This window comes from Veillonella sp., from assembly GCF_018364065.1.
Lineage (GTDB): Bacteria > Bacillota > Negativicutes > Veillonellales > Veillonellaceae > Veillonella_A.
Map to the genome: position 1 here is coordinate 1 of NZ_JAGZMO010000006.1, position 102,839 is coordinate 102,839.

General features: G+C 44.9%; 82 protein-coding genes, 1 tRNA gene, 2 other RNA genes and 1 pseudogene. 7 read left to right on the top strand and 79 right to left on the bottom strand.

Annotated features, from left to right (window positions below; translation table 11 throughout):
• Positions 1–592: 592 nt before the first annotated feature.
• From pepT to KHZ77_RS07270, 23 genes are all read right to left on the bottom strand, one after another.
• Positions 593–1,855 (bottom strand): peptidase T, encoded by a 1,263-nt coding sequence (gene pepT, locus KHZ77_RS07160; protein ID WP_295197274.1) that lies wholly within the window; start codon positions 1,853–1,855, stop codon positions 593–595.
• A gap of 15 nt (positions 1,856–1,870) precedes the next feature.
• Positions 1,871–3,445, bottom strand: a complete 1,575-nt coding sequence (locus tag KHZ77_RS07165; RefSeq protein ID WP_295197277.1) for an AbgT family transporter — start codon at positions 3,443–3,445, stop codon at positions 1,871–1,873.
• A gap of 676 nt (positions 3,446–4,121) precedes the next feature.
• Positions 4,122–5,330, bottom strand: coding sequence for an MFS transporter (locus tag KHZ77_RS07170; RefSeq protein ID WP_295197282.1), 1,209 nt, complete (start codon positions 5,328–5,330; stop codon positions 4,122–4,124).
• A gap of 242 nt (positions 5,331–5,572) precedes the next feature.
• Complete coding sequence (gene secF, locus KHZ77_RS07175) at positions 5,573–6,472, bottom strand: protein translocase subunit SecF (protein WP_295197285.1); 900 nt, start codon at positions 6,470–6,472, stop codon at positions 5,573–5,575.
• Entirely contained in the window at positions 6,469–7,734 is a 1,266-nt protein-coding gene (secD, locus tag KHZ77_RS07180) for a protein translocase subunit SecD (RefSeq protein ID WP_295197288.1), read from the bottom strand. The genes secF and secD overlap by 4 nt, the downstream gene beginning before the upstream one ends.
• 62 nt (positions 7,735–7,796) lie before the next feature.
• Complete coding sequence (locus tag KHZ77_RS07185) at positions 7,797–8,357, bottom strand: 5-formyltetrahydrofolate cyclo-ligase (protein ID WP_295197291.1); 561 nt, start codon at positions 8,355–8,357, stop codon at positions 7,797–7,799.
• 1 nt (position 8,358) lies between these two features.
• The gene (yajC, locus tag KHZ77_RS07190; protein ID WP_295197292.1) at positions 8,359–8,640 is read right to left on the bottom strand and encodes a preprotein translocase subunit YajC; all 282 of its coding nucleotides are present in this window, start codon (positions 8,638–8,640) and stop codon (positions 8,359–8,361) included.
• 36 nt (positions 8,641–8,676) lie between these two features.
• On the bottom strand, positions 8,677–9,789 hold the full coding sequence (tgt, locus tag KHZ77_RS07195; RefSeq protein WP_295197295.1) for a tRNA guanosine(34) transglycosylase Tgt: 1,113 nt from the start codon (positions 9,787–9,789) through the stop codon (positions 8,677–8,679).
• A 200-nt stretch (positions 9,790–9,989) separates the two neighbouring features.
• On the bottom strand, positions 9,990–11,012 hold the full coding sequence (queA, locus tag KHZ77_RS07200; protein ID WP_295197298.1) for a tRNA preQ1(34) S-adenosylmethionine ribosyltransferase-isomerase QueA: 1,023 nt from the start codon (positions 11,010–11,012) through the stop codon (positions 9,990–9,992).
• Between the two features lie 18 nt (positions 11,013–11,030).
• On the bottom strand, positions 11,031–12,632 hold the full coding sequence (locus tag KHZ77_RS07205; RefSeq protein ID WP_295197301.1) for a SpoIID/LytB domain-containing protein: 1,602 nt from the start codon (positions 12,630–12,632) through the stop codon (positions 11,031–11,033).
• A gap of 19 nt (positions 12,633–12,651) precedes the next feature.
• The gene (ruvB, locus tag KHZ77_RS07210; protein WP_295197303.1) at positions 12,652–13,656 is read right to left on the bottom strand and encodes a Holliday junction branch migration DNA helicase RuvB; all 1,005 of its coding nucleotides are present in this window, start codon (positions 13,654–13,656) and stop codon (positions 12,652–12,654) included.
• Between the two features lie 2 nt (positions 13,657–13,658).
• A complete protein-coding gene (gene ruvA, locus KHZ77_RS07215) occupies positions 13,659–14,270 on the bottom strand; it encodes a Holliday junction branch migration protein RuvA (RefSeq protein WP_295197306.1) in 612 nt (203 codons plus the stop codon).
• A 92-nt stretch (positions 14,271–14,362) separates the two neighbouring features.
• Positions 14,363–14,863 carry a crossover junction endodeoxyribonuclease RuvC gene (gene ruvC, locus KHZ77_RS07220; protein WP_295197308.1) on the bottom strand — a complete coding sequence of 167 codons (501 nt, stop codon included), beginning with the start codon at positions 14,861–14,863 and terminating at the stop codon, positions 14,363–14,365.
• A gap of 134 nt (positions 14,864–14,997) precedes the next feature.
• Positions 14,998–15,735 carry a gamma-glutamyl-gamma-aminobutyrate hydrolase family protein gene (locus KHZ77_RS07225; RefSeq protein WP_295197311.1) on the bottom strand — a complete coding sequence of 246 codons (738 nt, stop codon included), beginning with the start codon at positions 15,733–15,735 and terminating at the stop codon, positions 14,998–15,000.
• Positions 15,725–16,525, bottom strand: coding sequence for a tRNA (guanosine(37)-N1)-methyltransferase TrmD (trmD, locus tag KHZ77_RS07230; RefSeq protein ID WP_295197314.1), 801 nt, complete (start codon positions 16,523–16,525; stop codon positions 15,725–15,727). The genes KHZ77_RS07225 and trmD overlap by 11 nt, the downstream gene beginning before the upstream one ends.
• An 88-nt stretch (positions 16,526–16,613) precedes the next feature.
• Complete coding sequence (gene rimM, locus KHZ77_RS07235; RefSeq protein WP_295197317.1) at positions 16,614–17,111, bottom strand: ribosome maturation factor RimM; 498 nt, start codon at positions 17,109–17,111, stop codon at positions 16,614–16,616.
• Positions 17,112–17,124: 13 nt separating this feature from the next.
• The gene (locus KHZ77_RS07240) at positions 17,125–17,532 is read right to left on the bottom strand and encodes a YlqD family protein (RefSeq protein ID WP_295197319.1); all 408 of its coding nucleotides are present in this window, start codon (positions 17,530–17,532) and stop codon (positions 17,125–17,127) included.
• A 15-nt stretch (positions 17,533–17,547) separates the two neighbouring features.
• Complete coding sequence (locus KHZ77_RS07245; protein ID WP_295197321.1) at positions 17,548–17,775, bottom strand: KH domain-containing protein; 228 nt, start codon at positions 17,773–17,775, stop codon at positions 17,548–17,550.
• 21 nt (positions 17,776–17,796) lie between these two features.
• Entirely contained in the window at positions 17,797–18,060 is a 264-nt protein-coding gene (gene rpsP / locus KHZ77_RS07250) for a 30S ribosomal protein S16 (RefSeq protein WP_162098956.1), read from the bottom strand.
• Between the two features lie 37 nt (positions 18,061–18,097).
• Positions 18,098–19,459: a signal recognition particle protein gene (gene ffh / locus KHZ77_RS07255; protein WP_295197325.1), complete on the bottom strand. Its 1,362-nt coding sequence runs from the start codon at positions 19,457–19,459 to the stop codon at positions 18,098–18,100.
• A gap of 1 nt (position 19,460) precedes the next feature.
• Positions 19,461–19,826 (bottom strand): putative DNA-binding protein, encoded by a 366-nt coding sequence (locus tag KHZ77_RS07260; RefSeq protein ID WP_295197327.1) that lies wholly within the window; start codon positions 19,824–19,826, stop codon positions 19,461–19,463.
• 374 nt (positions 19,827–20,200) lie between these two features.
• Positions 20,201–22,369, bottom strand: coding sequence for a heavy metal translocating P-type ATPase (locus KHZ77_RS07265; RefSeq protein WP_295197330.1), 2,169 nt, complete (start codon positions 22,367–22,369; stop codon positions 20,201–20,203).
• A gap of 63 nt (positions 22,370–22,432) precedes the next feature.
• On the bottom strand, positions 22,433–22,702 hold the full coding sequence (locus KHZ77_RS07270; RefSeq protein WP_295197331.1) for a metal-sensing transcriptional repressor: 270 nt from the start codon (positions 22,700–22,702) through the stop codon (positions 22,433–22,435).
• A 362-nt stretch (positions 22,703–23,064) separates the two neighbouring features.
• Here KHZ77_RS07270 and KHZ77_RS07275 point away from each other — a divergent pair, with 362 nt between their 5' ends.
• Positions 23,065–23,724 (top strand): YigZ family protein, encoded by a 660-nt coding sequence (locus tag KHZ77_RS07275; protein ID WP_295197333.1) that lies wholly within the window; start codon positions 23,065–23,067, stop codon positions 23,722–23,724.
• Between the two features lie 148 nt (positions 23,725–23,872).
• Here the strand turns inward: KHZ77_RS07275 and KHZ77_RS07280 are convergent, their stop codons facing one another.
• Positions 23,873–25,273, bottom strand: a complete 1,401-nt coding sequence (locus KHZ77_RS07280) for an amino acid permease (protein ID WP_295197335.1) — start codon at positions 25,271–25,273, stop codon at positions 23,873–23,875.
• A 373-nt stretch (positions 25,274–25,646) separates the two neighbouring features.
• Here KHZ77_RS07280 and KHZ77_RS07285 point away from each other — a divergent pair, with 373 nt between their 5' ends.
• Positions 25,647–25,925, top strand: coding sequence for a glutaredoxin (locus KHZ77_RS07285; protein ID WP_295197338.1), 279 nt, complete (start codon positions 25,647–25,649; stop codon positions 25,923–25,925).
• Between the two features lie 144 nt (positions 25,926–26,069).
• Here KHZ77_RS07285 and KHZ77_RS07290 read toward each other — a convergent pair whose 3' ends face one another.
• The 16 genes and pseudogenes from KHZ77_RS07290 to KHZ77_RS07360 form a co-directional block, all read right to left on the bottom strand.
• Positions 26,070–26,654, bottom strand: a complete 585-nt coding sequence (locus KHZ77_RS07290; RefSeq protein ID WP_295197340.1) for a hypothetical protein — start codon at positions 26,652–26,654, stop codon at positions 26,070–26,072.
• A gap of 91 nt (positions 26,655–26,745) precedes the next feature.
• Complete coding sequence (locus KHZ77_RS07295) at positions 26,746–27,660, bottom strand: DUF362 domain-containing protein (protein WP_295197343.1); 915 nt, start codon at positions 27,658–27,660, stop codon at positions 26,746–26,748.
• Between the two features lie 48 nt (positions 27,661–27,708).
• Positions 27,709–27,774: pseudogene (locus tag KHZ77_RS09540) on the bottom strand (twin-arginine translocation signal domain-containing protein); the annotation flags it as partial.
• 279 nt (positions 27,775–28,053) lie between these two features.
• Positions 28,054–29,964, bottom strand: a complete 1,911-nt coding sequence (gene thrS / locus KHZ77_RS07300; protein ID WP_295197345.1) for a threonine--tRNA ligase — start codon at positions 29,962–29,964, stop codon at positions 28,054–28,056.
• A gap of 483 nt (positions 29,965–30,447) precedes the next feature.
• A complete protein-coding gene (locus KHZ77_RS07305; protein ID WP_295197348.1) occupies positions 30,448–30,681 on the bottom strand; it encodes a DUF4911 domain-containing protein in 234 nt (77 codons plus the stop codon).
• Between the two features lie 95 nt (positions 30,682–30,776).
• Complete coding sequence (locus KHZ77_RS07310; RefSeq protein WP_295197351.1) at positions 30,777–32,015, bottom strand: U32 family peptidase; 1,239 nt, start codon at positions 32,013–32,015, stop codon at positions 30,777–30,779.
• Between the two features lie 3 nt (positions 32,016–32,018).
• Positions 32,019–32,621, bottom strand: a complete 603-nt coding sequence (locus KHZ77_RS07315; protein ID WP_295197469.1) for an O-methyltransferase — start codon at positions 32,619–32,621, stop codon at positions 32,019–32,021.
• A 27-nt stretch (positions 32,622–32,648) separates the two neighbouring features.
• Positions 32,649–33,668, bottom strand: coding sequence for an endolytic transglycosylase MltG (gene mltG, locus KHZ77_RS07320; protein WP_295197354.1), 1,020 nt, complete (start codon positions 33,666–33,668; stop codon positions 32,649–32,651).
• 115 nt (positions 33,669–33,783) lie between these two features.
• Positions 33,784–34,077 carry a DUF1292 domain-containing protein gene (locus KHZ77_RS07325; RefSeq protein WP_295197356.1) on the bottom strand — a complete coding sequence of 98 codons (294 nt, stop codon included), beginning with the start codon at positions 34,075–34,077 and terminating at the stop codon, positions 33,784–33,786.
• Positions 34,078–34,088: 11 nt separating this feature from the next.
• Entirely contained in the window at positions 34,089–34,508 is a 420-nt protein-coding gene (gene ruvX, locus KHZ77_RS07330) for a Holliday junction resolvase RuvX (protein ID WP_295197358.1), read from the bottom strand.
• A gap of 11 nt (positions 34,509–34,519) precedes the next feature.
• A complete protein-coding gene (locus tag KHZ77_RS07335; protein WP_295197361.1) occupies positions 34,520–34,777 on the bottom strand; it encodes an IreB family regulatory phosphoprotein in 258 nt (85 codons plus the stop codon).
• Positions 34,778–34,953: 176 nt separating this feature from the next.
• The gene (alaS, locus tag KHZ77_RS07340; RefSeq protein WP_295197364.1) at positions 34,954–37,560 is read right to left on the bottom strand and encodes an alanine--tRNA ligase; all 2,607 of its coding nucleotides are present in this window, start codon (positions 37,558–37,560) and stop codon (positions 34,954–34,956) included.
• Positions 37,561–37,624: 64 nt separating this feature from the next.
• Complete coding sequence (locus KHZ77_RS07345) at positions 37,625–38,431, bottom strand: metal ABC transporter permease (RefSeq protein WP_295197367.1); 807 nt, start codon at positions 38,429–38,431, stop codon at positions 37,625–37,627.
• Between the two features lies 1 nt (position 38,432).
• Positions 38,433–39,137, bottom strand: coding sequence for a metal ABC transporter ATP-binding protein (locus KHZ77_RS07350; RefSeq protein WP_295197370.1), 705 nt, complete (start codon positions 39,135–39,137; stop codon positions 38,433–38,435).
• Positions 39,138–39,237: 100 nt separating this feature from the next.
• Positions 39,238–40,218: an NlpC/P60 family protein gene (locus KHZ77_RS07355; protein WP_295197372.1), complete on the bottom strand. Its 981-nt coding sequence runs from the start codon at positions 40,216–40,218 to the stop codon at positions 39,238–39,240.
• Positions 40,215–41,153: a glycosyltransferase family 2 protein gene (locus KHZ77_RS07360; RefSeq protein ID WP_295197375.1), complete on the bottom strand. Its 939-nt coding sequence runs from the start codon at positions 41,151–41,153 to the stop codon at positions 40,215–40,217. The genes KHZ77_RS07355 and KHZ77_RS07360 overlap by 4 nt, the downstream gene beginning before the upstream one ends.
• Positions 41,154–41,537: 384 nt before the next feature.
• On the opposite strand from KHZ77_RS07360, the gene KHZ77_RS07365 reads away from it, so the two are divergent.
• A complete protein-coding gene (locus KHZ77_RS07365; RefSeq protein ID WP_295197376.1) occupies positions 41,538–42,068 on the top strand; it encodes a hypothetical protein in 531 nt (176 codons plus the stop codon).
• A gap of 225 nt (positions 42,069–42,293) precedes the next feature.
• On the opposite strand, the gene KHZ77_RS07370 is transcribed toward KHZ77_RS07365, so the two are convergent.
• From KHZ77_RS07370 to KHZ77_RS07420, 11 genes are all read right to left on the bottom strand, one after another.
• Positions 42,294–42,671, bottom strand: a complete 378-nt coding sequence (locus KHZ77_RS07370) for a hydrogenase expression/formation C-terminal domain-containing protein (RefSeq protein WP_295197379.1) — start codon at positions 42,669–42,671, stop codon at positions 42,294–42,296.
• Entirely contained in the window at positions 42,668–43,156 is a 489-nt protein-coding gene (locus tag KHZ77_RS07375; protein WP_295197381.1) for a HyaD/HybD family hydrogenase maturation endopeptidase, read from the bottom strand. Before KHZ77_RS07375 ends, KHZ77_RS07370 begins: the two co-directional genes overlap by 4 nt.
• The gene (gene cybH / locus KHZ77_RS07380) at positions 43,140–43,853 is read right to left on the bottom strand and encodes a Ni/Fe-hydrogenase, b-type cytochrome subunit (protein WP_295197384.1); all 714 of its coding nucleotides are present in this window, start codon (positions 43,851–43,853) and stop codon (positions 43,140–43,142) included. The genes KHZ77_RS07375 and cybH overlap by 17 nt, the downstream gene beginning before the upstream one ends.
• A 14-nt stretch (positions 43,854–43,867) precedes the next feature.
• Complete coding sequence (locus KHZ77_RS07385) at positions 43,868–45,769, bottom strand: nickel-dependent hydrogenase large subunit (RefSeq protein ID WP_295197386.1); 1,902 nt, start codon at positions 45,767–45,769, stop codon at positions 43,868–43,870.
• Complete coding sequence (locus tag KHZ77_RS07390; RefSeq protein ID WP_295197389.1) at positions 45,769–46,962, bottom strand: hydrogenase small subunit; 1,194 nt, start codon at positions 46,960–46,962, stop codon at positions 45,769–45,771. The genes KHZ77_RS07385 and KHZ77_RS07390 overlap by 1 nt, the downstream gene beginning before the upstream one ends.
• A 390-nt stretch (positions 46,963–47,352) precedes the next feature.
• The gene (gene trxA / locus KHZ77_RS07395) at positions 47,353–47,679 is read right to left on the bottom strand and encodes a thioredoxin (RefSeq protein ID WP_295197392.1); all 327 of its coding nucleotides are present in this window, start codon (positions 47,677–47,679) and stop codon (positions 47,353–47,355) included.
• Between the two features lie 247 nt (positions 47,680–47,926).
• An RNA gene (rnpB, locus tag KHZ77_RS07400) (RNase P RNA component class A) lies at positions 47,927–48,276 on the bottom strand.
• A 179-nt stretch (positions 48,277–48,455) separates the two neighbouring features.
• A complete protein-coding gene (locus KHZ77_RS07405; protein ID WP_295197394.1) occupies positions 48,456–49,598 on the bottom strand; it encodes a Nif3-like dinuclear metal center hexameric protein in 1,143 nt (380 codons plus the stop codon).
• Positions 49,599–49,692: 94 nt separating this feature from the next.
• Entirely contained in the window at positions 49,693–50,439 is a 747-nt protein-coding gene (locus KHZ77_RS07410) for a class I SAM-dependent methyltransferase (protein ID WP_295197397.1), read from the bottom strand.
• A 393-nt stretch (positions 50,440–50,832) separates the two neighbouring features.
• Positions 50,833–51,900: a carboxymuconolactone decarboxylase family protein gene (locus tag KHZ77_RS07415; RefSeq protein ID WP_295197400.1), complete on the bottom strand. Its 1,068-nt coding sequence runs from the start codon at positions 51,898–51,900 to the stop codon at positions 50,833–50,835.
• Between the two features lie 33 nt (positions 51,901–51,933).
• The gene (locus KHZ77_RS07420) at positions 51,934–52,416 is read right to left on the bottom strand and encodes a flavodoxin (protein ID WP_295197402.1); all 483 of its coding nucleotides are present in this window, start codon (positions 52,414–52,416) and stop codon (positions 51,934–51,936) included.
• A gap of 209 nt (positions 52,417–52,625) precedes the next feature.
• Between KHZ77_RS07420 and KHZ77_RS07425 the strand changes: the two genes are divergently transcribed.
• Both KHZ77_RS07425 and KHZ77_RS07430 read left to right on the top strand, forming a co-directional pair.
• Positions 52,626–53,519 (top strand): LysR family transcriptional regulator, encoded by an 894-nt coding sequence (locus KHZ77_RS07425; protein ID WP_295197405.1) that lies wholly within the window; start codon positions 52,626–52,628, stop codon positions 53,517–53,519.
• A 153-nt stretch (positions 53,520–53,672) separates the two neighbouring features.
• The gene (locus KHZ77_RS07430) at positions 53,673–54,329 is read left to right on the top strand and encodes a hypothetical protein (RefSeq protein ID WP_295197408.1); all 657 of its coding nucleotides are present in this window, start codon (positions 53,673–53,675) and stop codon (positions 54,327–54,329) included.
• 185 nt (positions 54,330–54,514) lie between these two features.
• Here KHZ77_RS07430 and KHZ77_RS07435 read toward each other — a convergent pair whose 3' ends face one another.
• Positions 54,515–57,040: a YadA-like family protein gene (locus KHZ77_RS07435; protein WP_295197411.1), complete on the bottom strand. Its 2,526-nt coding sequence runs from the start codon at positions 57,038–57,040 to the stop codon at positions 54,515–54,517.
• Positions 57,041–58,021: 981 nt separating this feature from the next.
• Between KHZ77_RS07435 and KHZ77_RS07440 the strand changes: the two genes are divergently transcribed.
• Positions 58,022–58,468: a GNAT family N-acetyltransferase gene (locus tag KHZ77_RS07440; RefSeq protein ID WP_295197413.1), complete on the top strand. Its 447-nt coding sequence runs from the start codon at positions 58,022–58,024 to the stop codon at positions 58,466–58,468.
• A 145-nt stretch (positions 58,469–58,613) separates the two neighbouring features.
• Here KHZ77_RS07440 and KHZ77_RS07445 read toward each other — a convergent pair whose 3' ends face one another.
• Positions 58,614–58,823, bottom strand: coding sequence for a hypothetical protein (locus KHZ77_RS07445; RefSeq protein WP_295197416.1), 210 nt, complete (start codon positions 58,821–58,823; stop codon positions 58,614–58,616).
• Positions 58,824–58,879: 56 nt separating this feature from the next.
• Positions 58,880–59,074 carry a CPCC family cysteine-rich protein gene (locus KHZ77_RS07450; RefSeq protein WP_295197418.1) on the bottom strand — a complete coding sequence of 65 codons (195 nt, stop codon included), beginning with the start codon at positions 59,072–59,074 and terminating at the stop codon, positions 58,880–58,882.
• Positions 59,075–59,370: 296 nt separating this feature from the next.
• Between KHZ77_RS07450 and KHZ77_RS07455 the strand changes: the two genes are divergently transcribed.
• Positions 59,371–59,445: transfer RNA gene (locus KHZ77_RS07455), tRNA-Ile, on the top strand.
• A gap of 351 nt (positions 59,446–59,796) precedes the next feature.
• Here KHZ77_RS07455 and rpoD read toward each other — a convergent pair.
• From rpoD to KHZ77_RS07580, 25 genes are all read right to left on the bottom strand, one after another.
• Complete coding sequence (gene rpoD / locus KHZ77_RS07460; protein WP_295197421.1) at positions 59,797–60,963, bottom strand: RNA polymerase sigma factor RpoD; 1,167 nt, start codon at positions 60,961–60,963, stop codon at positions 59,797–59,799.
• Between the two features lie 28 nt (positions 60,964–60,991).
• Positions 60,992–62,755, bottom strand: coding sequence for a DNA primase (dnaG, locus tag KHZ77_RS07465; protein WP_295197424.1), 1,764 nt, complete (start codon positions 62,753–62,755; stop codon positions 60,992–60,994).
• Positions 62,756–63,161: 406 nt separating this feature from the next.
• A complete protein-coding gene (gene rny, locus KHZ77_RS07470) occupies positions 63,162–64,706 on the bottom strand; it encodes a ribonuclease Y (RefSeq protein ID WP_295197427.1) in 1,545 nt (514 codons plus the stop codon).
• 162 nt (positions 64,707–64,868) lie between these two features.
• Positions 64,869–65,375 carry a regulatory protein RecX gene (locus KHZ77_RS07475; protein WP_295197430.1) on the bottom strand — a complete coding sequence of 169 codons (507 nt, stop codon included), beginning with the start codon at positions 65,373–65,375 and terminating at the stop codon, positions 64,869–64,871.
• A 99-nt stretch (positions 65,376–65,474) separates the two neighbouring features.
• Positions 65,475–66,506, bottom strand: a complete 1,032-nt coding sequence (gene recA, locus KHZ77_RS07480) for a recombinase RecA (protein WP_295197433.1) — start codon at positions 66,504–66,506, stop codon at positions 65,475–65,477.
• A 33-nt stretch (positions 66,507–66,539) separates the two neighbouring features.
• Entirely contained in the window at positions 66,540–67,781 is a 1,242-nt protein-coding gene (locus tag KHZ77_RS07485; RefSeq protein ID WP_295197435.1) for a competence/damage-inducible protein A, read from the bottom strand.
• A 146-nt stretch (positions 67,782–67,927) separates the two neighbouring features.
• A complete protein-coding gene (gene rimO, locus KHZ77_RS07490) occupies positions 67,928–69,277 on the bottom strand; it encodes a 30S ribosomal protein S12 methylthiotransferase RimO (protein WP_295197436.1) in 1,350 nt (449 codons plus the stop codon).
• A gap of 2 nt (positions 69,278–69,279) precedes the next feature.
• Positions 69,280–70,317: an extracellular solute-binding protein gene (locus KHZ77_RS07495; protein WP_295197439.1), complete on the bottom strand. Its 1,038-nt coding sequence runs from the start codon at positions 70,315–70,317 to the stop codon at positions 69,280–69,282.
• 39 nt (positions 70,318–70,356) lie between these two features.
• A complete protein-coding gene (locus tag KHZ77_RS07500; protein ID WP_295197441.1) occupies positions 70,357–72,453 on the bottom strand; it encodes a YgiQ family radical SAM protein in 2,097 nt (698 codons plus the stop codon).
• Positions 72,454–72,469: 16 nt separating this feature from the next.
• Positions 72,470–72,919 (bottom strand): helix-turn-helix domain-containing protein, encoded by a 450-nt coding sequence (locus tag KHZ77_RS07505; RefSeq protein ID WP_295197444.1) that lies wholly within the window; start codon positions 72,917–72,919, stop codon positions 72,470–72,472.
• 18 nt (positions 72,920–72,937) lie between these two features.
• The gene (locus tag KHZ77_RS07510; protein ID WP_295197446.1) at positions 72,938–76,027 is read right to left on the bottom strand and encodes a DNA translocase FtsK; all 3,090 of its coding nucleotides are present in this window, start codon (positions 76,025–76,027) and stop codon (positions 72,938–72,940) included.
• Positions 76,028–76,220: 193 nt separating this feature from the next.
• Positions 76,221–77,537, bottom strand: a complete 1,317-nt coding sequence (locus KHZ77_RS07515) for a replication-associated recombination protein A (RefSeq protein WP_295197448.1) — start codon at positions 77,535–77,537, stop codon at positions 76,221–76,223.
• Positions 77,538–77,777: 240 nt separating this feature from the next.
• Positions 77,778–77,951: non-coding RNA, 6S RNA (ssrS, locus tag KHZ77_RS07520), on the bottom strand.
• Positions 77,952–78,120: 169 nt separating this feature from the next.
• On the bottom strand, positions 78,121–79,917 hold the full coding sequence (gene aspS, locus KHZ77_RS07525; RefSeq protein ID WP_295197450.1) for an aspartate--tRNA ligase: 1,797 nt from the start codon (positions 79,915–79,917) through the stop codon (positions 78,121–78,123).
• Positions 79,918–79,922: 5 nt separating this feature from the next.
• The gene (hisS, locus tag KHZ77_RS07530) at positions 79,923–81,194 is read right to left on the bottom strand and encodes a histidine--tRNA ligase (protein ID WP_295197453.1); all 1,272 of its coding nucleotides are present in this window, start codon (positions 81,192–81,194) and stop codon (positions 79,923–79,925) included.
• A gap of 2 nt (positions 81,195–81,196) precedes the next feature.
• Positions 81,197–82,633, bottom strand: coding sequence for a coproporphyrinogen dehydrogenase HemZ (hemZ, locus tag KHZ77_RS07535; RefSeq protein WP_295197454.1), 1,437 nt, complete (start codon positions 82,631–82,633; stop codon positions 81,197–81,199).
• The gene (locus KHZ77_RS07540; RefSeq protein ID WP_295197471.1) at positions 82,626–83,099 is read right to left on the bottom strand and encodes a Fur family transcriptional regulator; all 474 of its coding nucleotides are present in this window, start codon (positions 83,097–83,099) and stop codon (positions 82,626–82,628) included. The genes hemZ and KHZ77_RS07540 overlap by 8 nt, the downstream gene beginning before the upstream one ends.
• Positions 83,099–84,160: an AI-2E family transporter gene (locus KHZ77_RS07545; protein WP_295197456.1), complete on the bottom strand. Its 1,062-nt coding sequence runs from the start codon at positions 84,158–84,160 to the stop codon at positions 83,099–83,101. Before KHZ77_RS07545 ends, KHZ77_RS07540 begins: the two co-directional genes overlap by 1 nt.
• Positions 84,161–84,175: 15 nt before the next feature.
• Complete coding sequence (locus KHZ77_RS07550; RefSeq protein ID WP_295197458.1) at positions 84,176–84,796, bottom strand: MBL fold metallo-hydrolase; 621 nt, start codon at positions 84,794–84,796, stop codon at positions 84,176–84,178.
• Between the two features lie 19 nt (positions 84,797–84,815).
• Positions 84,816–85,265 carry a D-aminoacyl-tRNA deacylase gene (dtd, locus tag KHZ77_RS07555; protein ID WP_295197459.1) on the bottom strand — a complete coding sequence of 150 codons (450 nt, stop codon included), beginning with the start codon at positions 85,263–85,265 and terminating at the stop codon, positions 84,816–84,818.
• Positions 85,265–87,499, bottom strand: coding sequence for a bifunctional (p)ppGpp synthetase/guanosine-3',5'-bis(diphosphate) 3'-pyrophosphohydrolase (locus tag KHZ77_RS07560; RefSeq protein ID WP_295197461.1), 2,235 nt, complete (start codon positions 87,497–87,499; stop codon positions 85,265–85,267). Before KHZ77_RS07560 ends, dtd begins: the two co-directional genes overlap by 1 nt.
• A 13-nt stretch (positions 87,500–87,512) precedes the next feature.
• On the bottom strand, positions 87,513–89,504 hold the full coding sequence (gene recJ, locus KHZ77_RS07565; RefSeq protein WP_295197462.1) for a single-stranded-DNA-specific exonuclease RecJ: 1,992 nt from the start codon (positions 89,502–89,504) through the stop codon (positions 87,513–87,515).
• A 286-nt stretch (positions 89,505–89,790) separates the two neighbouring features.
• Positions 89,791–91,209, bottom strand: coding sequence for a [FeFe] hydrogenase H-cluster radical SAM maturase HydG (gene hydG, locus KHZ77_RS07570; protein WP_295197465.1), 1,419 nt, complete (start codon positions 91,207–91,209; stop codon positions 89,791–89,793).
• Positions 91,210–91,586: 377 nt separating this feature from the next.
• Positions 91,587–93,290: an alpha/beta hydrolase fold domain-containing protein gene (locus KHZ77_RS07575; protein WP_295197467.1), complete on the bottom strand. Its 1,704-nt coding sequence runs from the start codon at positions 93,288–93,290 to the stop codon at positions 91,587–91,589.
• Between the two features lie 446 nt (positions 93,291–93,736).
• A partial coding sequence (locus KHZ77_RS07580; protein ID WP_295197468.1) for a YadA-like family protein occupies positions 93,737–102,839 on the bottom strand: 9,103 nt, incomplete at its 5' end.

Sequence of the window (102,839 nt, forward strand, 5' to 3'; positions counted from 1 at the left end):
TGTTAAGCACGCCGCCAGCGTTCGTCCTGAGCCAGGATCAAACTCTCCAAGATATCTTGAAGCTATTTGATAGCTCATTTAATTTGTTGTCCCGGATTTTCATCCGGTAGAATTTATTTGGTTGGTTTCAACGTTGTTGAAACCCGCACTCTGGCATATGTTCATTTCGTTAAAAATGATTACCTTACATTGTTCAGTTTTCAAAGATCTGTACTTCAGTTTTACGCTTGCGCGTCTTACTGACGACTTTGTTATTATAACAAAGTGTTTTGTACTGTGTCAACTACTTTTTAAGAACTTTTGTTAAAAACTTTTTTAAGTCCTTTTTCGTTGACTCCGCATCACCGCACCTCAGTAACGGCGACTTGATTATTATATCGAAATCGTAATTTTGCGTCAACCCCTTTTTTAATTTTTTTTACTTTTTTGAAAAACAAAACAGACTGCCCCACTGAGACAGTCTGTTTACGTGCAATTTCACTCGCACAAAGCTTACCTTAATACCTTTCCTCGTATACGTCCTATAGCCCCATAAGTCTATCGTCATATGCGTCTATCCTTATATGCATCTATAGGTCATATACTATATCCCCTATACTCCTTCATATACCATGTTAATGAGTGTCATGGTCATTTCATAGGATTTCTGGAAGGATGGAACCGGCATAAATTCATATGGTGAATGGAAGTTGAGCGCACCGGTAAAATAGTTTGGTGTCAAAATGCCCTGAGTAGAAATGTAGGAGCCGTCGGTACCGCCGCGCATAGCGATAACTTTCGGTGTAATGCCCAAAGACTTCATAGCATCTTCCAAGTAGTCGATGGCTTTCTTATTATCTTCTGTAATGGCATCGGCAATGTTACCGTACGTGTCACTCATTTCATAAGTAATTTTCGCACGTGGTTCTTGTTGTTGTAACTTCTTAACATTTTCCACGATGAGCGCTTTTTTCGCTTCATACTTCGTCTTGTCATGATCGCGAATGTTTAATTCCACTACTGCATTGGATTGATTGGATTTAATCGCCTGGCACCAGATGTAACCTTCTTTGCCTTCAGTACATTCCGGCGTTTCCTGGCGATTGAACATATTTACAAAGTCTACCGCCAATAAGGTTGGATTGACCATAACGCCTTTTGCACTCATTGGATGTGCGCTCACGCCTTGAATCGTTACAAAGGCGCTGCCGGCGTTAAATGTTTCGTACACCAATTCACCTAAGGCGCAGGAGTCAATTGTATAGGCGAAGTCTACGGGGAATCTGTCGTATTCCATATTTTTAGAACCGAAGAGGCCCACTTCTTCATCCGGTACAAAGGCTACGTAAATATCCCCATGATAAATAGACGGATTGTCTGCCAAGGTTTGTAAGGCGGTCATAATATTGGCAATGGCGGATTTATTATCTGCCCCTAATACGCTGGTACCGTCAGTTACAACTAAGTCTTGACCTACGTAGTCCAGCAATTCCGGATGTTCGCTTACCTTCATTACGATAGACTGTGTTTCATTAAGTACAATGTCTTTGCCGTCGTAAGCACTTACCACTCTCGGATGAACTTGTGGCGATAAGTTAACGTCCACTGTATCCACATGCGCACAGAAACCGAGAGCCGGGATTTTCTTAGTGCTCCCTTCCGGTACACGAGCCGGTAATTTACCGGTCAATACGCAGTGGTCGCTAATATGTAAATCTACCAAGCCCAAGCCTTCACATTCTTCTTTTAAAAGGCGCGCCATATCCCACTGGCCTTCCGTACTTGGAACGGCGGTACCGCCATTGGATTTACTTTGGGACGGAATCTGGATATATCTAAAAAAACGTTCTACTAATTCTTTACTCTTATCTTGCATAATAACCTCCATCACTTAAAACATTTGACGTGGATATACGAAGTCTGCCTGGAATCCCAATGGAATATTGAACCACCAGAAGAGATACAATACGATAGTCAAAATAATCAGTAAGCCGATTGTATGTGGCAACATCAAGCTACTCAATGTACCGACACCGGTCTTTTTATAATATTTCTGACAGTAAATGATGATGAGCGGATAGAACGCGAACATTGGTGTACAAACGTTAACCGCGGAGTCACTAATACGGAACGCAGCCTGTGTAAGTTCAGGCGCAATCCCTACAGACATAAGCATTGGCACGAAAATTGGAGCCAAGATGGACCATTTTGCCGATGCGGAGGTAATGAGTAAGTTCAAAATACCTACAAACACGATAATGCCGAATACGGTAACTTGAGGTGGCAAAGCCAGGGATTTCAAGAATTCCGCACCTGCTACGGCGATTAAAGCACCAAGGTTAGACGCACCGAATGCGTACATAAACTGTGCTGCGAAGAAATAGAATACAATTAGCTGTACCAGTGTATGGGTAATTTCTTCCATGGATTTTGTAAGATCTTTTGTCGTTTTAAAATTACCGCTCAACACGCCATACACAATGCCCGGTACGGCACTGAATAAGAAGATGAGGGATACGATAGACTGCATAACCGGCGCTTTAAAGCTGGCTACGTTGCCGGCAGGATCGCGCCATAAGGAATCTTCAGGCATCAAAGTAAGCACAAGGCCCACAACCATGAGTACGAATACTAAGGATGCAATGTAGAATGCGCGATTTTCTTTACCTGTAATTTCACCCAATGTGTTTTCCGATACATCTACATCAGGATCGATTGGACAGGCGCGTTGGCACCAAGGTTCTGTAATTTTTTCAGTAATCCACCAGCACACAGCAATGACAGGGAATGTGGCTGCGAACATAAAGAAATAGTTACAAAGTACGTTTACTTCGTACGATGGATCGATTAACTGCGCCGCCATTTGCGTGAAGCCCTGGATAACAGGGTCAATGGCTGATGGCGTATAGTTTGCCGCAAAAGCACCGGCGATACCGGCGAAAGATGCTGCCACACCGGCCAACGGATGTTTACCGGATGCATAGAATAAATAGGCCGCTACAGGAATAATGATCATATATCCGCTATCCGGCGCCAGATGGCTGAGCATCCCTACAACAATAACGATTGGTGTAATTAAGAACTTAGGTGTTACCATTAACACTTTTTTAAGACCCGTAGCAATGTAGCCGGACCCCTGTGCAATCCCGATACCCAGGGTAGCTACGATTACCATGCCTACCGGTGGGAACCCGGCAAAGTTGGTAACCATTTTAGTTAACAACGTAACCAGTGATTTCCCGGACAACATATTGGTAATTTCAATTTCCTTACCTGTTGTAGGATGAATGTATCCGAAATGAATATTTGAAAAAATAGCTGACACAACGCATGTAATAACGAATGCAGCAATGAAGAGCATTGTAATATCAGGAATCTTATTCCCCATTCGCTCAATCCAGCCGAGAAAACCGCCAACCGGTTGCAGCTCGACTTGATTACCTGTACTTGGCTGTTGATTTGACATAATGTCGCCTCCCTAATACAAATTCTTTCCCCATTTGCTTTACAAAGGCCTCTTCTTGTTCTTCCGGGTCCTCTTCGCAAAACAAACTGTAACTATTACATTAAGAATCATCTGCTTTATTTTACAGCCACCTCCCTATTAACTAGGGTTATTATCGTACTTATACTTCCCTGGAGGGCACGTCCTCCTTCTACATTCGATTCCCTTTCAGTACTTTTCCCCTGTACTTTATCAACAAAGCGCAATCATTGTTTAACGTCTTTTATCAAAGTTTTCAATACTTATAGCACTTTATTGAATATATTTAGTCTAATCATAGCCTCCCTGTTGATAATTGTCAAAGCATATTATGTTTTATCATAAGAAAAAAATGTTATTACTGATAAACAAATGTTTACTTGAAAAATATATATAAAGAATACAAATAAGAGCTACCAATACAGAAAATAAGTTAAAGCCAAAAATAATCAATGCGAAATAAAGCAGTAACCTACACATACAAATGAGTGCGTCAAATAAAAAAACAGACCGCCCTAGGTTAAGGCAATCTGTTTTCACTATAATTTTATATGCTTTTATATGCTTTTATGTACTTTTATATACTTTTATGTACTTTTATATGCGTTTATATATTTTTATTGTTCTTTTATGTATTGTTATGTACTGTTATATGCTATTACGCTGCTCGTTTGTAAAAGCGTTTTACGTAAAAATGGTAAATGAGCAGTCCCATAATGGCAATGACGGTGTTCATCTGATACATAGTCTGGAAGCCTACCCAATCGATGATCAAGCTCAAGATAGCGGATCCCAAGCCTACGCCAATGTCCAAAGACAGGAAATATGTTGCATTTGCCGTACCGGCCCGTTCTGCCAGAGCGGCCTGCACGCCTAAGGTTTGAAAGGCCGGACTGATGGCCCCATAGCCCAAACCGATAATCGGAGCGGACGCAATGATCCACATAGGTGTGGTGGCAAAACTTAGGATAGCAATACCGATGCTGTATAAAATAAAGCCCGGATATATTACCGTGTTCGCCCCCAAGTGGTCAAAGGCGCGTCCAATCCACGGACGGGTCGCTACAATAATCAAGGCAAAGACAACGAAGAAAATGCTGGCCATGGAGCCCTGACCCATGCCGGTCATCATAATCGGCACAAACACCAATACGCCGGAATAGCTGAAGCTGATAAACACACCGATAATAGCCCAAGGCAATGTGGTGCGTTCAATAAAGCGGTCAAAATTCCAAGGACGTTTTTTCTCTAAGCGCGGTAAAGCCAATGAATCATCGAGACGCTTGCGGTTGGCTGTATAGAAACTTAAGAGCGCACAAAAACTGAGGAAGATAAAGTACGCATTTTTATCCCACAGGTCTAAAATCGTCAAGCCCAGGAATGGACCAATAACCATGGCCACATTTACGAATACAGAAAAGTAACCGATCCCTTCCCCTTTACGATGTTTCGGCAATACCAACACGGCTACGGCCGCTACCGCCGTCGTTCCGATAGCGAATACCATACCGTGCAATAAGCGCAGCAGGAATATGAGGTCCATGGAGCTGGTAAAGTAAAAAGCAATCATGATGAGCAGGAATATCCCCGTCGTAGAAAGCAGCACTTTCCGTTTGTCGAAACCGTCGATAATTTCACCGGCAAAAGGACGGCAAAGAATGGTGCCGATCTGGAAGTAGGTCATGGCCATACCGGCCTGGAACGCCGTGCCTCCATAGGCCGCCGTAATAATAAGTGGTAAGCCGGCAATCAGAATATATTGACTCATGTAGAACAGACAGCTGCTCAGGCCGCAGCCGAGAAACTCCGCGGACCAGATTTTATTTGAATCGCCGTTCTGTTCTGCTGTTATTGATGTATCGTTCATAATAGCGTCTCCTTTCTCTGTATATTTTATAACTCATAGACACAATCATGGCAATAGATTCTGACTTATAGATTTTCTATATCATTTATTACATATTTTCATTGAATGCCCTGCCTTCAATTTTATAGACTTATAAAAACAAAAACACAGCAGCCTCGAAAGACTACTGTGTTATGTACTGTTTTATCATATGGCGCAATCGTTCCTACAAACGACGTTAACCAATTTAAACGTTGGCCCTATTACGCTTTAACTGCATTACGCATATCTTTTTTGTTGCGGCTTTTCCAAATGGACCACAAGGATGTAGCCACGCAGATGGAAGAGTACGCACCACTTACGAAGCCGATGATCATGCAAAGAGCGAAGTTCTTTGTGGTGTCACCGCCGAAGAAGTACAGGGAGCAGCACGCAAACATTACAGTGAGCAATGTGTAGCAGCTACGGTGAATACTCTGCGCAATACTTGCATTCGCAAGGTCCGCAAATGTATCTGTACGTTTGTGCGTATGAGTGTTTTCACGAATACGGTCGAAGATAACTACCGATTCGTTCATTGAGTAACCTACTACCGTCAAAATCGCCGCCAAGAAGGAGGAGTCGATTTCCAACTGGAAGAAGGAGAATACGCCAAGTACCATGATAAGGTCATGGAAAATCGCCGCCAAGGAAGACAAGGCAACCTTGTATTCGAAGCGGTACGAAATGTACGCCGCCAAAGCGAGGAACGCTACGGCCAAGTTAATCAACGCATGTTGTGTTACTTCGGAACCGATAACGGCACCTACAGATTCCACACGTTTAACTTCGTTCGGGCCGATGTTTTTGCTTAAGCTGTCAACAATGGCCTTGCTTTCATTCGCATCCAAGTTACGAGTACGAATGATGATATCGCTTTCATTGGAAGCGGTATCCTGGTTGGATTCCTGAATAATCGCACCTTCCAAGCCGAACTGTTTCAAGTCATCACGAACTTGAGCCACTTCCACATGTTGTTGGAAGCGCACTTCGACGATGGTACCGCCTGTGAAGTCGATACCGAAGTTGAAACCTTTCACGAAGATGGACACGAGGCTGCAGATTACAAGGATGGATGAAATGGTGAACCACCAGCGATGGTGTTTAATTACATCGAATCTCATTTCTTAGCCCCTCCCTTCCGGTAAAGATCCATTGTGGCGCTCGGTGAAACATTGGCACCATACCAGAACGGATGGTTTGTAATGTTACATTCAATCAATAAGTGTAACAAGGAACGGCTCATGGTAATAGCGGTAAACATACTTACGATAACCCCTAAAGCCAAGGTAATCGCGAAGCCTTTTACCGGACCGGAACCGAGTAAAATCAAGATGATCGCCGTAATCATAACGGATGTGTTGGCGTCAAAAATAGTAGCGAACGCACGGCGGAAGCCGGATTCCATGGAAATGCGCAATGTTTTACCATCAAATACTTCTTCTTTGAAGCGTTCGAAGATAAGGATGTTCGCGTCAACCGCGACGCCCATGGACAAGATAATCCCCGCGATCCCCGGCAAGGTGAGGGTCGCGTTGAGCACCCAAGGTCCCAGTACCACCAAGAGAATCATTACGTATACTAACAAGGCCATAGTGGCCACGAAGCCGGACAGACGATACAGCACGAGCATGAAGGCAACGATCAAGCCGATACCTACCGCAAAGGCTGTAACGGATTTGTCTTTCGAGTCCTGACCTAATGTAGGACCTACTGTACGAACTTCCATAACTTTAACTTTTACAGGAAGCGCACCGGAACGAAGAAGTACGGCTAAGTTTTTAGCATCTTCCAAAGTACGGCTGCCGGTGATTACCGCTTTACCGCCTGTAATCGCCTGGTTAACTACCGGATTGGTCAACTGTTCGCCATCCAGGTAGATACCGATATGACGGCCAATGTTGGCGGCTGTCAATTTCGCAAATTTGTCGGCCCCTTCATCGGTGAATTCCAAGGCAACTTCAAACTGCTTATTCTGAGTGATTTGTTCTTTTGCGTCTTTTAAATCATTACCGGTTAAATGAACTGTGCCGGATTCGTCACGGAATTCCATAACCGCTGTTTTACCGATTGTTTTGATCGCTTCATCAGGATCTTTTACGCCCGGTAATTCGATGATAATACGTTTCTTGCCTTCACGCTGAATGAGTGGTTCGGTAAGACCCATTTCATTAATACGACGGCTCAAAATCTGAATAACGCGTTCTACCGCATCATCAGTAACTTTGTTATCGCCGCTATCTTCCGCCTCGAGTACGATGTGAGTACCACCCTGCAAGTCGAGGCCCTGTTTAATTGATTCTGCCAAAGGTCCAATAAAATAAATAAAGACACCAATGATAATGGCAATGGCAGCCAGGAACTTGGCAACTGCCTTACTGTTCAAAAGTATTCCCCCTTGTTAAACCGCAGACTGAACATTGATACAATGAAGTCTGCCCATATGGTTTAAAACGTCTTAATTCTACAATCGGTGACAAGTCCACCAAGATGTTTGTCATATGAATTCATCGGCAAGGATTCTTCACTTACCTGTATATCCCAACCCACTCCGATGCAGCGCGCCTTCGGCACATCTGCCAGGAAGCGATCATAGTAGCCGGCGCCCATACCTAAACGGCCGCACTGTTCATCAAAGGCAACGCCCGGTACGAGAATGAGATCCAACTCTGTAGGCTCAATAGTTTCGTAGCCTTCCTTCGGAATGCGGATGTTCAGCACTCCGGTGGTTACGTCATCTAAAGAGGCCAGCTTAGCCGCAATCATAGTTGTTTTGGTAGTGCAAATCGGTACGTAAACCGACTTGCCCGCCTCGATGGCGTGTTGTATGAGTGCATCTAAGTTAGCCTCTTTGGGCATCGCCAGATACGCCATAATCGTCTTCGCATTAGTATAAGCGGGCAAGCTTAATATGTTATGAGTTAACGCCTTCGCGCGACGTGTAACGTCCTCATCGCACATAGCTTGACGCCTTGCTTTGTAAGCAAGGCGCAGAGTATGTTTATCCATATTATTTGTCATTCTTGGTTACTACGGAACCTACGCTGGAACGAGCAAATTTCATTTGCACTTTTTCCGCCACTTCAAGAATTACATAATCTTCGTGTAATTCAGTGATAGTGCCGTAGATGCCGCCGATTGTAACGATCTTCTGACCACGTTTCAAATTGTTTAACAATTCGTTTCTAGCCTTTTGTTGTTTCTTTTGAGGACGGTACAAAAGGAAATAGAAAATAACGATCATGAGAAGTATCGGCCAACCTGCTTGAACTAACTGACCTAAATCTGCCATTATTCATTCACCTCCAAAAAATTTATCTTTCAGCACCTATTTACCACCGTATTGGCCCCAGAACTCATCGCGGAATGCAGGGAATCGGTCTTCTAAAATTGCTTGACGCATGCGGCGCATGAAATCCAATAAGAAATATAAGTTGTGATACGACACGAGACGGAATGCTAAAATTTCTTCCGCCTTATACAAATGACGAATGTACGCTCTTGAGTAGTTGCGGCATGCATAGCACTGGCAACCGTCTTCAATAGGGCCCCAATCGTGTGCATATGTGGCGTTTTTCAACGTTACCCGACCTGTATGGGTCATCGCCATACCGTTGCGGGCCACTCGTGTAGGGTATACACAGTCAAACATATCGACGCCGCGGGCCACACCTTCCACTAAGCAGTCCGGTGTACCTACGCCCATCAAATACCGAGCCTTGTTGGTCGGCAACAATGGAGTCGTATGTTCCAATATATCATACATAATATCATGAGGTTCACCTACTGATAAACCGCCGATACTATATCCGTCAAAATCCATGGCTACCAGTTCTTTGGCACTGCGGGTTCGTAAGTCTTTATACATACCGCCCTGTACAATACCGAACATGCCCTGTGTCTTTGACACATGTGCTTCGCGACAACGTTCAGCCCAGCGAGTTGTACGCGCTGTGGAACGGTCCGCATATGCATAATCCGCAGGATACGGAATGCATTCGTCAAAGGCCATGGCGATGTCAGCGCCTAACTGTTCCTGCACCTTCGTAGCAATTTCCGGTGACAAAAACTTCTTAGAGCCGTCAATATGAGAGCGAAATGCTACACCTTCTTCGGTGATTTTTCGCAAATCCCCTAAACTGAACACTTGGAAACCGCCGCTGTCGGTTAAGATACCACCGTCCCAATTCATAAAACGGTGTAAACCGCCCGCTTCTTCCACCAATTCCGGACCGGGACGCAAAAACAAATGATATGTATTACTCAAAATAATTTGAGCGCCCATTTCTTTCAATTCTTCCGGAGACATGGTCTTTACGGTCGCCTGAGTACCTACAGGCATAAACATGGGAGTTTTAAATGTTCCATGTGGGGTATGCAACAGCCCTGCCCGAGCACCTGTGTGAGGACACTCTTTTTCTAATTCATAGGTAATAACCAAGCATATCCTCCTATCTATATTAACCTGTCAAGTAAATATTATAACACACTTTAAATTCTCTACCTAGTTCGTACAGATAATTTATGTAAATTTTACAAATCATCTTCCTCGACGAATACACGCAGCTGTGTCTATTATGCAAAAATTACCGTCGAAACTATAAATCTTAGCGAATGAACATGGCATCGAAACAATAAGTCTTAGCGAATGAACATAGCGTCGCCGAAACTGAAGAAACGATAACGCTGTTCCACCGCTTCTTTATAGGCGGCCAGACAATGTTCGCGGCCTGCCAACGCGCTAATGAGCATCAACAAGGTGGACTGAGGCAAGTGGAAGTTCGTTACGAGTGCATCCACAATTTTGTATTGGTAGCCAGGATAGATGAAAATCTGCGTCCAGTCGTGACCGGCCTGTACTTTGCCGTCTTTCGTGGCCGATTCCAACGTGCGCACCGATGTGGTGCCTACAGCAATAATGCGCTTCCCTGCCGCTTTCGCATTGTTAATCAGATCCGCTGTTTCCTGCGTTACTACATAGTATTCGCTGTGCATTTCATGATCTTCAATGGTATCAACGGATACGGGACGGAAGGTACCAAGCCCTACATGAAGGGTTACGAAAGCCAAGGTAACGCCTTTCGCTTTCAATCGTTCCAATAATTCCGGTGTGAAGTGAAGTCCTGCAGTCGGTGCTGCGGCGGATCCTTTTTCACGAGCGTACACCGTCTGGTAACGGTCCTTATCTTCCAATTTTTCGTGAATGTAAGGAGGCAACGGCATTTCACCGATTTCTTGAATGATATCGTCGAACACGCCGTTCGCTTCGAACTGGATAATACGTCCGCCGAAGCTGGTTTTATCTACCACTTCGCCTTTTAAACGGTCATCGAACACGATGGTCTGACCGATAGGGCATTTCTTGCCCGGTTTTACCAAACATTCCCAGCGATTTTCGCCGCATGGTGAGAGCAGTAACACTTCCACCTTGCCGCCGCTGCCTTCGCGATGGCCGTACAGGCGGGCCGGTATTACCTTTGTATCGTTAAATACGAGCACATCATTGTCTGTAAACTGGTCGATGATTTCATAGAAATGAGCCACATGGCTTACTTCGCCGCTTTCTTTATCCAGTATCATGAGCCGTGAGGAATCACGCGGTTCTACCGGGTGCTGCGCAATCAGTTCTTCCGGCAATTCATAATCAAAATCTGTCACCTTCATCGGTGTAAATCTTCCTTTCTAATACATCTTTTCGATGGTAATTCCTGTGTAATAGTGATTTAAAATGGTTTTATAGTAATCAGCCTTGTTCCCGTCTTTAGCCGCCATAGCCGCCGCACCCCATTGGGAAAGGCCTAATCCGTGTCCCCAGCCGTAGCCGCGGATGTAAACTGTATCCGTTGCTTTTTTAAACGTATGATAAGCTTTCGGATTCTTGAAGCTGTCCGCCGAAGTAGGCGGTTTTGCATTTACATAAAAATCAAAGAGCGTCGACTTCAAACCGAATATTTTCATAATCGATTCGCCGCCTACGGTAATGCTTTTCTTATTGCCCACAAAGGTGGCTTCAATAACACGGCCCGATACACCGCGGTCCGCCGCTTTAATCGGACGCTTACGCAATGTGCTGAGCTTAATTTCTTTTAAAGTGCCCACATCTTTGCCGGCCGCTTTCAATTTATCTTCCATGGCTTTTCTTGTAAGCGTTACAGTCCATGCAGACGTGTCGCCATTATTGGCATAGTCTTTTACACCTTTCAAATAAGGCACTTCACTGCCCCACACGTTCACGCTGTCTTCTGTATATCCGCCGCCGTCAGCATGGAACAATGCCTGAATCGGCGAACCTTTATACATCATAACCATGCCCTTGGTCGCGTCAACAGCCTTGTTTGTGCTGTCATATTCGCCGGCCTGGCCGTTATACACCTGATTGTCTGTAGTCGGTTTCACATCGTATACTTTGCCGCTGCTCTGTTTCATCGTGTACAGAGCATAAGTTCTGGCCGCTACGGCCTGTGCCTTTAACGCTTCCTGATGCCAACTTGGCACCGCTTCCGCCGGCACTACCCCATATAAATAGGATTCCAGCGAAGTCTCGTTGATGATAAGCATGCCGCCACCGGATCCGGTCATCACCTTAATAGCGCCGCGGTACGGTTTCCCGTCCACTTTCACCGGTGTACTCGTCTTCCCTTGCCAGGATTTCAAGTAAATATCCCCGTCCACAGTCTTGCCGTTAACGGTGAGTTTCTTATTCTTCAAGCCTACTACAACAGCCTGACCGGTCGTCACCTGTGACATCGGCTTTTTATTTTCGTCATATACGCTGACCGAACCCGTGCCGGTAGCCACAAAGGAAGAGCTGCGCGTGCCGATGAGGATGCGGATCTGAGGAATCTTCGTATCCTCATTCATCATGAAGGCGGGAATCTTCCCGGATTTCACTTCGCTCGTCTTATCGGTCTGACTTTTACTCGCCTGGCTTTTGCTTGCCTCACTCTTGGCCGTCTCCGCCTTCGAAGCGGCTTCCTGTTTTGTCACAGCAGCTTTAGTGGCTGCACTCGACTTCGCCGCATCAGCCTTGGCTGTTGCATTAGCGGTTATCTTAGTGGCTGTACTATTCGCTTTAGCCGCGCCGGACGTCTTTGTCTCTTCGTCAGTAGGGATTTTATTCCCCATAATGTAGCCCGGCTGGTTTACGGTTTCGTGGCCGTCCCCTTCTTTAATAATAGGAATGGCCGCCGCATCAACGGCAACGGTCCCTGCGGACCAAACTCCCAAGCTTGTAACACCTATCATAAGTAACAGTGGCAATACAGACCACTTGTTTCGTTTCATAATAGCTCCTTTTCCCCAATTATACGTTCGGCATCGGCAATCCCAGATGCTTATAAGCCTGCGGCGTCACAATGCGCCCACGATTGGTGCGCGCCAACAACCCCAGCTGCATGAGATACGGTTCGTACACATCTTCAATAGTTTCCCGTTCTTCACTCACGGCGGCTGCAATCGTATCTACGCCCACAGGCCCCCCTTTAAATTTCTCAATAATAGCCCGCAGTACACGGCGGTCAATGCGGTCCAAACCAAGTTGGTCAATGTCGAGACGCTGCAATGCGTCATCCGCAATAGCGCGCGTAATAACGCCGTCGCCCACGACTTCCGCCACGTCGCGCACGCGCTTCAACAAGCGGTTCGCAATACGCGGGGTTCCCCGTGCACGGCGTGCAATTTCGGACGCCCCTTCTTTTTCGATCGGCATATTTAAAATTTCCGCCGAACGGGTCACGATAAATTCCAACTCTTCCTGTTTGTAATATTCCAAACGGCTGATAATGCCGAAGCGATCGCGCAAAGGACCTGCCAAAGCACCGGCCTTCGTCGTAGCCCCTACAAGGGTAAAACGCGGCAATTCATAACGCATGGAACGGGCGCTTGGACCCTTGCCGATAATAATATCGATAGCATAGTCTTCCATCGCCGTGTAGAGAACTTCTTCCACACTGCGAGACAAACGATGAATTTCGTCGATGAACAGAACATCCCCTTCGTTCAAGTTTGTCAAAAGGGCCGCCAAGTCGCCGGGGCGCTCAATGGCAGGACCGGAGGTAATGCGGAAATTAACGTCCAATTCGTTGGCGATAATACCGGCCAAGGTGGTTTTACCAAGGCCCGGAGGTCCGTATAAAAGCACATGGTCCAAAGAGTCGCCGCGCTTTTTGGCCGCCTGGATGAAAATGCTCAGATTTTCCTTCGCTTTAGACTGACCGATATATTCTTTAAAATAACGAGGCCGCAAGCTATACTGCCACGTATCTTCTTCCCGTTCATCATTACCGATAATGCGAACTTCTTCTTTCATGTCTATTTACCCTTTCCCAATTCAGACAAAACGGTACGTAATAGCTTCGATTCGTCCAATGTGCCGTCATCGTATTGTTGTAATATATCAATGAATTCAGATTCATCATATCCCAGTGAAATGAGTGCTTCCGCTACGGTACCACCCACGCCGGAACTTGTCGGTGACGCAGCAACAGCGGCGCCTTTTTTGCCGCCACCCATAACCGGTGCGAACTTGGCGATTTTATCCTTCAACTCCAGCACAAGGCGCTCTGCCGACTTCTTGCCGATGCCCGGTAACTTGGTGAGTGTATTCACTTCGCCGTTCATAATGGCTACTTTAATGCTGTCCGCCGAAAGGCCTGACAACATGCCCAGTCCCACTTTCGGACCGATGCCGGATACGGAAATGAGCAAAATAAACAAATCGTATTCTTCCTGAGAGCCGAATCCGTAAAGCTGAATCGCATCTTCACGAACACTCATATAAGTAAATAGGGTAACTTCATCTCCTTCGCGGAGCGTGTCACGTGTATTGGCGGAAATATATAAACGATATCCTACGCCGTTAACGTCGATAAAGCATGAGCCGTTAAAAATGTGGCTCACTGTTCCTCGTACATATCCAATCATCTGTATACCTCAGTCGTTTCCATATATTAAATCTGAAGTTCTATGTAACCTACAACTTCGTTTAAATCTGCCGATAAAACCGCAAGATCCTTTTAAATCTGTAACTTCCGTTTTAACGATTCGGACTGCGAGCTGTACGCCGTGCAAATGGCGATGGCCAATGCGTCCGCCGTATCGTCCGGCTTAATGCGCTGACGAATGCCCAGAAGCTGCATGGTCATGGAGATAACCTGCTCCTTCGTGGCCCGTCCATACCCCGTCACGGCCTGTTTCACCTGCAGGGGCGTATATTCATAAATGGGCAAATCTTTCTGACTGGCCGCCAATAAGATGACGCCGCGCGCCTGACCGACCGTAATGGCCGTCGTTACATTGCGGTTGAAAAATAATTGTTCCACCCCGAACTTGTCAGGCCGATATTCTTCTAAAATGTCGCTTAAGTCGTTGAACAGGATTTCGAGGCGCCGTGCATCCGTGTCGTCCGGCGTCGTCGTAATAGCCCCGTAGGCTACAGTTTTCAAACGACTGCCTTCCACATCGATAATGCCGTAGCCGCAAATTGCACTGCCCGGATCAATTCCAATTATTCTCACCAGTAAACTCCCATCTAATATAATAACCAATCATTTAATTATAACACTATCTGTGATACACCTTCAAACAAAAACGAAGCCCCTCCCATGAAGCGGCTTCGTCTCTCTCATTATATCATTCTTAGGCTCATTCGTTAACGGTAATCTTCCACTTTATCGAGGAATGCCTGGAACAATCGTTCCATTTCGTCGTATTCACGCCACATGTTTTCCGGATGCCACTGCACACCCACAATGGTGGCATCGTCATTTTCAATGCCTTCCACTACGCCGTCGGAGCTCACACCGGTTACGCGCAGGCCTTCACCCAACTCACGCACCGCCTGATGGTGGCGTGAATTAACGATAATTTGCGGACCGAACACCATATCCAGGAAACTGTTCGGTTCAAAAGATACCGTATGGGTCGGATCGCCACCGGCCGCACTTTGGGAGTGCTTAACAGACAAGTCCGCATATTGCGCCTTCAAGTCCTGGTACACCGTGCCCCCAAAAGCTACATTAATCATCTGCGCCCCTTTGCAAAGACCCAATACAGGCTTCTTTGCCTTGGCCGCTGCCAGAATTAATGTTTTTTCGAAATAGTCGCGCTTATAATTTACAAAGCCCAATTCAGGAATCGGTTCTTCCCCAAAGAGAAGCGGATCAATATCGGGACCGCCGGGAATGATGAGACCGTCGCACATATCAATCAGATCGGCGCATACATCTTCCGGTTGTTCCACATCGGGAAGAATAAACGGTACTGCATCCAAATAGTGAATCACATCCACCAAGTCGCGTGGTGCAAACGGGGCACGACGCTTGTTAATCGATTTTGAAACTTCGTCCAATGTATCCGCCGTAATGCCGATTCGTAATTTATTTGCCATAGCCGTTTCCTCCATCCTGATTTACGGGCCACAGACCCGCTTTTTTCAAAGTTTTAATGGCTTTTTCTTCTTCAGACGTCAACTCGCGCTGCAATAAGTCGGGGCGTAGTTGTTCTGTGCGCAAAAGAGCCTGTTGCAGGCGCCACTCCGCAATGTTCTTATGATGACCGCTGCGAAGTACGTCCGGCACTTCCCAACCGCGAAACACAGGCGGTTTCGTGTATTGAGGACCTTCTAAAATAGGGCGATAGAAGGAATCTTCCACCGCGCCGGCCGCCGCCCCCAGCACACCGGGAATCATTCGGGCCACCGCATCAGCTACTACCATAGCCGGCAATTCACCGCCGGTGAGTACGTAGTCGCCGATAGAGATGGTTTCATCAATAAGATGTTCCTCCACGCGATAGTCTACCCCTTCGTAGTGACCGCAAAGAAGAATGAGCTGATCGTATGTAGCCAGCTCCCGAGCCTTTTCCTGCGTGAACCTTGTCCCTGTAGGACCTAAAAAAATAACCCGTTTCCGAGGCTCTACATCACGTGTCGCTTCGGTCGATTCACCAAGTTGCAACACATGCTCCACAGCCTCAAAAATGGGCGGTGCCATCATCAGCATCCCCGCTCCGCCGCCATACGGTGTATCGTCCACCTGATTGTGCTTGTTATGGGCAAAATCGCGTGGATTCGTCACCGCCATAGAGAGTCGGTTCGCTGCAATAGCGCGTTTTATAATACTATGATCAAAAAAAGCAGCGAAAAACTCGGGGAACAAGGAAATAATGTCAATTCTCATAACTTTTATGACTCCTTTCCAACGTGCCGTCATGCGGCATCAACCGACAGCCATCGCTGCTGTACGTCAAATTTAGATGTGGTGGATATTAAATCCATTCCGGCGGATCAGCAATAATCTTGCCGCCGGGTACGTCGATGTCTAAGATTACATGGTCCAATACAGGGAGCAACAAATCAGGCTCGCCTTCTTTTTGTACCACGTACACATCATTGGCGCCGGGTTGCAATACATCAGACACAGTGCCGAGTACTTCACCCTTCGTGTCGTACACAGTGAGTCCGATAATATCGAAAATGTAATAGCGCCCTTCCGGTAATTCAACCAGTTCATCGCGGCGCACCTGAATTTCCTTGCGCCCCATAAGTTCCGCAGCATTGCGGTCAGGCACTTCTTTAAAGGTGGCTAAAATAAACTGTTTATGATAACGGGCGGAGGTAATATGGTATTTTTTACCGTCAATGTAGCAGTCCTCCATCGTCAGGAACCGATCCGGAAAATCAGTAGTAGGCATTATACGAAGATCACCCCGCACACCGTGCGGGGCAACGATAACACCTATGGTAATCAGTTCGTCCTGATTCATGGCGTCTGATTTCTTAGCTGCGGAACGCTACGATCTTACCGTCTTCGAGCAAGATTTCGCTACCCATTAACGCATCAAAGTCGTCGCCAACTTTAACAGTAACGGAACGTTCAAATGTACCCTGATTAATTTCAGAGCCCAAATCAAGCTTTTCAACTTCCTTTAATTTGGCTGCTACGTCCGCCTTAATGGATAAGCGTTGATTTTTGTTTTCTTCAATTTGCTGACGAAGTTGGATAATGCCCTGCAAATCGAGTTTAGCTTGTTCGCTTTCTAAGCGTTTAGCCTGGAACTCGAGTTGTTGCAAGTCTTGTTCCACTAAGTCGAGACGATGCTGTAAGTCAGCAGTAAGCTTCACTTTTAAGTCTTCGGTCACTTTGGACTTAATTGTCACAGGGACACGAATCGTCATTTCTTCCATTTTCTACCTCACCTTTTAGACAATCTCAACAGATATCTTCTTGTTTTCCTTGATAGCTGCCGCTTTGGCAACTGCTCGGATTGCTTTAGCAATTCTACCTTGCTTTCCAATAACCTTGCCCATGTCTTCCGGTGCAACGTGAACTTCGTAGACTTCCACATCGCCCTTTGCGGTCACGGTAACAGAAACGGCTTCAGGCTGCTTTACCAATGACTTTGCAATTAATGTAATTAATTCTTTCATCACAGTATGCCTCTCTATGAATTACTTCTTAGCGTCAGCAAATTTCTGCATAACACCGTGCTGTTTGAAAAGGGAGCGAACAGTGTCAGTTGGTTGTGCACCATTACCCAACCAAGCCAAAGCTTTTTCTTCATCAATATTGATAACAGCTGGGGACTTAGTTGCGTCGTACTGGCCGATAGTGTCTACAGGACGGCCTTCACGAGGAGCACGAGAGTCAGCTACAACGATACGATAGAAAGGAGCTTTTTTAGCACCCAAACGAGTTAAACGAATTTTCAACATTTATAACTTCACCTCCTTATAAAAGTTTCTATATAGATCAACCGCCGAAAGGTAATTTAGGCATCATTTTAGACAAAAGTCCGCCTTTCCCATGACGCATGGATCCCATTTTTTTCATCATTTTCTGAGCTTCTTCAAACTGTTTGATTAAGCGGTTAACATCCTGCACGCGTGTGCCGGAGCCCATGGCAATACGTTTGCGTCGGGAACCGTTCAACAATTTGGTGTCTGCTCGTTCCGCCATTGTCATGGATTTGATAATCGCTTCCATGCGGCGTACTTCTTTACTATCTAAATCAATATCTTTCAGTTTATCTTTTACCTGACCCATGCCCGGTAAAAGGCCGATGATATTTTGGAAATTACCTAATTTTCTAACTTGCTGCATCTGCGCCAGGAAGTCGTCCAATGTGAACTGATTCTTGCGCATCTTATCAGCCAGTGCCTTGGCTTCTTCTTCATTGATAAGGTCTTTAGCACCTTCAATCAAAGTCTCCAAGTCACCTAAGTCAAGAATACGGGAAGCCATACGATCCGGATGGAACACGGCCAAGCCGTCCATCTTTTCACTGGTACCCACAAATTTAATCGGTTTGCCTGTAACGGACTTAATCGATAAGGCCGCACCACCTTTGGCGTCACCGTCAAGCTTTGTCATAACGATGCCGTCAAGGCCAAGCTGTTCATCGAATGTCTTAGCTGTTGTTACCGCATCCTGACCGATCATGGCGTCCACAACCAGCAAGATTTCATGAGGCTTAACAGACGCTTTAATATTGACGAGCTCATTCATGAGTTCTTCGTCAATAGCCAGACGACCGGCCGTATCGATGATCACCACATCTTTTAACATGGATGTGCTGGCTGCGATTGCATTTTTAGCAATGTCTACCGGATTGGCGCCCGCAGTTTCTTCCGCATAAACAGGAATATCAATCTGCTTGCCTACAACTTGCAACTGTTTAATCGCCGCCGGACGATATACGTCGGCTGCAACCAACATTGGATGTTTCCCCTGCTTGCGCAAGTGAACAGCCAACTTGCCGGCTGTTGTCGTTTTACCGGCACCTTGCAGACCTACCAGCATAATAACTGTTGGCGGACGCGGTGAAATCATGATGCGCGCTTCCGTACCACCCAGAAGTTCAGTCAGTTCGTCTTTTACAATCTTAACAACTGTCTGAACCGGATTGAGGGAACCGAACACCTCTTCGCCCAACGCTTTCGCCTTAATGCGATTGATAAAGTCTTTTACTACCGTAAGGCTTACGTCTGCTTCCAGCAAGGCGATACGCACTTGCCGCAGGGCTTTATTTACATCCTCTTCGGTAACTTTCCCCTTACCTTTCAAGGACTTAAAGGCTTCTTGCAAACGATCTCTTAAATTATCAAAAGCCATCCTATCCCTCCATTTGGGTCACTAATTTATACAGTGAATCTTTATATTGTGCAACTTGCTCCACTCCGTTTTGACCGCCGCTTACCACGTCGTCAAACTTGGCCAGTTCTTCTTTTAAATCACTGACTAAGTGGCTGCGCTTTTCATACTGCGCCACCAGGTGCAATTTGCTTTCGTACATATCAAGTAACTGACGCGCACGGTTCATATTATCGTGCACGGCCTGACGCGACACACCGAGTGCTTCGGCGATCTCCGCCAGTGACATATCTTCTTCGTGATGCCACGACAGTGACTGACGCTGCTTGTCCGTGAGCAAAGGTCCATAGAAATCAAGCAGTAAACTAATCAGTACGCGTTCTTCCATGACTCCTTCACATCCCTTCATCCACAACGATTTCATCTCAGAACATGTCAAGCTAAAAAACTTTACACGTTATTCTAACAGAGCCCATATAAAGTGTCAAGTAAAATTCCTTAACACATGTAAAATTATTACATACACTCTGTAAAATCCGTAAACGAAAATAATTCTTGGCGTGTATACGCCGGCCTCATCGGCCTCTATTACCATTGTATAATACCTATATCTTCTTGCATATAGGCGATACGTGCTAATCCACGTACTGCAAATCTTGGTACCGCAAATCTTGAACAACAAAAAAGCCGAGGCTCATAGAGCCCCGACTTTTATAATCGCTTAAATTCGCTTATTACAATCGACTCAACGTCGCGTTTCGATTAGCTTAATTTTGCGCGTTTTAAACGTAAAGCGTTAGTTACTACTGTAACAGAACTGAATGCCATGGCAGTACCGGCAATCATTGGTGTTAATAAGCCTACAGCAGCCAGTGGAATACCAAGGCTATTGAAGATCAATGCCCAGAATAAGTTTTGACGAATGTTGGTCATTGTCTTGCGGCTTAATGTTACAGCCTGTACTAATGTATGTAAGTCGTTACGAACTAATACGATATCAGCGGATTCAACGGCGATGTCTGTACCGTTGCCGATAGCAAAACCGATATCAGCTAATGTTAAAGCAGGTGCATCATTGATGCCATCGCCGACCATGCCGACGATTTTACCCATTTTCTGAAGTTCTTCAATCTTACCGGATTTATCTTGTGGTAAAACTTCAGCCATTACATGATCAATGCCGGCTTTCTTAGCCATGTAGTTTGCCGTACGACGGTTATCACCGGTAAGCATCCACACTTCAATGCCTTGTTCATGTAAGGTTTTAATAACTTCAGGAACTTCAGGACGAAGTTCGTCTTCAACAGCCCAGAGGGATGTAACCACACCATCTACGGCTAACAAGGATACGGAAGCACCGCGTTCTTCTTCAGCAAGAACAGCCTGTTCCACTTCATCAGTTAAGTAACCTAATTCTTTCATCCAGCGGCTATGACCGATTTTTACATTCTTGCCATTAATAGTGGCTTCAAGGCCATGACCCGGAATATCTTTAAATCCATCCACTGCAGGAACAGCCTGGCCGTTTAAGTGTTCTTGACCATAAGCCACCATAGCTTTTGCAATTGGATGTGTAGTACCTTGTTCAATAGCTGTCATGATTGCCATGTTTTCAGCATCTTGACCATTAAAATGTTTTACTTCACTAACAGAAAGCACGCCTTTTGTAATAGTACCGGTTTTATCAAGCACGATTGCATTTAATTTGCCGGCACGTTCAAGGAATTCTGCACTCTTAATTAAAATACCATGTTCAGCACCAAGACCGGAACCAACCATGATAGAAGTTGGTGTTGCAAGACCTAAAGCACATGGGCAGGCGATAACTAATACAGCGGTAGCATGGATTAAGGCTACGCCCCAATCATCAACAAAACCGAAATACCAAACAAGGCCGGTAAGTACAGCCAAGCTGATAACGATAGGTACGAAGTAAGCGGCTACAACGTCAGCTACACGTTGGATGGAAGCTTTCGAAGTCTGAGCCTGTTCAACAACTTTAATAATCTGAGATAACATAGTATCGGCACCGATTTTTTCAGCCTTCATTGTGAAAACACCGGTTTCGTTAATAGTAGCACCGATTACATTGCTGCCTTCGGATTTTTCAACAGGTAAGCTTTCACCGGTAAGCATGGCTTCGTTTACAGCGGATTGACCTTCAAGAACAACGCCGTCTACCGGTACTTTTTCACCGGCACGAACTTGGATAATGTCGCCTACAACAACTTGAGTGGTAGGAATATCAATCCATTGACCGTCCCGCTGTACGTGAGCGGTGCTGGCCTGTAAGCCCATAAGTTTTTCTAACGCTTCGGATGTACGGCCTTTAGCCACTTCTTCAAGAACTTTACCAAGTAAAATGAAGGTGATTAACCAAGCTGAAGTTTCAAAGTATAATTCATGGTTACCAATCATCATATTATAAATACTGAATACATAAGCAACAGTTGTACCGAGAGCTACGAGCACGTCCATTGTTAAGGAACCGCTGCGAATTGCGCTCCATGCACCTTTGTAGAATACAAGGCCCGGACCGAACTGCGCGATAGTAGCCAATACAAATTCAATCCATGGGTTAAGCATTGGCCATCCGAACAGATGATTGCCGGTCATGCTGACCATCATTGGAATTGCCATAACTGCGGCAATAATCATACGATATAATTGAGGTTTGTAATTTACTTTTTCTAATTTTTGAGGGCCATCTTCGGCAAGGCTGGCGCCAAAGCCGATTTTAGTGATGGCAGCCACAACATCATCAGGAGTTACTTTACTGTCATCTGTATACGTAACGCTCCCTTTACGGGTTAACAAGTTAACCTTTACATCAGCAACACCATCAAGGCGGCTGACTACTTTTTCAACACGGCCTACACAAGCTGCACAGTGCATACCGGTAATATCAAATTCATTAGTGCGAGCACTCATTGTTCATTCCTTCTTTCTCAAATCTTCTATATCAACACCGGCCGGCGACGACCGGCGATAATATTATTTATGTAATGATTTATAAACGCCCATCAACTCGGTAATGGCGTCGTCTTCATTACCACTCTTAATAGCATCAACTACGCAGGAACGGGAGTGGCTTTCCAGCATCAACATCCCTACCTGATATAAGGCGGCGCGAGCGGCACCGATTTGTTGGAGCACTTCGATACAATAGCGGTGATCTTCGATCATTTTCTCAATACCTTCGATCTGACCTTTAACGCGACGAAGTCTGCGACTCAATTTTTCTACTTCTACATCATTCAACATATGATTCGCCTCCTTTACATATGTACTATTAATTCGTAAAATTATAAGAGGATTATATCGGGTATACCTATAATATAAATCAATATTACTTTATAACATCTTTTATATTACTGAGTAACATCCTTTCAGTGGGGCTCTTTTTAATACCCCCCTGGAGTATCTCTACATGTATTATGATACTCTTCTACCCCACTTACGTCAACAAGGGGGTATTAATCTATTTCTAAATTTTTCGAAATTAATTTCAAGGAAGAAAAATCACAATTAACATAGCCATAGCAGGCATTTACAGTAAACTTTAAAATTTCGCAGCGCCGTTGAGGCAATTTTTTTGATAATCTTTTTCACAGGGGGTATATAAAATGTCATCATTTATTACGGTTGGCGAGGAACATCGCATCGAATATATCATAGAAAAATCCCGTTTTATCGCCACCGCCATTCCCTGCACGACGGAAGCGGAAGCGCAGACGGCCATCGCCCGCATCAACAAAGAATTTTGGGACGCCACCCATAATTGCACGGCCTATGCCTTAGGTCCTTCTCAGGAACAGCAGCGCTCCTCCGATAATGGCGAACCCTCCGGCACAGCCGGCAAGCCTATGCTGGAAGTACTTAAGAAAACAGGTATTACCAATACGCTGATTGTGGTAACTCGCTACTTTGGCGGCATCAAACTCGGTGCCGGCGGACTCATTCGGGCCTACTCCCACAGCGCGGCGGAAGTGATCAAAACGGCGCCAAAAGTGTTGCACACATTGCGCCAAATCGTAGAAGTTACCGTCGATTACAGCCTTTACAATACCCTGGGTAGGTATCTGGAGGAACAGAACTATCAATTCAGCACGGCCTTCACAGATAAAGTAACCTTGGAAATCTATGTAGATCCTAAAGACCTGGACACCTTGCGGACCACCGTGGAAAACATGAGCAGCGGCCAGGCCGGCTGGAACGAACTGGATGAACAGATGGTGGCCATACCGCTAACCGGTGACACCGGAGACACGGAAACATTGGAATAAATAAATAAAAATCCCTGTAAGACACATATCTTACAGGGATTAATTTTTTTCGCTCTTACTTACATTTTGCTCTTATTTTATATTTTGCTTTTACTTAGATTTCACGCTTACTTAGATTCAAAAGCTCCAACAAAACCGCCAAAGCCTCTTAGCGCAATGTAGCTTCATCAGATTCCATCTCAGCTACTCCATCCGGAGCGGATTCTCCTTTAAATTGATAAATCAATAATAAGAGGATGAACCATACCGGTGTAACGAAAAGTGCCACACGGGTAGATGGATTAAACGCCAAGGTTACGATAACGAAGGCGAAGAATGCCAATACGATGTAGTTGATGTAAGGGAACAACGGCATTCTGAATTTACTTTTCGCTGCCAAGTCAGGGCGTTTTCGAATGAATTTCATGTGGCAAATCGTAATGGTTGCCCAAATATAAAGGAAACAGAATGTAGCCACACTGGTAATAATAACGAATACGCCTTCCGGCACAATGTACTGCAATGCTACAACGAGGCAGATGACCAAAGCGGATAAGAAGAGCGCATTAGCCGGTACCTGTTTGCTGGTGAGCATTTCAAGTTTGCCCGGTGCATGGTTGCGCTTCGCCAAAGAATACAGCAGGCGGCTTGTACTGAATACACCGCTGTTGCAGGCGGATGCTGCCGATGTGAGCACTACAAAGTTTACGATGGATGCGGCGCCGATAATACCTACGGCGAGGAACACGTCTACGAACGGACTGTGTTCAGGATTAATCGCATTCCATGGGAATATACTCATAATCACGCCGAGCGCACCTACGTAGAAGAGAATGATGCGCACCGGAATGCTGTTAATAGACTGAGGAATTACTTTTTCCGGATTTTCCGTTTCACCGGCTGTAAGACCTACCAGCTCAATGCCGGCAAAGGCGAATACAACCATCTGGAACGATTGAACGAATCCTGACGCACCGTGTGGGAACCAGCCGCCATGACTCCACAAGTTGGAGAATGACGCAGTACCTGCCGATGTAGTTTGCCCGGAGAAAATAAAATAAAGACCTAAACCGATTAATGCCAGAATAGCAATAACTTTTACAAACGCAAACCAAAATTCCAGTTCTCCGAAGAGTTTAACCGTCAATAAATTCATCAGTACTAAAATAGTTAGTACAATTAAACTCGGCAACCACGCATCCATCCATGGAAACCAGAATTTAACATAAATACCTACCGCCGTAATATCCGCCATGGCCACCGATATCCAGCAGAACCAATAGGTCCAGCCGGTAATAAATGCGGCTCGTTCGCCCATGTAGTCCTGTACGAATTCCACGAATGTGTGGTATTCCGTATTGGATAACAGCAGCTCACCTAAGGCGCGCATCATAAAGAAACAAACCAGGCCTGTAATAATATAGGCAAATAGGATGGCCGGGCCCGCCAGTGCCACCGAGTGGCCTGATCCCAAAAATAAGCCCGTACCGATCGCCCCACCGATTGCAATGAGTTGCACGTGGCGATTCTTCAGCCCCCGAGCGAGGGTTTTATCTCCTTGTTCTTGCATAAGCTCTCCCTCCCATTAAGGCTTCTCTTTGACGATTAATAGTCTATAGAATTAAAATAGCATGGTTTATTATATCACATTGACTATAAAACAAGTATTCCAATTGCAAATAACTATACCGTCCACATAGAGTAAATTAATATATTTTTGAAAAATACATTATAGCAGAAATGGCAAAGTCTTTGCAACAACTGAATTTCTCCATACATTCCTTGCAGTTATGGAAGTCAATAATATTTGACGCAATTTAATTTTAGTCCACACCTTTTAATTTCTACATTTATGGTATATAATATATATGTAACGTAGATAGAATATTTTCTATGTGCTTTAAATTGTTAATATAACTTTATTAAAAAAAGGATGAGATACTATGAAAGAAATTTTAGGTTTCCACTTAAACGGCTGCCCTTACTGCAAAAACGCTTTTAAAGCAATTGATGAATTAAAAGCTGAAAACCCTGCTTACAAGGACATTAAAATTGAATGGGTAGAAGATCAGGATGCTCACGAATTATTCAAAACACATCCATACGAATACTATCCAAACCTTTGGTTCGGTACTGACAAACAGTACGAAGCACAACCTGGTGAAAGCTACGATCAAACAAAAGCTTACATCAAAGCTGTGTTCGACAAAGCATTACAATAATATATCAATACGGCAATTTACATTGCCATCTATAAAGGCAACAAGAATGCTTGACAGCTTACACTGTTAAAACTTCTTCACTTCCTAAAAAGAGACCATAACCGACAAGATTACCTCCCACCGGTTATGGCCTCTTTATTTTTCTTACTTAGCAGTTTCTTTCCCGTGTTCAGCCTCACGTTTCGCTTTCTGCTGTTCGTAGTAGAGCTGCTGCACTTCTTTGAAAGTCTCCGCTTCTCCGTTTACAATGGCCTGTTTCATAAATTCCAAAGCCTCAACGGAGCGACAGTTTACCGGCATGAAGTCTTCAACGGTTTTACGCTTTACCGCTTCAATCTGCTGGTCGTAACGCTGTACTTGCTTATCGATAAGTTCACGGCGTTTTGCATGGCCCGCTTTGCGGAACAAAGCAATCATGGCCATCCAGATGGCAAACAAGCCGATAAAGCCGGGACCGCCCAATTCCATGATATAGCCCGTAACGGTATTTGGAGCCTTATCATGCCAGAGCCAAATGATGCCCCAAATGATAGCGCCCGCAATAAGATGAATAATCAGACTTTTGCCCGTATAGTACGTATGACCCAAAGTTTTCTGGCGATCTGCCAACAATTCTTCCTTCTGATCTTCAATCTGCTCCACAGTCTGATAATATGGATATAAACGGTCAAAGCCCTGCAATAATGCCTCTTTATCCGTTGGTGCCTTTGCTACTCGATTCTTCTTCATACAAAACTCCTTACTGCTTCTTACTATTAATATTCATTATTATAGCCTATGAGCCGTAAAAATTCCATATGTTCTAAAGAATCTAAAGGGGCTAATCCAAATCAATCAGCTCGTACTTATCATTGCCCATCTTCAAATCGCGCATAGCCTGCAATTGATGAAGTCCATGGCGAGATTCAATGCGTTCTACCAAATCGTGTTTTTCATTGTCCGGCTTAGCCCATACTAAATCGACGCTGGCTTGATCGATAGCTAATATATCGGTAGACGCCAAGATGCCGATATCAGAAATGGTCGGTTCAGCTGCGTACACGCCGGCACAGTCACAATCTACCGACATGCGACGCAATACATTTAAGAAGACAATATGCTTGCCAAAATGATCGACAATAGCTTTGCCTGAATCAGCCATGCGTTCCATGAAATGGTCTTGCAAAGGCATTTCACCCCAGGCTTCATTGGCCGGTGGCATAGCCCCTTCTAAATAGCCGTGAACTTGACGTTTCCCCAATTGACCGGTGGCACAACCGATGGCAATATTTTTCAAAGAACCGCCAAAACCGCCCATAGCATGCCCTTTAAAATGGGTTAATACAACCAATGAATCGTAGTTATCAAGATTCTTACCCATAGCCACTTCTTTTAAATGTTTGCCCCCGCGTACAGGATAATTAACGTAGCCGTCTTCATCCAGAATATCCACAGGACAGAAATCCCAGCCGTTTACCTTTAGCGTTTCACGATGATCTTCCGTCGTATAACGATCGCCGCCATACATGGTATTTGTTTCGACGATAACACTGTTAGGAACATGTGCCTGGAACGGCTTAATCATGGCCGGCGGCAAAATATTGGGACCATGCTTTTCACCGGTATGCAATTTCAAGGCTACCTTACCGTAAATACCTTCATTAATTCGATCATAAAGAGCAATTAAATGCTCCGCATCAATATGTTTAGTAAAATATACTTTTGCTTTAGAACCTGCATCATTTGTATTCGACATGACTGTACCTCCTATTGAATCCGCCTGGCTTAAATTTGGGATATTTGGCAGCAATAGACCACCGGCCGTTATACCGGCCAATTTCAAAAAATTTCGCCTCGACATTTTTCGCATATTCGCCTCCCCGGAGTCTCTTTGCAAAACACATTCGTTTCCTTCATATCATATTGTACTCCTTGAAGTGAACTTCAAGTCAATAAAAAAAGAACTTACTCTCCAAAACGTTAAATTTTAATAATCTCTAAAAATTATTAATCAAACAACGTTTGTTGAGTAAGCTCTTTATATATTAAGTTATATTGCTATTGCCATCACTAATGCTATTGTTCATTACTGCCTTAGGATAACAATGTCTATAGGGGCACAATTTGTATTGCTCCTTTAAGGCGAATCTTATTTGCGGTCTTTAACTTCTTCCAAGATGTTGTTAAGGAATTCTTCCCAAGGCTGTGTTCCCACTTCACCTTCGCCGCGTTTACGGATTGCAACAGTGCCGTCTTCTTCTTCCTTATCCCCTACTACGAGCATGTAAGGAACTTTTTCCATCTGTGCCTGACGAATCTTGTAGCCGATTTTTTCGTTGCGGTCATCAAGTTCTACACGGATGTAAGCGTCTTTGAAGGCCTTACGTAATTTTTCAGCGTATTCCACATGTTTTTCACTGATAGGTAAAATCTTAACCTGTACAGGAGATAACCAAGTTGGGAATGCACCGGCATAGTGTTCGATAAGGATACCGATGAAGCGTTCCAAGGAACCGAAGCAAGCGCGGTGAATCATGATTGGCTGATGTTTCTGGCCGTCTTCACCGATGTATTCCATATGGAAACGTTCAGGCAAGTTCATATCCAACTGGATAGTACCACACTGCCAAGTACGACCGATGGAGTCGCGAATATGGAAGTCAAGTTTAGGACCGTAGAAAGCGCCGTCCCCTTCGTTAATCTGGTAAGGGATGCCTTTTTCTTCGATAGCTTCGCGAAGCGCTTCAGTTGCGGATTCCCAAATTGCGTCGTCGCCCATAGCGTTGTCAGGTTTAGTACTCAATTCAACGCGGTAGGATAAGCCGAACTGGCTGTAAGTACGGTCGAACAATTCAATAACTTTGATCAATTCTTCTTTAATCTGGGATGGCAACATGAATACATGCGCATCATCTTGAGTAAAGCTGCGAACACGGAATAAACCATGTAAAGCACCGGACAATTCATGACGATGTACAAGACCTAATTCAGCCATGCGGATTGGAAGATCGCGGTAGGAATGCATTTCATTCTGGTAAACCAAGATGCTGCCAGGGCAGTTCATTGGTTTGATTGCGTAATCTTCGTCATCGATCTGAGTAGTGTACATGTTTTCACGGTAATGGAACCAGTGACCGGATTGTTCCCAAAGTTGACGGTTCAAAATGATAGGAGTACGAACTTCTTCGTAGTCGAAATCATGGTGAATTTCGCGCCAGAATTTTTCCAATTCGTTGCGAAGTGCCATACCTTTTGGAAGGAAGAATGGGAAGCCGGGACCTTGTTCTTTAATAGTGAAGATACCAAGTTCTTTACCAAGTTTACGATGGTCACGACGAGCCGCTTCTTCTAGTAAGTGTAAGTATTCATCCAATTCTTCTTTCTTTTCGAAAGCAGTGCCGTATACGCGCTGTAACATTTTGTTCTTTTCGTCACCGCGCCAGTATGCACCGGCGATGCTCTGAAGTTTGAATGCTTTGATTTTGCCGGTAGCGGATACGTGAGGGCCTGCACAGAGGTCTACGAATTCGCCTTGACGGTACAAGGAGATTTCAGCATCAGCCGGTAAATCTTCGATCAATTCCACTTTATAGTCTTCGTGTTTTTCTTTGAATAATTTCAAAGCGTCTTCACGGGATACGACTTCTTTTTGAATTGGCAAGTTTTCTTTTACAATGCGTTGCATTTCTTTTTCAATCTTAGCCAAATCTTCAGGAACCAATACATGTTCCATGTCGAGGTCATAGTAGAAGCCGTTTTCAATAGCAGGACCGATAGCCAATTTTGCTTCCGGCCATAAGCGTTTGATAGCCTGTGCCATTACATGGGATGCGCTGTGGCGCAATGCGTCTTTACCGCCCTGTTCGTTGAAAGTTAAGAAGCTTACATGGGAGCCGTCTTTCACTTCTTCACGAAGGTCAGTTAATTCGCCGTCCACATCGGCAGCCAATACTTTTTTAGCCAAGCTGTTGGAAAGCTGTTTTACTGCTTCCCCCAAAGTTGTACCTGCAGCATACACTTTTTCGCTGTTATCAGGTAGTATAATTTTTACGTCACTCATCTTAATTCCTCCTCAGAAATATGTGTCAGTTTTGCCGTTGGGAGCGGCGACGCTGCTAATATATAATGCATTTGCACAAATAAAAAAGACCTTTATCCCGTACAAGGGACGAAGGTCTCGTGGTTCCACCCTAGTTAGCTACTAATACTCGTATACTTATCTATTATGATTGCTTGATACTACAGGAAGCATGTTGCCATGCTGTACAGTAACAAGTTCATATTCTATAAGTACCTAAAGTTACTAATATCTCACTTTGTTGTCGATAACGCATACTCGCGGATGGGCTTACTAACTTCTGCCAATCGGTTTGAAGGGGGTAATATTGTATCATGTGTAAGAAGCTCACAGCCTCGGCTTCTCTCTCTGAAACACAGGGGATAGAGTATCATGTCCTTCGCATAACCTTTTTCATTTATTGTATACACTGTACACCAAAAAAGAATTGTTGTCAATACTAATTGAGTGCAATTTAATAACATTTTACACGATTGGTGAATCTGTAAACTCAACGTTTACGGGCAAACTCGCCAATACGTCACGCACGACCGGGGCCGTATCCGGCGTTGAACGAACCATGCAGAGCCCGTTCGCTCCGTCAATGGTCGTCATAACGCCCAGATATTCGTACCCTTCTAAAATGCGATTTACATAATTTGTCTGCGCCGAATCTATCTTGAAATAGACATAGGACGCTTCATAGATTGTATGTGTCATCTTACATTCTTTTTACTATAAAAATCAGGTTTTTTTAAACCGGTCAGGTTAATTTTTACTTGATTAGTAACGCAAATAAGCTTTATTTCGCTTATTTATTTCGCCTGTTTCGGTTTGCATTTACGACGCATCATGGAGTATTCTTCCAACGGTGTGTCGATGTACAAGCGAACTTTCATCTGCGCATGTGGCGCTACAGTGATGTCTTTGCCGTCTTCGTCGGTCATCTTGGTGATTACATGGTGCACCAAGCCTTTATGAGGCTGGCAGAATTCCACTTCATCTCCTACCTTGAAGTTATTGCGCTGTTCCAAATACGCGTAGCCTTCTTCCGCATTGTAACCTTCTACAAGGCCTATGAAGTCATGTGTCTGTGTATTGCTGGATTCACCGTAGTTCTGTGCCGTTTCATCCGGTTTTTCCACAGAGAAACCTTCCGTATATGGACGGTGAGAGATTTTTTCCAACTCTTCAATCCATTCCGGTTTAACTTCATAGTGTTCAGGATCCGCCAAGTATGTATCTACCGCTTCGCGATATACTTTCGTTACCGTTGCCGCGTAGTGTACGCTCTTCATGCGGCCTTCGATTTTAAGGCTGTCTACGCCCGCTTCGATAAGATCCGGAATATATTTCAACAAACAAAGGTCTTTGGAGTTGAAAATGTAAGTACCGTGTTGATCTTCTTCGATTGGATAGTATTCGCCGGGACGGTTTTCTTCCACTAAGGAATATTTCCAACGGCAGGCCTGTGTACATTGACCACGGTTTGCGTCGCGTGTTGTGAAATAGTTACTCAACAGGCAGCGGCCGGAATAGGAAATACACATTGCGCCATGAACGAAGGCTTCAATTTCAATGTTAGCCGCTTCTTTCATAGTCTTAATGTCCGCAATGCTTACTTCGCGAGCCACTACGACGCGGGTTGCGCCCTGCTCTTTCCAGAATTCTGTAGTCAAATAGTTTGTTGTGTTTGCCTGTGTACTTACATGAAGTTCCAAGCCCGGTGCAACGCGTTTTGCCAAGAGGAAAATGCCCAAGTCGGCAACGATAATCGCATCCACTCCGATGGATTCCAGGAACTTCAAATAGTCCTCAAGACCTACCAAGTCTTCGTTGTGAGGAATAATGTTGCAAGTTACATAGATTTTTTTACCATGGCTGTGAACGAATTCCACAGCTTCTTTGAGCTGTTCGTTATTGAAGTTGGAGCTGCTTGCGCGCAGACCGAAAGACTGACCTGCACAATATACTGCATCTGCACCATAACGAATAGCCATTTTTAATTTATCCATATTACCGGCTGGCGATAATACTTCGATTTGTCTGTTCATGTATTACTTATTACCTTTCCAAATACTTACGCTCATCCCGTCGCCTAACGGATAAATCGTCGTGTTGAAACGCTCTTTATCCTCTACGGTCTCCAGGTACTCTCTGAGTCGCTTTACAATGGTTTTATAACGGCGCGGCGCTTCCTTCTCGCCACGCACATATCCTCTAAATAATACATTATCGGCCAGTACAACCGCTTGCGGAGCCAACTTGGATTCAATCAATTCCAGCTGGTTTTTATATTGTCCCTTCGGCCCGTCTAAAAAGACCATGTCGTAGGGACCTTCCATCTCCGACAACAGTGTGTTTGCATCCCCTAAATGCAATGTAATTCTATCATTATACTTGGACTGTCCAATAAAATGTTTGGCCATACCATGTCGTGTTTCATCGATTTCAATGGAATCTATATGAAAATCTTCACCGCTGTGACGCGCTAAAAGCAATGTAGAGTAGCCGATGGCTGTACCCACTTCCAGGATTCGAACCGGCTTATACAGCGAAATCAGCTCTTCAAAGAGATGTACTTCAGACTCTCTCAGAATAGGCACTTTATTGAGCACCGCATAAATGCGCTGTTCATTTAATATGTCTTTAATATCCAACAATTAATACAACCACCTTTTCACGACCTAGTCGTTCCCATAAATGGAATCCACCACTTTTAAATGTTCTTCATATGTTTTAGTGAAGTGATGGTAGCCCTCTTTATCAGCTACAAAATACAAGTATTCCGTATCGCCCGCATTGAGCACCGCTTCCATGGACTTCATGCCCGGATTGGCGATCGGTCCCGGAGGCAGGCCTGTATGTAAATACGTATTATACGGACTTGGCAACTGCGTATCTTCCAGCGATAACTGAGGTTTCGGATAGCCTAAAATGTACTGAATGCTGGCGCATGACTGTAAAGGCATACCTATTTTCAGGCGTTTTAAAAATACAGCCGCAATAACAGGTCGGTCTACATCATATTTAGCTTCTTTTTCTACCAGTGATGCTAATGTAATAAACTCGAAAACGGTCAGCCCCTTGTCGGAAATCTTCTTGCGAATGTCCGGCGTAAGTTTGCTGTCCATTTCCTTCGTCATGATTTTCAATATGTCATTTGGTTTGGCATCTACAGGAATCTCATAGGTACTGGGAAATAAAAATCCCTCCGGCTTGTAATCTACAGGAGCCGGCCCATACATATATTGATAGGGTACATACGTCTTAGCTGCCTCTAAAAAGGCTTCCTTGCTACTTAAACCGTCTTTTGCCAATTCTTCAGCAATCTGATTAATTGTATATCCTTCCGGAATGGTTACGCGAATGGATTTTAACTTCCCTTGCTGCAACAGTTGGATTACCTGATGCAGGCTGGCGTTCTGCGGAATCTGATAATAGCCCTGCTGCAGTTTGTCCACGGCTCCGGTTACCCGAAGTGCCAGTCGGAATGCGGCAGGTGACTGAATTAATCCTTTTTGATAGAGCATATCGCCGATTTCGGCGCCTGTCTGATCTTTATCAACAATCAATACTACTTGCTGTGGATGTTCCATTTTACTATTGGGCATATAATAATAGGCCCACGCGCCTAAGAAACAGATAATCACCAGTCCCAGGATACCTCCCAGAACATAGGTTATCAACTTCTTGCGTTGACTCATAAGCAAAATAACTCCTTATCTAGTAACAATCTTGCCTTTTTTAGGCCTTTATAACAGGCCTGCATAAAACACACGAAAGAGGGGCGTCGCCCCTCTTCGTGTACCTTTGCAGATATTATTCTTCGTCAATACCTTCTTCATACAAGGCACTCACGGCATCAAACTCTTCGTCTGTCGGTGCTACATACACTTCTTCACCGTCTTCAACTTCAAGACGGGCAATCGTTACATGCGGCTCTTCGTGGCATTTGCAGCCCGGTTCGCATTCTTCCGGAGGAAGAGATACTAAAATCGCGAACTCTTTGTCTTCGTAGGAAATAATCATATCCTCAACGTAGAGGATCTTATTTCCTTCATCATCAACCATCTCAATCACAGGCATTTCATTTTCAAAATCTTGTTCCACCATGGTTAACCTCCTTAGGGTTTACTTTGTCGTCGATCCAAATAGCCTTGTAAAATGACGACTGCCGCCATTTTATCAATTACGTCTTTTCGTTTCTTACGACTAACATCAGCAGCAATCAAAGACCGCTCGGCCATAACCGTAGACAGTCTTTCATCCCAAAAAGTAACAGGCACAGCAATAACTTCCTGCATTTTGGCTACAAATTCTTCCGTTTTAATTGCACGGTCGCCCTTCGTGCCATTCATATTCTTTGGCAAGCCAACAACAATTTCTTCCACTTCGTACTCATTAATGAGCTCCTGAATGCGATTAAAATCGCGCTCCAGCGAAGTGCGGCGGATTGTCTCGATACCCTGTGCAGTCATGTACAGCGCATCGCTGCAAGCCACGCCGATTGTGCGGCTTCCCACATCTAAAGACATAATTCTCATAACTATGCCTCTTAGAGTCCTTTTGCTTTTACATACTCAGCTACCAACTCTTCCAAGAGTTCGTCCCGTTCTAAACGGCGAATCATGCTGCGCGCATTATTGTAACTGGTAATATAGGTAGGCTCGCCGGAGATAAGATATCCTACAATCTGTTCAATCGGATTGTATCCTTTTTCTTGCAAAGCGTGATACACCTCACGAAGAACTTCACGAGCCGAAGGCGTATCTTCAACCTTTTTAAACATCATAGTTTCATCTGATACACTCATGCTATAACCTCCTTTACATCAGTTATATTATATCATGTTTTAAATTATTCTAGCCATGATATAGTGACCATAGTTTTAAATATTTATCAATAACACATGACTTCCAAAAGATTCCGTCAACGACCGTCTCTTTTGGAAGTTCATCTGTTTCAACTCAATAAAACACCGGGTGTTAATTAAGCCATAGTTTCAATTGTTTCTTTACCGGCTTGAAGAGCGGCTGCCAATTTAGCAGCGTCTTTACCGCCGGCCTGTGCCATATCAGGACGTCCGCCGCCGTTGCCGCCCGCTGCCTGTGCAGTGGCTTTTACGATATTGCCTGCATGGTAACCGGCTTTCACTGCATCTTTTGTAGCCATACATACAAAGTTAACTTTGCCGTCATGAGCCATACCGAGCAATACAACACCGGAACCGATGCGGTCGCGAACCATATCCGCTGTTTTGCGGAGTTCGTCCATATCGGCTACATTAACTTCCGCAACGATAGCTTTACCGCCTTTAATTTCAAAGCCGTTCTGAAGCACGCTGTCCAAGCTGCCTGCCACTAATTCTTTACGAACTTCGCTGAGGCTGTGTTCCAACTGCTTCATTTCGCCCATTACATGTTCTGCACGGGTTACTACTTCTTCAGGTTTTGTTTTCAAAATAGTAGCTACGGAGCGAAGATCAGCCTGTTCTTTCTGAGCAAGCTTCAATGCCGCTTCGCCGGTAACTGCTTCAATACGGCGTACACCGGAACCGATACCGCCTTCGGAAAGAATGCGGAACTGGCCGATAACAGCCGTATTAGGTACATGAGAGCCGCCACACAATTCCACACTGAATTCAGGAACTGTTACAACGCGAACCACGTCGCCGTATTTTTCACCGAACAAGGCCATAGCGCCAAGTTTCTTTGCTTCGTCCATCGGCATTTCTTTTACGTCCAATGTAGTGGCTTTCAAGATTTCGCCGTTTACCAAGTTGGTGATTTCCTGTAATTCTTCAGCGGTTACAGGAGAGAAATGGGTGAAGTCGAAACGCAAGCGGTCAGGCATTACCAAGGAGCCGGCCTGGTTTACATGAGTACCCAAAACTTCTTTCAAGGCAGCGTGCAATAAATGCGTAGCTGTATGGTTACGCGCCATGGAGAGGCGACGTTGTGTATCTACTTCGAAGTGAACTGTGTCACCAACCTGCAAGTTCCCTTCTACGATAGTACCTACATGGTAGGTTGTGCCTTCCGGTAATTTGCGAGTGGTGTGTACTTCCATTTTGCCCATAGGGCCAACGATGAAACCGGAGTCGCCCAACTGTCCGCCACCTTCCGCATGGAACGGAGTGGTACGAACGATGAGGGTTACTTCGGTGCCGTCAGACGCAGATTCCAAGCACTCTGCACCGTGACCGAGCATAAGCACTTCAGATTCAGTAGCGCTTTCGTCGTCAGTCAATTCTTCCTTCGCAAGGAATGTAATGTCCGGTGTAGCCACTTTTGCGTCTACATCTTCACGAGCTGCACGAGCACGGGCGCGCTGTTCAGCCATGGCGGATTCGAAGCCTTCCATTTCGATGGCAAGACCTGCTTCGTGCGCGATTTCTTCGGTTAATTCCCAAGGGAATCCGTAAGTGTCATACAATTTGAACACATCAGTACCGGGTACTGTGTCGGCACCGTCCGCTTTCAAGCTGGAGATGAGGTTGCTCAACATTTCAAGACCTTGTGCCAAAGTTTGGTTGAAACGATCTTCTTCGTTCGCTACTACGCGGGTGATGAAGTCGTGTTTTTCTACAAGACCTGGTAAGCCAGGACCTAAGATGTCCACAACTACGTCCATGAGGTCAGTGAGGAAACGGCCTTCAATGCCGAGTAAACGGCCATGACGTACGGCGCGGCGCAAAATACGGCGCAATACGTAACCGCGGCCTTCGTTGGAAGGCAATACACCGTCACTGATAAGTACAGCAATAGCACGAGCGTGGTCGCCGATAACTTTCAAGGATACATCCTTGCTTGCATCGGAATGGTATACCACGTTTGCCATAGCGGCCGCTTTTTCAATGATTGGGAAAATAAGGTCAGTTTCAAAGTTGCTTTCCTTATTTTGAAGTACAGATGCAAGACGTTCAAGACCGGCACCGGTATCGATGTTCTTCTTAGCCAATGGCACATATTCGCCTTCAGCGGTACGGTTGAACTGCGTGAACACGAGGTTCCAGATTTCCAAGTAACGGTCGCAATCGCAGCCAGGTGCACAATCAGGTTCACCACAACCGCGTTCTTCGCCCAAGTCGTAGAAAATTTCGCTGTCAGGACCGCAAGGACCTTCGCCGATTTCCCAGAAGTTGTCTTCTAAACGGCTGATGTGGGAGTCATCGAGACCCACTTCTTTATGCCAGATGTCATACGCTTCATGATCATCAGGATATACAGTTACATATAAACGATTCTTATCCAGTTTAATAACTTCGGTTAAGAATTCCCAAGCCCAGTGAATGGCTTCTTTTTTGAAATAATCGCCAAAGGAGAAGTTCCCCAGCATTTCAAAGAATGTATGGTGACGCGCAGTGCGGCCTACATTTTCAATATCGCCTGTACGGATACATTTCTGACATGTAGTTACACGCGTGCGAGGTGGTACTAATTTACCTGTAAAAAACGGTTTTAATGGTGCCATACCTGCCCCGATGAGCAGTAATGACGGATCGTTATCCGGAACGAGTGAATAACTATCTAACTTTAAGTGTCCTTTACTTTCAAAAAACTGCAAGTACGCTTGACGCAGTTCATTTCCCTTCATAAGTTCAGCCTCCTAAACTAATAACTATTTTTTTATTATACTCTATATGGTATGGAATGTCATTTTATTTCTTATTTAACATAATGCTGACTGCGAAGGTAATCGCATATCCCACGATTGCCATGAGCACGATGGTACCGCCCGGCGCCAGATCGAACTGAAAGGCAATGAACAATCCCAGCAGCACACTGAGGATGGAATAGGCTTCACTAATCCACAATGTCTTAGAAAAACCCGCTTTCCACAGGTGCGCGGACGCAACCGGAATGATCATGAGGGCCCCGATGAGAAGAATCCCGACAATTGTCATCCCCATAACTACGACCAAAGCCGTAAGGATGGCAAAAATCATGTTAATCCGATTAACCGCAATGCCCGCCGTAATGGCCACCTGTTCATCAAAGGACGTGAACAACAGGCGGGAATAAATACTATAAATAACAACGCCTACGATGACCGCCGCCACCGCGATACTGATAATATCCGTATCCGTCACCGTTAAAATGCTCCCGAACAGGAAGTTCATGAGCCCCGTGCTCGGCATTTTCGTCATACTAGCAAAAATAACCGCCAAGGCCAGACCGGTGTAGAAAAATAAAGCCAAAATCATATCCGTATATTGACTGTGACGACGCCGTACAAGCTCGATGCCCACCGCCGCACCAACTGTAATGCCTGCTGCAGCCAACGGCGGATATATATTCATAAGAGCCGCCCCGGTAACGCCTGCAAAGGCGATATGCCCCAGGCCTTCACTGAGTAGCGACTGCCGCTTAATAACGATGAATGTGCCAATGAGTGGACACATAAGGGCTACGATAAATCCGGCCACGAAGGCGCGCTGCATAAATGCATAGGTAAAAATATCCATACTAGCCTCCTATATGCCAAAATAATTTGGACCCTTTATGGGTTTCCATAAAACCGTCCCCGTCGCCCTGATAGCATATATGGCGATTAATACAAACAGCCTTGTCGGCCAATTTACATCCTTCTTCAATATCATGGGTTACCATGACAATAGTCATGCCCTTATCGCAAAGTGTGCGGAGCAATTCCATAATATGACGGCTGGCCTCAAAGTCGATGCCGCTGGTCGGTTCGTCCAGCAGCAAGTACTTCGGCTTGCGTGCCAAAGCCTGTGCAATCATGACGCGCTGCTGTTGGCCGCCGCTCAACTCGCCGATACGGCGGTCTTTAAAGTCGCTCATGCCCACCTGGCTCAACGCATCAAGAGCCGCCTCATGACGTTCCTTGCGGCTCAATTTATGGGTACGCAGTCCCAATTCCACAATTTCCAAACAGGTGGCCGGAAACTGGGCGGCGTTTTTATTGTAAATTTGCGGCACCAGATGAAGAAGTCCGCTTGTTTGCGCTTCCTTCACCGTTTTACCGTCGATCAGAATGGTGCCCTCCGTAGGACTCAATAGACCGGATAAGAGTCGCAGACATGTAGTCTTACCAGCTCCATTAGGCCCTACAATAATGGTAAACTCCCCTTCCTTGATGGTGAGGGATATATTGCAGAGTATCTCATCCTGCTCATAATAAAATCGGACGTCTTTAACCTCTATCATAGGTAAACCATCCTTTCCTAAACTATACTTTTTAAACTTCAGAAAAAGAGGAGGCCGCGCCTCCTCTTTGAATACACTCTGTATAATTACACTGCCTGAATTACATAACTCGCTTAGCGCCAATGTAACGTTCGCCCCAATAGCCGCCGGCCATATCGGCAATCGCTACACCGCTGCTGGAAGTGGCACTGATAAATTTACCTTCACCAATATAAATCCCCGAATGGGATACGCCCTTCTCATAGGTTTCAAAGAACACTAAATCGCCCGGTTGCAAATTCGTCTTCGACACCGTTTTACCTACTGTATACTGCTCGTCGGCAGAGCGCGGTAAAATAATGCCCTTCTTGGCAAATACGTAATGTACGTACCCGGAGCAGTCAAAGCCCTTCGGCGTATTGCCGCCGAATACATACGGCACACCGCGATAATGTTCCGCTTCCGTAATAATATCACGTACAGACTTCGATACAGGACCGGTCTTAGTGAATACGAAATTTTCATCCAACGGATCCAATAAACTGTCGTTCTTGGACGGTTTATTGCTTTCCTTATCGGATGTTACCTTTTTATTATCGGACTTTTTATCGTTAGACTTTTTGTCATTGGACTTCTTGTCAGATTTAGTTTTCTTTTTATCCGAATCAGATGCTTTCGTCGCATCTTTCTTGGACTTCGTATTGGACGTTACCGCTTTATCGGATGTGACGCCGTCAGTCTTACTCTTCTGGCTGGCAGCCCATTCGGCGGCAATCTTGTCCTCAGACATTTTGCCTAAAGAACTGAGCTTGCTCGTGTCCATGTCCTTCCCCATCAACGCTTTATAGGTAGCACTGTCCACTACACCATTTACAGGGAGCCCCTTATCCTTCTGGAATAAGCGTACAGCCCATTTCGTATTGGCATCATACTCGCCGTTAGGTCGAGCCTGATAGCCCGCAGCAATCAGTTTTTTCTGGATGGCCGGAATCTCTCCGCCCTTCGTCCCGTACTCATAACCGGCTGCGCCTACTACTGTGTATGTCCCTACACATAGCACCATAGCCACCATGATAGAGAGCTTCTTATATTGGTATCTCATCGTGTTTCCTCATCGCAATTAATGCTTTCACGTATCCAGTATAGTGGTCGATGTTTCACTTCCTCAAACACGCGACCTACATATTCACCAATGATACCGATGCAAACGAGTTGTACGCCACCAAGGAAGAAAATGGAAACTCCCAAAGTTGCCCAGCCGCTTACGGCGCTATCTGTAAAGAAGTGAACAAACAAGATATGTAGAATCATTATAATACTTAAAATACCGGATAATAAGCCGATGTAAAATGCGGCGCGAAGCGGCACATTGGAAAAGGCCGCAATGCCGTCCAAGGCGAAGTGCAACATTTTGCGCACGCTGAACTTGGATGTGCCTGCAAATCGAGGCGGTGCCACGAAGTGAATCTCCGCCTGCTTATAACCGATATCGCCTACGATACCGCGTAGAAAACGCCCGTGCTCTCTGAACTTAAGTAAGGTGTCAAGAGCCTTGCGATTCATCAGACGGAAGTCTGATCCCCCTTCTACGATTGGTACATTGGCCATTTTATTCATTAATTTGTAATAATATTTTGAAGTGAACGCTTTCATCCAACTCGCATCTTCTGTAGAATCGCGAATGGTGCGCACCACATCATTGCCTTCTTCCCAAAGCTTTACAAGCTGTGGAATCAGTTCAGGCGGATGCTGCATATCACCGTCCATGGTGATTACGGCGTCGCCCTTTGCGTGATCAAGGCCACAGGTAAGTGCCAGTTGATGTCCGAAGTTACGGGCTAACAGCAAAACCTTTACAGCCGAATCTTCTTCCGCAATATGTCCCAGCATAATAGCGGAGTTGTCGGATGAACCATCATCCACGAAGATTATTTCCTGTTCGTAAGGCAGCGTATTAAGCACCTCTTTGACCGAACTATAAAACTTTTTTATATTAGCCTCTTCATTATAAACAGGCACAACTATTGACAATAACATACACTGCCTCCGTTAATCTATTGCGTTTTCATTTTACTATTTTTTCGTCACTTTGGCAAATCAATAGTATTATATTATATGTGATTCACTTATACTTTGCAAGGGGATGAACGGGACGAATATAGCTACCCCTTCCCCAATGTGGAAAAACCGGCTTATTTCTTTGTATAATTGACGAGTTCTGTATAACATTTTATACTAATTGTAAATGAATTATCCGCTGTAGAAGCAGTACTAATAAATTTATTTTGACAGCTGCCTATTAGGCCCTATACGAATTGTCGTTGCCATCTTATTCATGTCATATAAGAATACTCATAGGCACCTTATGAAAATAGGTACTGCAGTTTTAATAACAATCAACATCAGAAACGGAGTAATAATATGAAAAAAATATCTCGCCTAGGTTTCGCCTTTGTATTGGCCGCATCATTTGCAGCAACAACATTTACAGCACCTGTTGGTGCCGCCTCCAACGTTCCCGTTGAGGCCAAGTATACTGACACGCAATCCGGTCAAGTGTACGGCGAAAAAATGAACGACAACGATATGTCCGCTATGGGTATTTCGTTGGGAGCAAGCTTACAAAATCTTACCAATGAATTGGGCAAACCGGATGATTATAATTTGAAAGCCGGTCGTTCCGGTATTTCTGTCACATATGACGGCGTCACTTTCTTCGGCAATCCGGTAGATCGCATCGTCATTGTGGACAAAAGCCATGCTACCAATCGAGGCATCAAAGTAGGTGACAAATTGGACGCTGTGAGCGGCGCATACGGCCAGCCTGACCTTATTACCGACACGTACTGGTTCTATGGCCAGTTTAAAGCGGGCACCAATGAAAAGTACGGCATTCTCTTCTTCTACGAAGGAAATAAAGTTACACGAATCCTTATTACCAGCGGCGTTTAAAGCCCGAAAAACGGTTTATTCCGCAAATCTAATTATATAAAAGGGCTAGGACAAAACGATTTGCCCTGTAAGCAACCTAAATAAAGAAGGCTATAACAAATTGCAAGTTTAAATACTGCAGTTCGTTATAGCCTCTTTTTTTTGTAAGTATACGTGTACTACGCAGTAACCGCAGCCCCATACGTTTAAACGTATAGTTCTACTACACTGTATACGTCAGATCAATTACACATCCGCCGCATCGATCCAGGTCTGCAGTTCCTTTTCCGCTTCTATAATGTCTTCGTCAAAGGCACCACACAAGCTAGGATAGCGACCCACTTCGATGGTATATACAATCGCTTCATCGCGAGGATTGCGGAATGTACCGAGCCAGATACCGGAGAACTGTGTTTCATACCACTCTACCGGCTGATCAGTCTCTGTAAAATTAATCGTAATGGTACCACGTCCCAACGTTTCCATCACTTCCACCTGTTCCTCCATAGTGAGGCCGGTTTTTTCAATGTAAATCGTGTGAGTCTCTCCGGTTTCGCGAAGATTCTTTAACGCAGTCTGCAATTCCCATAAAATGGCCTTTATATTGCCATAATGTTCAATCATCGTTTCTGTACCTCAATTCCCCACGCTTCCAATTGTTTGATCACGCGGGCTTTCACATCCGGCAATACGGCGCGAACCGTGTCCGAAACTTCTAATCCCAGCTCCAGACTTTCCGGTTCCACACCTATGACCACCGCATCTTCCAGCGGATCTTCCTGTAATGCTCTAATTCGTAAAATATCCTGCATCCCCACTTCATGAACAGAAATGTGATCCGTAAAATAGGACTCCATTTCCTCATGAGGGAATTCGTAGACAGTGCCCGGTGCATCGCCGCCGTTGATGGCGTCAACCAATAACAGCTTTGTCATGCCGCGCATGTATGTGAGCAGCTCCATACCCATGGTGCCGCCGTCAATGATATTTACAGGCGGTGTAAACTCGTACTCCGCGTCCAACTCATTGACCACATGAACGCCCAGCCCTTCATCGGTGAGCAGAATATTTCCCACACCCAACACGGTGATATTACTTTCGTTTACCATACAAATCCTCAATATCTTCAGGATCATGAGGATAGAACTCCATGCCTGAAACCATGCTGGACACTTCGCCGGACTCTTCCATAACATCTTCGCGGAATGCAAGGTAAACGTGCATAACCGTGAACAGCAGGAAGCACCAGGCAATATAATGATGAATAATATGCGTATCGTATTCGCTAAACAGTAAATTAATCGGGTTGAAAATCTTCGCCACGAAGCTGTCCGGTCTAATCTGTGAGAACATGGCCAAACCGGTGCAGATTTCCAAGAACATCAAGATGTACACGATTAAATAACTTGTGCGAGCCAAGGAGTTTCGCAATACACGATGCTCTTCCTGACGAGGAAGCATCAGATAATGCAGGAACGTCTGTTTAATCCCCACCCAGTAAAGGCGGCTTCTAAACTTAGGCAACAAGCGATCTCCGCGATAGCGGATAGCGCCATAAATACGGAATACGAACGCGAAAATAAGCACGAATGCAAAGGTAAAATGAACACGGCGAATTGTTTCCATGGAAAACCAGCTGGTAATCGCTTCCGCCGGCTCACGACCTACAAACATACTGAATCCGGGATCTCCGATGTAGAGGCCGGTCCAGAATAAAAATGTAACACAAAGCACCATGGTCCAGTGAAATATGCGGAGCCACAGGCTGAACACGCGATACGGTTTCTTATCCGGCTGTTGCAGCATATAAATCCCCCCTATTATTTACACATAGCATCGGTATTAACAGAGACGATTTTTTCGCCTTTTTTGTTATATAAGTGTGTTGCACAGGCCAGACAAGGGTCGAAGGAATGGATGCCTTTCAAGATTTCAAGTGGTTTATCAGGAATCTTTACTCGTGTATCCATCATGTTGGATTCGTACGCACCATGTTCGTTGGCCACAGTTTTCGGACACGCATTCCAAGTTGTCGGAACGATACACTGATAGTTGTCGATTTTGCCGTCTTTGATTACGCACCAGTGACCAAGACCGCCGCGAGGCGCATCCAATAAGCCAACACCTTTCGCTTCTTTTGGCCAAGTGTTAGGATCAAAGTTTGTCATATTGGCAACGCTGGTGTCGCCGCCTTTAATGTTGGCAATCAATTTGTTGTAGAAGTATTGGCTCAAGTTAACGGCAATCTGCGCATCCAATGCACGACAAGCCGTACGGCCTACGGTACTGCACATCCAAACATGAGCAGGTACGCCCAATACGGAGGATACAGTGTCAATCTGTTTAACCATCATCTGTTCCGCCCAGGTTGGGTTGGAAATGATGCCCTGTTTTACCTTCGTATACACTACGATATACTTGGCCAAAGGACCAACTTCGCAAGCGCCGCCCTTGTATGTAGGCGATTTAATCCAGGAATATTTCTTGGTTTCATCAAGGAATTCCCAATGTTCTTTAGTCCCTGTTTTAGGGCCTGTATAGTTAGGTTCAGTAACACCTTCACTTGGATGAAGTGTCTTTTTACCGCTAGGATAGTTGAACCAGGAGTGTTCTACTTCTTCAGACAAGAAGTCAGGGTTCATAAGGTCTTCCCCTTCCAGTGGAAGGAATTTTGCCTTATCTACGCCGAGAGCGAAGTCTTCAACAACGCCGTTGGCACGAACCATGGATTTCTTGAAATAGTCGCCGTCCTTAACGCCGGTGTATGGTTCATCAGGATAACCGCCGTAAGCGAGTACGCGTTTCTTGGATAAACCGCCGCCGTCAACCATGCCGGCTTTTACGTAAATCTGACCTACCGCCAATACGTCAGGCAGGTAGAAGTAGTTTACCAAGTCTTTTGCAAGTGCAAGAGATTCATCAACCACAGCCAAACGAGCCGCATTGACAGGGGCGTTCATGTCGTCCATGGAAATGGCGCATGGCATGCCGCCTACGATGTAGTGTGGATGCGGGTTCTTACCGCCGAACACAACATGAGGTGTAACCATGTCACGTTGTTTGTCCAAAATGTTAAGGTAATGTGCTACGGCCATCAAATGTACTTCAGGAGGAAGTAACTGATAGTCCGGATGATCCCACCATTGAGCGGCGAAAATACCTAACTGGCCGCTATCAACGATTTTCTTAACTTTCGCCTGGATTGCCGCATAGTATGTAGCATTTCCTTTAGGGAATTCTTTTGGATAAGCGGACAAGGTGGACTCGGTTTCAGCCGGTTGCAATCCACTAATGTTATATGTCTTTAAAATTGTTTCCTGAATGGCCGCTGTTTTAGCAGGGTCCGCTTTCAAAGCTTCTACCGGACTTACCCAGTCGAGGGCATGTAAATGATAGAAGTGAACAATATGGTCATGTGCATCTAAGCAGCTGTGCATAATGTTACGGATATAGTTGGCATTCTTAGGAATCTGGATGCCCAATGCGTCTTCTACGCAACGCAAGGAAGCCAACGCATGAGTGGATGTACAAACACCGCAAATACGCTGTACGAAGGCCCATACATCGCGAGGGTCGCGATTCTTCGCAACCAATTCAATGCCGCGCCACGCTGTCCCGCTGGACAGGGCGTCTTCAACTTTTCCCGTTGCTTCATCAACATTTACTTCTACACGTAAATGTCCTTCAATACGGGTAACGGGATCTACTACCACACGCTTCATTAATGGTTACCTCCTTCGTTCTTAGACGAATCCGTTGCAGCTCCGTCAGCGGCTTTTGCCTGAGCAGCCTGTGTCTGCGCCGCTTTCTTAGCTTCTTCTTCAGCTTTTAATTTCTTTTCCAGCTGAATCGTATCATATTTATGTTTTGCCAATGTAACACCGCCATGAGCAACAACGGCACCGAAGGCTGTTAAGCCTGCAATAGTACCTACTGTATCGGCGTCAGTAATCGTATTGGCCACATGTACCTGAGGCAGACGTTGATAGAAGTGGTCGTTGTCCCAGAACCCTTTTTCACTACAGCCGATACAACCGTGACCGGACTGAATTGGATAGGACAAACCGTTCCACCAGCGCAAATTACCGCAGGAGTTATACGTAACCGGACCGCGGCAACCTACTTTGTATAAGCACCAGCCGGCTTTAGAACCTGCATCATCAAATTTTTCTACAAATAGGCCGGAGTCAAAGAATGGACGACGATAGCATGTGTCGTGAATTCGATTACCGTAGAACTGTTTTGGACGGCCTTCAACATCGAGAGGAGGAATTTCACCGAATAAAGCATAATGCATAATAACACCGGTCATGACTTCCGGAATTGGAGGACAGCCGGGAACCTTAATAATTTTCTTGCCGGAAACGACGGACGATACGGATACCGTATTTGTCGGATTCGGTTTAGCGGCCTGTACACCGCCCCAAGCGGCACAGGAACCGTATTCAATAATAAATGCGGCGCCTTCTGCACATTCTTTAAGCACGTCTACGAACGGACGGCCTCCGACCATACAGAAAGTACCATTGTCGTTTAATGGTACGCCACCTTCTACGGCCAACACGTATTGACCCTTTTTGTCCTGCATGATCTTGTGAAGATGCGCTTCAAAAGGAGCCCCTGCGGCAGCTGAGAGTGTGTCATCATATTCAAGGGAAATCATATTGAGCACAACGTCCGAGGCAAATGGTGATGTGGAGCGGATAAACGACTCATCACAGCCTGTACATTCATGCCCATGAAGCCAAATTACAGTTGGTAATTCTTTTGTGTCAGCGGCCTTGACTACTTTGTTTAAAAACGTTGGAGGCATGCCTAATACGGCAGTTAATGCCACACAAGTTTTCACAAAAGTACGGCGGCTTAGTTTGCGGTCTTGGAATAGTTTCCATAGACTATTTGTCGTCTCTTTCACAGGTAGACCCCTTTCATAAGCAATAACTTTACTCTTCCTCATACTCTACATTTGTATTCTCATGTTCTACATTGTATTGATTATATTATAACAGATATTGCTTGATTTGTTCTATAGAATTTAGGTATACATTCCATAGTTTTTGACTAAAAGTTCACTATGACAGTTATATTTTATTGTAAGCCAAGTCCACTTGCGCAGACTTGGCTTACCTGTTACAACATATTCAATTATGACTTACTACTTATGTATTGTACTCATATGCTGTACTTGTATGTGTACTTATACTTGCATATTTGCTTGCACGTATAATCTGTAATTATACGTTGTACTTATATCGTACTTATTTTTTAATTGTGTTTTTTACTTATGTTTTTAAAGTATGCGTTCTTACTTAATGATGGATTTAATGAGACCTTCCACCACGGCAGCCGGTTTATAACCTGCAATACGGTCTTTTTCTTTACCGCTCTTGAAGCAGATCAACGTAGGAATACCTTGAATGTTATACTTCAATGCAATGTCCTTTGCCGCATCAACGTCAATAGTCACAACGGAAATATCATCTTTCATATCTTCCGCCAACTTTTCGATTTCCGGATTCATCAATGCACATGGTTTGCACCATTCCGCCCAAAAATCCGCTACTACTACTCCTTGATTCTCTTTCAAGTACCCTTCAAACGCTGTTAAATTATCAATCTTGGTTACAGCCATACAAAAAACCTCCTTATAACCTGTTTATATACCATTACGTAGAGTGTACCCTTTCATTTAGTATAGCAAAATCAAACTTCTTCTTCTATCATTATTTTGACTTAAACGGAAAAATTTTACTCTTTTTACAGGAATAAGATATGTTCTTGAGAATATATCCTATTACGGTATAAAACGGCCTATTTAAACATTAAAAAGTGCTGAATTTTTTCATTCATAAAAGCAAAAAACCGCTCACGAGGAGCGGTTATGCAAGCAATCAATAAGCCGAGTTCTGTTCTGCTATGCAGTGGTGATTATCTTTCTAGGCCTATAGTTACCTATAGGCTCAAGCGGCACAACCCGAAAGGTAGGCGGGCCACCTTTATCCCTTTCCTATTCGGCCTTGCTCCGGATGGGGTTTACCGAGCCAATACATTACTGCATTGCTGGTGCGCTCTTACCGACACCGTTCCACCCTTACCACATTGCTGTGGCGGTTTACTTTTCTGTGGCACTGTTCCCTATGGTCACCCACGCCGGACGTTATCCGGCATCCTGCCCTTTGGAGCTCGGACTTTCCTCGAGTTTACACTCGCAATCACCTTTCATACTTGCTAATTAGAGTCTAACAGATTAGTAATACATCGGTCAATTATTATTTTATCAATACTTATATGAGCTCTATTAATTTTACTTATTTTTGAATTCTATGAGATGTAAAAGAAACATACTCGTCATTTAAGAGAATCCCCCACTATTTTAAAGGCCTGTTCTCTTTAATCTAAACAAATAACTTATTCGTTATAAAAGAAGAAATCTTCTTGAGTTTCACCCACTAAAACAGGCACCGTCTGATCCGCATCAACTTTGCTATCATTTACCATATCTGATAAACCTTCTTTTACCATATCCGCCAATAACTTGGCCGCTCCGATTTCTGTTCCAAAATGGCCCACATCAGCCACCACGATGCCCAGCTCTTTGGCCAATTGCATGTCGTGATATTTTACATCCCCTGTTACATACGCATCGGCACCGTTCTTGGCGGCTGCTTTAATAAATTCAGCGCCGCTGCCTGTGCAAAGGGCGATTTTCTTAATCTTCTCTACACGAGCTCCGCCGTAACGCACATGGCCGCGCGGGAATGCGCCTTCAACTAATTCCATAAAGCCTTTCAAATTCACCGGTTGCTCCAACACGCCTTGACGACCGATCGTGTTGACAATGGCCGGTTCTTTCAAAGAATACACATCGTATGCCACTTCTTCGTACGGATGCGCTTCCTTCATGGCACGGAGCACAGAACTCAACAATGCTTCCGGCACAATCGTTTCCACCCGATGCTCCTTCACCTGCTCAATCTGACCCACTTCTCCGATAAACGGATGGGCTCCGTCCAACGGTAAAAAGGTTCCGGTACCTTCACTGTAAAATCCGCAATGGCTGTAGTTGCCAATATGGCCGGCACCCGCATCACCCATGGCTTTCAGCACAGCCTCCGTGTGCGTGTCCGGTACAAAGCAGGCAATCTTGCAGAGGCCTTCACTGCTCACCATTTCAAGGCCGGTCACCTGTGTAAGCCCCAACTGTGAGGCGGCCAGATCGTTGAGACCGCCCGTCGCCACATCAAGATTGGTATGCGCGCTGTATACGGCAATGTCGTGCTTTATTAGTTTTTCCACCATGCGTCCTAGCGCTGAATCGCTTGTCACCTGTTTGAGACCTTTAAAAATCAGCGGATGATGACTGATGATGAGATTGCACTTTTTCTCAATCGCTTCATCAATGGCCGCATCCGTTACATCAAGGACTGTTAAAATGCCGGTTACGTCCATATTGCGGCGCCCCACCATAAGCCCCACATTATCCCAAGACTCCGCCAAATGGCGAGGCACGCGTTTTTCTAAACTATTTAAAATTGCTTGAACCTTCATCATACAAACCTCCTTGATGCATCTTATTTAACTTATTCTTAACATGATGTGTCACACCCGCTACATCTTATGCATCGTATCTATACATAGTAAATAGCTACACAATCTTGCGAAGTTCTTCCAATTCAGCCACCAGCTGCTTATATTTCTCCGTATCCGCCAAGGCTTCGGTCATACCTTCCAGCGCCGCTTCACGGCCATGCATAATAAACTTCATATGTTCATCCCAGAGAGGCGGTTTTTCCTGAGCCAGCAAAGCCCCTACCGTCCACAGCATAGATTCCTTCGGCAACCCCTCATATGCATCCTTGGCGTCAACACGCGCTTGTGTAATCGGCCCCTCTTCGGACATGTAGTCAGCCTCTTTCCCCTTCTTCACCGCTAAAAAAGCCTGGTACATCTTGCCCATGTCGGTCATGATGCACTCCTTAACAATCCGATATCCGCGCTCCGTTATATACTGACGAAGTTCCGCTTGCCCGTTTTGCGGTTGCAGCACATAGAAATCTAGCAGCTCCGGACCTTCTTCGATAATGTCGCGCATTAAAAATCCGCCCATACCGCAAATGACGGCGCCCTGTAATTCACCGGGCTTTACGATCTGCAAGCCGTTGCCGAGGCGGCATTCCACCAAGCCGGCCATACCGGTTTCACGCACATGGCGCTCCGCCGAAGCCAAGGGCCCTTTATTTACATCGCCGGCGATGGCCTTCTCCGCCTTGCCGCGGCTTACCAGCTCCACCGCCAAATAGCCGTGATCCGTGCCGATGTCCGCTATAGTCTTTGCCTTTGGAATTAAAGTAAAAACAGCCTCCAGACGGTCTGTCATCGTTCGCTTTATCATCTTTTGCATTATTATTAAATTATCCTCTCCATAAAATCTTAATATATGCTTATCTTATATTACTTATAATCTCACGAGCCTCTTAGCTTCCAGCTCATGTTCGCAGTATGGTCTTTAATATTACCTTTAATATTGCCTTTAGTATTACCTACCTCATATTGTAACACAAAAGCCCCTTTCCATGATGGCCTTTCGGATAATGCAAACGTTTCCGTCCGCTCTCCGTGGCCCTCATGCGAAAGAGGCTTATTTAATACTATTACGTTTTAAACTGCTTCACTCTACATCTTACTCAACGTGTGCAGACTAATTAGACTGCTTTTACACTTAAATTGCTTTTACATCCTGATTGTTTTCTTTTTACAACCCAATCAAAGTGCTTTGTTTTATATCTTATTTATGTTCCCAATGAAGTTGTTTATATTCTGTGTCGCTTACAGGTTCCATCCAAGTTACGGACACGCCTTCTTTTTTCACAGTCATAGCCAAATGGGAGAAATAGCTGTCAGCAGCAGCGCCATGCCAGTGTTTAATTTCAGGGGCAATGTACACTACATCGCCGGCTGCCAATGCTTGCGCAGGTTTGCCTGCTTCCTGATACCAGCCTTTACCGCCTACAACTACGAGAATCTGACCCGCACCATGATGTACGTGCCAATCGTTGCGGCTGCCAGGTTCAAAGGTTACATTGTGAATGCCCACTTCTTCGTCATTCAATGGAGCCAACCAGCTTTTACCGCTGAAGTATTGTGCATAGTCTTTATTGAAAACGCCGGCAGGGAATGGAGATACGCTATTTTCATCGTGAACGGCATTGGAAATTTCTTTAAGCTGCGCATCGGTCACGCCATTATGTTTGGCAATGCCGCGATGTGCATTTAATTGGGAATCTACATCAGTAAGTGCTTCTAAAACGGCTACTGTTACGATTTCACGTTCACGCCAGTTCAACACATCGGAGGCAAAAATGTCGCCGAATAAATGGCTCTTTAAATATTGATCGGATGCAGGCGCAAAGTCAAAGAGCGCGCCTTTCACTTCACCGCCCACTAATTCAGTCTGTGTCTTTGTGCCTTCCGCCATAGCATCAGCGCCTAACACTATCTTCGATGCAGCTTTACCTTCTTCAGTAGCAATACCGTTGTCATTGCGTTCATTAACTGTATTCATCAATACGTTCAACGCATTCAAGCTTCTTGGGAAGCCGGTGTATGCGTACAATTGCACCATAGCGTCTTTTACCTCATTTACAGTTACACCTTGATTCAATGCTTCATTAACAGCATCTTTCAATTTTGCCTGATCACCGGTTGCCGTATATTTACTGATACTTACTAATTGAAGTTCTTTGTTTGTTAATTCTTGTGCATTATTTGCCATTACGTTCATTTCTCCTAATTGTAAAGTCATACAAATGAGGCCTAAGCCCAATAGTTTGCTGATTCGTCTTACTCGTCTCATATGTTTTTCCTTTAACTCACTATAACTTTGACCTTAATTCCCCACGTTATACGATTGGGACCATTGCTTCAATTCATCTTTCGATGCATGTACAGAAAAACGTCGTCCTTCTTTGAGCACCGCACCTACACAGGATGGCCATAAGGCTTCATTCGTTTTACCCATGGCACTGCCGCCGGATGTGGCGAATGGAATCACCACTACATCGGTCAAATCAAAGCTTTCTAGAAATGTATTAATAATTGATGGTGCCCGATACCACCAGATTGGGAACCCTACATACAAAACATTATATTTCATATCCGGTAGAGGCCCCTGAATGGCCGGGCGAGATGACATATCGTCCATTTCCACCGAAGAACGACTCTGTTTGTTCGTCCAATTCAAATCGGCCGACGTATAAGGCGTTTCCGGTTTAATTTCATATAAATCCGCATCAATTGCTTGTGCCAAGTTCTGTGCCACCTGCTTGGTTGTGCCGGTTACACTGAAATAAGCAACTAACGATTTACTCATCTAACCCCTCTCCTTCTCAATGTAATATGTTTTATTTTTTAATTCGAAAATGCTCTCTTCTTGAGCTGTTTACATTGTAACCTCATTTCCTTTTTATGACTAACAGTTATTAGTTCTTATTTACCATCGTTTTTAGGAATGGTAAAATAAAAGCAAATACATTACATTCTTTTTAAAACATACGAGAAACTCTGTGAAAGGAGCATCTTATGATAGAAACTCGTTTATTGTTATATTTCTTAACCATCGCTCAGGAAGAAACTATCAGCAAAGCGGCGGAAACATTGCACATCACACAATCCACCTTATCAAAGCAGATGAAGGATTTAGAAGACCAATTAGGAAAAGTGCTTTTTATTCGGGGCAAACGTAAAATAGCCCTCACCGAAGAAGGTCGTTACCTGCAACAGCGGGGCCGTGAAATTCTAGACTTACTCAGCGCTACGGAAGGGGCGCTAAAAGAAGAAACAGAATTACTGAATGGCAATATTTACTTCGGCTGCGGTGAAACCCAGCACATGGAAGCGGTCAGCCAGTGTTTCAAAGATTTACAGCAACTGTATCCGCAAATTCATCTCCATCTTTATACCGGCGATCATACGGTGGTCATGGATCGTATGGACAAAGGCCTCATCGATATAGGCCTCGTTGTGGAACCTACATTTCGCGAAGGCTACGACTACTTTTACATTGGACGTACCGATTTAAGCGTACTCCTTATGCGCAAGGACGACCCGTTGGCTACCAAACCTCACCTTTACAAGGACGATTTAAAAGACTTGCCTTTAATTTTATCCCGCCAAGGCTTCGTAAACCCGGCGGACTATGAACTCTTCGGTACAAGCCGTTCCAACTTAAACATCGTGGCCACCTATAACTTAATCAACAATATGATGTTTCTGGTGGACCAGGGCCTAGGCTATGGCGTTACACTGAGCGGACTACTGCCGCCGCACCATCCCACCCTCACATCGCGCCCCATCGAACCGCCTTTGGAAAACAAGTGGTATTTAGTGACCCATTCACACCGACTCTTCTCCCCTACAGTGACGCGCTTCTTAGATGAACTAAAAAAATACTTTGCCGCTGAAAAACAGGCGTAATCATCATGACCGGCTAATATATGTAATCCGGAATACTCTTTATAGATAAAGGAGTTAAGCCTCTCGCTGTCGAAAGGTATATAAGAGTACATAATAGTATTATCCGGTAAAAAACGTACAATCTATACATTACATCTTACAAGGAGGTTCTCTATGTGGAAGAAATTATTACTCACAACGGGCCTGTTGACCTGTGTAACATGCCCGGGCTTCATTAGTGAGGCATACACGGTACCGATGCAGCAGACGGATACGAACTTGAAACTTACCTATCCGTTAGTGTATTTGGAGTCTCAATCGGCACAAAATAAAATTAATACGACCATTGCTACGTACGTGGATAAAATGCGCGACCTGTACTACAATCAGAAGATGTACATGGTAAATCAATCGTTTGAAACGACATACGAAGATGATGATTTACTCTCCCTCATCATTACCAGCGGTTGGTATAACGGCCAAAGTGCACACGGCTACTACACCTCTCAGGGCCTCGTATTCAACAAACATACGGGTGAGCTGATTCCGGCTACAAATTACGTCCATGTAAAAGACGGCGAGCAGCTGTATAAACTCGTGTACGAAGGTATGCTTTATCTATATGGGCAAAATGGCCAGCGGCGAATTAGCCCGACCATGATGTTTGCTGAAAAAACTATCGACGTTCATAACGACAACTATATCCTGCTGGGCGGCGGCAACATTGCCATGCTCTATCAGCCGTATGACTTGGCGTCCTATGCGGACGGCGTTACACGAATCGTATTTACACCGGATAAAATTGAATATATAAATCGGTTGAATTCGTAAAAAAGTTGAAAATTATACTTAATAACTTAAATTAGGCTTAATTACATACTTTTAAACATAAAGAACTCCCTATCCATTGGATAAGGAGTTCTTTTTTAATACTCAATTCGGCGTTTTTCAACACTTAGAGTATTTATATATTCAATTGTTACATTTTACCTAATTCGTTAAAATGTATGTTCCAATTATCGATTAGCCAATTGGTTCATAATTTCTTGAATTTGTGCACGCAATTCTTGGTTTTCTTGTTCCTGTTTTGCTACACGGCTGTTCAAGTTATCGATTGTAGAAGCTTGTTTGGAAACTACTTCAGCTAATGCAGATTTGGAGTAATTGGAGTACTCGTTGCTGCTACCGATTTTAATGCTTACGCCGGCGTTAAACATGTTTTCGCCGCCGCCCATGCTAGTACCAACGGAGAACATTAAATCGTTAGTTGGACGATAGAATGCACCTAACGCTACAGCATTAGCACCTTTGTAGTTACCGTAACCTGCTGCAAAACCCCATTTTGCACTTGGATCGTAGTCTTGTGGATGTAACGCTGCTAATGCGGCTGCACCGGCACCTACACGGTCAAGACGAGTATCCAATTTGCTTACGCGGTTATCCAAGCTAGCTACATTGTTGTTCAAGGTATTGATGCTTTCAGAGTTAGCCTGTACTTGGTTATCCAAAGCAGTAATGTTCTGAGCTGCTGTGTTGTCTTTTAAGATGTAGTTACCATCAGCGGATACGCGAGTTTCTTTTTTAATTTCGTCGCCAAGCTGAGCTACGTTAACTGCATCAGTATCGGCTACACCGGCTTTAACACCATGGATATAGTTGTCGCCCATGCTAATGTTGCTGCCGTTGATTACAACTGTATCATTACCGGAGCTATCTTTAACAGTTAAACCGTTAGTAGATACCTTATCCAAACCGGTTATTTCTTTGTTAAGAGCTACTTCTAACTTAGGAACAGTAGTTCCGTTAACAGTTACTGCGCTCGCAGTTGTAGTAATATTGTCGCCACCAACTATGCTAAAATCACCACCTGGGGTAACCGCTGTCTTATTACCTGCATTATCAACAATGCCAACCGGCTTAGTTTCAACGCCAATCGTTACCTGAGTACCGGATTTAGGATAACCATCTTCAGATGTTATTGGAGTTGTATTTCCTGTATCTCCAGAAGCACTTTCACCCGGAGTAGTCGTTGTATCATCGGATGCTGTTGTCGTTGCAGAAGTTGGATTATATGGAGGCGGTGTTACAGTTACAACGTCAGTCGGCGTTTCTGTTCCAACAACATTTAAACCAATCGTAAATTTATTACCAACACGATTTACGGTAACCCCCTCAGCGGCTTCAATATTTATACCTTCAAGAGCCATTCTTAACTGTTTAACGTTAACCGCATCATAATCACCATAGCCCCCTGCAACATTGATAATACGGCGTGTATTAGCAGCAATAGAGGTTTTATTATCGCCAGTACCAACTGAATAAGCCACATTACCTACAGAAACAACACCTTGAGTTGTAATATCAAATGTATCGCCAGATATATAAGCATCGTTAGCATAGTCACTACTTGGAGTTGCAATAAAGTCTTTCCCTAATACAACAGAGTTATTAAGCAAAGAACGTGCATGAGAACCAACAGCAACAGAGTTGGAAACACCTTGCAAGCGAGCATAGTTACCTAAAGCCAAGTTGTTTACACCACTAGTAATAGCATAATAACCAACTGCTGTAGACTCTTCACCTTTAGCTTCCGTATAATGACCGATAGCTACTGTATTATCATAGGCTGTACGAGACTGCTGTCCAATAGCGACTGAATAATTACCTTTAGCAATAGCGGCTACACCTAGAGCAATAGAGTTGGAATCATGTGCTTCAGATCCAGGTCCCAATGCCATTGTCTGGAAGCCAAAAGATTTTGCATGCACCCCTAAAGCAATTGAGTTTTGATACAATTCATTATCATTTTTACCTTTAGTATCATCTATAGGATTTGCTTCATATTTTTCACCAATTTCATAATCAACGGTGTAATCTTTATCCTGTGGGGGTGCCTCTGGAGTTGTAACAGTAGGCTTCGTAGCACTAATTGCCCCAACATAGGAGTCATTCCCAATCGCAATGCCATCTTTTGAGTTAATCGTTACTTCAGTTTGTGACCCTAAAGCAATAGAACGTATGCCATTTGACTTTGCTGCTAGACCCACAGCCAATGTATCTGATTGACTAGCAACAGAACCTGCACCTAATGCAATACCATTATAACCATTCGCTTTAGCTGAATAACCTAAAGCAACACCCATATATCCATTAGCATTAGATCTAGGACCAAATGAAACTGAATAATCCCCAATAGACTTCGCTAAATTACCAATTGCAATCGATTCTAACCCACTTGCTGCAGCTGTGGCTCCAAATGCATTCGCCAATTTAGCGGTCGCCTTCGCACTATTACCTATCGCAACGGCAAATGGTTGGTCTGCTATGGAGTTGCCCCCAACAGCAACAGTAGCTCCTACCGCTGCATTTGCCCCTGAGCCAAGAGCTACAGCATTACTGCTTGTAGCTATAGACTTGGCACCAATAGCCACGCCAGATCCGGTACCTTCTGTATTAGTGGCCGCCAATACAGAACCGGATCCTAACATACTTACTGTTACTGCCAATACTGCTAATTGTTTCTTACTTAATTTTGATTTCATGTTTGTAATTCATCCCCTTTTAATTTAATAGGAATTCAAATTATAATATACTCTTAAAATTTACTGCTCGTTCTTTCGAATGATACCTCACTATTTATCCATTGTTTACGCATATTCTTTTACATTTTATTTACTTGTGCATCCGATTCATTTTACATAGCAACCGAGCTTCTGCACCTCATATACGCTTTAACAATATTTTTTGCAATTCATTTTTTAATGAAGTATTCATTCATTTTCATGAATTATATTATCATAAGTCGATATAGTTGTGCAACACTTATTATGGACAAATCGATATTTTTAAATTAGTTTTTCAATCTGTGTAATTTTTAACGTTCAGTTTATAATTATTTTATATTTAGTCTACATACAATTTATAATCCGAACAAAAATTTGACAAAACTTATATAAAGTGTCAAATGATATGTTTATCTTCATATATCTGTACTTTCCTATATTTTAAAATTTATACCATCTTTGTCGATTTATATTTTTACACAGATTATAAATAGTAAATCATCCAATTTAATTAAACAAAGTCCATTCCATAAATACATGTGTGTAAGTTTAAATAATTCGATTATTAGATAATATAAATTATTTAGATTTATTTTTCAGTTATTTTCATATATGATTAATGAAAAAGAACACTCAACGATTGAGTGTTCTTTTTCTATGATATGTATTTTAAAGTGCTTCGTTTATATCGGTATATTTTTGAATTTATATATCATATACAAGCTTTTCTTTCAATATACTAAGTAATTGAATGATAAGTGTCTCTATCTGCAAATCAAGTTACATCTATATGTAATTCGTTAGCTGCCAATACATTAAGCGACGACAAATATGCAAAACTAATCACAAATATGCTAAACTATCTATAATACACCAGATTAACTACGAGTATGCTAAATTAAGTTCAAATCTGCTATACGAACTATAAATATACTAAACAAACTGACATAGGAGATAGATATGGAAATTTATGAAGTTACGGAACGAACCCCACAACTGATAGAGCAATTGCTTCACGTATGGGAAGACTCAGTTAAGGCGACTCACTTATTCCTATCCCCTGATGAAATAGAGTTCATTAAACAATATGTCCCTCAAGGGCTGCAACAAATCGGTCACTTAGTTATTGCCGAAAATGAAGCGCAAGAACCAATCGCCTTTATGGGGATTCAGGATCAGCACTTGGAAATGCTGTTTATCGCGCCACAGGAGCGCAGTCAGGGCTTAGGTCGCCAATTATTTAATTACGGTGTTACGCACCATAAGATTAACCATGTAACCGTTAATGAGCAAAATCCGGAGGCCAAAGGATTCTATGAACACATGGGCTTTGAAGTGTACAAATGGAGCGAGCTTGATGAACAGGGCAATCCGTATCCGATTCTTTATATGAAACTGAAGCAATAAAAAAAGCTGTAGCAAATTACGATGCATTTCGCAATTTGCTACAGCTTTTTCACTCTATCTTTATTTTAATTTACCGCTTTTTTCAATCAATGATTCAATTTAATATTTTTTGCATATCTAGTTATTCCTTATTAAAACTACATTTCTAATACTCATATAAGAAATCTACTATATCAGCTGCAATTTCAAGCATTGGCGTTTCTATTTCCTTCGCAGATTCTTCAACTTCAAAGTCTGCCGCCTTTTCATATAAGGCATCCAGTTCTGCTTCACTTAACCTAGGTAAGTCTTCATACGCAACTCCAAGTCTTAACTTCATGACTTCCCTTGCTTCCAAACTCAGTTCTTTGGCCATATATTTCCCTCCGGTTCAATCAATAGAAACTGTTTCACACCAATACTCTTATCCCCCTACAATACGATTTTTCCTCTGGCCCACTCAGCCTTTGCCTGATTCAAAGACAATTTATTGGCTCCACCGGCATAATCAGGATGTTCATACTGAAACGGATCATCCTCCCACCAACAAACGGTACAAATATCATGCTCATGCAGCTCATCCAATGTTTCATTATTACAAACTGGACATCTATATAATTTACTCATTTGTTGCGCCTCCCTGCGCTTATATATAGCTTACTGCTCACATTACGACTTACTCACACTTATATACTTATGCATCAGACCTTCGTTTTCCTTCTTTTATAATTCTATAGTTTCTTTATTTATTGTTTTACTTTTCAAAAATATATACCTATTTTAATTTTGCTCGTGTCATCAAATTTCCCCTATATTATTACCTTATAACGGCACATCTTATGAACGTCATATTGACTAATGACGGGTATTTTATGTATAATAATTTGGTGATATCATATAGTTAAGGTATTACTAATTATCTTGGGCCTATAGCTCAGGGGTAGAGCAACCGGCTCATAACCGGTCGGTCCCTGGTTCGAACCCAGGTGGGCCCACCAAGTAGACATGACGAACCACTATTACAAGTTACGTATTGTAGTAGTGGTTTTTTTATTATTAAAGTGTTATTGCTAATTATTTTGATTCTTTAGACAAGATGATTATTGCCTTTACTTTTGAATAATATTGTGTTATAGTACCTTTTAAATAGTGCCCTTTGTTGTAGGCCTCCCACCATCAGGGATATGCTGAAGCTTAGGGCTTTTTTATTTTTTAGGACAGAATTCCAAAGCTAAAAATTTAAAACAAATTTAAACTGAAATCAATCAAAAAAAGAGGCAACATATCGTTGCCTCTTTCTATTTATCTATATATATCTATTATATAGTGCACCGAGTCTCTTATACCGATTATAAGAAATCTCTGATTTTATCGCGTTTTCCACGGTTGCGAAGTTTTGTGAGTGCTTTGCCTTCGATCTGACGAATACGTTCACGGGTTACTTTGAAGTATTGCCCTACTTCTTCCAAGGTACGTGGTTTGCCATCTTTCAAACCGAAGCGAAGGATCAATACCTGCTGTTCACGTTCGGTGAGGCAGGAGAATACGTCTTCAATCTGTTCTTTTAACAGAATGTAGCTAGCCGCATCATCCGGAGCGATAGCATCCTGGTCTTCGATGAAGTCGCCCAAATGGGAGTCTTCTTCTTCGCCGATTGGCGTTTCCAAGGAAACCGGTTCCTGCGCGATTTTTTGAATCTCACGTACACGTTCTACGCTGATGCCCATACCTTCCGCAATTTCTTCAGGCAATGGTTCGCGACCTTTATCCTGTAACAACTGACGGGAAATACGAATCAATTTGTTAATAGTTTCAACCATGTGTACAGGAATACGGATTGTACGAGCCTGGTCCGCAATGGCGCGAGTAATGGCCTGACGAATCCACCATGTAGCGTATGTGGAGAATTTATAACCTTTCGTGTAGTCGAATTTATCAACCGCTTTAATAAGGCCCAAGTTGCCCTCCTGAATTAAATCCAAGAATAACATGCCACGGCCTACGTAGCGTTTTGCAATACTAACTACGAGACGAAGGTTCGCATCGATGAGCTTCTGTTTAGCTCGTTCACCGTCGCGCATTTCTTTGTAGGACGCATCATCTTTGGCACCCGCTTCAATCTGCTGGGCCAATAAGATTTCTTCGTCTGCAGAAAGCAATGGCACACGGCCGATTTCCTTCAAGTACATACGAACAGGGTCATCAATATTAACCCCTTCCGGAATACTCAGACCAAGACTTACTTCTTTCGCTTCACGTACGTCATCAGTAGCGTCTTCATCATCATCTTCCATGATATCTTCGTCATCATCTACAGCAACGTCGTCTGTTACTACATCTATATTACTTTTCTGCAATACTTCATACATATCATCCAATTGCTCCGCCGTAAGTTCCACTTCTTCGTGAAGAGCATCGGTAATTTCTTTGCTGGTAAGGGCACCTGTCTGTCTTCCCTTTGCTACTAATTGTTCTATAATCTCTTCTAGTCTTGATTTACTTTGCTTCTTAGCCACAACGCTCTTCCTTTCTTTTATAGATTTATCAGGACCATTCTTTTATCAAGGTCTGTAATTCCTGACATAGTTTTAATTCTTCAATAAAACGCGAATCTCCTGCACGATTTAGCTGATCCGCCAAGGTGCTGTGCTTTTTATACTGTTCACGCAGTGATTTCAGACGCACTGCACGTATATATCCATCTAAAGCAGCCTGTTCATAATGCAACATCATCAATGGTGCATAGGCTTCCTGTTCTTCTTCTGTTAACCGTTCTTCTAATGCCGTCGTCTGCAGTTGGCCTGTTTCGGCTACAACTTGACCGGCTTTTTCCAATATGGAGCGGTATTCTTCTTTTTCAAAATCTTCCGCCGGTAAATAGGCACGAACACGTTCAAGGTTCTGTACGGATTCCAAGGCCATGGCCATTAAGAAATCCTCTTCCGTCGTTTTACGCAAACTGTTCGCATTCGGTGCCTTCGGCCTGATTGCCACGGTGCCCTTGCCTGTATATTGTCTGAACATGCGTAAAATCGTACTCGTATCCATCCACAACGGAAGTGCCAGCGCCTTCAGCGCATTTTCCCGTTCCATCGGATTGGTAAGGCCCTTTATGTAATTAAACATATTCATTAAAATGGCCTGTTTGCCCGCAGAGGTATTGCGATCATGTTGGATGAGGGATTCGTTAAGGAAAAATTCAAACGGCGTAATAGCCTGGTCTACCAGCTCCAGGAAAGCGTCTCCTCCGTGATTTTTCACATACTCGTCCGGGTCTTTTCCATCCGGCATAGCTACGATACGCACTTTGAAGTCCGTGTCCTGTAAAATTTCGATTGCTTTACGAGCTGCCTTTTGACCGGCTCCATCCATATCGTATGCCAACACCACTTCATCAGCCTGACGCACAAAAAGGCGCCCCTGATTCGCGGTAAATGCGGTCCCCAGTGAGGCGACCACATTTGTAACTCCTGCATTATGGGCACTAATTACATCCATATACCCTTCCACAAGTATAACCTGTCTCTTCTTGCGTACTGTTTCATAAGCCTTATCGAAGGCGAACAGCATATGCCCTTTGCTGAAAATACTTGTTTCCGGGGAATTCAAATACTTCGGTCCGTTGTCATCTTTGGCGAAAACGCGCCCGCCGAAAGCGACAATACGACCGCGACCATCCGCAATGGGGTACATCACCCGATTTCTGAAATAGTCGTACACTTTACCGGTGTTATTCTTGCGGCACAGCCCGAGCTCAATGAGAGTCCGTTCGTCTATGCCCCGCTTTATAAAATCTCTATATAGGCGATCCCAACTGTCCGGGGCGAAGCCTAAGCGAAATCGCTTGATAATATCTAATGATAGTCCCCGTCGTTGCAGATATTCGAGACCCACTTTCCCCATCTCCGTCTTCATCAGACAGTTGTGGAAATAGTTGGCCGCCAAATCATTGACCCTATAGAGTTCATCTCTGTGCGCTTTACGTTTCCGTTCTTCCTCGGTAAGCGCTTTTTCCGGAAGTCGGATATTGGCTCGATTGGCCAATTTTTCAAGAGCAGCCGGAAAGGTTAATCCTTCTATTTTCATGAGGAAACTAATGACATTTCCTGATTCATGACATCCGAAACAATAAAAAAAGCCCTTTTCTGGGGTAACACTAAAAGAAGGCGTAGACTCATTGTGAAAGGGACATCGGCCCCAGAAGTTTCTCCCATTCTTTTTAAGCGGTACATGTTCAGAAATCACTTCCACTATGTCGTTTGCGTTTTTTATTTGTTCAATTAAATCGTCATCAAAGTGTCTATTCATCTCTTCACATCCCATACTCCAACTTCTCTGTTATATTATTTCTACAAAAAAGTCTTATTTTCCTTCTTTGTCAAGAATATTTTTTATAAATTTTACTGCACAAAAATTGCAAAATAAAAATGCATTACCTGCAACAATGCGCATTCTACCTATAAAGACACGTAAAAACGTCTTATTGAAATATGTAATAAAAGTTTTCGGACAAATATATATTTTACTTGTTTTTACTATAAAAAATCAAGTCTTCCGACAAAAAAGTTCCGTACAACAATAAAAGACTACACCCTTGCCTCTCAGCGAAGGGTTGTAGTCTAGTATATTCATCTTGTTAAATTATTCATTATAAAAGTCAATTAGTATATATAAAGTGTCTATGTATATAAATTATCTTTTACCTATTATTCCATTATTTGGCATAATCAACTACACGAGTTTCACGAATAATAACAACTTTAATCTGTCCCGGATATTCCAGTTCAGTTTGAATGCGATTTACAATTTCACGCATCAATAATGTAGCTTCCGCTTCATCAACCTTATCAGGTTTTACCATTACGCGAATTTCACGACCGGCCTGAATTGCAAAACATTTTTCAACGCCATCAAAGGACTCGGCAATTTCCTCAAGTTTGGTTAAGCGTTTCAAGTAGTTTTCCAATGTTTCACGGCGTGCACCCGGACGGGCTGCAGAAATTGCGTCAGCTGCCGCAACAAGCACAGCTTCAACGGATTTGAATTCTTCATCACCATGATGAGCACCGATACAGTTCTGTACCAACGCGCTTTCATGATATTTCTTAGCCACATCAATACCAATTTGAACGTGGGAGCCTTCAATTTCGTGGTCAAGAGCTTTCCCAAGGTCGTGTAATAAACCGCCGCGCTTAGCAAGGGCTACATCCACGCCCAATTCAGCAGCCATAATACCTGCCAAATGAGATACTTCTATGGAATGTTTCAATACATTTTGACCATAACTTGTACGATATTTCAAGCGGCCCAAAATACGAACGATTTCAGGGTGTAAACCATGAACGTCAGTTTCAAACGTAGCTTGTTCACCGGCTTCTTTAATTGTCTGATCCACTTCCTTACGCGCTTTCGCTACCATTTCTTCAATGCGCGCCGGATGGATACGTCCGTCTACAATCAATTTTTCCAGAGCGATACGAGCCACTTCGCGGCGGATCGGATCGAAACCGGAAAGGATAACTGCTTCAGGGGTATCGTCGATGATAAGATCAATACCGGTTAAGGTTTCAAGGGCACGAATGTTACGGCCTTCACGACCGATAATACGCCCTTTCATTTCATCATTAGGAAGCGCAACTACAGATACTGTAGATTCTGCTACATGATCGGCTGCACAGCGCTGAATGGCAGCGGCGATGATTTCGCGGGCGTTTTTCTCCGCTTCATCTTTGGCCTGCTGTTCCAAATCTTTCACCAAGATGGCCGTTTCATGTCGAATATCTCGTTCCACATTAGAAAGGAGGATGTTCTTCGCTTCATCAAAAGTCATGCCGGAGATGCGTTCCAACTCAGCCATTTCCTTCTGGTAAAGTTCTTCCACCCGTTCACGAATCGTAGTCACTTCCTGTTCCTTACGATGTAAGTGGTCTTCCTTCTTTTCTAATGTTTCCAGTTTATTGTCAAGATGTTCTTCCTTCTGAAGAATGCGTCTTTCTAAGCGTTGTAATTCAGATCTGCGATCTCGGTTTTCTTTTTCAATCTCGGTACGCATCTGATGGATTTCTTCTTTAGCTTCAACCAAAGCTTCTTTCTTCTTTGCTTCCGCTACGCGTTCACCATCAGCGATAATGCGGGCCGCTTCCGTTTCAGCTCGATTGAGCTTCCCTTCCGCGATGTTTTTACGCATCAAATAACCTACACCGAGACCTATAAGCACCATTACAACGGCTATAATACTATACTCTAAAATAAGTTTCACCTCCTGTATAAAAAGTAAGAAGCCTAACAGGCTTCTTCGTGTTGCCGTCTAATTCATTCAATATTAATAATTTGCCCACTACTGTGAGACTACTATAATTGTAGTCTGTGATACCCTTCATGTCAAGCATTTACGCTCCCAAATGCCACAGTGGCATCATAGCTAAAATGCATTATCGAGTGCTACACAACGAGCGATTTCCTGTATAGTGCCCATCTTAAAACCGCGGTTTTTCAAGTAGTTGAACACCTTTTTTTTAGGTACCCGGTCATCATCGGACCAAGGCTCCCCGTCTTCATACCGGTCCGTATCACCGGGCGGTAGAAAATGCCGTGCCGTCAAACGGTACGCAACGGCCGTTTCATCATATGCATTTAGTGCATAATCAACAATCAAGCCTCGCTGGTGCATCTTCTGGCGTATAAACAGCTCACTGTACTTTTCCGACTCCATATAAAGTCGTAACGCCTCCCGAGAGAGGCGTTCATCATCTATGTATTGTAATTCTTCCAAACGCTCCATTACCTGCTCGATCAGGTCCTGTGGGACACTCTTGCGAAGCAACTTCTGCGTCAGCTCATAGCGACTTAAAAATCGAGGTGCCAGAAAACGAAGGGCCTGATCCATCGCCGTGGTCAGCGTGTATTCTTTCTTCGTCGTTTCAGCCACTGATTTATCCTTTATTCCTTTATATTAATAACTTTTCGGATTCAGTTAATAATTCTCCGGAGCAATAACTCTTCAGATTACTAACGCTCTGGTTACGGCTTATTCTTCTTCAGCCTCTTCACCTACCACATCAAAGGTTTCAGGTTCAGCCATTAATGTATCGCGGATAATCTTGTCGATTTCCTGAGCGATGGCAGGATTTGTGCGCAAGTATTCTTTAGCCGCTTCCTTACCTTGGCCCATACGTTCATCGTTGTAGGAGTACCATGCACCGGATTTCTTGATGATTTCCATGTTGGTGCCGATGTCGATCAACGTACCTTCATAGGATACGCCTGTACCATACATCAAATCGAATTCAGCAGTTTTGAATGGAGGTGCCACTTTGTTTTTAACAACTTTTACTTTTGTACGGCTACCTACGTTTTCATTGTTCTGCTTAATCACTTCGCCTTTACGAACGTCCAAGCGGATAGTGGAATAGAACTTCAACGCACGACCGCCTGTTGTCGTTTCAGGGTTACCGAACATAACGCCTACTTTTTCACGAAGCTGATTGATGAACACAACTACGGTGCGGGATTTGCTGATAATACCGGTTAACTTACGAAGGGCCTTACTCATCAAACGAGCCTGAAGACCTACGTGAGCGTCGCCCATTTCGCCTTCAATTTCCGCTTTTGGAACCAAGGCCGCAACGGAGTCGACTACGATCATATCTACAGCGCCGCTTCGTACTAAGGATTCCGTAATTTCAAGGGCCTGTTCACCGTTATCAGGTTGGGATACCAACAAGTTGTTAATATCTACGCCGAGATTACGGGCATATACAGGATCCAACGCATGTTCCGCATCAATAAACGCTGCAATACCGCCGCCTTTTTGCGCTTCTGCAATGGCATGAAGTGCTACGGTTGTTTTACCGGAGGACTCAGGACCGTAAATTTCAATAACGCGGCCGCGAGGGAAACCGCCTACGCCTACAGCCAGGTCAATAGCCAGACAGCCTGTGGAGATAACATCGATGTTCATGCGGTCTCCAATATCGCCGAGACGCATGATGGCGCCTTTACCATAATCTTTTTCTATTTTCTTCAACGCACTGTCCAGTGCCTGCTCTCTACCTTCCATGTTGACATCCTTTCTAAATTAAAATGTTTTAAATTAATTATGCTTAATATAGTCATACAGATAATACAGAACTTGTTCCACTGTACTTTCACGTACAGTGTGGCGATTGCCGATAAACTGATTCTTATACACTTTAGTGCCTTTCGGACCGGCAATGCCGATATACACAAGGCCTACCGGCTTCGTGTCAGTGGCGCCTCCCGGACCGGCAATACCGGTAGTTGATACGCCATACGTCGTTTTCATAAGCTTGCGAGTGCCTTCCGCCATCTGGCGAGCTACCGTTTCACTGACAGCTCCGTAAGTAGCCAAATCGTCAGCACTTACGCCCAACACTTCGTGTTTAATCTCATTGTCATAGGAAATGACACCGCCTCGCATATACGCGCTGCTGCCCGGCAAATCGGTTAAGTATTTGCCCACTAAGCCGCCCGTACAGGATTCCGCCGTAGCCACTGTGGATTTTGTTTCCAACAAAGCGTCCGCCGTCAATTCCAACACGGACTGATCTAATGTGCGACCCACATGTTCGCCTAAGCGTTCATGCAACGCCTTATCCCAAGGTGCCAGCAATGCTTCCGCAGCCTCTATGGATTCGGCAGATGCCGTAAGGCGCACTTCAATGTAGCCGTTCTTAATAAGGCAGGCGATGGTCGGATTGGACTGTGTCATGAACAGTTCGCCCAATCGTTCTTCCAAGGCAATTTCCTTAATGCCATATACGGCATAGCGATGCGAATGAATCACGCCCTGCGGACCAAATGTTTCATCTAAGTAAGGCACTACGGACTCTGCAAAAACAGCTTTCATTTCTGCAGGTGGTCCCGGTAATAGAATAAATGTACAATCTTCGGAAACGGTCACTACGCCCGGCGCAACACCAACGCTGTTAGTCAGCGCTTTGCTGCCGGCCGGCAGGAACATTTCACGACGGCTCTTTTCCGGCATAGGAAAATCTTTCCGTTTAAAGTAACTTTCCACCATGCGTTCCGCATCTGTATTGAGCTCCAGCGGTACGCCGATAGTGTCAGCCAATACATTGCGCGTAATATCTCCGTCAGTCGGTCCGAGCCCGCCTGTAGAGATTACAATATCAGCCCGCTTAGCGCTCACAGAGAAGACTTCCGACATGCGTGCAGGGTTATCCCCCACCACGGTCTGGTAAGCCACCGTATAGCCGATTTTATTCAATTCTTTAGCAAGCCAGGTAACATTCGTGTTAACCGTATCACCAAGTAATAATTCAGAACCTGTAGAAATTAATTCAACAATCATGTGATTTTCGCCCCTATTCATTTACCGATCGCCGTAAGGTTTGCCTGCTTATACTTTGTTTATCTTTATTTATCTATATTTCTCTTTTATCTGTTTTCTTTGTAAATTTGTTTCGTTTAAGCCTTGTCAGGTAAGCCGGCTAAGACTTATTTATCTAACTCTACCACTACATCGTAGGAGAAGCCCTGCACCACTGTAACCGGCACGATGTCGCCCACTTCGAGGCCTTCGCCCTGGCAGTTTTCGATGTACATGTTGCCGTCCACATCAGGAGCCTGTGTAGACAAGCGGCCTTTGGCGAGCAATGTGCCGTCTTCCGCTTCGTCGATTTCTTCAACGATAGCCTGCTGATGGGTACCTTCCAGGTCGCGGTTATTTTCTTCGGAAATAGCGGCCTGAATGGCCATCAATGTGTGGTAGCGGTCTTCTTTAACTTCTTCCGGAATCTGATCCGCCATAGCACCGGCCGGCGTACCGTCTTCCTGGGAGTATGTAAACACGCCCATGTTATCGAAGCGAACTTCCTTCACGAATTCGCACAGTTCTTCGAACTGTTCGTCCGTTTCACCCGGGAAGCCGACAATGATAGATGTACGCAATGTGACATGGTCCGCTTTCGCACGTACTTTTTGCAATAAAGTAACAATATCCGCTTTGCGATCCTTGCGGTTCATGCGGCGCAAGATATCGTCATTGATGTGCTGTAACGGCAGGTCGATGTAGTTACAAATTTTAGGTTCCTGAACGATGAAGTCCAGTAAATCATCGGTGAAGTATTTAGGATATAAATACAATAGGCGGAACCATTGGATGCCATCTACCTTCACCAACTCTCTTAAAAGATCTACCAACATAGGTTTGCCGTTGTTAAGGTCGGAACCGTAGCTGGTTGTGTCCTGCGCAATGAGGTTAATTTCTTTAACGCCCATATCCGCCAAACGCTGTACTTCCTCCACGATGGATTCAATCGTACGGCTGCGGTAGGAACCGCGCACCTTCGGAATAATACAGAATGTACAGCCGTTGTCGCAGCCTTCCGCGATTTTTACATACGCGCTGTATGTTGGCGTAGTCTGCATGCGAGGCATACGTTCGTTGTAAATATTCGTAATGGAATCCATAATGCAGGCGCGATGACCTTCATTGATAGCATCAATAGCTTCCATAATGCGATTCCAGGAACCTGTACCGATGAGTGCATCGATTTCAGGGATTTCTTTAAACAACTCTTCCTGATATTGTTGGCTCAGGCAACCTGCAACAATTAAACCGCGGCAGGCACCGAATTTTTTAAACTCCGCCATCTCCAAAATCGTATTTACCGATTCCGCTTTCGCTTTCTCGATAAATGTACAAGTATTGACGATGATAATTTCCGCTTCTTCCAAATTGTCGGTAATTTCATAGTCATTGGCTTTAAGCGCGCCCAACATAATCTCAGTATCTACCAGATTCTTGGCACAGCCTAAACTTACATAGCCCAACTTTTTACTCATTATTATCCCTTTCTAAATCGCACTTGGCTTATCCATCTATTTAATAAAACTTTTTTTCCTTCTTCCGTATAGCCGCCCCGGCTATCAAACAATACCAACTCACGGCCCAGTGAATCCACAGGATTCGGAATTTCCGGATTGGTATACACATAATAAAAACTGTTGTCAGTCAATAGTTGCGACACCTGTTTTGACAAAAGCCATTTTACCAGGCGCGTCGCTTCTTCTTCATTCTTCACACTCTTCAGCATGCCGACCCCGGTCAGGTAGTACGGCGTTCCGTCGGCCGGGAAAATAATTTTCACCGGATACTTGTGCATTGCATATTGCTGTCCGTCGGAATAGTTGCCGATACCCAGATCTGTTTCGCCCAACGCGGCTAAGCGTATCGGCGTAGACAGGAATTTAGCATACTGCGAAACATGAGGTTTCAACTCTACGAAGTACTCCAGCCCCTGTTCTTCTCCGTACCGTTCCACAAAGCTGTACAGAATATTCGCTGCACTGCGGGACGCCACAAAGTCGGTCATGACTACATTCCATTCGCCCGGCAATATTAAGGACTGCCAAGCCGTTACATAGCGGCCCATGCGGTCATAGAATGCTTCGCTTTGGGCGAATACAACCGGATCGTACCAAAGCCCTACCCATAGGGCATCAGGATTCTTAAATCTGTCGGACACTTCGTCCGCCCCTTCGGTGAGTACCGGTTTCAGTTGATTATACTTAACGCCGATATCCAAGTTGTCGCGACTGGTAATTACCAAGTCACCCTTCTGGTCCGCCAAAGGGAGCGTCATGCGCGTAGCCATCTGCTCTTCGGTGAGAGGTTGAAAATTCAGGCGAACATGGTACAGCATTTCATACTGTTGCGCCAGCACGGCGGTCACATTATTCGGCAAATCCGAATAAATTGTCAGCTCCGCTTTGATAGGAATGGCAGTGCGCTCTTTTTGTTTATTTTTTTCAAAATATGTGCCTGCCGCAAAAACGGCCATGACAAATATGACTAACAATGCAATTGGCCAAAAACGTTTCATACCATTGCCCGCCTCCATTATGACATATTATAAAGAAAGTTATCTAGGTTTTTTGCCCGATTTTGCCCGTTTACTCATACCAACTTCGGCACGACCGTACGAGTTTGCCCCGCGCGTCGAACTGCCTGCACGATATGAGCCTGAACGGCCTTGTGAAGCGCCTCTCGAGTTGTCGCCCGCTGAAGCGCCGTAACCTTTCGCGCCTTCACCGGGACGCCCTTTCCAGGAACTGCGGGCGCCGCTTCGAGCACCTGTACCGGAACTGTTACGCGAACCTGCGCCGCCTCTGAAGCCGCCCTTGGAAGCACCGGCTCCGCCACTCTGCGGCGCGTAGTTTTTAATCGGCCGTGGCGGAATAAGACAGTGCGGTCCGAATCCAATTAAGTCTTTCCGATTCGCTTTCATAAGCGCTTCGTATACAAGCTTGTAGTTTTCAGGGCGCTTATACTGCATGAGCGCACGCTGCATCGCCTTGTCATGCGCTTTCTTCAGCACATAAATCGGCTCGCCGGTCAACGGATTAATTTCCGTATAGTACATCGCCGTAGACAGGCTGCCCGGCGTAGGAATGAAGTCCTGCACCTGTTCAGGGTTCATGCCCTGGTCGCGCAGGAACTCCGCCAATTCAATAGCATCAGCTAGTGTACAGCCCGGATGAGAACTCATGAAGTACGGTACGAGGTACTGTTTCTTCCCGAGCTGACGATTGGCCGCATCAAACCAGTCTTTGAATTCAAGAAATACATCCTTGCCGGCCTTGCCCATAATATCAGTTACATTCTTTGACACATGTTCCGGCGCCACTTTCAGCTGACCGCTTACATGATGTTCACAAAGTTCTTTCACAAATTGTCGGTTATTATCTTCCAGTACGTAATCATAACGAAGTCCGGAACGAACAAACACTTTTTTAACGCCTTTCAGTTTGCGCAACTTGCGAAGCAAGTCCAGATAATCATCGTGACTTGTATCTAAGTGTTCACAAGGGACAGGCGCAGCACAGTTCTTGCCCGGACAGGCGCCGAATTTAGCCTGTTTCTGACACGCTAAATGACGGAAGTTGGCCGTCGGGCCTCCTACGTCATGAATGTAGCCTTTGAAATCCGCCATGTCGATCATGCGCTTCGCTTCGTTGATAAGTGATTCGTGACTGCGGTTCTGAATAATTCGTCCCTGATGGCTCGTAATGGCGCAGAAGGAACAACTGCCGAAACAACCGCGTTGACTTACGAGGCTGAACTGTACTTCACTCAGTGCCGGCACGCCACCTGCCTCATCATAGGCCGGATGCCATTGCCGCGTAAACGGCAGATCATATACTTCATCCATTTGCTTCTGGTCTAGCGGTAAGGCCGGGCTATTCTGTACTAAATAGCGATCCCCATGAGCCTGGATAATTGTTTTCCCGATAAAAGGATCCTGTTCGTAATATTGAATGCGAAATGCTTCGGCAAAGTCTTTCTTGCTCGCCTTCACCGCTTCAAAGGAAGGACATTCCACAAACGTACCTTCCGGTTTTTCCTTGCTCATATAGCAAATGCCTTTAATATGAGGCAAGCTTTCTTCAAAACGTCCTTCATCAAGCGCCTTCGCCAATTCCAGGATCTGTCGTTCACCCATACCGTAGATAAGGGCGTCCGATTTGCTGTCCTGCAAAATGGAACGGCGCACCGTGTCGGACCAGTAATCGTAGTGTGCAAAACGTCGCAAACTGGCTTCGATACCGCCTATGATAACCGGCACGTCGCGAAAAGCTTCGCGCATGCGGTTCGCATAAACTAATGTAGCCCGGTCAGGACGGTGGCCGCTTTCACCTCCCGGTGAATAGCCGTCTGTATGGCGGAACTTTTTAGCTGCAGTAAATTTATTGAGCATAGAGTCTAAATTGCCCGCCGTTACCAAGGATGCCAAACGTGGTTTTCCCAAGGTTTTAAATGCGTTCACATCGTTCCAGTCAGGCTGTGCTATAAGGCCTACCCGATACCCGTGGTGCTCGAGCAAACGGCCGATAACGCTGCCTGCGAAGGACGGATGGTCCACATACGCGTCGCCGGTAATCAATGCAAAGTCCAGCTCCGCCCAACCTTTGGCTTCCATTTCAGCCCTGGTCGTAATTAAAAAGCGATTTGTATCCATCACTCAATCCTTTTCTTTACATAAAGAACAACCAAATTAAAAACAGTACTATACAAATGAGTATAATCGTAACGGCCAGACGTTCCTGCGCCAATGTCTTCTTGCGGCGCTGTTGTCGGGACGTATACGTAAGACGCTTCGAAGCAGGCGGCACAACGGCCACTTCCTTCTCCACTTCTTCGTGAGCCGGCACGCGGCGCGGCTTTATCTTGCGAATCGGCACGCCCAGCGGTTCGCCGATAATACTTTTATATCGGTCAATGAAACGATGACGTTCCAAGCCGAGGAAATCGGCATAGTTGCCGATAAATCCTTTTACATACACATCCCCGGGGATGATATTGTAATTATCTTCTTCCAGAGCTTCCAAATAGGCAGCCCGAATGTGCAGCACCCGCTCCACATCTTTAATGGTCAGACCGCGTCGATTGCGTTCGCGCTTCAGTTCTTCCCCAATCGTTGCCAAGAGAGCTCCTCCTTTTCATTAAATGCCATATTTATCATATACTTCTTCACGAGTCATGAGAATTTCCCGTGGCTTGCTGCCGTTTACAGGGCCGATAATCTTCATTTCTTCCATCGTGTCGATCAGACGTGCGCCGCGGGAGAATCCTACGCGCAAACGACGTTGAATGTACGATGCGGATGCCTGTTTATGTTCGAACACCAAATCAATGGCCCGTTCCAATAATTCATCGCGGTCTTCTGCAGGTACGCCGGCCGGTTCTTCGTCCGCTTCGTCGCCTGCGGCAATAACGCGTTCGTCATACTGCGCAGTGCCCTGCTTTTTCACATATTGTACGAGGTGTTCCACTTCGTCGTCGGAAATGAAGGCCCCTTGAATACGGATCGGTTTGCTGGAGCCGATTGGGCTGAACAGCATATCCCCTTTACCGAGGAGATTTTCCGCACCGCCCGTATCCAAAATAATACGGGAGTCATTGGCCTGAGCCACGGCAAAGGAAATACGGCTCGGCACATTACTCTTAATGACGCCTGTAATAACGTCAACGGACGGACGCTGCGTAGCCAATACGAGGTGAATACCGGCCGCACGGGCTTTCGCCGCCAAACGGCTGATGTCTTCTTCCACCTCAGGCTCGGTCATCATGAGATCCGCCATTTCGTCGATAATAATCAGGATATAAGGCAATGCTTTATCCGGGAATGCTTCGTTATACGAGCTGATTTTACGATGCCCTGTAAGGCTGAGCATCTTATAACGGTTATCCATTTCACGAGTGAGCCAACGAAGTACGCTGGCCGCTTTTTTCATATCCGTTACAACCGGCGCCATCAAATGAGGCACCCCGTCGTAAACAGACAATTCTACAATCTTCGGATCCACCAGAATCAACTTAACTTCTGACGGCTTGCGGCTGAACAAGATACTGGAAATCAGCGTATTTACACATACGGATTTACCAGAACCTGTAGAGCCGGCGATGAGAAGGTGAGGCATCTTAGATAAGTCGGTAATAACCGGCTTGCCTGCAATATCCTTGCCGAGACCTACCGGAATACCGCCGCGCGCATGTTGGAAATCATCGCTTTCCAGTACGTCGCGCAAGTTTACGGACGACGGTTCGTCGTTCGGTACTTCAATACCTACCGTAGATTTACCCGGAATCGGCGCTTCAATACGCACGTCCACAGCGGACAGGCTTCGCTTCAAATCGTCGGACAATTTAAGAATCGACGCCACTTTGGTCCCCGGTTCCGGTTCCAATTCATAACGTGTAACCGTCGGTCCCTGCGTAGCATTTACAACCTTCGCAATAACCTTGAAGGACTGCAACGCTTCTTCCAGCTTCATGCTGTTGCGGCTGATTTCTTCCGGTGAAATGGCTTTCATCGTTCCGTGCGCCAACATAGACAATGGCGGATAGGAATATGGCGCTTCTAAAATGCGAGGTTTTGGTGCCCCGTCGGTAGTAACCGCTACAGCGGCTGTATCTTCTTCAGTACCTTCCAGCGAAGGAATTAAGATACCTGTACCGGCAGACGTTCCTTCAGCTGCACCGGCAGCACCTGCTACCGTGCCTGCCACACCTGCAGCGGCCATTGTGCCTGCAGCAGCGCCGTTTCCGGCAACTGCAGCACCTGCTGTCATCTGACCTACGGCTGGTGCAGTCATACCGGAAGCGCCTGCCTGTGCGGCGTTCACTGCGCCATTTCCTTCATGTTGAAGTTCCTGTGCCATGCTAGGTTCCAGGAAGGACGGCACGGCCATAGCTGTATCATTAGGAGCTACTCCATGACCTGCCTCGTTATGAGATTCTACAGCTCCCTGTCCGGCCTCTTCAACCGGTGTAACTTCACCGTCCACAGTCGGAACAGTTCCGCTATAAGCGGAGTCGCCTGTATTTTCTACTGTATCATAATCAGTTCTTCGACTCGGAATAAAACCTGTTTCCACGTCATCTACATCGTAGACAGTGTCGTCCGCCATCTGACTCACTGCGGCACTTTCGTCCACATAGGTATCCGGGAACGGTTTATCATCCATATAGGTAATCTCTCTAAAGTGTGTTTCCCCTTCATATGCACCTGCAGATGTCACATGCGGTGCATATGCGGCGCCGTGCGCCTCTTGTGTGCGAGCATCAACCTGTACAGGTTCTCTTCGAACGCTGGAATGAGGCTGCTGCATGCGCACATCAACCTGCGTAGGCTGTGTATGAGCATTTGCATAGGCCTGCTGCGTCGGATGAACCGTCTGGCCATGAGCACCATGTCCTTGGGGTCCCTGCACATAAGCGCCTGCATGGCCCTGTTCAGCCTGTGCATTTGTTTGAGGCTGAGCCACCTGTGCAGCGGTCTGTTTTTCTTCTTCTGCAATAATGCGCTGTGCGAAGGAGTTATCTTTTTCCTGATCGTAAACGCGCTTCCGTTCACGCTGCTCTTCACGCCAGTCTTCATAGCGTACTTTCACGTTCTGTGCCGCTTCTTCAGCGACCGCTTTCGCTGCTTCTATACCCACTTCAGCCTTTTCTTTTGTGCGGTGAAGACCGGTACGGAGCGATACTTGGGTAATCAACAGGCCCAAGCCGAGGAGTACCACAATGTCTACCAACATGGCCCCTATATCACCGAGCATACTGCGCAGCATGGAAGCGATGAAACCACCCATAACGCCGCCCTGGTCGGCCAGCATAGTAGTTTGTAATTCCGCCCCCTGCGGCACGCGAATTAACGGAATCAAGGCGATAAGGAATAAGAAAAAGACCGTTAATAAAACGCCTCGTTTCGTTATGCGGAACCCTTCGTCGGCATAGAGAATACGCCAACCTACGTAGCCCACATAAATGCACGGCACGATGCCGCCCAAACCGAATCCGTAAATAAAGAATCCCGATAAGATGTCAATAAACATACCTGATGATATGCCGAAGATCCCCAATAAGGCTACCAAGGCAATAAGCATGATAAATAGGCCGCGCACCTCTTTGCGAATTTTCGTGCTCTTCTGCGGGGCCGTTTTCTTCTTTGTTGTTGTCGTAGTCGTTCGTTTTCGGCTCGTACTCGGCTTCTTCGCCGCCTTGGCACGAGTCGACTCCTTTTGCTGCGCCATAATTGTCTACATACACCTCAATCTATCTAACTTACAAGGGGCGAACACTTCCACTCACCCTACAAACATCCTCAAAAGCAGTGTTTTATAAAATAACTTTCAATATTCCGACCCTATCATTTCCAAAGCAACATAGTACGGAAGGAAAGTTAATTTATACAATACCATAGCATATTATTATACCACAGAATACCTATCTTTTTGAAGTTTTATCGCCTGTACGTTCGCTCCAATTTTCCAACAATTCTTTTTCCGTTCCCCGGCTTATACCTTCATAGTACGTTCTACCTTTAAGCTCGTTTGGAAGGTACTGTTGCTTCACATAACCGTTCGGATAATCGTGGGCATATTTATAGGTTAAACCGTGTCCCAATTTGCCCGCACCGCTGTAGTGCGTGTCACGCAAGTGAGCCGGAACGGTCCCCTGCTGCATATGACGTACATCCTGCACAGCCCGGTCAATGGCCATGTACGCACTGTTACTCTTCGGAGCGAGGGCCACATATATCGTGGCTTCCGATAAAATAATCCGCGCTTCAGGAAAGCCCACTAAATGAGCCGCCTGTGCCGCCGCATTGGCCACAACCAAGGCCTGCGGATCTGCCAATCCCACATCTTCCGCCGCGCAAATAACAATACGGCGCGCAATGAAATTCGGATCTTCACCGGCTTCAATCATACGTGCCAGGTAATACACGGCCGCATCAGGATCGGAGCCGCGCATACTTTTTATAAATGCGGAAATCGTATCGTAATGGTTGTCCCCTTTTTTATCGTAACTGTAAATGCGACGTCCCACCACGCGTTCCAGTACATCGAGAGTGAGTTCGCCCTTTTCCGGCACCATGGCCACGGCCTGTTCCAGTATATTAAGGGCAATGCGCGCATCACCGCTTACGAAAATGCCCACTTCTTCCAACACTTCGTCCGTTGCGGTCACTTCTTTTTTGCCAAGTCCCTTCTCCGTATCACGAAGAGCTCGTTTTAAAACGTTCACAATCGCTTTCGGCGTAAGGCTTTCCAGCGTAATAAGTCGCAAACGGGAAAGAAGCGGTCTGTTTACTTCGAAGAACGGATTTTCTGTGGTAGCACCAATGAGGATAATCGTGCCATCTTCCACGCAAGGAAGCAGTACGTCCTGCTGGCTCTTATTAAAGCGATGAATTTCGTCTAAAAATAAAATCGTCCGCTGCTGCAGATTGCGAATCGTCTTGCGCGCCGTTTCAATGATGGTGCGCAATTCGCCGATGCCTGCATTAGTGGCGTTCAGAACTACGAAATGACTGTTGGTGAGTTGTGCAATAATGCCGGCCAAGGTCGTCTTGCCTGTGCCGGACGGCCCGTAGAACAACAAGGACGGAATAGTGTCCTGTTCAATCATGGCGCGCAAAAAAGTCCCCTTCCCTACCGCCTTTTCCTGTCCGAAAAAATCGTCCAGAGACGTGGGGCGCATACGCACCGCCAAAGGTTCAAAACTCTTTGTCTCCAATGTATCAAACAAACTGTCCATAAAGCCACCTCACTCACCGTTTAATCTATTTTACACTTATACTTATTATCTCATACAATCTGCTTTTCGGCACATATTCTTGCATATCTTTTCTCCATAAAGAAAAGAGCTTTTTTATAAAACCAAAGTCGCCATCGTAAAGCAAGAAACTTCTACTTAGACCGAAAATCTTCTCACTAATTTGAAAATCTTCTCACTAATTTAGAGAAAAAAAAAGAACCACCCTAAAGGCGGCTTTAAAAGATCCCCACCATGCCGTATATGTACCGTGTTTTGATCCTGCATGAGCAGGTGGGTGCTCTCCTCATAATCTTACTGTCCTTCTTCAGGCGTAGCGCCACTATGAGAGTCCAAGCTCCCTATGTAATAATGTTGGCTCAAAACTGCGATACCACACGCACACAGCAGGGGTAATCTTTAATAATATATTAGCAAACTCAGTCATTTATTTCAAGCCCTTGACAAGTATTCCTGATATACATTTATCATAGTTGCACTGTAACTATGCATAAAAGGGTTATGTATTTTTACAAAAAATATAACCGCAATCCCCAAAGAGGACTGCGGTTATATCTATTTACGCCTATACTAATTTTTCTTTTTCAGTATTGGTTTTAATGTGTAATTCGCGTAACTGTTTAGGAGCTACTTCGGATGGAGCCTGGCTCATGAGGTCAGATGCACTCTGTGTTTTAGGGAATGCAATTACGTCGCGGATAGACTGACGTTTAGCCATGAGCATAACCAAGCGGTCAAGACCGAATGCGCAGCCGCCATGTGGAGGTGCGCCGAATTGGAATGCATCCAACATGAAGCCGAATTTGCTGCGGCTTTCTTCTTCAGTAAGGCCGATAGCGTTGAATACTTTTTCCTGTACGTCGGATTGGTAAATACGGATACTGCCGCCGCCGATTTCAACGCCGTTAAGAACCATATCGTAAGCGATAGCTTTAACGGAACCCGGATCGGTAGCCAACTTATCAATATCTTCCGCACGAGGAGATGTGAACGGATGGTGCATAGCCACATAACGTTTTTCTTCTTCGCTATATTCGAACATTGGGAAGTCTGTTACCCAAGTGAATGCCAATTTATCTTCGTCGATCAAGTTCATGCGACGGCCCATTTCAAGGCGAAGTTCGCCCAAGGCTTTCGCTACAACAGCCGGTTTGTCGGCAATCATAAGAACAAGGTCGCCAGGTTGTGCGTTCATAGCACTGCCGATAGCGCGGATAGTATCTTCGCCCAAGAATTTCATGATCTGAGATTTGATAGTTCCGTCTTCGTTGAAGCAAGCCCAAGCCAAACCTTTAGCGCCGTATTGGTTTACATAGCTTACCAAATCATCAAGTTCACGACGAGGAATGCCTGCATCGCCAGGTACTACGATACCTTTTACTACGCCGCCGTTGTCGATAACGGAACGGAACACTTTGAATTCAGTCGTGCGAACCAAATCGGTTACATCAGTGAATTCCATGCCGAAGCGAAGATCCGGTTTATCGGAACCGTATTTATCCATTGCTTCATCCCAGGTAATGCGAGGCATTGGCAACTGAATATCTACGTCCATAGCTGTTTTGAATACGTGTTGAATCAAACCTTCCAAGAGTTTCAAAATGTCTTCCTGATCAACGAAGCTCAATTCCAAGTCGAGCTGAGTGAATTCAGGCTGACGGTCTGCACGCAAGTCTTCATCGCGGAAGCAGCGAACGATTTGGAAGTATTTTTCATAGCCTGCCACCATGAGGATCTGTTTGAAGATCTGTGGAGACTGTGGCAATGCGTAGAAAGTACCAGGATTTACACGGGAAGGTACCAAGTAATCGCGAGCCCCTTCAGGTGTACTCTTTGTAAGCATTGGAGTTTCAATTTCAATAAACTCTTTGTGGTCTAAATAGTCGCGCATAGCCTTAGTCACGCGGTGACGAAGCATAAGATTACGCTGCATTTCCGGACGGCGAAGGTCTAAATAGCGGTATTTTAAGCGAATATTTTCATCTACATCAATATTGTCCTGAATGTAGAATGGAGGTGTTTTGGATTTGTTAAGTACGCGAAGTTCTTCGCAATACATTTCAAAACGACCGGTAGCAAGATTTGGGTTAATTGCGTCCGCATCGCGTTCTGTAATCTTACCGCGTACACAAAGTACGAACTCGTTGCGCACATCTTCCGCTTTGTGGAATGATTCCATATTGTGATCCGGAGAGGCCACAATCTGAACTACCCCCGAACGATCTCGCAAATCGATAAAGATTAATCCGCCATGGTCACGACGGCGTTCTACCCAACCGCAAAGAACAACCTCCTTACCGATATGTTCTTCGCTGATAGTACCGCAGCCATGTGTGCGGTGCAATCCCTGCATTGTTTCCATTATTGTCATCCTTTCACTAATGAGGTTATATGTGCTTTCACTTCCGCTAATGACACTGTTTCCTGCTCGCTCGTTTCCATATGGCGAACGATTGCTTCGCCGCGAGCTAATTCATCATCACCCAATATAATAACATATTTTGCGTTAATTTTGTTAGCATGTTTTAACTGACTCTTCATGCTTTTGTTTTCACCGGTCATAGCGGCCGCAATATATTCATGGCGCAATGCATGAACAATCTTGAAGCCTTCCACTTGCGCCGCTTCACCCAAGGCTACTACGAACACGGACGGTTCCACTTCCGTATCCGGTAACAGTCCCTGTTTTTCCAAGGCCAGGAGCAAGCGTTCAACACCAACGGCAAAGCCTACAGCCGGCGTATGAGGGCCGTCAAGCTCTTCTACGAGGCCGTCGTAACGACCGCCGCCGCATACGGCACTCTGGGAGCCCAATGGTGCATATTGCACTTCAAAGGCTGTTTTTGTATAGTAGTCGAGACCGCGAACCAAACGAGGATTTAAGGTGTAGTCTACACCGGCAGCTGTCAACAACGCTTTCAATTGTTCAAAGTGGCCGGAACATTCTTCGCAAAGGTTTTCGGAAATTTCCGGAGCCCCTACGCTCAATGCTTTACAGGACTCTTCTTTACAGTCCAAAATACGCATCGGGTTCTTGTATAAACGGCTCTGGCAGTCAGGGCAAAGCTGATCCTTCTTAGGTTCGAAGAAGGCAATCAATTTTTCCCTGTACGCAGGACGGCAGATTGGACAGCCTACAGAGTTAACCTGTACGCTCAAATCTTTCAATCCCAAGCTTTCAAATAATTGCAAGGCCATTAAAATTACGTCCGCATCAGCAGTTGGAGCCTGTGAACCGAGGCTTTCCACGCCGAACTGGTGGAACTGGCGGTAACGGCCCGCCTGTGGTTTATCGTGACGGAACATCGGTCCGATGTAGAACCACTTCGTCAAGGTTTCCTGACCGTACACCTTGTTTTCTAAATAGGCGCGCACGGCAGATGCCGTATTTTCAGGGCGCAATGTATAAGTCTGTTCCTTTTTATCGCCTGTCGGGAATGAGTACATTTCCTTTTGTACTACGTCCGTAGTTTCACCGATACCTCGTAAAAACAGACCTGTTTCTTCAAAAATCGGGGTGCGAATTTCCTGGAAGCCGTACGCTGCGCAAAGCTTGCGAATGGCCGCTTCCACATAGCGCCAATTACCTATCGACGCCGGTAAAATATCCTGCGTGCCCCGAGGCTTTTGTATTGCCATAATTATCCCTCCCAATGTTGTTTGCTCAATAGCGAGCGCTTACGTAAAAGTGTTTCCAGCGTATCAATGTACACCGATACATCTTTAGGTAAATGCTGCTTCTTTTGCCGATACTCGGCGCCGCCGATCCACTTCGACGAACTGCCGGGACCGACGGATAAAATACTCTGCCGCTCTTCCATGATGCGAATATTGTATTCGCACGCATAGCCGGGCAAGGTATATCCTATATTTTCCAATTGACCGCGCATATACTGCTGGCGATACACATAATACGGTACATAGCCGGCCGCCTCCAGGCGTTCACGGCTATAAGCGACCATGTCCTTTACAACGTCTTCTTCAGGCATTGTATCCGTACGGCCGCTGTCATAAAGCGGACTGCCCCGCTTTAAGGCCAATGTATGAATTGTAACATTTTCAGGGCGTGCCTGACAAACATAATCTAAATTTTCCTGCATATGGCCGAAATTCTGCTCCGGCAAACCGGCAATAAAGTCCATGTTGACGATAAAATCGGTTTGCTCCTTCACCTGGTCATACAGACGGCGAATATCATCCGCCTTATGACCGCGGGCAATGGCCTTTAAAATGTGATCCTGCATACTTTGCGGATTGATGCTGATACGGTTTACGCCATGTTCCTTCATAGCTTCCAGCTTATCCGGTGTCACCGAATCGGGCCGTCCCGCTTCCACAGTAAACTCACGGCCTGGCTGATGAAGTTCTTTAAAGGCACTCAACACGTTGCGAAAGGCTTCATCGTCCAGACTGGTCGGCGTGCCACCGCCCATGTAGAGACTGTCCACATGGAGATTATACCGGCGTACCAGGTCGGCCAGTTGCAGTGAATCTGCTCGGAACGCTTCCACGAAGTCCGCCACGCGCTTGTAGTCCTGAATCAGTCCGAAAGGGAATGAGCAGTATGTACAGCGGGTCTGGCAAAACGGGATGCCTCCATAGACGCTGATATGACGTGCTTCATCAGGTGTAGCTCCCACATAGGGGCGCTGCAAGGTGGCCACCTTTTTCAACAGTGCCAGCTTGCCGTCACTCACTTCGTAGTCGCGGCGAATACTTTCCACAGCCTGCTCCGCACTGCCCGTCATGTCCCAGCGCTTATGAAACAGCTTCGTCGGTCGAACGCCCACTAAACTGCCCCACTCACCGACAGGATCAAGGCCCTGTTCACTGCGCAAATAGCGGAGCAAGGCGGCCCCGATAGCCGTGCGGCCCTGCGTACTTACCGACCCTTCAAAAGTCTGCTTCACCCGGCCGTCCACACGGACTTCCAGAGTATAGCCGCTCGGCCCTTCCACAGCGGACAGTTGCCAATGGGCTTCCTTCGCCGTCACAAGGCCGGCGGCTCCACAATGATGGGCTACCACACTGCCTAACGGGAGCGGACCTTCGTAGGAATACGTATAAAAATTATACACCTTTAGCCGCTTCCTCTTCCGCCTTAAGTTTTTCCTGGCAGTCGCTGCAGTAACCGTATACTTTCAACTGATGGTCAATGGTTTTGAAGTTTAATTTCTTAGCGATAATGGATTCCAACGTTTCCAACATATCGTCTTCAAATTCCTTTACGCAGCCGCATTTTACGCAGATTAAATGATGATGGAAGTGAGCGAATTCTTCATCGTTCAATTCGTAGCGGTTACGGCCGTCACCGAAGTCGAGGCGTTTTAACAAATCAAGTTCAGTGAACAGATCCAAGGTTCTGTAAATCGTAGCCAAGCCGATATCAGGGGCAACTTTTTTAACTAACACATACACGTCTTCAGCGCAAAGATGCTTTTCTTCCGCATCAATGAAGGCCTGTAAAATTGTTTGACGCTGTGTAGTTAATTTGTACTTCTTATCTTTAATGCGTTCTTTTAATTTTTCCAATGTAGTGTTCATCATGCCACATCCTTTTTATTATAATGCGAGTTAAAATACCATAGTTTATTAAGAATAATTTGAATCATCGCCGTCATAGGTACTGCCGTCATCATACCGATAATCCCGAAGAAGTAACCGCCGATAAAAATCACGGTTAAAATCACCAGTGGGTGCAGGTTAATAACATGCCCCATCAACTTCGGCATAATGATTTGTCCGTCCACGAGCTGAATAATCAGATAGGTAATGGCCACTTTGAGCGCCAGCGCCGGGCTGATAATGAAAGCCAGGATGATGGCCGGTACGGCACTGAAAATAGGTCCGATAATGGGAATCCACTCCGCAATGCCGGCCAGTAAGGCCAATACCAACGGGTACGGCAAATCGTAGATGGTTGCCACGATAAGCGTAATGCAGAACATATTGGTGGCCAGCACCAGGAGTCCCCGTAAATAACCGCCCATCGTGCGATGTATCTGATTAACTACCTCAGTTAAATACTGATTGTAAGGCGATGCAAACAGATTTAAGCAACGAGCTTTCAAATACCGGCCGTCTTTTAACAGATAGAATGTCATAATTGGCACCAGTAAAAATTCCAGCATCGTTGTTGCAATGGAGAATATGGCGAAAATACCGCGCTGCGCCAGTTCCACACCGTAACTGCTGATACGGCTCAATGTGTTGGCCACAACCGCATCAATTTGCGGCGGCAACACCACGTAGGAAGCGGTGGTCAGCGTCTGCCATAAATCCATTAACTGTCCCATTAAGTAAGGGAAGTTGTTCAGCAATCTTGTAAATTCTATGATAAATGGAAGAATAATATACTTAATCATTAAGGCCATGACTAATATTACCAGCAAAAAGGCCGGTATAATGGCCAAATACCGGGGAAACCAGGTCCAGTGAAGCTTCTTTCTCGCAAAGTCTTGAATGCTGTTTACTACAGGCAACAAGATGAGCGTAAAGATACAGGACGCAATGAGCGGCCACAACACGGGAACTATCGCCCAGAAAAATACTATCGTCAACGCTATAAGCGTGGCGCGTAACCAGTATTGTGTCGATTTTTTCATTATCCCGGTCACCACCTATCGAACAAAAGGATTGTATGTTTTCTCATGTCCAATCGTCGTTTCCGGACCATGCCCCGGGTATACAACAGTTTCTTCCGGCAACGGGAATAATTTATCCTGAATGCCGAACACTAAGTCATCGAAACTGCCACCCGGAAAATCCGTGCGACCTACTGATTCCTGGAATAAGGTATCACCTGCCAACACGAGTCCGTTACCGTAGTAACAAACACCGCCCGGCGTGTGTCCCGGCGTATGTAACACTGTGAACTCATGAGCTCCCAGCTGTAATTTCTGTCCGTCAGTTACATGGTGTACATCGGCGTTTACTGTAACGTTGAGGCCCATATTGGCGCTCAAATTTACCTGGCTGTCCTTCAAGAACACATCGTCCTTTTCGTGAATATACACAGGTACATGAAATGCGTCTACTAAGGCCTGCACGCCACCAATATGGTCGCCGTGCCCATGTGTTAATAAAATCGCCTGCAGCTCCCATCGTTTTTCTTTGACGAGCGCTACCAGCCGTTCTCCTTCCGCCCCCGGATCCACAATCCAACAAGCCGTGCCGTTATCGTCTTCTAAAATATAACAATTCGTCTGCAACGGCCCTAAGGGCAAACGGTAAAGCTTCATATCATCACTCCCTCCGCCGTTAAAACAGCTTTTCACTGTCCAATAAAATCGTCACCGGTCCGTCGTTAATAAGGCTCACCTTCATATCCGCCTGGAATACGCCGGTCTGAACCGGTGCGCCCAAGGCGCGGCAGGCGGCCACAAATTCTTCGTACAACCGGTTCGCCTCGTCAGGCGGCGCGGCCTGATCAAAGCCCGGACGGCGTCCTTTGCGAACATCGCCATACAAAGTAAATTGCGACACCGCCAACACATCGCCTTTAATATCCAATAAAGACAAATTCATTTTCTGTGCTTCATCTTCAAAAATGCGAAGATTGACGATTTTTTCCGCCAAGTATTTGGCGTCTTTTTCTGTATCACCTTTGCCGACGCCGATAAGGACTAAAAGCCCCTGTCCGGCGCGGCCTACTATTTCATTATCAACGGTTACGTCAGCCTGACTGACCCGTTGTACTACTGCTCTCATCAACTACCTCCATTAGCACGCTGTACGGAGTACACATCGCGAATACGACGAAGTTTCGTCATAACGAAATCCAGCTGTGACAAATCGCGAATTTCAATAACTAAATTAATATTCGCACTCTTCGTGTCGTCCACTTTCGCATTAATATTGACAATGTTTACCTTCATTTCCGAAAGGGTTGCCATGATTTCCATAAGCATACCGCCCCGGTCATAGGCTGCAATATCAATGGCTACATGGAAGTTATCCTGTGTGGCCGCATCCCATTCAACGGCGATCATGCGATCCACATCTTCCGGCGTATGTCCAATATTCGGACAATCCGCACGATGGACGGAAACACCGCGACCGCGCGTAATATATCCGACAATTTCATCGCCCGGCACCGGATTACAACAACGGGCCATGCGGACCATTACGTCCGGTTCGCCATTTACTAAAATGCCCGTGCTGCTGCGCTTGCGCACCGGTTCGTGCGTTTTCAACCGTTCCAGAAGCGCCATCGTATCACGACGGTTGTCTTCCTTCGCCAGTTCGCGCTTATGCATGTCCACAATGCGAAGTAATACGGAGTTTACCGGAATCCCGCCATAGCCGACGGCGGAAAGAAGTTCCGACTCACTGCCCGCATTCAGGCTCTTCGCAATTTGTTCCAACCGGCCCGGTTTATTTAATGCTTTCCAATCGTAGTTCAGGCGGCGCGCTTCTTTCTCCAGAAGTTCACGGCCCTTAACGATATTCTCTTCTTTATTTTCCTTCTTAAACCAGTTGCGGATCTTGCTCTTACTTTCCGTAGAACCTACGATGTTGAGCCAATCCAGACTCGGCTTGCTGGTTTTCGAAGTTATAATATCTACAATATCACCGTTCTGCAACGTGTAGTCCAATGACACGATTTTGCCATTTACCTTTGCCCCTACACAGCGATGGCCCACGTCCGTATGAATACGGTACGCAAAGTCCAATGGAACGGCCCCTTTCGGCAATTTGACTACGTCGCCGCGCGGTGTAAATACGAAGACTTCCCCGGAGAATACGTCAAGCTTTAACGCATTCACCAGTTCCTTCGGATTGCTGGAATCCTGCCATTCCAGTACTTGGCGCAGCCAGCCCACCTTCTGATCGAAGTCCTTATCGCCGTTCTTATTGCCTTCCTTATAGCGCCAGTGAGCGGCAACACCATATTCGGATACACGGTGCATATCCCATGTACGAATCTGGATTTCTACGGAATGCCCCATAGTGCCGATAACCGTCGTATGAAGCGACTGGTACATGTTGGACTTAGGCATGGCAATATAATCTTTAAATCGATATGGCAACGGTTTCCACAAATTGTGAACGATGCCCAATACGGCGTAGCAGTCAGGGATTGTATCAACAATAACGCGGACCGCGTACAAGTCGTAAATCTGCGACAAGTCGCGATTGTCCTTCTTCATTTTCTTGTAAATACTGTAGAAATGCTTTGGACGGCCTTTTACATCCGCTTTGATGTTCACATTCCCCAAGGCTTTCTTGAGTTGTTCCATCGTATCGTTTACGATTTCTTCGCGCACATGACGTTTTTCTTTCATCTGCTCTACTAAATCGTAGTATTTATCAGGTTCCAAATAGCGGAAGGATAAATCCTCCAGCTCCCATTTCATGTTGAAAATCCCCAGGCGATGTGCGAGAGGCGCGAATATTTCCAGCGTTTCCTGAGCAATGCGCTTCTGCTTGTCGCTGCGCATATGCTTCAAGGTACGCATATTATGCAAGCGGTCACCGAGCTTGATAACCACGACGCGCACGTCCTTGGCCATGGCCAAAATCATCTTCCGATAATTTTCCAGCTGCTGATCTTCCTTCGTATGGTATTGGAATTGATTCAACTTTGTAACGCCGTCTACCAGAAATGCCACTTCTTCGCCGAACAGTTCTTTTACCTGTTCCAGCGTCACATCCGTATCTTCGACTACGTCGTGAAGTAGCGCCGCAATGAGCGTTGTACGGTCAATCTGCAGGTGTGCCAAAATCGTGGCCACCGCCAACGGATGCAGTATGTACGGCTCCCCGGAGGCACGTTTCTGCTCCGCATGCGCCTTGTCCGCCACTTCGAAGGCCTTCATGATTTCCTTGCAATCATCCTCATCCAGGTAGGCCTTCACAATCTCCATAAAGTGATGTAATTCTTCTTCTTTATTAAACGCTGTCTGCTCGACCAGCTCTTTCCCTTCTTCATTTTCAATCATTTGCCTCACCCCCTCAGGTGCTGTACTTTAAAAATGTCAGCGAAGTTATGAGATCCAGCTTTTCCTTCACATGACACCAGCGATATACGGCTAATCCCCCTGCCGTAGTCTCTTCCTGCAGAATCCCCAATTCTTTAAACACATCGAGAGACAAGATCGCTTCTTTATCTGTTTGATCCGCCGGATGTCTGTTAATAACTTCCGACTCCACTATATATTTAGGTGCCGTAGCACTGCGAAATACGTCTTTTACTATCATGTACATGGCCCGCAACCCTTCGGTCGTAAGCTTTGTACGTTGTTTTTCCAGAAGCGTCAAATCCTGCACCATCAGCTGTGGCGACACGCGGCCCTGCCATTCATTTTTCTGCAAAGAGAAAGCAACTTTAATCGCTTCGTCAGGGAAAATTTCACGATGATATTCTTCTCCGTGCCAGATCATGGCGTCCAGCGGTCCCAGCTTGGACTGTAAAATAATCTTGCAGTGATTTTTCTGCTGCCCCAGTAAAAACACATCCTGTACGGCAATTTTATCGATGGCGAAAATCGGAGTGCTGTTGCCCATGCCGTACGGTTCCAAGGTTTCAATCTGATTAATAAGTTCTATAGTTATATCTTCCGCTTCAATGGCCGCATCAATGTCAACGATAGGTACATAATCATCGTCCGTCAGATGCTCCGCGCAATACGCCGTAAGACGTTCACGCAAAGCGGGAATGTTTTCTTCTACAATGCTGAAGCCCGCCGCCTGCTTGTGGCCGCCGAACTGGAGCATCAAATCTTCCGCCGATTTTAAGGCATCGTAAATGTTGCAATTTTCGATACTTCGACAAGAGCCTTTACCGATACCGTCGTGAATGCTGATGACCAAGGCCGGTTTGTAATATTCTTCCACTAGGCGCGATGCTACAATGCCGATAACACCGGGATGCCAACCTTCGCCGGCCACCACGATGACCTTATCGGCCAATTCGCCCTGATTAATAACGTCCATGCGCGCTTCTTCGTGAATGGTCCGTTCAATCTGCTGGCGTTCCTGATTCGTAGCTTGCAACTCTTCCGCAATGACATTGGCTTCTTCCTGATTGGACGTTACCAACAGTTCCACAGCGCGGGTTGCATGGGTTACACGGCCCGCCGCATTGAGGCGCGGTGCCAAGGTAAAACCGATATGTCCGGCGGAAATTTTCTTGTCCCCTAAGCCGGCCACATCGATTAAAGCTGCGATCCCCTTGTTGGGACTCGCATTCATTTTACGAAGGCCTTCGCGCACGATGATGCGGTTTTCCCCTACTAGAGGCACCACATCGGCCACGGTCCCAAGAGCTACAATATCTAAATTGTCTACGTATTCTTCTCCGGTCGCATTTTTCCATAAGGCCTGGCACAACTTAAACACGACGCCTACGCCGGATAAGTTCTTATCTTCATAGGTACAGCCGGGCTGCTTTGGATTAATGACGGCCGCGGCGCGAGGAATCTCTGGCGGCGCCGTATGGTGATCTGTAATAATCATGGTCAGGCGGTCGCGCACCATTTCTACAATATTGTAGGAACTGATGCCGCAGTCCACCGTAATTACTAAGGAGGTACCTTCCGCGATAAGCTGTTCTACCGCTTCTTCATTGAGTCCATACCCTTCACTTTGTCGTTCCGGAATATAATAGCTTACATTGGCTCCCAAGCGTGTCAGAAACAGATAGAGCAAGGATGTAGCGGTAATGCCGTCCACATCGTAATCGCCGTAAATGACGATTTTATCCTGCTGTTTAACTGCTTCTTCAATCAGAGGCACGGCCGCATCCATCCCCTTTAAAGAAAAAGGATCTAGAAGGTCTGTTAACTGACCGCCTAGAAACTGCTGTCCCGCTTCAATAGTTGTGATGCCTCGATCGATTAATAGTTTAGCCACAATGGGATACACGCCCAAACCCTGGACGAGCTCCGACTGCAACTTTGTATCACTAGGTGCCAAGCGCCATCGTTTCGCTTTACACTGTTTCATCTGTCTCTTCTCACTTATACTTAATCTACATGACTTACTTTTTACATACTTCTTACTAAACGAATTTCAATCTCAATTCTTACATTGCTTAATCAGTTAGTCTATTATCATTATCAATTTAATTCTATTATACACTATCCTACGGCTTAGTGAAACAAGAATATGTTATTTTTCTCAATACGCCATGCAAAAAAAAGAACGAGCGATTATCAAAATGTAATCACTCGTTCTATTTCTATGTTATCCTTTACAGGATTCAATATTATAAGTTATCAATTAGAAGATCTTAGAAACGGAAGTCGCGTTCGCCGTGTTCCATTTGTTTAATATACTTGGAAGAAGCTTCTTTAACTTTTTCGTTGCGAATCAAATGCAACTGTTCTTCAATAACAGCCTGGCCGGTTGCCTTGGTTTCATCCGTAGCGTAGTCGAGCAGGTATTCATTGAGGGTCATCAACGCATTTGGCTGGCAGCAATTGTGAATCTGGCCGCTCTTAGCCAATGCCATGAAGCGGTCGCCTGTACGTCCTGCACGGTAGCAAGCAGTACAGAAGCTTGGCACATAGCCTAATTCCAACAACCAGTCCACGATTTCATCAAGGCTGCGACGGTCGCTTGTATCGAACTGCGCGGAGTTGTCTTCAGGCAATTCTTCTTCCTTGTAACCGCCTACACTTGTACGGGAACCACCGCTGATCTGGGAAATACCAAGAGCCAAGCCGCGTTCACGCATGCGCTGGCTTTCGCGGGTGGACATAATCATACCTGTGTATGGAGTGGATACGCGGATAAGAGCTACGATTTTTTCGAAAACGTCGTCAGGCACTGCATTGCTGAAGTCATCTACGTCGATGTCGTCAGCAGGGCAAATACGAGGCACACTGATTGTGTGAGGGCCTACGCCGAATACAGCTTCCAAATGTTCCGCATGCATCAACAAGCCTACGAAGTCGTAGCGGTAATGTTCCAAACCGTATAAAACGCCGATACCTACGTCATCAATGCCGCCTTTCATAGCACGGTCCATAGCTTCTGTGTGGTAAGCATAGTTGCTCTTTGGCCCATGTGGATGCAAGGCTTCGTAGTTTTCTTTGTTGTAAGTTTCCTGGAACAATGTGTAAGTACCGATACCTGCTTCGTGCAATTTCTTGTAGTCTTCCACTTCGCAAGCGGCGATATTTACGTTAACACGACGGATTTCACCGTTTTTGTTCTTAATGCTGTAAATCGTTTTGATACATTCTAAAATGTATTCCAACGGATTGTTGATTGGGTCTTCGCCGGATTCGATAACAATACGTTTGTGCCCCATAGCTTCCAACGCCAATACTTCTTCACGAACTTGTTCCTGAGTCAATTTCTTACGGGTGATGTGACGGTTCTTTGCATGATATGGGCAATATACGCAACCGTTGATACAATAGTTGGACAAATATAACGGAGCGAACAACACAATGCGGTCCCCGTAAATTTTACGTTTAATCTCTTTTGCCAAGGCAAATAATTTGTCTTTATATTCTGGAAGCGGACATTCCAACAGAACGGCAGCTTCGCGGTGATTCAAGCCGTTCATTGTAGCCGCTTTGGCTAAAATCTGATCAAGCAATTCACGATTTTCTTTATTCGCTTCCGCATAGGCCAACGTATCAAGAATCTCTTCGTGATTAATAAATTCTTCTGCCTTAGAAGATTTTACATCGTACATACTGGTCTCCTTTACTCATACCATAGAGAAGTCCTGTGCCCTCGCCCTTTCCCAAGTACGAGCTCACTGACAGCCTGCACTTCGACTGTCTATTCAGGTTAAGCATACTTACTATGCACTTTACTTCTTCTATATTGAATCTCTTGAATGTTTTAATTATACACCTTTTCTCCACTTTTGAAAATAAAAGCAATACCTAATACTTCCATTTTTATCATTATTTGATTGATGTTACACACTCATCGATTATTCTCATCACTCTGCCTATTTAGCGCATACAAATAGGCATTCCGGAAGTTACATTTACATCATATAAAAAGAACTGTACCGTCTCTGAAGACATTGGTACAGTTCTTACTGTTATTGTATTAACCTCTTTATTTTACGCTAAAGTTTAACCCACCCTGATGCATCAATACATCTGCCGACAAGCTATAAAATTCCTTATCAATTAACATATTTTGTGTTTTTGCCAAATAGTCTTTAAATACAGGTTGCTCACGATGATATTCATAAGCTGCTTGATTTTTATATACTTCATAGAAATACCATACATTCGGCTCATTTTTATCCGTCATGGCATACATCAACAGAATGCCGGCTTCATCTTTAATAGATTGCTTCATTTCCGGTACTACAATATTGGTAAAACGTTCATTATCTTCCGGCTTTACTACTACTTTTACTAAATTCACCAAGGCTTCTTTATTATCGATTAACTGCAATCCTTGCGGCTGTTCCAGTAACGCCACCGGAGTTAATTGATACACCGTCCGATTAGTCAATTTTGAGCCTACTGTTGCAACGTATTCCTTAAAATGTGCTGAATTACGATGTATTTCATATGCATTAGGTCCTGCATAAGCTTCCAAGACGAACACCTCAGAAGGATTCTTCTTATTATGCGCCGCATTCATAGACAATGTACCCGGTTCATTTGCCATGGATGCGCTAAAATTTTTAACACCTTGCGCATTAAAAATATCATGAGTATCTGAAGGAACATCAAACTTAAATAAATTAACCATTGGTGCATTCCCCTCAATACGAGCTGTCACCGGATTATTAGTGGACAAATTAGTCCCTCCCTTTAAATTTCGATTCACAAATTCTTTCATCTCAATCAACGAGTCTACGGAGTCTTTCATATCCGGCAATAACAAAGCGAAGTCATGAGGCATTCCCGGATATACGGTAAGCGTTACGAGCACGCCGTCAGCCGCCGCTTTGTCGGCCAATTGCTGATTTTCCGTGAGGAATAGTTCATTGCCGCCGGTTTGAATCAGCATTGGAGGTAACCCGGATAAATCGGCGTATATAGGTGATACACGTGGATCTTTACGGCTTAGCCCGTCACCATAGACGGCATCCTTTACAGGTCCATATAATGGTGTACCTAAGCCCAATACCTGGTCTTTTGATTCATTGGTAACACGGCTGGAATCTTTCGTATCTTCCAGCGTAGCCCATGGAGATGCCAAGAGCATTACGCCCGGTTGTTCCAATCCATGTTCTTTCAGATACAAGGACAAGGCAAGCGCCAAGTTGCCGCCGGCGGAGTCACCCACTAAAATGATATTTTTCGCCTGCACGCCCTTCTGTAGTAAGTCGTTATATGCATTCACCGCATCATCCAATGCAGCCGGATAGGTATAGTTTGGAGCTAAACGGTAATCTACATAGTACACATCGGATGCGTCCATGAGTGTCGCCTGTTTTACGCCCAAAATGCGATGGCCGTCACTGAGAGGTAACACGTAGCCGCCCCCATGAAGCTGCAACACAACGCGATCCGACTTTTTAACAGTTGCCTGCATATGTTCCATCGGTGTGCCGTTAGCCGTATATTTTGTCCAAGTCCATCCGTCCGGAGCCTCAAACGGCTTCACCATTGGATTCATTACTTTTGGTCTGAACAAGTCAGTTATAACGTTAGAAATATAGGCCTGCTTTGCCGCCCCTTCTAATAACACGCCCGGCGAACTCACATCAACCGGCGCCGCCCATACAGAACCGGCCGTTACACTCACAGCCAATAAAAGAGCCAATGTCGATGACTTTGCTTTTGTGGAAAATTTCATAACTACTCCTCCATAAAAACACTTTAAAATTGCAAATTATTTTAATTATCCCTTGGTTACTTATCCCCTTTTCAATTATCCCTTGTGGAATAATCCTATGTTATTCAATAAATTGTTAACATTGATAAGACTATGGGAATGATTGTTTTATAGGTTAATTATACTATTAATCTTCAGACAATTTCTATCGTCAGATGATAAGCTAATGGTGTTATTATCTCATATATTTATTAGTATATGAATTGGTTGCTCTCATATATGCCAATGTATTTGCCGGAAGTATGCCGAGGGTATGTACTAAGGTATAAGTCAGTGTTTGTGCCGGAGAAAGCAAAAGTGGCTCAAAGAGTTTACACCCTTTGAGCCACTTTTTAATTTGTACCACGATTCACTTTATAGTAAGGTATATATTTTCTATACACCTCATATACTTGTGAGTCAACCGATTAGTGTACTAACTGCTGAACTAATGCTTCCAATTTAGCGATACGTTCATTTTGCGCATCAATCTGGTTCTGTTTTGCAGCTAATTCTGCATCAAACTTAGCCTGTTGTGCCTTGTTCTGAGCTTCTAACGCCTGAACTTTGTTCTGAACAGCTGTCATGGAGCCTGCAGGTTTAGTTGTTTCACCGGAACCGATACGGAATGTAGCACCCATATTAGCCATGGCTTTGCCGCCTTGACCATAGGAGAGACCTACAGTGTACTGTTGATCGCTGTTTGGTGCATATGCATAACCTACAGCCAGAGCTTGTTTACCTTTGTAAGTACCTACACCGGCCATAATCTGTCCGCGTTCGCCTTCAGCATATGGAAGTGGGTTCAATGCTGCTAAGGAAGCTGCCATTGCATCGCCTTCAGCGGATTCGTTGCGTACGCTTTGAATTTCAGAAGACAATCCTTTAATAGCCTGACCTTGAGCATTTACTACTTCACCAAGTACGCCGATAGAAGCTGTGTTGTTGTCAACCTGTGTTTTAATAGGATACAACTGAGCACCGGTAATTGCCTGGTTCGAAGATTCTGAAATAGAGCCTTGAGCCACATTATCCAATGTGATTAAGCCTGTTTCACTGTCATGAGTTGCGAGAGTTGTGCCACCAAGAACGAGTGTATCATTCGTTAAAGCGGAATCCTGAACTGTTAATGCATCATGAGTTAACGAAGTAGTACCACCTACAACAATACCATCTGTAGTTATAGCAGTGTCGCCGATTGTCAAGGATTTAGCAATTACTACGTCATCCGCTAAATCTAACGCTCCTTCAGTGATTTTGAAGTCTCTGCTGACTGGCAAGGTTTGATCATATGGATTGCCTGTACCGTTATTGTTTTTCCAATCGTAATCGGATAAGCGGAAACCACTTCTTTCTTCAGGTTCAACTTTTTCATCATTAGAGTTATCGTTTACTACACCAGGTGTGCCCCAGCCGATACTTCTTGTAAGCATGTAGAGCGCATCATCATTTAACCCGATTCGGAATGTTCTTTGACCTGCCGAGTTTACTGTAGTTTCAACTTCAACTGCATTTAAACCACGTGCTCTGATTAACTCTCTAATATTGGCTTTACCTGTATCAGTCAAGTTATCCATGTTATTAGTAGCTGCGTTTTTAATCTTATCTTTCACATTGCCGGCTAAATCAACTGCAACTTTATTGCCCGATACGGATGTTACAATCGATTTATTACCGTTTTCATCAGTCTTACCAACAATATCTAGACGGTTTTTATCTTTAGTAAGAGCTACGCGTTCTTCTTTATTATTGGTATCAGAACCTACCGAGATACCTTGGATAGCGCTGCCGGCCACGTTTTCAACATCCGTCAAGCGACCATCGAAGCCTTTAACCGTATTATCCAAATCGGTTACTCTAGTATCTAAGTTGCCTACCTTAGTATCCAAGTTGCCTACTTTAGTGCCGAGGTCTTTTACGTCTTGACCTAAACCGTCAACTTTAGTACCTAAGTCTTTCAAGCCTTTATCTAAGCCATCAACTCGACCGCTCAAGTCATTAACTTTAGTGTCTACTTTATCCAACTGACCTTTATTCACAGCGTCGCCGGCTTTTACACCATCAGCAATATTGGTAATTGTCTTATTGCCTGCATCAATGCCGTCTTTAGTTACAGAAGGACCACCGGTAATGGATAAGCCGCTACCGCTTACAGCTACATCACCAACAGTGAGACCGCTGCCGCTTACTTTAGTATCGCCAACAGCAAGACCGCTATCGCTTACTGTAGTATTACCTACAGCTAAGCCGTCACCAGTCAATGTGCTGGAGCCTACGCTTACACCATTATTGTCTACCGTTGTGTTACCTGCTTTTACGGAACCTGTAGCACCAAGGTCAATTTGGTTATTCAAGTTAACATCAAATGTCTTCACACCGTTAACGTCGGAAGTATTTACAGTAATGTTGTTACCACCGGTTACGTTAACTGCATTCTGACTTGTTTCCTTAATAACTTCTTTACCTTTATCGCTCAAGTTGGACAAGTCTTTATCAGCTGCGTTGTTAATCTTTTCTTTTGTAGCTGCTGTTAAGTCAACTACCAAGTTTTGACCGTCAACTTTGCTTTCAACCATACCGCCGGATTTGCCGGTAACACCGAAGCCTGCCTGGCCTTTATTAACTGTGATCACGCCGCCGTTACCGTCATTAATGGAGATAGTTTGTAATGCGGAGTTAGCTAATTCGGAGCCTTCAGTAGCAATATTCTTAACTTCTTGTAATTGGTTATAAGTAACTACATCGCCTTCTTGAGTGCCGTTAGCTACGTTAGTAATCTTAGTGCCGCCCATATTGATGCCGCCAACATTGATGGTTGGGCCGTTCTTAATTGTGAAACCACCATTGGAGATTGTAGTATCACCAAGAACGATGTTGCCCTGAGGGTTAACAGTAATGCCGCCTTCGTTGATAGTTGTGCCGGCTACATTAATGGAACCACCATTGATTACAGTGTCACCAACTCGGAATTCACCGGTAGGAACAAGAGTTACACCACCATTGTTAATTGTAGTGCCGCCCACATGAACGTCACCGGACTTAATCACAGTGTCGCCTAAAGTGATGGAGCCTTCGCCGCCTAAGTTCAAGTCTTTATTCAAGTTAACTGTAAATGTCTTAACGTCGTCAACTTTTTCAGAATCAACAGTAATGTTGTTACCGCCTACTACATCAACTGCGTCCTGACTCACTTCTTTGATAACTTCTTTGCCTTTGTCATCTAAGTTGCCTAAGTCTTTACCGGCTGCGTTGTTAATCTTTTCTTTCGTAGCCGCTGTTAAGTCTACTACCAAGTCATTACCATTAACTTTGCTTTCAACCATGCCGTCACTTGCACCAACGATACCAATAGCAGAGTTAGATTTGCTGATAGCAATCGTCTGACCATCGTTACCTTTAACTGTTACGGTTTGAAGGGCTGTGCCCGCCAATTCGGAACCTTCCGTAGCGATATTCTTCACTTCTTGCAATTGGTTATAAGTAACTACATCGCCTTCTTCAGTGGCGTTAGCTACGTTGGTAATCTTAGTACCGCCCATATTGATGCCGCCAACATTGATGGTTGGACCGTTTTTAATAGTCAAGCCGCCTTGGTTAAGAGTAGTACCGCCCACATTGATTGTGCTGCCGTTGATTACAGTGTCGCCCACTTTGAATTCGCCGTTGGAGTTCAAGGTTACGCCGCCGTTGTTAATGGTTGTACCACCAACATGTACGTCACCGGATTTGATGATAGTATCGCCTAAGGTAATAGTGCCTTCGCTACCTAAATTCAAGTTTTTGTCCAAGTTAACTGTGAATGTCTTAACGCCATCAACCGTAGCTTTATCTACGTTAATATTGCTGCCGCCTACTACGTCAACAGAGTCCTGAACTACTTCTTTGATGACTTCTTTACCTTTGTCATTTAAGTTGCCTAAGTCTTTACCGGCTGCGTTGTTAATCTTTTCTTTCGTAGCCGCTGTTAAGTCTACTACCAAGTCCTGACCGGACACTTCGCTTGTAACCATGCCATCGCTAGCACCTTTAATACCAAAGCCTGCATTATTCTTGTTGACAGTAAGTTTTTGACCCTTGCTATCTGTTACAGTTACAGTTTGAAGTGCACTGCCTGCTGTATTTTCAACGGTTGTTACACGATCAGTTAATGTATTTACATCTGTACGGATTGTGCCTACATCATTCTTAACTGTTGTTACTTCAGTTTTCAGCGTACCCACATCAGTTTTAACTGTATTCACTTCAGTTTTGAGAGTACCAACATCATTCTTAACAGTAGTTACTTCAGTCTTCAATGTACCAACGTCAGTCTTGATTGTGTTAACTTCGTTAGTAACAGTGTTTACTTTGTTATCTAAATCAGTTTTCACACCGTACAACTGACCACCGGTTACAGCGTCTCTGGAGCCTTCAGCTACAGAACCTTCACCGAGGTTAGATACTACTTTACTACCTGCATCGATACCGTCTTTAGTTACGGATGGACCACCGGTGATTGCTAAACCATCAGCTGTTACTTTTGTAGCACCTATTTCAAGACCGGATTCATTCAGTTTAGTTTTACCTGCTGTTACGCCATCAGCGGAAACTGTGGTTGTCCCGGCAGTTAAACCGTTAGCATCCAATGTAGTTGCACCGGCTTTAATGGAGCCGTTAGCACCTAAGTCAACGTTGTTCTTCATGTTAACGGTGAATGTCTTAACATCGTCAGCACCGGTTTCACTGGTTACTACGATATTGTCGCTACCTTTTACGTCAACAGATTTTTGAACAACTTCCTTAATGACTTCTTTACCTTTGTCATCCAAGTTGCCTAAATCTTTACCGGCTGCATTGTTGATCTTTTCTTTCGTAGCAGTTGTTAAATCAACTACAACGTCTTGACCAACAACGTTGCTTGCAACCATACCGTCAGTTGCACCTTTGATACCGAACGCAGGATTGTCTTTGTTAACTGTAAGTTTTTGACCGTTAGTATCTGTTACTGTTACAGTCTGAAGAGCGTTGCCGGCTGTTTCGGTTACTTTTTCAAGAGTATTATTGATAGTCGTTACTTTACCATCTAATTCGGTCTTAACATCGAATAACTGGCCACCGGTTACAGCATCTTTAGAGCCTTCAGCTACATTTGTAATTCGAGTACCGCCTGCATTGATACCGCCTACGTTAATGGATGGGCCGTTTTCAATAGTCAAACCGCCATTGGAGATTGTAGTATCGCCAACTACGATAGAGCCTTGAGGGTTAACTGTAATGCCACCATTGTTAATCGTTGTACCACCAACAGTGAGGTCACCGGATTTAATGATTGTATCGCCTAAAGAGATAGAGCCATCAGCACCTAAGTCTACAGATTTGTTCAAGTTAACAGTAAATGTCTTAACGCCATCAACCGTAGCTTTATCTACGTTAATATTGCTACCGCCTAATACGTCAACAGAGTCTTGAACTACTTCTTTGATGACATCTTTACCTTTATCATCCAAGTTGCCTAAATCTTTACCGGCTGCGTTGTTGATCTTTTCTTTCGTTGCAGCTGTTAAGTCTACTACCAAATCCTGACCGGATACTTCACTTGTAACCATGCCGTCAGTAGCACCTTTAATACCGAAACCTGCGTTGTCTTTATTAACTGTAAGTTTTTGGCCTTTAGTATCTGTTACAGTTACAGACTGAAGTGCACTACCTGCAGTTTCAGTTACTTTTTCTAAATTATTAGTAACTTTTTCAAGGTTATTGTTGATTGTATCTACACGACCTTTGACGCCGTCCACATCAGTTTTCACTGCGAATAACTGGCCACCGGTTACAGCATCTTTAGATCCTTCAGTTACAGAACCTTCGCCAAGGTTGGATACTACTTTATCACCTGCATTGATACCGTCTTTAGTTACGGATGGGCCACCAACGATTGCTAAGCCGTTAGTTGTTAATGCTGCATCACCAACACTTACGCCGTCAGTTGTTACAGAAGTTTCGCCTACTTCTAGACCGGATTCGTTCAATTTAGTTTCACCGGCTTGTACGCCATCAGCAGAAACTGTAGTTGTACCGGCAGTTAAACCGTTAGCGTCAACTGTAGTTGCACCGGCTTTAATGGATCCGGTAGTACCTAAGTCAACATTGTTCTTCATATTAACGGTGAATGTCTTAACATCATCCGCGCCGGTTTCGCTGGCTACTTCAATGTTAGTACCACCTTTTACGTCAACAGATTTTTGAACAACTTCTTTGATGACTTCTTTACCTTTGTCATCCAAGTTGCCTAAATCTTTACCGGCTGCATTATTGATCTTTTCTTTAGTTGCAGCTGTTAAATCTACTACCAAATCTTGACCGGACACTTCACTTGTAACCATGCCGTCAGTAGCACCTTTGATACCGAAACCTGCTTTGTCTTTATTAACAACGAGAGTTTGACCTTTAGTATCTGTTACAGTTACAGTTTGAAGTGCACTGCCTGCTGTTTCAGTTACTTTTTCAAGATTGTTAGTAACCTTTTCAAGGTTATTGTTGATTGTATCTACACGGCCTTTAACGCCATCCACATCAGTTTTTACTGCGAATAACTGACCACCGGTTACAGCATCTTTAGAGCCTTCAGTTACAGAACCTTCACCAAGGTTAGATACCACTTTACCGCCTGCATTGATGCCGTCTTTAGTTACGGATGGGCCATCAGCGATTGCTAAACCATTAGCGGTTAAAGCTGCATCGCCTACGCTTACGCCATCAGTTGTTACAGAAGTTTCACCTACTTCTAGACCGGATTCGTTCAGTTTAGTTTCACCGGCTTGTACGCCATCAGCAGAAACTGTAGTTGTACCTGCAGTTAAACCGTTAGCGTCAACGGTAGTTGCACCGGCTTTAATGGATCCGGATGCACCTAAATCAACATTGTTCTTCATGCTAACTGTGAAAGTCTTAACATCATCAGCACCGGTTTCGCTGGCTACTTCAATGTTACTACCACCTTTAACGTCAACGGATTTTTGAACAACTTCTTTAATGACTTCTTTACCTTTATCATCCAAGTTGCCTAAGTCTTTACCGGCTGCATTGTTAATCTTTTCTTTCGTTGCAGCTGTTAAGTCTACTACTAAGTCATTACCATTAACTTTGCTTTCAACCATGCCATCAGTAGCACCAACGATACCTAAGCTTGAATTGTCTTTGCTAAGGATAATTGTATTACCTTCAGTATCTTTAACACTTACAGACTGAAGAGCTGAACCACTAGTACCGGAGCTGTTTTCAGCGATTTTACGAACTTCTAACAATTGGTTGTAAGTTACTACGTCGCCGTCTTTCGAACCGTCGAGTACGTTAGTAATCTTAGTACCGCCTGCATTGATACCGCCTACGTTAATGGATGGACCGTTTTCAATAGTCAAACCGCCATTGGAGATTGTAGTATCACCAACTACGATAGAGCCTTGAGGGTTAACTGTAATACCACCATTGTTAATCGTTGTACCACCAACAGTGAGGTCACCGGATTTAATGATTGTATCGCCTAAAGAGATGGAGCCATCAGCACCCAAATCTACAGATTTGTTCAAGTTAACAGTGAATGTCTTAACGCCATCAACCGTAGCTTTATCTACGTTAATATTGCTGCCGCCTAATACATCAACAGAATCTTGAACAACTTCTTTAATGACATCTTTACCTTTATCATCCAAGTTGCCTAAATCTTTACCGGCTGCATTATTGATTTTTTCTTTCGTTGCAGCTGTTAAGTCTACTACTAAGTCCTGACCGGACACTTCGCTGGTAACCATGCCATCGGTAGCACCTTTAATACCGAAGCCTGCCTGGTCCTTATCAACAACAAGAGTTTGGCCTTTAGTATCTGTTACAGTTACAGTCTGAAGTGCACTACCTGCAGTTTCAGTCACTTTTTCAAGATTGTTAGTAACCTTTTCAAGGTTGTTATTGATTGTATCTACACGGCCTTTTACGCCATCAACATCAGTTTTCACTGCATATAACTGACCACCGGTTACAGCATCTTTAGAACCTTCAGCTACAGAGCCTTCACCGAGGTTACCTACTACTTTGCCGCCTGCATTGATGCCGTCTTTAGTTACGGATGGGCCGCCTACAATTGCTAATCCGTCAGCTGTTAACGCTGCGTTGCCTACGCTTACGCCATCAGTTGTTACAGAAGTTTCGCCTACTTCCAGACCGTATTCGTTCAATTTAGTTTCACCGGCTTGTACGCCATCAGCAGAAACTGTGGTTGTACCGGCGGTTAAACCGTTAGCATCAACTGTAGTTGCACCGGCTTTAATGGATCCGTTAGCGCCTAGATCAACGTTGTTCTTCATATTAACGGTGAATGTCTTAACATCGTCAGCACCTGTTTCGCTGGCTACTTCAATGTTAGTACCACCTTTAACGTCAACGGATTTTTGAACAACTTCTTTAATAACTTCTTTGCCTTTGTCATCCAAGTTGCCTAAATCTTTACCGGCTGCATTATTGATCTTTTCTTTTGTAGCAGCTGTTAAGTCCACTACCAAGTCCTGACCGGATACCTTGCTTTCAACCATGCCGTCAGCAGCGCCTACGATACCAAGGTTTGCCTGGCCTTTGCTGATTGTAATTGTTTGGCCGTCGTTACCTTTAACTGCGACAGTCTGAAGTGCGCTGTTAGCCAATTCGGAACCTTCAGTGGCAATATTTTTCACTTCTTGTAACTGATTGTAAGTTACTACATCGCCTTCTTCAGTAGCGTTAGCAACGTTTGTAATCTTAGTACCGCCCATGTTGATACCGCCAACATTGATGGTAGGGCCGTTTTTAATAGTCAAACCACCTTGGTTTAGTGTAGTACCGCCCACATTAATTGTGCTGCCGTTGATTACAGTATCGCCAACTTTGAATTCACCGTTGGAGTTCAAGGTTACGCCGCCGTTGTTAATGGTTGTATCACCAACATGTACGTCACCGGATTTGATGATAGTGTCGCCTAATGTGATTGAACCTTCACCACCTAAATCCAAGTTTTTATCTAAGTTAACAGTGAATGTCTTAACGCCATCAACTGTAGCTTTATCTACGTTAATATTGCTGCCGCCTTTTACGTCAACAGAATCTTGAACTACTTCTTTGATGACATCTTTACCTTTGTCATCCAAGTTGCCTAAGTCTTTACCGGCTGCATTGTTGATCTTTTCTTTTGTAGCCGCTGTTAAATCAACTACCAAGTCCTGACCGGACACTTTACTTTCAACCATGCCGTCGGTTGCACCTACGATACCGAATCCGGCATTGTCTTTATTCACTGTAAGTACATTGCCTGCACCGTCTTTAACGCTTACAGTCTGAAGTGCAGAATTAGCTGTATCTTGAGCGCCTTTGATAGAATCATTAAGATCTTTTTGCACGCCAAATAATTGACCACCGGTTACAGCATCTTTGGAGCCTTCAGCTACAGCACCTTCACCAAGGTTACCTACTACTTTACCGCCTGCATTGATACCGTCTTTAGTTACGGAAGGACCACCAACGATTGCTAAGCCG

Bases quoted from the DNA above. Each gene is read 5' to 3' on its own strand.
- KHZ77_RS07415 (WP_295197400.1), bottom strand. From the start codon at position 51,900: ATGAGACGAGTAAGACGAATCAGCAAACTATTGGGCTTAGGCCTCATT.
- KHZ77_RS07295 (WP_295197343.1), bottom strand. From the start codon at position 27,660: ATGTCGAATACAAATGATGCAGGTTCTAAAGCAAAAGTATATTTTACT.
- KHZ77_RS07305 (WP_295197348.1), bottom strand. From the start codon at position 30,681: ATGACACATACAATCTATGAAGCGTCCTATGTCTATTTCAAGATAGAT.
- dnaG (WP_295197424.1), bottom strand. From the start codon at position 62,755: ATGAATAGACACTTTGATGACGATTTAATTGAACAAATAAAAAACGCA.
- KHZ77_RS07270 (WP_295197331.1), bottom strand. From the start codon at position 22,702: ATGTTGAATGATGTAGAAGTAGAAAAATTGAGTCGCAGACTTCGTCGC.
- recA (WP_295197433.1), bottom strand. From the start codon at position 66,506: ATGGAAGGTAGAGAGCAGGCACTGGACAGTGCGTTGAAGAAAATAGAA.
- KHZ77_RS07310 (WP_295197351.1), bottom strand. From the start codon at position 32,015: ATGAACAGACAAATCGAAGTATTATCGCCAGCCGGTAATATGGATAAA.
- thrS (WP_295197345.1), bottom strand. From the start codon at position 29,964: ATGAGTGACGTAAAAATTATACTACCTGATAACAGCGAAAAAGTGTAT.
- ffh (WP_295197325.1), bottom strand. From the start codon at position 19,459: ATGGCTTTTGATAATTTAAGAGATCGTTTGCAAGAAGCCTTTAAGTCC.
- ruvB (WP_295197303.1), bottom strand. From the start codon at position 13,656: ATGAAAGAAGAAGTTCGCATTATCGGTAATGATGAACGGGAAGAAGAT.
- rimO (WP_295197436.1), bottom strand. From the start codon at position 69,277: ATGAGTAAAAAGTTGGGCTATGTAAGTTTAGGCTGTGCCAAGAATCTG.
- KHZ77_RS07260 (WP_295197327.1), bottom strand. From the start codon at position 19,826: ATGGAAGAACGCGTACTGATTAGTTTACTGCTTGATTTCTATGGACCT.
- KHZ77_RS07185 (WP_295197291.1), bottom strand. From the start codon at position 8,357: ATGGATAAACATACTCTGCGCCTTGCTTACAAAGCAAGGCGTCAAGCT.
- KHZ77_RS07515 (WP_295197448.1), bottom strand. From the start codon at position 77,537: ATGGACAGTTTGTTTGATACATTGGAGACAAAGAGTTTTGAACCTTTG.
- trxA (WP_295197392.1), bottom strand. From the start codon at position 47,679: ATGGCTGTAACCAAGATTGATAATTTAACAGCGTTTGAAGGGTACTTG.
- queA (WP_295197298.1), bottom strand. From the start codon at position 11,012: ATGAAGGTGACAGATTTTGATTATGAATTGCCGGAAGAACTGATTGCG.
- KHZ77_RS07345 (WP_295197367.1), bottom strand. From the start codon at position 38,431: ATGGATATTTTTACCTATGCATTTATGCAGCGCGCCTTCGTGGCCGGA.
- aspS (WP_295197450.1), bottom strand. From the start codon at position 79,917: ATGGAAACAATGCAGGGATTGCACCGCACACATGGCTGCGGTACTATC.
- cybH (WP_295197384.1), bottom strand. From the start codon at position 43,853: ATGCTGCAACAGCCGGATAAGAAACCGTATCGCGTGTTCAGCCTGTGG.
- KHZ77_RS07410 (WP_295197397.1), bottom strand. From the start codon at position 50,439: ATGATAAAGCGAACGATGACAGACCGTCTGGAGGCTGTTTTTACTTTA.
- KHZ77_RS07405 (WP_295197394.1), bottom strand. From the start codon at position 49,598: ATGATGAAGGTTCAAGCAATTTTAAATAGTTTAGAAAAACGCGTGCCT.
- hisS (WP_295197453.1), bottom strand. From the start codon at position 81,194: ATGGCAATACAAAAGCCTCGGGGCACGCAGGATATTTTACCGGCGTCG.
- KHZ77_RS07360 (WP_295197375.1), bottom strand. From the start codon at position 41,153: ATGTTATTGTCAATAGTTGTGCCTGTTTATAATGAAGAGGCTAATATA.
- rimM (WP_295197317.1), bottom strand. From the start codon at position 17,111: ATGAATCAGGACGAACTGATTACCATAGGTGTTATCGTTGCCCCGCAC.
- KHZ77_RS07450 (WP_295197418.1), bottom strand. From the start codon at position 59,074: ATGAGTAAATTATATAGATGTCCAGTTTGTAATAATGAAACATTGGAT.
- alaS (WP_295197364.1), bottom strand. From the start codon at position 37,560: ATGAAGGGAAATGAACTGCGTCAAGCGTACTTGCAGTTTTTTGAAAGT.
- KHZ77_RS07440 (WP_295197413.1), top strand. From the start codon at position 58,022: ATGGAAATTTATGAAGTTACGGAACGAACCCCACAACTGATAGAGCAA.
- trmD (WP_295197314.1), bottom strand. From the start codon at position 16,525: ATGAGAATTGACATTATTTCCTTGTTCCCCGAGTTTTTCGCTGCTTTT.
- KHZ77_RS07325 (WP_295197356.1), bottom strand. From the start codon at position 34,077: ATGGTGGAACAAGATTTTGAAAATGAAATGCCTGTGATTGAGATGGTT.
- KHZ77_RS07500 (WP_295197441.1), bottom strand. From the start codon at position 72,453: ATGGATACAAATCGCTTTTTAATTACGACCAGGGCTGAAATGGAAGCC.
- KHZ77_RS07575 (WP_295197467.1), bottom strand. From the start codon at position 93,290: ATGAAATTTTCCACAAAAGCAAAGTCATCGACATTGGCTCTTTTATTG.
- pepT (WP_295197274.1), bottom strand. From the start codon at position 1,855: ATGCAAGATAAGAGTAAAGAATTAGTAGAACGTTTTTTTAGATATATC.
- KHZ77_RS07385 (WP_295197386.1), bottom strand. From the start codon at position 45,769: ATGAAGCGTGTGGTAGTAGATCCCGTTACCCGTATTGAAGGACATTTA.
- KHZ77_RS07170 (WP_295197282.1), bottom strand. From the start codon at position 5,330: ATGAACGATACATCAATAACAGCAGAACAGAACGGCGATTCAAATAAA.
- KHZ77_RS07275 (WP_295197333.1), top strand. From the start codon at position 23,065: ATGTCATCATTTATTACGGTTGGCGAGGAACATCGCATCGAATATATC.
- KHZ77_RS07560 (WP_295197461.1), bottom strand. From the start codon at position 87,499: ATGATTGAAAATGAAGAAGGGAAAGAGCTGGTCGAGCAGACAGCGTTT.
- KHZ77_RS07290 (WP_295197340.1), bottom strand. From the start codon at position 26,654: ATGAAGAAGAATCGAGTAGCAAAGGCACCAACGGATAAAGAGGCATTA.
- secF (WP_295197285.1), bottom strand. From the start codon at position 6,472: ATGAGATTCGATGTAATTAAACACCATCGCTGGTGGTTCACCATTTCA.
- KHZ77_RS07510 (WP_295197446.1), bottom strand. From the start codon at position 76,027: ATGGCGCAGCAAAAGGAGTCGACTCGTGCCAAGGCGGCGAAGAAGCCG.
- ruvA (WP_295197306.1), bottom strand. From the start codon at position 14,270: ATGATTGGATATGTACGAGGAACAGTGAGCCACATTTTTAACGGCTCA.
- rpsP (WP_162098956.1), bottom strand. From the start codon at position 18,060: ATGTTGAAAATTCGTTTAACTCGTTTGGGTGCTAAAAAAGCTCCTTTC.
- hydG (WP_295197465.1), bottom strand. From the start codon at position 91,209: ATGTACGATGTAAAATCTTCTAAGGCAGAAGAATTTATTAATCACGAA.
- KHZ77_RS07430 (WP_295197408.1), top strand. From the start codon at position 53,673: ATGTGGAAGAAATTATTACTCACAACGGGCCTGTTGACCTGTGTAACA.
- KHZ77_RS07485 (WP_295197435.1), bottom strand. From the start codon at position 67,781: ATGATTGTTGAATTAATTTCTACAGGTTCTGAATTATTACTTGGTGAT.
- KHZ77_RS07355 (WP_295197372.1), bottom strand. From the start codon at position 40,218: ATGAGATACCAATATAAGAAGCTCTCTATCATGGTGGCTATGGTGCTA.
- recJ (WP_295197462.1), bottom strand. From the start codon at position 89,504: ATGAAACAGTGTAAAGCGAAACGATGGCGCTTGGCACCTAGTGATACA.
- KHZ77_RS07495 (WP_295197439.1), bottom strand. From the start codon at position 70,317: ATGAAACGTTTTTGGCCAATTGCATTGTTAGTCATATTTGTCATGGCC.
- KHZ77_RS07445 (WP_295197416.1), bottom strand. From the start codon at position 58,823: ATGGCCAAAGAACTGAGTTTGGAAGCAAGGGAAGTCATGAAGTTAAGA.
- KHZ77_RS07285 (WP_295197338.1), top strand. From the start codon at position 25,647: ATGAAAGAAATTTTAGGTTTCCACTTAAACGGCTGCCCTTACTGCAAA.
- KHZ77_RS07545 (WP_295197456.1), bottom strand. From the start codon at position 84,160: ATGAAAAAATCGACACAATACTGGTTACGCGCCACGCTTATAGCGTTG.
- KHZ77_RS07550 (WP_295197458.1), bottom strand. From the start codon at position 84,796: ATGAAGCTTTACCGTTTGCCCTTAGGGCCGTTGCAGACGAATTGTTAT.
- KHZ77_RS07335 (WP_295197361.1), bottom strand. From the start codon at position 34,777: ATGAGTGTATCAGATGAAACTATGATGTTTAAAAAGGTTGAAGATACG.
- KHZ77_RS07245 (WP_295197321.1), bottom strand. From the start codon at position 17,775: ATGAAAGAATTAATTACATTAATTGCAAAGTCATTGGTAAAGCAGCCT.
- KHZ77_RS07225 (WP_295197311.1), bottom strand. From the start codon at position 15,735: ATGGCAAATAAATTACGAATCGGCATTACGGCGGATACATTGGACGAA.
- KHZ77_RS07375 (WP_295197381.1), bottom strand. From the start codon at position 43,156: ATGGTAAACGAAAGTAATATCACCGTGTTGGGTGTGGGAAATATTCTG.
- dtd (WP_295197459.1), bottom strand. From the start codon at position 85,265: ATGAGAGCAGTAGTACAACGGGTCAGTCAGGCTGACGTAACCGTTGAT.
- KHZ77_RS07370 (WP_295197379.1), bottom strand. From the start codon at position 42,671: ATGATTGAACATTATGGCAATATAAAGGCCATTTTATGGGAATTGCAG.
- KHZ77_RS07435 (WP_295197411.1), bottom strand. From the start codon at position 57,040: ATGAAATCAAAATTAAGTAAGAAACAATTAGCAGTATTGGCAGTAACA.
- KHZ77_RS07420 (WP_295197402.1), bottom strand. From the start codon at position 52,416: ATGAGTAAATCGTTAGTTGCTTATTTCAGTGTAACCGGCACAACCAAG.
- KHZ77_RS07165 (WP_295197277.1), bottom strand. From the start codon at position 3,445: ATGTCAAATCAACAGCCAAGTACAGGTAATCAAGTCGAGCTGCAACCG.
- KHZ77_RS07265 (WP_295197330.1), bottom strand. From the start codon at position 22,369: ATGAGTGCTCGCACTAATGAATTTGATATTACCGGTATGCACTGTGCA.
- KHZ77_RS07540 (WP_295197471.1), bottom strand. From the start codon at position 83,099: ATGAACACTACATTGGAAAAATTAAAAGAACGCATTAAAGATAAGAAG.
- KHZ77_RS07240 (WP_295197319.1), bottom strand. From the start codon at position 17,532: ATGGAAGAAATGACGATTCGTGTCCCTGTGACAATTAAGTCCAAAGTG.
- mltG (WP_295197354.1), bottom strand. From the start codon at position 33,668: ATGAGTCAACGCAAGAAGTTGATAACCTATGTTCTGGGAGGTATCCTG.
- KHZ77_RS07280 (WP_295197335.1), bottom strand. From the start codon at position 25,273: ATGCAAGAACAAGGAGATAAAACCCTCGCTCGGGGGCTGAAGAATCGC.
- yajC (WP_295197292.1), bottom strand. From the start codon at position 8,640: ATGGCAGATTTAGGTCAGTTAGTTCAAGCAGGTTGGCCGATACTTCTC.
- KHZ77_RS07350 (WP_295197370.1), bottom strand. From the start codon at position 39,137: ATGATAGAGGTTAAAGACGTCCGATTTTATTATGAGCAGGATGAGATA.
- KHZ77_RS07425 (WP_295197405.1), top strand. From the start codon at position 52,626: ATGATAGAAACTCGTTTATTGTTATATTTCTTAACCATCGCTCAGGAA.
- ruvX (WP_295197358.1), bottom strand. From the start codon at position 34,508: ATGAGAATTATGTCTTTAGATGTGGGAAGCCGCACAATCGGCGTGGCT.
- KHZ77_RS07205 (WP_295197301.1), bottom strand. From the start codon at position 12,632: ATGAAACGAAACAAGTGGTCTGTATTGCCACTGTTACTTATGATAGGT.
- KHZ77_RS07365 (WP_295197376.1), top strand. From the start codon at position 41,538: ATGAAAAAAATATCTCGCCTAGGTTTCGCCTTTGTATTGGCCGCATCA.